This window comes from Burkholderia sp. FL-7-2-10-S1-D7, assembly GCF_001524185.1.
Taxonomy (GTDB): Bacteria; Pseudomonadota; Gammaproteobacteria; order Burkholderiales; family Burkholderiaceae; genus Burkholderia; species Burkholderia diffusa.
Genome location: NZ_LOWY01000016.1, coordinates 55,616 through 169,218 on the forward strand (window position 1 = coordinate 55,616; position 113,603 = coordinate 169,218).

Here is a 113,603-nt window from a genome sequence, read left to right on the forward strand (position 1 = left end):
TGCGGCCGCGCAAGCGGCGGGCCCGAGGCGGCACCGCGCGTGTCCGGCTTCTTGAGTGATAGGTATGATGGGCGGCAAGTGCAACCCCAATTGGAGACGAGGAACATCGTGGAAGTCGGATTTTGCGGACCGGGATTGATGGGCGCGCCGATGATTCGGCATTTGCTGGCGGCGGGCCATCGGGTCAGCGTATGGAACCGGACGCGCGCCAAGGCCGAGGCGCTCGAAAAGGACGGTGCCCAAGTGGTCGACACGCCGCGCGAGCTGGCCGAGCGCGTCGATACGGTGTTCGTGTGCGTGCTCGACGGCCGTGCGGTCGGCGACGTCGCGTTCGGCGAGCACGGGCTCCTCGCCGGCGATGCGAATGCGCGCCGCCTGAAGCGCATCGTCGATCATTCGAGCATTCCGCCTGCCGCGACGCGCGACTACGCGGCGCGCGCGGCCGCGCTCGGCGTCGGCTGGATCGACGCGCCGGTATCGGGCGGCGTGCCCGGCGCGCAGGCCGGCACGCTGGCGGTGATGGCGGGCGGCGGCGCGATCGACCTCGACGCGGTGCGGCCGCTGATCGACACCTACGCGTCGCGCATCACGCACATGGGCGACGCGGGCGCGGGCCAGACCGCGAAACTCTGCAACCAGGCGATCGTCACCGCGACGGTGACCGCGATCGCGGAAGCGGTCGGCCTCGCACAGGCGAGCGGCATCGACGCCGCGCGTCTGTCCGACGCACTGGCGGGCGGGTGGGCCGATTCGGTGCTGCTGCAGACCTTCGTGCCGCGCATGACGTCAGGCGGCCATCCGCCGATCGGCGCGCTGAGTACGTTCCAGAAGGACGTCGACGCGATCGCCGACGCCGCGCGCGACACCGGCGCGGTGATGCCCGTATCGGCCACGGTGCAGCAGGTGCTCCGGCTGGGCGCCGCGCAGGGGCTCGCCGGTGCCGATTTCGCCGCGTTCATCGACATCGTCCGGCCCGGCAACGGGCGCGCGACGGCGCAGTGATCGCGCCGCGACAGTGAAGCGGGAAGCCTGAATGGCCGATGGGCCGCCCGGAGGCGGCCCATCGAGTCGGTGTCGGTTCAGCCGAGGGAGCGCGGTGTCGTGTCGCCGGCGTTCTGTCGTCCGAGGCCGCCGCGCAGGCTCGCCTTCGTGCCTGCACCAAATTCGGGCAGGATGCGCGCGCGGGCGCGGCTCGCGAACACGAGGAAGCCGAAACCGTTCGCCTCGTACCAGTACCCGCCGTTCTCGAGGCCGTCGAGCGGTTGTTCGAGTGCGTTGGCGATCGATTCGATGCAGCGCTTGCGCAGTTCGGCGATGGCCGGATAAGGCGGCTGAGCGCCGCGCACGCTGCACAGGAGCACGTCGAGGCCGGGCAGCACATGCGCATACAGGACGGGTTCGTCCTGCGCACGGGCGCGGGCAATCTTGGTGTCGAGCTGCGCAAACGGTTTCGAGTGGCGCAATACCGCGAGGAACGACTCCTGGCCGTCCTGTTGCGCACGTCGACGTTTTTTCGGGAAGGACATAAACACTCGCCTCAAAAACAATTGCAAGAAATGCGGCACTTTCATGCGACCCACTCCCGGCTATGTACGCCGCATGTCGATCCTTTATAGCACACGAAAATGCTGCACTCGTGCGGTACGACGATCAATGTCTCCCGTCGACCCGCTTGCCACGATGATCGACACAGCCAGCGTCTTGGCGCCCGTACTGTCGTTTAGTCTCCATCATAGACCTGCTTTTCCCGCGCGTGCATTCGCGCGTCACAAAAAAGTGAGATGGGCCACGCGCGGCGCGTGCCCATGAAAAAGGCCCGCACTTGGCGGGCCCGGCGGATGCTACGTGGCGCGGTGCTCAGCGTTGCTTGAGCGAATCGCGGATCTCGCGCAGCAGCACGGTGTCTTCCGGCGTCGCGGCCGGCGCGGCTGCTTCCGGCTTGCGCAGCTTGTTGATGAATTTCACCATCAGGAAAATGATGAATGCGAGGATCACGAAATTGATCGCCACGGTGATGAACGAGCCGTAGCCGAATGCGGCGACGCCCGCAGCCTGCAGGTCCTTGAACGAATCGGGATTACCCTTGAACGACGGAGGGATGGTGCCGAGCAGAACGAACTTGTTCGAGAAATCCAGACCGCCCGTCAGCACGCCGATGACCGGCATGATGAGGTCTTTCACGACCGAGTCGACGATCTTCGAGAATGCGCCACCGATGATCACGCCGACGGCGAGATCCATCACATTGCCTTTGACGGCGAACTCCTTGAATTCCTTGATTATGCTCATGAGCGGCTTTCTCCTGGTTGGGCGAGGGGAGGCGTGCCGCGACGCGCAGGGCTGCGAAGCGTCTGGCGGGTCGGAGGGGATCGGAGGCACGCCGATGGCCGCATGATAGCGAACGTGCCCCATTGCCGGTAGCCCATCTTGAAATGATTAACAAATCACGGACGGTACCGGTGCGAGCGGAAATGAAAGGAAGCGCGGTGTGAGGGGGCGGGCGCGGCGCGATGCGTCGACGCCCGCGTGTGCACGGCTCAGGTGTTGTCGTCGGTCCAGCCGTCGTCGTTGCTGCCGAGATCGACGTTGCCTCCGCCGTTGCCGTCGCTCCAGTTAGAGTTGTCGCCGCGGCCGAGGTCGAAGCCCGGATCGTTTGTCTCCTGGCGCCGGCGCTGGTCGTCGACGATCACGTCGCGTTCGACCACGCGTTCGCGGCCGCCGGACATCGCCTCGCCGAGCAGCACGCCCGTCAGCAGCCCGCCCATTCCACTGCCGAAGCCACCGCCTTGCTGGACCACGACGGGCGGCTGCTGTTGCGGATACGGCTGCTGCGGGTACGGTTGCTGCGGATAGGGCTGGCCTTGCATGCCGGTCACGCGATCGGCTTCCTGCGCATACACGGAGCCGCTGCCGTTCGCGGGCGCCGCGGGTTGCGCGCTCGGATCGGGGCGGCCTTCGACGCGCGCCTTCACGCTCGCATGTCGCTGTTCGAGTTCGTCGATGCGATACGGCGGCACCGGGTTCTTGCCGTTCGACAGCGCCTCGACGAGCGTGCGTGCATCGGTCTCGATGCCTTCGAGTTCGCCGGTGAGTGCGGCGGCGCCCGGCGCCGTCGACAGCTTCGCGTCGAGTTTCAGCGGACGGATGTCGTTCAGCACGTCGGTCGCGCGTTTCAACTGCGTGCGGCGTTCGTCGTCGGCGCGGCTGTTATCGGCGGAGCGTGCGCGCCGCAACGTCCAGCGCAGCACCAGCGCGATGATCGCGACGATCAGCCCGAGGCCGATCCACATGCCGGTCGACGGACCGTGTTTCGCGACCGGCGCGGCGGGGGCGAGCGATGACTGCAACGAACCGGCCTGGGTGGCCGACGGTGCGTTGTCGCTTGCGCGCGCGGCGTCCGCGCGAATGCGCGATTCGGTCTGCGCGAAACGCGACGCATCGGTGAAGCGCAGTTGCGGATCGAGCGACTTCGCCCGCTGCAGCTGCGCGAGCGCGTCGGACGCGCGGCCTTCGCGGTCCAGCACCTGTGCGTACAGGTAGCGCGCATGCGCGTTGTTCGGATGGGCGTCGATGACTTGCGACAGCTGCGTGTCGGCTTGCTGCCAGTTGCGCTGCGCGATCGATTGCTCGACCTGCTGCAGCGACGGGACCGCAAACGCGGCGGACGACAGCAGCATCAGCGAGAGGCCGAGAGCGGCGAGAGATTTCTTCATGGTCGAACCGGGCGCGAGCGCCCGTCTCCTGACGATCGGTGCGCGCCGCGGGCCCGGCGGGCCGAGGCGCGGTTGCCGTTACTGCGCGGGCGTGTCGAGCTGCTTCTTCAGCGCGGCGAGGCGGTCCTCGACCGACGGGCCCTTGTTCAGCGCGGCGAGCTTGTCGTCGAGCGCCTTGCCGCTCGACGTGTCGGCCGAATTCAGGCGGGCGTCCGAGCGCGCGTTCTGCAGCGCGACCTTGTCCTCGAGCTTCTGGAAATCCTCGGACAGGTTCTTGCCGCCGATGCCGCCCAGCGCGCTGGCCGCGACGTCCTTCGCCTGTGCGATTTCCTGCTTGGCCTGCAGGATGTTCGAGCGTGCGTTCAGGTCGTTGCGGCGCTGACGCATGTCGGCGATCTGCCCCTTCAGCTTGTCGACCGACGGCTCGAGCGTCGTCAGTTCGGCCGCCAGCGCATCGCGCTCGGCTTCCGCGTTCGACTGCGCGGCGAGCGCCTCGCGTGCGAGCGCTTCGTCGCCGGCCTGCAGCGCGCGCTTCGCGCCGTCTTCGTACTTCTTCACCTTGTCGTCGGCCGCATCGCGCTTGCTGCGCTGGGTCGCGACTTGTGCCTCGATCTCGATCAGCGAATTCTCGGCACGGCCGATGCTGTCGTCGAGCTCCCGCACGATCTGCCGTGCGTCGCGCGACGGATCCTGTACCGAGTCGGCCGCATCGTTCAGCAGGCCTTTGATCGTGCGCGAAATAGAGTCGAAAAGCGACATGAAATCCTCCGTGGTTGAAAGATGCCGCGTTAGCGGCAATGCCCGTCGCGAATCGGTTCCGACCCGCGTGAGCTGGCGGATATTACACCGCCGGCCCCTTAAATACGGCTTAAGTGCCGGAGTTCAAGCGCCATGCGTGTGCGGATTCCAACCTTTCGCACCTGAAAGAAACGCCGCGGCACGCACCGGGTTGCGAGTCCATGATAGGCGGAGCATGGCGCCAATACGTTCCGCAATTCACGCTTGTGCGGGAATTTTTACAAAAAATCGCGAAGCCGATCGGTCGATTTCATTAAAATGCGCTGTCACGTCGCGGGAACGGATCGCCGCGCGGCGGGGTCTGTCGACGTGACAGTTGCCACGATGCACCCACTCTGATTCATCCGCTTGCATTTTCCGCATGCGTCCGAGGGCGCCACGCCGCCCGCCATTCCGACATGCCAATTATCAAACGACCGTCTTCTCCTTCCGACCGAAAAGAGCCTCACTACACGTTGCGCCGTTCGCCGTCGGGGGCCTATTACCCCGATGATGACGACCGCGGCGACGACCGGCGCGCGCAGCGCCGCGGAGGCGGGGGCAGCGATCGCCGTTCGTTCGGCTCGCGCGTCGCGCTGTGGTTCGTCGGCCTGTTCGCGACGCTCGCGATCGTCGGTGCGCTGATCGTCGGCTACGCACTCGTCGTGATGGCGCCGCAACTGCCGTCGCTCGATGCGCTGACCAACTACCAGCCGAAGGTGCCGCTGCGCGTGTTCACCGCCGATCACGTGCTGATCGGCGAGTTCGGCGAGGAGCGCCGCAGCCTCGTGCGCTTCCAGGACATTCCCGACGTGATGAAGAAGGCGGTGCTCGCGATCGAGGACTACCGCTTCTACGAACACGGCGGCGTGGACTTCCTCGGCATCCTGCGCGCGGGCGTCGCCGACCTGATGCACGGCGGCGCGCGCCAGGGCGCGAGCACGATCACGATGCAGGTCGCGCGCAACTTCTTCCTGTCGAGCGAGAAGACGTATACGCGCAAGATCTACGAGATGCTGCTCGCGTACAAGATCGAAAAGGCCCTGACGAAGGACCAGATCCTCGAGCTGTACATGAACCAGATCTACCTGGGCCAGCGCTCGTACGGTTTCGCGGCCGCCGCGCGCGTGTATTTCGGCAAGGATCTGAAGGACATCACGCTCGCGGAAGCGGCAATGCTCGCGGGGCTGCCGAAGGCGCCGTCCGCGTACAACCCGGTCGTCAATCCGAAGCGCGCGAAGGTGCGTCAGGAGTACATCCTGAAGCGCATGCTCGAGATCGGCTACATCACGCAGCCGCAGTACGACCAGGCGGTGAAGGAAGAGATCCACGTGCGCACGCCGGGCAACCAGTACGCGGTGCACGGCGAATACGTCGCCGAGATGGTGCGGCAGATGATGTATCAGCAGTACAAGGATGAAACCTATACGCGCGGGCTGACCGTCACGACGACGATCAACTCGACCGACCAGGAAGCGGCGTACCAGGCCGTGCGTCGCGGCATTCTCGATTACGAGCGCCGCCACGGCTATCGCGGGCCGGAAGGCTCGATCAACCTGCCGGCGGCCGGCGACGACCGCGACGAGGCGATCGACGATGCGCTCGCCGATCACCCGGACAACGGCGACCTGCAGTCGGCGGTGGTGCTGGCCGCGTCGCCGAACGCGGTCGAGGTGCAGTTCGTCGGCGGCGCGACGACGACGATCGGGCCGTCCGGGCTGCGCTTCGTGTCGGCGGCGCTGAGCCCGCGCGCGAACGCGACGCTGCGAATCAAGCCGGGCTCGATCGTGCGCGTGCTGAAGGACGGCAACGCGGGCTGGCAGGTCGTGCAACTGCCGCAGGTCGAAGGCGCGCTCGTCGCGATCGCGCCGCAGGACGGTGCGATCCGCTCGCTCGTCGGCGGCTTCGACTTCAACAAGAGCAAGTTCAACCACGTGACGCAGGCGTGGCGCCAGCCGGGTTCGTCGTTCAAGCCGTTCATCTATTCGGCGTCGCTCGACAAGGGCCTCGGACCGGCGACGATCATCAACGACGCGCCGTTGTACTTCCCGCCGAGCGTGCCGGGCGGCACCGCGTGGGAGCCGAAGGACGACGACCAGCCCGACGGGCCGATGTCGATGCGTACGGCCCTGCAGCGTTCGAAGAACCTCGTGTCGATCCGGATCCTCGCGTCGATCGGCACGCAGTACGCGCAGGAGTACGTGACGCAGCGCTTCGGCTTCGACCCGGCGAAGACGCCGCCGTACCTGCCGATGGCGCTGGGTGCCGGCCTCGTCACGCCGCTGCAGCTCGCGACCGGCTATGCGGTGTTCGCGAACGGCGGCTACAAGGTCGATCCGTACCTGATCGCCGAAGTCGACGACGCGCGCGGCCAGCCGCTGCAGAAGTCGCAGCCGGTGATCGCCGGCGGCACCGCGCCGCGCACGATCGAGGGCCGCAACGCATACGTGATGAACAGCCTGCTGCACACGGTCGCGACGGCCGGCACGGGCGCGGGCACCAACGCACTCGGCCGAAGCGACCTGCAGGGCAAGACGGGTACGACGAACGATGCGAAGGACGGCTGGTTCGCCGGCTACCAGCAGTCGCTCGTCGCCGTTGCATGGATGGGCTTCGACCAGCCGAAGAGCCTCGGCAGTCGCGAATTCGGCGCGCAGCTGGCGCTGCCGATCTGGGTGAACTACATGCGCACCGCGCTGAACGGCGTGCCCGAGCAGCAGATGCCGATGCCGGACGGGCTGACGTCGATCGACGGCGAGCTTTACTACGTTGATCGCACGCCGGGCAACGGCTTCGTCGCGAGCGTGGACATCAACCCGGCCGCGAACGCGATCAGCGCGAACGACGCGCTCGGCTCGGCCGGCTCGGAGGGGCTCGCGCCGCCGCCCGTCACGCAGCAGGAGAAGCAGCAGATCATGGACATGTTCGAGAACAAGTAAGCGATACGCGGATGTCTCGCATGCGACGGGCGCCTTCGGGCGCCCGTTTTTTTTGCGTGTCGCCGCGCGTCGGTCGATGAGGACGAATCAGAACGACGCGCAGGCTGGCACGAGCGTGATGCCGACCGACTCCTGCCGGAAGCGCTCGCGGTACGCTTGCCGGATCTCGGCAAGCCGCGTGTGTGTGGCGGCCGTATCGTCGGCGACGATACGGACCACGAAACTCGCTTCGCGGATGATCTGGCCGGTGGCGCGGTCGCGCCATTGGCCGTGGGTTTCCCAGTACGTGAAGCCGTCCGGAAAGCGCGGCGTGACGACGTCGGCGAGGAAGGCCGCGCGTTCCGCATCGGTAACGGGCCCGCGTCCGGCGATCGCGCGCCCGAACAGCAGGTCGGCCTGCAGCATCCGGTGCGCGTCCGGCTGCACGCAGGCTGCGGGCGTGTCGATGACGGGCGAGGGTGGTGCCGCGCAACCGGCGAGCAGCGCGATGGCGGCAGCGCCGATCGCGTGGTGCGCGCGACGCCGCCACGTCGCGGGACGTGCATTCGAAGACGGCATCTGCCTATTTCGCGTCCGGCACGCCTCGCGCGCGTAAAACGCTGCGCGCTCAACCACTTGCGTACATGTCCGGCGGGTTATCAACAGGGCTGTCAACATAAACTGGGGATAACCCTCGGTGCCGTGCGCGGCTTCAGTGCTGCAGTTTCGCGTGCGCGAGATGCATGCCGAGCGTCGCGGGGTCGGTGTTCGTGCCCGACAGCAGCACGCCGACGCGTTTTCCCTGCAGCGTTTCGCGCAGCGGGCCGAGCAGCGCCGCGAGCGCTGCCGCGCACGCGGGTTCGACCGCCAGCTTCAGGTGCGAGAACAGGAACAGCATCGCCGCGCGCAGCGCGTCGTCGGACACCGTGACGATGCGGTCGACGTGGCGCCTGCACAGCTGGTAGCTGTATTCCTCGGTGTGCGGCGCCATCAACGAGTCGGCGATGGTCTGCATCGCGCTCATCGTGATCGTGTGATTCGCCGCGAAGCTGCGGCTCATCGCGTCGGCGCCTTCCGGTTCGACGCCATACACGTGCACGCGCGGATTCGCGAGCCGCAGCGCGGTCGCCATGCCGGCCGCGAGCCCGCCGCCACCGATCGGCACGATCACCGCGTCGAGATCGGGCGTCTGCGTTGCCCATTCGTAACCGAGCGTCGCGGTGCCGAGAATCGTGTGAAAACCGTTGAACGGATGGATGAAGAAGCGGCCTTCCTCGGCCTCGATCCGCCGCACGAGGTCGAATGCCTGCGACGCGCTGCCGGCGAGCACGACTTCCGCGCGGTAGTGCTTGCACTGCGCGATGCGCGCCGGGCTCGCGGTATGGAACATCACGACCTTCGCGCTGCTGCCGAGGCGCATCGCCGCGAACGCGACGGCTGCCGCATGATTGCCGGCCGACACACACGTGACGCCGGCGCTCTTGCGCGCTTCGTCGAGGGCCAGCAGGTGCGTGAACGCGCCACGCGCCTTGAAGCTGCCACTCACCTGCAGCAGCTCGAACTTGAAGTTGACGTGCGTGCCCTCGAGGGAAGGCAGGTCGGCGCGTTCGAACACGGGCGTGCGCGCGACCCACGGCGACAACGCGAAATGCTGCGCGGCGATGTCGTCGAGCGTCGGAATCGGCTCGCCGTCGATCGTCGTATGGGCAGTGCCCTGTTGTTCAGTCGACATGACGTGGCGGGTGGCGGGGTGGGCCGGCCCGCACACGCAGGCCGGCGTGGCGGGGGGCAGTCAGTGTGCGTCGACCGACATGCTGCGGATGAACTTGCGCAGGAACTGCTCGCAGGCGGCGAGCTGCGCGAGTTCGACATATTCGTTCGGCTTGTGCGCCTGTTCGATGTTGCCGGGCCCGCACACGACGCTCGGGATGCCCGCGCGTTCGAACAGGCCGGCCTCGGTGCCGTATGCGACCTTGCGCTTGTCCTGGTCGGCCGTCAGCGCGCGCACGAGCTGCGTGATCGCGGCCTGTTCGGTCGCATCGAGCCCGGGCGCGGCGGCGATCTTCGAGAACTCGATTGCCGCGTTCGGATGCTCGCGACGCATCTGCGGCAGCAGCGTTTCCTGCGCATACGCTTCGATGCGCGTGAAGATCTGCTCGGGATCGAGCGTCGGCAGGTTGCGGAACTCGAAGTCGAACCGGCATTCGGCCGGCACCGTGTTGATCGCGTTGCCGCCCTGGATCGTGCTGGTTTGCGCGGTCGTGAACGGCACGTCGTACAGCTCGTCGAACGGGCCTTCGGCGCGGAAGCGCTCGGCGATGTCGCGGATGTGGCAGATGAGGCGCGCCGCATACTCGATCGCGTTCAGGCCCTTCGGCGTCAGCGACGAGTGTGCCGCGTGGCCGCGCACGCAGCAGCGGTATGCGTTGATGCCCTTGTGCGCGATGATCGGCCGCATGCTGGTCGGCTCGCCGACGATGCAGCCGGACGGCTTCACGCCGCGCTTGACGAGATCGGCGATCAGAAGCGGTGCGCCCGCGCAGCCGATTTCCTCGTCATAGGACAGCGCGAAATGGATCGGCTTCGCGAGCTTCGTCGCCTGCATCTCGGGCAGCAGCGCGAGCGCCACGCCGATGAAGCCCTTCATGTCGCACGTGCCGCGGCCGTACAGGCGGCCGTCGCGCAGCTCCGGCGCGAACGGGTTGCTGTCCCACTGCTGGCCGTCGACCGGCACGACGTCGGTATGCCCCGACAGCACGATGCCGCCGTCGGTCGAGCCGTCGTGCGCGGGCACGGTCGCGAACAGGTTGGCCCAGCCTTCGCGCGGATCGTGCGTGAGCGTCGACGCGATGCCCTTCGCGGCAAGCGCGTCGCGCACCGTTTCGATCAGGCCGAGGTTCGGCACGCGGCTCGTCGTGTCCATCGACACCAACTGCTTGATCCAGGGCAGGCTGACGAGCGAAGCGTCGCCTTGGTCGGCGGCGGACGGCGCCGTCGCGTCGAGAGTGGACATGGCAAAACTCCGTCTGATGAATGGGAAAATCATACTCAAAAACGCGTTCGCCCGCCTTCGCCGGCCGCGATGCGGTGCAGCATCGCGGCCGTGTGGTCAACGTGCCGCGCTCGCCGCGTCGGCGCGCGGCGCGAGTGCGCGCAGCGTTTCCTTGATCGTCGACACGCGGATCGCGAGATCCGGCGAGCGCGTCTCGATGCGCAGCTTGTCCTGGCCCGCGAGCTTGATGTGCCGGTGCTTCTGCACCATCTCGATGATCCGCATCGGATCGATCGGCGGGTTCGGCTCGAACTGCAGCCCGATCGCCGCCTCGCTCGCGTCGATCTTGACGATGCCGAGCGGCTTCGCGGCCAGCCGCAGCCGGTGCGTCTCGACGAGCGCGTGCGCCTGCGGCGGCAGCTTGCCGAAGCGGTCGATCAGCTCTTCCTGGATACCGTCGATCGCGTCGCCGTGCTCGCAGTTCGCGAGACGCTTGTACAGCGATAGCCGCTCCTGCACGTCCGCGCAGTAGTCGGCCGGCAGGATCGCGGGCGCATGCAGGTTGATTTCCGTCGTCGCGGCGAGCGGGGCGGTGAGGTCGGGCTCCTTGCCGTTCTTCAGCGCCTTCACCGCGTCGTTCAGCATGTCGGTGTAAAGCTGGAAGCCGATCTCGTGGATCTCGCCCGACTGCTTGTCGCCGAGCACCTCGCCGGTGCCGCGGATCTCGAGGTCGTGCATCGCGAGATAGAACCCCGAACCGAGTTCCTCCATTTGCTGGATCGCCTCGAGCCGGCGCTGCGCCTGCTTGGTCAGCGACTGCGGGTCGTGGACCAGCAGATATGCATATGCCTGGTGGTGCGAACGGCCGACGCGGCCGCGCAACTGGTGAAGCTGCGCGAGGCCGAACTTGTCCGAGCGATGCATGATGATCGTGTTCGCGCTCGGCACGTCGATGCCGGTTTCGATGATGGTCGTGCACAGCAGCACGTTCGCGCGCTGCGCGACGAAATCGCGCATCACGCGTTCGAGTTCGCGCTCGTGCATCTGGCCGTGCGCGATCACGATGCGCGCCTCGGGCACGAGTTCCTCGAGCATCGCCTTGCGGTTCTCGATCGTCTCGACCTCGTTGTGCAGGAAATACACCTGGCCGCCGCGCTTCAGCTCGCGCAGCATCGCCTCGCGGATCACGCTTTCCTCCTCGCGGCGCACGAAGGTCTTGATCGCGAGCCGCTTCTGCGGCGCGGTCGCGATCACCGAGAAATCGCGCAGCCCCTCGAGCGCCATCCCGAGCGTGCGCGGGATCGGCGTCGCGGTGAGCGTCAGCACGTCGACTTCCGCGCGCAGCGCCTTCAGCGCTTCCTTCTGGCGCACGCCGAAGCGGTGTTCCTCGTCGATGATGACGAGGCCGAGGCGCTTGAACTGCACATCCGACGACAGCAGCTTGTGCGTGCCGATGACGATGTCGACGCTGCCTTCGTTGATCTGCGCGATCGCCGTGTTCACTTCCTTCGCGGTCTTGAAGCGCGACAGCTCGACGATGCGCACCGGCCAGTCCGCGAAGCGGTCCACGAAGGTCTGCGTGTGCTGCTCGGCAAGCAGCGTGGTCGGCGACAGCAGCGCGACCTGCTTGCCGCCCATCACCGCGATGAACGCGGCGCGCAGCGCGACCTCGGTCTTGCCGAAGCCGACGTCGCCGCACACGAGGCGGTCCATCGGCTTGCCGCTCGTCATGTCGCCGATCACGGCCGCGATCGCGGCGGCCTGGTCCGGCGTTTCCTCGAAGCCGAAGCTTTCCGCGAACTTCACGTAGTCGCGCGGGTCGAGCGCGAACGCGTGGCCTTCGCGGGCCGCGCGGCGCGCATACAGGTTCAGCAGCTCGGCGGCCGTGTCGCGAATTTGCTGCGCGGCCTTGCGCTTCGCGCGCTCCCACTGGCCCGAGCCGAGCGCGTGCAGTGGCGCGCTGTCGGGATCGGCGCCGCTGTAGCGCGAGATCACGTGCAGTTGCGCGACCGGCACGTAGAGCTTGCTGTCGCCCGCGTATTCGAGATGCAGGAACTCGGTCTCGCCCTCGCCGAGATCCATCGACACGAGGCCCATGTAGCGGCCGATGCCGTGCTGCGCATGCACGACCGGATCGCCGACCTTCAGCTCCGACAGGTCGCGCACCATCGCGTCGACGTTGCTCGCCTGTTCCTGGCGGCGGCGCCCGGCGCGGCGGCCGAGCGCACCGTACAGTTCGGTTTCGGTGACGATCGCATAACCTTCGCCCGGCACCGCGAAGCCGCTCGACAGCGGCGCGACGCCGAGCGCGAAGCGTTCGTCGCTCGTGAGCCAGCCCGCGAAGTGGTCGTTCGACGCGGGGCGCAGGTGATGCTCGGCGAGCAGTTGCAGGATCGTCTCGCGGCGGCCGGCCGATTCGACCGTCAGCAGCACGCGCTTGCCCGACGATTCGACGAACGTGCGCAACGATGCGAGCGGATCGTCGGAATGGCGGTCGACGGTGAGCTCGGGGAGCGCCGTCGCCCAGCCGCCGGCCGGCTGCGCGGGCAGCACGACGCGTGCGAACGGCTTCGCGAACGCGAAGAAATCCTCGTCGGACAGGAACAGGCGCTGCGGCTCGAGGATCGGCCGCTCGCGATCGTGCGCGAGGAACGCGTGACGCTGCTTCGTATCGGCCGTGAAGCGGCGGATCGACGCTTCGAGGTCGCCGGTGAACACGAGGTGCGCATCCGGCGGCAGGTAGTGGAACAGCGTGGCCGTCTCGTCGAAGAAGAGGGGCAGGTAATACTCGATGCCGGCCGACGGCACGCCGTTGCCGATGTCCTTGTAGATCGTCGCGCGGCTCGGGTCGCCTTCGAAGGTCTCGCGCCAGCGGCTGCGGAAGGCCGTGCGCGCGGCTTCGTCGAACGGAAACTCGCGGCCGGGCAGGAGGCGCACGTCGCGAACCGGGTAGAGGCTGCGCTGCGTATCGGGATCGAACGCACGGATCGAGTCGACCTGGTCGTCGAACAGGTCGATCCGGTAGGGCAGCGGCGAGCCCATCGGGTACAGGTCGATCAGCGAGCCGCGCACGCAGTATTCGCCGGGTCGCACGACCTGGCTCACGTGCTCGTAGCCGGCCAGCGTGAGCTGGGCCTTCAGCTTTGCCTCGTCGAGCCGCTCGCCCTGCGCGAACGCGAACGTGTACGCGGCCATGAACGACGCGGGCGGCATCCGGTACAGCGCCGTGGTCGCGGGCACCAGCAGGATGTCGCAGCGGCCCTCGCCGAGGTCGTGCAGCGTCGCGAGGCGCTCGGAGACGAGATCCTGGTGCGGCGAGAACGTGTCGTACGGCAGCGTTTCCCAGTCCGGCAGCAGGCGCACGCGTGCATCGGGCGAGAAGTAGCGGATTTCCTGCGACAGCCGCTGCGCGTCGACCGCGTTCGCGCAGATCACCGCGAGGAGCGGGACCGCGTCGCGGTTGTCGGCGAGATAGCGGGCGATGGCGAGTGCGTCGGCGGAGCCGTGCGCGCCGTCGAAGGCGAACCGCTGGCCCGGTTTGACGCGGGCGACGGGCGAAGCGAACGGGGTGGAAGCGTTGTCTGGCATAGGGACGGCAGGGGTGGCGGGCACGGGCGCATCGCGGTGCGCCGGTCGAGACGAAAGACCTATTATAAAATCCGCTTCTCGATTTCATCTTTCCGGCGTTTCCCCTTCGTGACTCCCCGACTTTTCGCCCTGATTCCTTGCGCCGGCACGGGCAGCCGTTCCGGTTCGGCCGTGCCGAAGCAATACCGCACGCTGGCCGGCCGTGCGCTCCTGCATTACACGCTCGCCGCGTTCGACGCGTGCAGCGAATTCGCGCAGACGCTCGTCGTCCTCGCGCCCGACGACACGCACTTCGACGCGCGCCGCTTCGCGGGCCTGCGTTTCGCGGTGCGCCGCTGCGGCGGCGGCTCGCGGCAGGCGTCGGTGCTCAACGGGCTGCTCGGGTTGGCCGAATTCGGCGCGAGCGACCAGGACTGGGTGCTGGTGCACGACGCTGCGCGCCCGGGCATCACGCCGGAGCTGATCCGCACGCTGGTCGCGACGCTGAAGGACGACCCGGTCGGCGGCATCGTCGCGCTGCCGGTGGCCGATACGCTCAAGCGCGTGCCGGCTGGCGGCGACGCGATCGCGCGCACCGAATCGCGCGACGCGCTGTGGCAGGCGCAGACGCCGCAGATGTTCCGCATCGGCATGCTGCGCGACGCGATCCTGCGCGCGCAGCGCGAAGGCCACGACCTGACCGACGAAGCGAGCGCGATCGAATGGGCCGGCCATACGCCGCGCGTCGTGCAGGGCAGCCTGCGCAACTTCAAGGTCACGTACCCGGAAGATTTCGCGCTTGCGGAAGCGATCCTCGCGCGCCCCGCGAATGCTTCCTGACTTTCACCTCATCTCACCGGAATACGCATGGATTTCAGAATCGGACAAGGCTACGACGTGCACCAGCTCGTCCCTGGGCGCCCCCTCATCATCGGCGGCGTGACGATTCCTTACGAGCGCGGCCTGCTCGGCCACTCGGACGCGGACGTGCTGCTGCACGCCATCACCGACGCGCTGTTCGGCGCGGCGGCGCTGGGCGACATCGGCCGCCATTTCTCGGACACCGACGCGGCGTTCAAGGGCGCGGACAGCCGCGTGCTGTTGCGCGAGTGCGTCGCCCGCGTGAAGGCGGCCGGCTTCACGATCCAGAATGTCGACAGCACGGTGATCGCGCAGGCGCCGAAGCTCGCGCCGCATATCGACGGGATGCGTGCGAACATCGCGGCCGATCTCGGGCTGCCGCTCGAGCGCGTGAACGTGAAGGCGAAGACCAACGAGAAGCTCGGCTATCTCGGCCGCGGTGATGGCATCGAGGCGCAGGCTGCCGCGCTGCTGGTGAAGCACGGCGCGTGAGCGCCTGAAGCCGGTCCGAAGCGGCGCGCCGGTTGCGCCGCCGGAACGAAAAATGCCACGCGCTTGCGTGGCATTTTCGATTTGCGGCGCGGTGCGGCGCGCATGGCCGCCGCACTGCACCGCACTGCGCCGCCGCTTGCGCGACGGCTTATTCGCCTTCGGCGGCGATCACCTGCGCGGCGGCGTTGATCACCGACGCGATGCGGCCGACGTCGCGCAGCTGCGTCGTCGTCATGCCTTGCTCGTTCTTCAGCAGCGCATAGTGCGACTTCACGCAGAAATGGCACTTGCCGACGATCGATGCGGCGAGCGCGTACATCTCGAACCTGCGCTTGTCGACGCCGCCGTGCGACGCATACGCGCCCATCCGCAGCTCGGCGCGCTGCGTCTTCAGGTCGGCGTCGTCGGCCATCTCGACATACGGATACCAGGTGTTGTTCATCCCCATCAGCGCGGCCGCCGTCAGCACGGCGTTCGTCTCTTCGGGCGACAGCACGCCGGCTTCGCGGATCGTCTTCACGAGCACGGTGCTCTTCGCCGCGACCGCCGCCGCCAGCGCGACGCCGACTGCATCGGTGCCTTCGAGCGACGAGCGCGAGATCGTGCCGTCGAGGTTCAGGCGAATGTCCTTCGCGTAGTCGGGGATGCGTGCCTTAATCGAGTCGATGAATTCCATTGATATCTCCTATGGGTTGGCCGTTAAAAAAGCCCGCAGGCAGGACGTGCGCCGCGGGCTTCGTGCATCGATGCGCTTACAGCGTTGCGCCGCCGACTGCACGGTTGCACGGGCACAGTTCGTCCGTTTGCAGGCCGTCCAGAATGCGCAGGACTTCTTCCGGGCTACGGCCGACGTTCAGGTTGTTCACCGAAACGTGCTGGATCGTGTTGTCCGGATCGACGATGAACGTTGCGCGCAGGGCCACGCCGGCTTCCTTGTCGCGCACGCCGAGCTGGTCGATCAGCTCGCCCTTCACGTCGCCGAACGAGTAGTGGTTCAGCTTGTTCAGGTCCTTGTGCTCACGGCGCCATGCGAGCTTCACGAATTCGTTGTCCGAGCTGCCGCCGAGCAGGACGGCGTCGCGCTCTTCGAACTGCTTCGTCAGCTTCGCGAACTCGACGATTTCCGTCGGGCACACGAACGTGAAATCCTTCGGATAGAAGTAGATGATCTTCCACTTGCCCGGGAACGACGCTTCGGTGATGGTCTCGAACGCCGACTGACCGTTTTCCTCGTGATTGTTGAAGCCCGGCTTCGCGGCTACGACGGTGAATGCTTCGAGTTTATCGCCCACGGTTTTCATGCGGATACTCCTGTATGAGTTGGGAAGAAGACTGAGTCAAGCTACCTCGGTGCTGCAACGTTGGTGTGACAGCATGGGCAGGAATATAACACTATTAACAAAACACTTCAATAGATTTTGACTAACGATCCCCATAGTTTTTTTCAACCGCGCCGATAGTGTGACGCGCAAGAAGCGTGCGCGAACGCGTCACGCCGTCGCACGCGTCTTGCTGGCGCCGCGGAATTCGAGGGTGACTTCGAGGCCCGCTTCGGGGCTGCGGTTGCGCAGGCGCAGCGCGCCGCGATAGCGGCCGACGAGGCGCAGCACGATCGCCATGCCGAGCCCCGTGCCGTCCGCCTTGGTGCGCGCCGTGTCGACGCGGTAGAACGGCCGCATCACGAGCGGTAGCTGGTCTTCGGGGATGCCGGGGCCCTCGTCGCTCACCGACAACTCGACGCGCGCGTGCGTCACGCGCGTCTCGAGCGTGATGCGCGACACGCCATCGTCGCGGCTCTGGCCGTATTTGCGCGCGTTCTCGATGAGGTTGCCGATGACGCGGCGCATGTCGGTCTCGTCGGCTTCGATCACGGCGGTCGCCGCGAGCCGCGTGCGGATCTCGACGCCGTCTTCGCCCGACACGCGCGCGGCGACTTCCTGCACGATCGACGACAGGTCGACGGGCTCGGGCTTGCGCTGCGACGGGCGCGCGTAATCAATGAAGGCCGCGATGATGCGGTCCATCTGCTCGATGTCGTCGACCATCGCGTCCTTGGTCGCCTGGTCGGACGGGCTCATCTCGGTCTCGAGGCGCAGCCGCGCGAGCGGCGTGCGCAGGTCATGCGAGATGCCCGCGAGCATCAGCGCGCGGTCGGCCTCGAGCTGTTCGAGATCGCGCACCATCTGGTTGAAGCTGCGGTTGGTCTCGGCCGCGACGCCCATCCCGCGCTCGGGCAGCGGATCGGGCGCCTGGCCGGAACCGACCTGGCGCGCGGCGAGCGCCAGCCGCGAGAACGGCCGGTTGACGAGGCTCGTGATGAACGCGGAGCCAAATAGCGACAGCGCGAGCGCGAACAGGCCCCAGCCGGCCCACTGCAGGCCCGTGACGCTGTCGAGCTGGTCGCGGTCGAGCGCGACCCAGTAATCGTCGTCGTCGATCTTGAAACTGATCCACACGCCCGGGATGTCGTTGACCGACTGCGCGATCACGGTATCGTCGCCGAGACGGCTGCGGATGTCGTGTTCGATCAGGCGGTTCAGCGATTCGTCGGGCTGCAGCTTGAACTTGTCGGTCTTTTCGCGCGGGTACACGCGCACGCCCTCGTTGCTCTCGAGATCCTGCAGCAGCGCGCGCCGCAAATCGGGATCGGAATAGAGCAGGGCGGTGCGCGTGAGCTTCACGATCGCGACGAGCTGGAGCGCGACGCGCTGCGCGCGCGGCTCCCGCTCGATGACGCGAAAGCTCTGGAACCACGCGGCGAGACTGACCGAGATCAGCAGCGCGATCAGCAGGAAGGTGCGCCAGAACAGCCCGCCGAACGCGAGCTGCAGGAGGCGCCGGTCGATACGCATGGGACGGGCCGTGGACAGGCGAAACCGGAAAGGAAAAAGATCAGGCGGCGCCGTCCGGAATGAACACGTAGCCGAGGCCCCAGACGGTCTGAATGAAGCGCGGGCTGCCCGGATCCGGTTCGATCAGCTTGCGCAGGCGCGAGATCTGCACGTCGAGGCTGCGGTCGAACACTTCGTATTCACGGCCGCGCGCGAGCTCCATCAGCTTTTCGCGCGACAACGGCTGGCGCGGATGGCGCGCGAACACTTTCAGCACCGAGAATTCGCCGGTCGTCAGCGGAATTTCCTGGCCCGACTTCGTCAGCGTCCGCGTGGCGAGGTTCAGCGAGAATTCGCCGAACTCGAACACCTCGGTGGTTTCCGACGGCGCGCCCGGCAGTTCGGCCGGCGCCTGGCGGCGCAGCACCGCGTGGATGCGCGCGACGAGTTCGCGCGGATTGAACGGCTTCGGCAGGTAGTCGTCGGCGCCCATCTCGAGGCCGACGATGCGGTCGACATCCTCGCCCTTCGCGGTGAGCATGATGATCGGCGTGCGGTCGTTGCTGCCGCGCAGGCGGCGGCAGATCGACAGGCCGTCCTCGCCCGGCAGCATCAGGTCGAGCACGAGCAGGTCGAAGCGCTCGCGTACCCAGAGCTTGTTCATCGCGGTCGCGTTTTCCGCGACGTACACGTTGAAACCCTGCTCGCCGAGATAGCGGCGCAGCAGATCGCGCAGGCGCGGGTCGTCGTCGACGACGAGAATCTTGGAGGGGTTTTTCGTTTCCATGAGCGGCATCTTATCGCGAATGGGAAATCACGCACGGTTGCGTATTTTCGCGCGTTACAGTCCGTTACAAAATTTACCCGTAGTGTCGCGCGGAGTAAAGGCAGGCTATAGAGATTCCTTTACTCGAAGCCGAAATTCGGTAGATACTCCCCTGCACTCCATCTTTCATCTTTGTACGCCCGAATTCCGCAGGGTTTTTCAAGTACCAGAGGTAACCGGTTGCCGCGTGACGAAGGGAACAAATCGACCAAAGAAGCGAGGACGGTCATGCGATCTGCCCGGATTGCACTGATGCTGACGATCGCACTTGCCGGTCCATATGCGTCGAACTTCGCGTATGCGCAGCGCCCCGAGCAGGGCGCCTCGTCGCGCAAGCTGCAGCGCGGCAAAGCGCCGCAGCCCGACCGTGCCGCCGACATGGGGGTCCGTTCCGCCGTGCCTCCCGATCTCGAACAGCGCCGCCGCGACGGGCACATGACGCCCGAAGAGCGCCACCTGTTGCGCCAGCACATCGAGGACGCCGTTCGCGAGCTGTACAAGCGCTGACACGCGCGCAATCTTGCGCGGCGCAGAAAGATTCCGTAGCAATTTCCCGTCAACTTTCGCACGCCTGCTGCCGTTGTACCGGCATCCGCACCGCCGGTGCGTTCCGGGAGTCCACGACGATGAAAGCGAACGCTGCCGCCCCGGCATCGCCCGCGATGCAGGCGCCGCTCGACGCCGACGATGCGCTGTTCTTCCTGAGCCGCACCGGCTTTTCTCCCGCACCGGCCGAGGTCGCCCGCATCGTCGGGATGACGCGCGCGCAAGTCGTGGCCGATACGCTCGGCAACGTGCGCCGCGACCCCGTGACGACCTGGCCCGACTGGCTCGCCGAGTTGCCGCCGACCCGCGCTCAGCGACAGGCGCTGACACCCGACATGCGGCGCGACGAGCAGCGCGAACGCAATCGCCGCTACGATGCGTTGCGCGCGGCGTGGGTCAACGAGATGGTCGTGACGCCGACGCCGCTCACCGAGCGCATGACGCTGTTCTGGCACGGGCACTTCACATCCGGGCAGGACAAGGTCCCGTATCCGCAGACGATGGCCGCGCAGAATGCGCTGTTTCGCCGCGAGGCGCTCGGCAACTTCGGTACGCTCCTGCATGCGGTCGCGAAGGATCCGGCGATGCTTCAGTATCTCGACGGGGCGAGCAACCGCAAGGGCCGTCCGAACGAGAATTTCGCGCGCGAGGTGATGGAGCTGTTCACGCTCGGCGAGGGGCATTACACGCAGCACGACGTGACCGAGGCGGCGCGCGCGATGACCGGCTGGAGCGTCGATCCCGATACGCTGCGCTTCGTGGTGCGGCCCGAATGGCACGACGCGGGCGACAAGACGATACTCGGCGAGACCGGGGCGTTCGACGGCGACGGCTTTCTCGACATCCTGTTGAAGCGGCCCGACACCGCTCGCTTCATCGCCGGCAAGCTGTGGCGCGAGTTCGTGTCCGATACGCCCGATGCCGGCGCGCTCGATGTCGTCGCCGAACGGTTTCGCGCGAGCGGCTACGACATACGCGCGGCGCTCGCAGCGCTCTGGTCGACCGACGAGTTCTGGGATCCGCGCAATCGCGGCGTGCTCGTGAAGTCGCCGGCCGAGTTCGTCGTCGGATCGGTGCGATTGTTCGACGTCGCGTATGGCGATCCGCAAATGCTGGCGAACACCGTGCGCACGCTCGGGCAGAACCTGTTCTATCCGCCGAACGTGAAGGGCTGGCCGGGTGGCGCGATGTGGATCAACAGCACGACGCTGCTTGCGCGCAAGCAGTTCGTCGAGCAGTTGTTCCGCGCAACCGAGACCGTCGGCATGCGGGCGCCTGCGCGTGCGATGGCGGCACCGTCGCCGAATGCGCGTGCGCAAACGATACCGGTTGCCGACATGCGCGACGCGCCAGCGAAACCTGCGCGCGGCGGCCTGCGCTTCGACCTCGAACGCTGGCTCGCGCAGTATCGTGCGCGGCCGCAGGCGATTGCCGGATTGTCGACCGAGCTTCAACTGCAGCACGCGGTGCTGCCGCTGTCGCCGGTCGCGGCAATCGATACGGACTCGACCGGCAGCGCGTATCTCGAGGCGCTGCTGATGGATCCGGCCTATCAACTGAAATGACCGAAACGACGATGAACCGGCGCGCTGCCGCGATGGCCGCGCCGCGCGGCAAACCGAAGGATGCACGATGAACCGACGTGATTTTCTGACGCTGACGGGCGCCGCGGCTGCTGCGGGCGTGTCACTGTGGCAGTCGCCCGCGCAGGCGGCGACATCGATGGCCGCGGCGGGGCGGCAGCTGGCGGCCGGCTACGCGAACGTGCTGATCCTCGTCGAGCTGAAGGGCGGCAACGACGGCCTCAACACGGTGGTGCCGTATGCCGATCCGCTCTACTACCAGTTCCGCCGCAGCATCGGCATCGCGCGCGACCACGTGCTGCAGCTCGATGCGCATACGGGGCTGCACCCGTCGCTCGCGCCGTTGATGCCGCTGTGGCGCGACGGGCAGGTCGCGATCGTGCAGGGCGTCGGCTACCCGCAGCCGAACCTGTCGCATTTCCGCTCGATCGAGATCTGGGATACCGCGTCGCGCTCCGACCAGTACCTGCACGAAGGCTGGCTCACGCGCACGTTCGCGCAGGCGCCGGTGCCGCCTGGCTTCGCTGCCGACGGCGTCGTGCTCGGCAGCGCGGAGATGGGGCCGCTCGCGAACGGCGCGCGCGCGATCGCGCTCGTCAATCCTGCGCAGTTCGTCCGCGCGGCGAGGTTGGCCGAACCGTCGTCGCTGCGCGAGCGGAACCCGGCGCTCGCGCACATCATCGACGTCGAGAACGACATCGTGAAGGCGGCCGACCGGCTGCGCCCGCGCGGCGGGATGCGCGAGTTCAAGACGGCTTTTCCGGCCGGCACGTTCGGTACGTCGGTGAAGACCGCGATGCAGGTGCTCGCGGCATGTGAGGCGTCGGGGCCCGGCGCGCAGGACGGCGTCGCGGTGTTGCGGCTCACGCTCAATGGTTTCGATACGCACCAGAACCAGCCGGGGCAGCAGGCTGCGCTGCTCAAGCAGTTTGCGGAAGGGATGAGTGCGATGCGCGGCGCGTTGATCGAACTCGGGCGCTGGAACCAGACGCTCGTGATGACGTATGCGGAATTCGGACGGCGCGTGCGCGAGAACCAGAGCAACGGCACCGATCACGGTACCGCCGCGCCGCATTTCGTGATGGGCGGCCGCGTGGCCGGCGGGCTGTACGGCGCGGCGCCGGCACTCGGGCATCTCGACGGCAACGGCAACCTGCCGGTCGCGGTCGATTTCCGCCAGTTGTATGCGACCGTGCTCGGGCCGTGGTGGGGGCTCGATGCGACGCACGTACTGCAGCAACGCTTCGATACGCTGCCGCTGCTCAAGGTGTGACGCTTGGGAGGGTGACGGCGCGGATCAGCGGCGGCGCGCGGCGCGCCACGCGATCCACAGCTTGCGGATCGGTGTCAGCGCGATGCGCTGGTGCAGCACCTGGTAGCCGTCGCGCTCGATTTCGTCGAGCAGTGCACCGGCCAGTGCGATCTGCGCGCGCAGCGTGCGTTGCGCGCGGCGTTCGGAGGCGGGGATCGCTGTGTCGGCGGCGGCCAGCGCTTCGCGCGCGCGGCCCGTCTGAAACTGCAGCAGCTCGGTGAAGGCCGGACTGTAGCGGCGGTTCAGCAGGTCGGCAGCGGTCACGTTGTAGCGCTGCAGTTCGTCGATTGGCAGATAGATGCGGCCGTGGCGCGCATCGTTGCCGAGTTCCTGCACGAATTGCGCGAGCATCAGCGCGCGGCCGGCATCCGCGGCCCACGGCTGCGGGTCGGCCGGATTCGCGGCGCTTGCGCGCGCGACCAGCGACGCGAAGGTGCCGCCGACCTGCGCGATGTAGCGCTCCAGGTTCGCGAAATCCAGGTAGCGCGCCTGTTCGAGATCCATCCCGTAACCGTTGACGAGCGTGCGCAGCGCATCGGTTTCGGCACCGATCGCCGGGTGGTGTTGCACGAGCGCCTTCGTGACCGGATGCGACGGTTCGCCGGCGGCGAGCGCCGCGAGTTCCTTGTGCCACCACGCGAGCTTCGTGTGTCCGACGGTCGGATCGCTGGTTTCCTTGACGGTTTCCTCGAGTTCGCGGCGCAGCGCGAACAGGGCCGTCAGGCGCGGTTCGGCGGCGAGCGGCGCCTGGCGCAGCGCGTAGTAGACGCTGGAGCCCGCGGGGGCGGCCTTTTGCTGACAGTAGTCGTCGAAGTTCACGGGTGGGATCGTGGCGGAGGCGGATTCGGGGACGCGCGCCGGCGCATGGCCGGCGGCACTCGAGCGCGGATTCTAGCACCGCTCTTCGACGGGCGCCGGTCGGGCGAGACAACGCTGCGCAGATCGGGTAGAATCTCGCGCTCGCCTGATCGGGCGTGCCGGTTTTCGTGCCGACACGAAGCCCCGGCAAGTCCCGGGCGCGTGGAGAACGCATCTTGCGTGCCATGCGCAGCGGTGACAAAAATTCGCGTGAGTGGCGAAATTGGTAGACGCACCAGGTTTAGGTCCTGACGCCCGCAAGGGTGTGCCGGTTCGAGTCCGGCCTCACGCACCACGAAGTCGAACGTGCCCCGCTAAGGGCCGTTCCCAAAAAAGCGCTGCCGGTCGGCTGACCGGCAGCGCTTTTTTGTTGGTGCGGCTCCGCGGGGAGTGCGCACGCTTTCGCGGGCACGGAAAACCGGCTGCGTTTATTATGAACAAAGCCATTCATTCACGTGGGTTGTCCAACCGGGGACCATCGATGCCCAACACCGCACGCATGCTGATTTCCGCTCTTTCTCTGACGCTGGCGATACCGGCGTTTGCGGCCACGCCTGCCGACAACGTCGCATGGAGCGCGCAGCCCGTGCAGGCGATCGCGCCGTCTCCGGCGTGCATGGCCTACTCGGGGCGGCCCATCTCGAGCGGTGAGCTGCCGACGACGGAGGCCGTGCTGAAATCGGTCGGCACGGTGCTGGTGGGTTCCGCGCTGAGCGCCATCCATGGCTATCAGGGGCCGATCGCGAATCCGTGCGCACGCGCGGGCCTCTGAACGGTTCCAGTCCGAACGGAGCGGCTCGCTGCTCGTCGCAGATACCCGCACCTGAAAAAGAAGGCGCCGCGTGTCCACCCACCGCGGCGCTTTGTCGTTTCGAGCGTGCCTAGTCCCAGAAACTCCGCACCGCGACCGCCACGATCACCGGCACCGAGAACACCAGCGGAATCGCGAAATACTGCGCTTCGCGATCGACGATCCAGCTATAGATCAACCACGCCGCGCCGATCGCGAACGTGATGAGGCCGACCAGCACGGCGGCGATATTCAATACGAGCTTCGACGGCTGGCGGCGCGCTTTGTCGTTGGTGTCGGGATCGCGCGAAGACGAATTCATCTGAAGAAGGGGCCGGACCTGGCAGGTGTAAAGGCACAGGAAACCCTATCCGTACCGATCGCGCAAGGGCCGGCCCCGCATCGTTGGTGAGCGTGCGTTACAAGCGGAACGACACGGCAAGTTCGTCGAGGAGTTCGCGCTGGAACGCGACGAACCGCTCGCCCGGCTGCTGCGCGATCGCGAGATCGAGCATCGGATCGGCGACATCGGTGCGGATGCCGGCCAGCTCCTCGACGATCGCGAGTCCGCAGAACGGCACGTACGCCTCCGAATAGCCGCCCTCGTGGACGATCACGAGCCGTCCGCCGCAGTGGCGCTGCGCCGCCTCCTTCACCGAGCGCGTCATGTACCGGTAACTTTCTGAATGCAATTGCATGCGCGCGAGCGGATCGACCGCGTTCGCATCGAGGCCGCTCGCGACGACGATCAGCTCCGGCCGGAACTGCTCGAGCGCCGGCAGCACGATCCGCTCGAACGCGTGGCGATACGCGTCGTCGCCGCTGCCCGCGAGCAACGGCACGTTCAGGTTCGCGCCGAAGCCCGCGCCTGCGCCGCGCTCGTCGCCACCGCTGTAGCCGGGCGGAAAGCAGCGGTCCTGATGCAGCGAGATCGTCAGCGTGTCCGGATCGTCGTAGTAGATCGACTGCGTGCCGTTGCCGTGATGCACGTCCCAGTCGATCACCGCGACGCGGTCGATGCCATGCTTCGCGCGTGCGGCCTCGATCGCGATCGGGATGTTCGCGAGCAGGCAGAAGCCCATCGGGCGATCGCGCAGGCAGTGATGGCCGGGCGGCCGCGACAGCGAGAACGCGTTGGCCGCACGCTCGGCGACGACGGTGTCGACCGCCGCGATCGCGAGGCCCGCCGACAGTGCGGCGATCTCGTAGCTACCCTTGCCGAACGGCGCGAGATCGCCGAGGTCGCCGCCGTTCGCATCGCTGAGTGCGCGGAACGCGTCGAGATAGCTTGCCGGATGGATGCGCGACAGATCGTCGGTGGTGGCCGGCGCGGCACCGCGCATGTCGAGGTGGTCGGCCAGGCCCGAAGCCTGCACGAGCGACAGGAGGCGTCGCTTCGAATCGGGCGACTCCGCGTAGCCGGCGCTCGACGGCGGCTGGACCCAGCCGCCGACCGGGAAGAACAGCGCGTGCGTGCCGCCGGTGTGCCAGAAGGTGCGTTCGTCGGTGAAGAAGGCAGTGCGATTCATGGATGGTTTTGACCTGTCACGGTTGGGAGGAAACGGAAGTCACGGAAGTCCGCGCGCGCCGATCGATATGGCGCAGCGCGGCAAACGACGCGATCGCGACGGCCGTCGCGGCCGCGAACAGCACGTGCATCGTGCCGCCCGCGTCGAGCAACAGACCGGCGAGGAGTGGGCCAGCCGCGAGGCCCGCGCCGATCACGAAATTGAGCGTCGCGACGAGCCGCCCGGACGTATCGATCTGGGCGACAGTCGCGAGAATGAACGGCAGTACGAATGTCCACGCAAACTTGAACGCGAAGATCGCGGCGCTGTAGCCGCTCGCATGCGGCAGCGCGGCGAGTGCGATGAGCGATGCCGCGAGCAGCGCGTAACCGGCGGCGAGCATCGTGCGCCGCGCAAGCCGGCCGCCCGCGCACGATGCGAGCGCCGCGCCGGCAATCCCCATCACGCTCGCGATCGCGAGCACGTTGCCGATCGACCGCGGGTCGAGGCCGGCCTCCGCCGCCGCGCGGCTCGCGAACGTCCACACGCTGCCGATCGCGAGATAGAAGCTCAGTACCGCACCGATCGCGAGCACGACGAAGCGTCGTGACGCATCCGTCGCGGCGCCGCGCGCGGCCCCGGCCGACGCGGGCCGCGCACCGAGCGTCGCCGGAAAGCCGCGCGACAGCGGTGCGGCAAGCAGCGCGAGCGCGGCCAGCGCGACGTACAGCGCGCGCAGCCCGAACGCGGCGAACACGTGCGGTAGCACGAACAGGCCGATCGCCCCGGCGATCAACTGGCCGACGACCCACAGCCCGTACACGCGATCGCTGTTCTCGCTCGTGGCCGCGCTGGTCATGCAGAGCACCATCAGCGAGCCGCCGCCGAGCGCGGTGACGGCTCGCAGCGCGAGCAGCGCGACGAAGCCGGGCATCCACAACGCGGTCACGAGATTGCCCGCGCCGAACAGCGCGATCGCGCACGCAGCGACGCGGCGCGCATCGACGCGGCCGAGCCACAGGTACGACGGCAGGGTCGCGAGGCTGAACGTGCCGAGTTCGACGAAGAAGTAGGTGCCGATCTGCGACGCGGACAGCCCGAGCTGCGTCGCGAGCTGGCCGGCGACGGCCGGCGCGACGAGCAGCAACAAAGGCGTGATGGCCGCGAACACGACGAGTGCGACGAGCGTCGAGCGCGCGAAAGGGGACGCGCGGCCGTCGGACGGCAGCGCGGCATCGGAGCAAAGGGTTTTCATGGCGGGATCTCGCTGGACGGAATCAGAACAGGTGATAGATGCCGACCATCGCGCCGAACTGCGATGCGCCGGCGAGCGGTGTCGGGTCGTATTCGTAGACGGTCTGCGAGCTCTGGCCGCTGTTGCGCGCATAACCGAGGTTCACGTAGGCCACGGTGCGTTTCGACAGCGCGTAGGTGGTGCTCGCGATGAACAGCGTCGGGTGGCCGATCGCCGGCGTGTGCGAATCGGTGTGATAGACGCCCGCGTTCAGCCCGATGCCACCCGACGTCAGATAACGGGCGCCGCCCCAGACGATCGTGCGGGCGGCATCGAGGTCGCCGGTCAGGCGTTCGATGCCCGCGTAGAGCGTGAGCGGCAGCGTCGCGAACGCGTAACGCGCGGCGAGCGTGCCGAGTTCGCGGCGGCGCGCGGAGGCGTCGTCCGCGGCCGACGCGTCGCCGTGCGCCTGATGCAGCACCGCGCTGATCGACAGCCCGTTGCTGGCGTACTGACCGCCGAGCTCGAGCACGCGTCCGGCGCGCGTATTGCCCGCGACGCCGGCGGTCGCGACGAGGGCCTCGACATCGAAGCCGGCGAACGTCGGAGACTGGTACTTGATCGAGTGGTCGATGAAGTTCGCCGTGATCGGCACGAGCACGCCCTGGCCGCTGTACGACGCGTACCACAGCGGGTCGTAGAACAGCGTCTTGTCGAACAGCACGCTGAACTGTCGGCCGAGCGTCACGGTACCGACGGGCCCCGCGATGCCGACGTACGCGCCGCGGAAGAACGCGTAGCCCGGCACGGTCGAGGTGCCGTCGTTGATGTTGAGGCCCTGTTCGAGCTTGAACAGCGCGCGCCAGCCGCCGCCGAGATCCTCGGAGCCTTTCAGCCCGACCTGCGAAGGCAGGATGCCGTAGTTCTGCAACTGTACGGCCGCGTGCCGTCCGTCGGCATGCGTCAGGTACTGCACGCCGGCGTCGAGCGCGCCGTACAGCGTGAGGGTCGATTGCGCGTGCGCGGCAAGGCTGCACGCGGCGAGCGCCGTGGCGGCCGCCGTGCGGATGAAGCGGGATGTCATCACGTGGGGTTCTCCATACCGTTCTGCATCGTTTGTTGTTGGCGTTGTCGCGACGCAGTGTCTGCAGCGGGAAAACCGCTGACCAGTCGTGCAGATGAACGGTGAGGAAAACCCGCGGTGCCCAGGGTGGACGTGCCGCGACACCGCGATGCGGCGTGCTGCGCAGCAGCAACGGGCGGCGCACCGTTCAAATGGATGGGGTTGCGGCGTGTTCCGGCGGCGGAGCCCGCCAAAAATGCCGGTCGCTATAATCGGCCGGTCTGCGTTGCGTGCATCAGCGGCCCGATCGGGCAGGGGAGCGGAAGGTGAGGATCACCACGGATATCGGACAGGATCTCGATGCGCTGCGCGACGTGCCGGCCGCGATCGTGCTCGACGAATCCGCATGGCCGCCGCTGCCGTCCCGCCGCGCCGATTTCGACGGCGTGACGCGCGGCGACGCGGCGCGACGCGAACTCGGCCTGATGCTGCTCGACCTGTATGCGGTCGCCGCGCAGTCGAGCATCGGCGAATTCGAGTGCCGCTTCTTTTCGCTGCTGCAGGGGCTCATCCCGTTCGACGCCGCGTGGACCGGCGTCGCGACGCACACGCCGACCGGCCCCGTGATGCACAACAGTTTCCTGTACCGTCTTCCGCACGCGTTCTTCAGCGACTGGAAACGCGTGCGTGACTGCGATCCGCTCGCGCAACGCACGCTGCTCGGCGCGCACGGTCGCGCGGTGCGTCTGTCGGTCGTCGAGCCCGGATTTGACGCGCGGTTTCGCGACTGGTGCGTGAAGTACGGGCTGGCGCAACTGATGTGCGTGTGTACGCTCGATCGCCGCTTCGGGCTGACGACGTTCATGTCGATCTATCGCCAGGGCCTGAATCGTCCGTTCAGCGACGACGACGCGAGTCGCTTCGAGGAAGTGGTTCCGCATCTGGCGGCCGCGCTGACGATCAACCGCGCGGCACAGCTCACGCGCGAGCGTGCCGATGCGGTGGCGCCGGCGCCGGCGGCGCGCGCGCTGTGCGACAACTTCGGCGTGCTGCATCACGCTGATCACGGCTTCGACGAAGTGCTGCGGACTGAATGGCCGGCGTGGACGGGCCCGCGCGTGCCGGAGCCGCTGGTCGCGCATGTGCGGCGCCAATCGGGCCAGCCGTACGTCGGCGACGCGCTGCGCATCCAGTGCGTGCCCATCGCGGGACTGTTCCAGATCGAGGCGCGGCCGCGCTCGCTGCTCGACCGGCTGAGCCCGCGCGAGCTCGCGGCGATTCGCTATTACGGTGCCGGCCGTTCGCACAAGGAGGTCGCGCAGCAGATGGCGATCTCGCCGACGACGGTGCGTCACTATCTGCGCTGCGCGTACCGCAAGCTCGGCATGCACGACAAGAGCCAGATCGCCGGCGTGCTCGGCGCGACGGGCGGCACGAACGACGACGAACCTGTGGAGGCGGTCATCGCACCGCGCTGAACCGCTCATGCGAACACGGCCGCGCAGATGCTTGCATAAATGGTTGTATCCGCAACCATTGGGCGCTATGCTCGTCGGCTCCGGGTAGACGGATTTTCATCATGAACGACACGAATTCAGGGTCGGTGCGCGCTGCGGTGGTCGGGGTCGGCGCGATCGGCGGGTTGCTCGCGGCCGCACTGTCGCGGGCCGGCATGACGGTGAGCGCATTCGCGCGCGGCGCGACGCTCGATGCACTGAACGCGCACGGCGTGCGCGTGATCGACGAGGCGGGGACCGAGTCGTCGGTCCCGGTGCGCGCGAGCGACGACGCGGCCGCGCTCGGCGTGCAGGACTACGTGGTGATCGCGCTGAAAGCGCAGGCGCTGCCGGCGCTGGCCGCGCGCGTTGCGCCGCTGGTCGGGCCCGGCACGGTGATTGTCGCCGCGATGAACGGGTTGCCGTGGTGGTTCACGCACGGGTTAGCGGGCCCGCTCGACGGCGTGCCGCTCGATGCTGTCGATCCGGCGGGGGCGGTCTCGGCAGCGCTGCCGCCCGCGCAGGCGATCGGCTGCGTCGTGCACCTGTCGTCGAGCACCGACGCGCCGGGTATCGTGCGCCGCGGCCGCGGCAACCGTCTGATCGTTGGCTCGCCCGATCCGCGGCTCGATGCGTCGACGGCGCGCTTCGCGGCGGCGCTCGCCGCGGGCGGTTTCGACGTCGAGTCGACCCCGGCGATCCGCACCGAGATCTGGGCAAAGCTGTGGGGCAACATGAACATGAACCCGTTGAGCGCGCTGACGGGTTCGACCGCCTCGCAACTGCTTGACGATCCGTTCACGCAGGAACTCGCGTTGCGGATGATGGAGGAGGCGGCCGCGATCGGCGCGAAGCTGGGTCTCGATACGGGAATGAGCGGGCCGGAGCGGATTGCCGTGACGCGCAAGCTCGGCGCGTTCAAGACGTCGATGCTGCAGGATTTCGAGGCCGGGCGAGCACTGGAGATCGGACCGATCCTCGGCGTGTTTCCGGAACTGGGACGCAAGCTCGACGTGCCGACGCCGTATTGCGACGCGGTGCTGGGATTGCTGCGTCAACGTGCGGCGAACAGCGGGCTATAGCGGAGGGGGATCGCGGCGCCTGCCCGGCACGCGGAGAGGGCGGCGACGCGCCGGGTAGGCGTCCGGTAGCCATGGCAAGGGAAGCCGGGCACGCCGCCCGTGCGCTTGCGCGACTGGAAGGCCCGCAGGATTCATCTGAAATGACGCGACGGGCGCTGGGCCCCGCTTGAAGCGCGTGCGGGGCCGCTGAGGCGATCCCGGTGCATGCCGCACCTTCGCCACGCGGGTGCGGCGCCGATTGCACCCGTATTGCGACTCAGTCGTCGCGTTCGACCGCGTGCGCGACGACCTTGTCGAGCAGTCGCTCGAACGTCTGGCGCTCGCTCTCGGACAGGCACGCGAGCAAGCCGTCATTCCACTTGCGCACGATCGGCATGATCTTGCGATGCAGCGCACGGCCGTCGGCGGTCAGCGCGATCAGCACGATCCGGCCGTCTTCCTCGCTCGCACTGCGCTGGAGCAGCCCCTGGCGCAGCAGCGCTTCCGCCGCGCGGCTCGCCTGGCTTTTGTCGAGATTGGTATGGCGGGCGAGATCCATGATCGAAAACGGACCGAAGGCGCCGACGGCGGCGATCACCCGCGCCTCGGGAAGCGAGATGTCCAGCTTGTGCCGGTATACCTCGGCGATCCCGCGGTCGGATCGCTTCGTGAGCGCATGGAGGCGATAGGTCAGAAACTGATCGAGCCCGGCTTGGCGGCCTTTCATGTCGAATCCTGAAGAAAAAGGGCGGGCCCGATTGTTCCTGTATCGCGCGCTCGGGTCAACGGTCAGTGTGCGCCGTACTTCAGCCGTGTCAACTGTTCGGCTTCGTTCGCGAGCAGGTTCGCCGCGTCGCGGATCGCGACGTCGAGCGTGATCGGGCCGGGCGCGGGCGAGAAGCAGCCGGAAAAGTGTTCGGATAGGCGCGGCAGCGCGGCCGGGTCGACCGCGCCCGACAGCAGCGACGCGGGCACGCCCGCGGCCCGCGCATGACGGCAGGCGATGAACGGTGCCTTGCCGTGCAGCGTCTGCACGTCGGAGCGGCCTTCGCCGGTAATCAGCCAGTCGGCGCCGGCGAGCGCGGCATCGAGCCCGATTTGCCGCGCGACGACTTCCGCGCCGGCTTCGAACTGTGCGCCCAGCATGTGCAGCGCGAATCCGAGGCCGCCCGCGGCGCCGGCGCCCGGCCGGTCGCGGGCGCGCCGGTCGAGCGCGGTCTCGAGCAGGTCGGCGAAACGGCCGAGCGCGGCGTCGAGGGTCGCGACCTGCTCGGACGTCACGCCCTTTTGCGGACCAAACACCGCGGTCGCACCGTGCGCGCCCGTCAGCGGATTGTCGACGTCGGACATGCCGATGAATTCCGCTTCCTTCAGGCGCGGATCGAGCCCCGACGCGTCGATCCGCGCGATATCGGCGAGCCGCGCCGGGACCGGTTCGACCGGCTGGCCCGCCGCGTCGAAGCATTTCAGGCCGAGGCCCGCGAGCAATCCCGCGCCCGCGTCGTTGGTGCTGCTGCCGCCGAGCGCGACGAAGAAGCGGCGCACGCCCTCGTCGAGCAGCATGCGGATCGCTTCGCCCATGCCGCGCGTGCTGCGCGCGTCAACGGGCACGCTCATGCCGACCGCGTCGGTGATCCCGACGACCTCGGCCGTCTCGACGATCGCGGTGCGCGCGTCGATCACGCCGACGGCCGCGTCGCGTGCCGCGAGCGACGCGCCGGCCACCCGCAGCGCGCGCCGCGTGCCGCCGCCCGCCAGCATCGCGTCGAGCGTGCCTTCGCCGCCGTCGGCCATCGGGCAGCAGCGCACGATCGCATCGGGACGGGCACGGCGGATGCCGGCGGCGATCGCGTCCGCGACCTGCTCGGCGGAAAGCGAGCCTTTGAACGAATCGGGCGCGATGACGACGACAGGCGCGGACGGGTGTTGCGGCATGGTGTCTCCGGAAGGCGTGTTTGATGTGAAGAATGGCGTCCGCGACCGCGGCGCATGCTCAATCGGAGCTTACAGGATGGCGGCCCGGCGGTGGATACGCCGTTCGGCATAGCGGCGATCCGCGCGCATTGCCGTCGACAGACGCGGACGGCACGACCGGTCTGCGTCGTTGTCGTGCCGATCTGGCGGTACGAGGAAAATTGTTTGCTAGAATAGTCGATTCTTCCGGCCAAAGCCGTGCTCCGAGCCGCTTGCGCTAGCCATCCGGCGCGTGCAGGGATGGCGTGGCGCTCCGGCGCGGCGTGTGCATGCGATGCACCTCACGCCGCAGGCAGGCACGGCAAGGAAAACCCGATTCGCTCGAATAATTTTAGGACGATTGAAGCCATGGCTAACGTTGTTGAGAACCTCGGCAAGCTTGAACGCCGCGTGACGATTTCCCTGCCGAAGGACACCGTGCAGAAGGAAATCGACGCCCGTATCCAGAAACTCGCGAAGAACGTTCGCATGCCGGGTTTCCGCCCGGGCAAGGTGCCGCTCAAGATGGTCGCCCAGCAGTACTCGGGCCAGGTCGAGGCGGAAGTGCTGAGCGACAAGATCGGCCAGGAATTCTTCACGATCAGCCGTGCGGAAAACCTGCGCGTGGCCGGCCAGCCGAGCTTCGAGCCGAAGCAGGAGCAGGCTGAGGATGCATACGCGTTCGACGCGACGTTCGAGGTCTACCCGGAAGTGAAGATCGGCGATCTGGCGACGGCTGAAGTCGAACGCTCGACGACGACGATCGGCGACGCTGAAATCGACCGCACGCTGGATATCCTGCGCAAGCAGCGCGTGCACTACCACGCTCGCGGCGAAGCCGGCGAGCACGGTGACGGCGGTGCGGACACCGCAGCGAAGAACGGCGACCGCGTGACGGTCGACTTCGTCGGCAAGATCGACGACGTCGCGTTCCAGGGCGGCACGGCCGAAGACTTCCCGTTCGTGCTCGGCGAAGGCCGCATGCTGCCGGAATTCGAAACGGCGGCGCTGGGCCTGAAGGTCGGCGAACAGCGTACGTTCGATCTGAAGTTCCCGGACGACTACCACGGCAAGGACGTGGCGGGCAAGACGGCGCAATTCACGGTCACGATGAAGAAGATCGAGTGGCCGCACATGCCGGAAATCGACGGCGAATTCGCGAAGTCGCTCGGCATCGAAGACGGCGACCTGACGAAGATGCGCGCCGAAATCAAGGAAAACCTCGAGCGCGAAGCGAAGCGTCGCACGCAAGCCATCGTCAAGAACCAGGTGATGGACGCACTGCTGAAGATTTCCGAACTCGACGTGCCGAAGGCGCTGATCGAGCAGGACCAGCAACGCCTCGTCGAAATGGCTCGCCAGGATCTGGCGCAGCGCGGCGTGCCGAACGCGAAGGACGCACCGATCCCGGCCGAGATGTTCGCCGAGCAGGCAGAGCGTCGCGTGAAGCTGGGCCTCGTGCTGGCCGAGCTCGTGAAGGCGAACGGCCTCGAAGCGAAGCCGGAGCAGATCCGCGCGGAAGTCGACGAATTCGCGAAGAGCTACGAAGACCCGAAGGAAGTGGTCCGCTGGTATTATTCGAACCAGCAGCGCCTCGCCGAGATGGAAGCGTTCGTCGTTGAAAGCAACGTCGTCGACTTCGTGCTGGGCAAGGCAAAGGTGACGGACAAGGAAGTGAGCTTCGAGGCACTCGCGAGCGCATCGGCGCAAGCGTAAGTGTCGCTCTAGCGGCGTGCCGGCTGTCGGAGCGACGGCCCGCACGCCGTTTCTACGTCAAGCGCACGGTTGCCATTAATATGGCGATTGAGCGGGCGGCTTCCCTCCGTTCAATTTTCCATTCGAACAAGGCTCATTGAATGATCACTCGCGCTGAATTGCTGGACATGCTTGCTTCGAATGCGCCGCAGGGTTTCGAGGCGCAAGCACTGGGGCTGGTGCCGATCGTCGTCGAAACGAGCGGCCGCGGCGAGCGTTCGTACGATATCTATTCGCGTCTCCTGAAGGAGCGCCTGGTGTTCATGGTCGGCGAAGTGAACGACCAGACCGCCAACCTCGTGGTCGCGCAATTGCTGTTCCTCGAGAGCGAGAATCCCGACAAGGACATCAGCCTCTACATCAACAGCCCGGGCGGGTCGGTATCGGCCGGCATGGCGATCTACGACACGATGCAGTTCATCAAGCCGGACGTGTCGACCCTCTGCATGGGCCTCGCGGCCAGCATGGGCGCGTTCCTGCTCGCGTCGGGCGCGAAGGGCAAGCGTTTCGCGCTGCCGAACTCGCGCGTGATGATTCACCAGCCGCTCGGCGGCGCGCGCGGCCAGGCATCCGACATCGAGATCCAGGCACGCGAAATCCTCTACCTGAAGGAGCGGCTGAATAATCTGCTCGCGCAGCATACGGGCCAGGACGTCGAGCGCATCGCCCGCGACACCGACCGTGATAACTTCATGTCGAGCGAAGATGCGAAGGCGTACGGGCTGATCGATCAGGTGCTGCTGAAGCGCCCGTGAGCTTAAGTAGGGTGCCGCCCCGATTCGGGCGGTGCCCCCGCAATGTCCCGAGTGCCCTGAGCATCTGCGGCAAGCGCATCCAGCCGGCTCCGGTCGCGCCCTAGGCGCGGCGTCCGGAGCATTCGGCGTATCATGTCATTTACCTGTCCGGAGGCTCTACATTCATGGCGGACAAAAAAGGTTCGAACAGCGAGAAGCTGTTGTATTGTTCGTTTTGCGGCAAGAGCCAGCATGAGGTGAAGAAACTCATCGCGGGCCCGTCGGTATTCATCTGCGATGAGTGCATCGACCTCTGCAACGAGATCATTCGCGACGAGGCGGCTGCCGCCGGCGTCGAGGCCAGCCTGTCCCGGTCGGATCTGCCGAGCCCGCAGGAAATTCGCGACATCCTCGATCAGTACGTGATCGGCCAGGAGCGCGCGAAGAAGATCCTCGCGGTGGCCGTGTACAACCACTACAAGCGCCTGAAGCATCTCGACAAGAAGGACGATGTCGAGCTGTCGAAGAGCAACATCCTGCTGATCGGCCCGACGGGCTCCGGCAAGACGCTGCTCGCGCAGACGCTCGCGCGGTTGCTGAACGTGCCGTTCGTGATCGCCGATGCGACGACGCTGACCGAAGCCGGCTACGTCGGCGAGGACGTCGAGAACATCATCCAGAAGCTGTTGCAGAACTGCAACTACGAGGTCGACAAGGCCCAGCGCGGGATCGTCTACATCGACGAAATCGACAAGATCAGCCGCAAGTCGGACAACCCGTCGATCACGCGCGACGTGTCGGGCGAGGGCGTCCAGCAGGCACTGCTGAAGCTCGTCGAGGGCACGATGGCGTCGGTGCCGCCGCAGGGCGGCCGCAAGCACCCGAACCAGGATTTCATCCAGGTCGATACGACCAACATCCTGTTCATCTGCGGCGGCGCGTTCGACGGGCTCGAGAAGGTGATCACCGATCGCACCGAAAAGACGGGCATCGGCTTCGGCGCGACGGTCAAGAGCAAGCAGGAGCGCGACGCGGGCGAAGTGCTGCGCGAAACGGAACCGGAAGACCTGATCAAATTCGGTCTGATCCCCGAATTGATCGGCCGTCTGCCGGTGGTCGCGACGCTCGGCAAGCTCGATGAAGCCGCGCTGATGAAGATCCTCGTCGAGCCGAAGAATGCGCTCGTCAAGCAGTATCACAAGCTGTTCGCGATGGAGCGCGTCGAGCTGGAAATCCGGCCGGGCGCGCTGCAGGCAGTCGCACGCAAGGCGATCCGCCGCAAGACCGGCGCGCGCGGTTTGCGTTCGATCATCGAACAGGCATTGCTCGACGTGATGTATGAGCTGCCGGCGATGAAAGGGGTCAGCAAGGTCATCATCGACGAGAACGTCATCGATGGCGACGGCAAGCCCCTGCTGATCTATGAGGACACGCCGAAGGTGGCGGGTTCGAACTGACCGGCTTGCCGACGATGTTCTGCGAAAAAGGCCGTTCATGAGACCGTGGGCGGCTTTTTTTCGTTTATCTTGTGGGTAACTCTGACTCGACACGCGGTGGTTACTTTCTTACCGAATATTTCCCGCACTTGAAGGCTTGCAATTCGTTGTGGCGGCCTCAATTACCGAACAATTGATTCCACTCATGGGGAAATGAAATGTCAGGCACCCAACTTCTCCCGCCGGAACGCATTACGCTCCCGCTGCTGCCGCTGCGGGATGTCGTCGTTTTCCCGCACATGGTGATTCCGCTCTTCGTGGGCCGGCCGAAATCGATCAAGGCCCTCGAAGCAGCGATGGAAGGCGGCAAGCACATCATGCTCGTCGCCCAGAAGACCGCGGCCAAGGACGAACCGACCGAAAAGGACATGTACGAGGTCGGTTGTATCGCCAACATCCTGCAGATGCTGAAGCTGCCGGACGGCACCGTGAAGGTGCTCGTCGAGGGCCTGCAGCGTGCGAAGGCGTTGTCGATCGAAGAGCAGGAGACGCAGTTCTCCTGTGAAGTCATGCCGCTCGAGCCCGATCACGCCGACAGCGCGGAAACGGAAGCGCTGCGCCGCGCGATCGTGTCGCAGTTCGACCAGTACGTGAAGCTGAACAAGAAGATCCCGCCGGAAATTCTCACGTCGCTGTCGGGCATCGATGAAGCAGGCCGCCTCGCGGACATGATCGCCGAGCGTCTGCCGCTGAAGCTCGACCAGAAGCAGCACATCCTCGAGATGTTCCCGGTCATCGAGCGCCTCGAGCACCTGCTCGCGCAGCTCGAAGCCGAGATCGACATCCTGCAGGTCGAAAAGCGCATCCGCGGGCGCGTGAAGCGCCAGATGGAAAAGAGCCAGCGCGAGTATTACCTGAACGAGCAGGTCAAGGCGATCCAGAAGGAACTGGGCGAAGGCGAAGAGGGTGCGGACCTCGAGGAACTCGAGAAGCGCATCAACGCCGCGCGCATGCCGAAGGAAGCGAAGAAGAAGGCCGATGCCGAGCTCAAGAAGCTGAAGCTGATGTCGCCGATGTCGGCGGAAGCGACCGTCGTGCGCAACTACATCGACACGCTGATCGGCCTGCCGTGGCGCAAGAAGAGCAAGGTCAACAACGACCTGTCGAACGCCGAGCAGGTGCTCGACGAGGATCACTTCGGCCTCGAGAAGGTGAAGGAACGCATCCTCGAGTATCTCGCGGTGCAGCAGCGCGTCGACAAGGTCAAGGCGCCGATCCTGTGCCTCGTCGGGCCCCCGGGCGTCGGCAAGACCTCGCTCGGCCAGTCGATCGCTCGCGCGACGAACCGCAAGTTCGTCCGCATGGCGCTCGGTGGCGTGCGTGACGAAGCCGAGATTCGCGGCCACCGCCGCACGTACATCGGCTCGATGCCGGGCAAGATCCTGCAGAGCCTGGCGAAAGTCGGCGTGCGCAATCCGCTCTTCCTGCTCGACGAAGTCGACAAGATGGGCATGGATTTCCGCGGCGATCCGTCGTCGGCGCTGCTCGAAGTGCTCGATCCGGAACAGAACCACACGTTCGCCGATCACTACATCGAAGTCGACTTCGACCTGTCGGACGTGATGTTCGTCGCGACGTCGAACTCGCTGAACATCCCGCCGCCGCTGCTCGACCGGATGGAAGTGATTCGTCTGTCGGGTTACACGGAAGACGAGAAGGTCAGCATCGCGCAGCGTTACCTGCTGCCGAAGCAGAAGAAGAACAACGGCCTGAAGGAAGGCGAGATCGAGGTCGCCGAGCAGGCGATCCGCGACATCATCCGCTACTACACGCGCGAAGCCGGTGTGCGTTCGCTCGAGCGGGAAGTGTCGAAGATCTGCCGCAAGGTCGTGAAGATGCTGTTGCTGAAGAAGGCATCGGGCGCGATCAAGGTCGATGGCGAAAACCTCGATACGTTCCTCGGCGTGCGCAAGTACGACTTCGGCCTCGCGGCGAAGGAAAACCAGGTCGGTCAGGTGACGGGCCTCGCGTGGACGGAAGTCGGCGGCGACCTGCTGACGATCGAAGCCGCGGTGATGCCGGGCAAGGGCAACGTGATCCGCACGGGTTCGCTCGGCGACGTGATGAAGGAGTCGGTCGAGGCTGCACGTTCGGTCGTGCGCTCGCGTTCGCGCCGTCTGGGTATCAAGGACGAAGCGTTCGAGAAGCAGGACATCCACATCCACGTGCCGGAAGGCGCGACGCCGAAGGACGGTCCGTCCGCCGGCGGTGCGATGACGACCGCGCTGGTGTCGGTGCTGACGGGGATCCCCGTGCGTGCCGATGTCGCGATGACGGGCGAGATCACGCTGCGTGGCGAAGTGCTGCCGATCGGCGGGCTGAAGGAAAAGCTGCTGGCTGCGCATCGCGGCGGCATCAAGCTCGTGCTGATCCCGGAAGAGAACGTGAAGGATCTCGCGGACATTCCGGACAACGTGAAGAACGCGATCGAGATCGTGCCGGTCCGCTGGATCGACAAGGTGCTCGAACTCGCGCTCGAGCGTACGCCGACCCCGCTGCCGCCGGAAGAAGAGGCGAAGGCTGCGGCACCGGTTGGCGAGGCGGCGACGGATGCCGGTTCGACGGAAGTGGTCAAGCACTGAAAACCTGAACGTCGTCCCTGACGGTTGTTCACGAAACCCGCGGCGTGTCCGCGGGTTTTTTTATGTGCGTCGGTATCGCGTGTGTTGAGCGGGGCGTTAAAATTTTTTTGCGCACGGGCTTGGCAAAATGATCGGGGATGAATTAAACTTGCGGGCTCGCTGGTTGTTGATGCCGAAACGCAGATCGCAGCCAGAACGAATCGGAAACGGGTGCTTAGCTCAGCTGGTAGAGCGGCGCCCTTACAAGGCGTAGGTCGGGGGTTCGAGCCCCTCAGCACCCACCAGTTTCCTGATTCAGCCAGACCAAGGAGCGGTAGTTCAGTCGGTTAGAATACCGGCCTGTCACGCCGGGGGTCGCGGGTTCGAGTCCCGTCCGCTCCGCCAAAAAATGAAAAAGCCCGCCTCGTGCGGGCTTTTTCATTTTGCGTCGTCGGTTGCGCCCGTTCGTTGCGCACCTGCTTTTTTCCCGTGCCACCCCGTATGTTGTAATATCGGACGTTTTGTCCAATTTTCCCGTCACGCATGCTCGATTTCTTCCGTAATCACCAGCGCCTGATGATGGCGCTCCTGCTCCTGATCGTGTTGCCGGGGCTGGGTTTCGTCGGGATCCAAGGTTTCCGCGGCTTCTTCGACGACAGCGCGAACGTCGCGGCGGTCAACGGGCACAAGATCACGCGGGTCGAATTCGACGGCGCGTTCCGCCAGCAGATCGACCAGGCGCGCCAGGCGCTCGGCGGGCAGTTCGACATCAAGGCGTTCGACACGCCCGAACATCGCAAGCAAGTGCTCGACGGCCTCATCCAGCAACGCGTGCTGGCCGACGAGACGCAGCGCCTGCACCTGACCGCATCCGACAACGCCGTGCGCGACGCGCTGATGAGCGACCCGATGATCGCGTCGCTGAAGAAACCGGACGGTACGATCGACGTCCAGCGCTACGCGCAACTGTTGTCGTTCCAGGGGATGACGCCCGAGCAGTATCAGGAGCGCGTGCGTTACAGCCTCTCGCTGCAGCAGATTCCGGCGAGCATCGTGGCGAGCGCATTCACGCCGAAGGGGCCGGCGCAGCGGCTGTCGGAACTGGCGGCGCAGCAGCGTGAAGTGCAGGCGCTCGTGCTGAAGACGAGCGACTACGCGGCGAAGGTGCAGCCGACCGACGCGCAGCTCACGGCGTACTACGACGCGCACAAGCAAGCCTTCGCGACGCCGGAAACCGCGACGATCCAGTATCTCGTCTATTCGCCGGCAGCTGCCGCCGCGAGCGCGCAGCCGACCGATGCCGACATCAAGAAGTTCTACGACGACAACCCGACGCACTTCCGCTCGGAAGCGCAGGTGCGCGTGAGCCACATCTTCGTTGCCGCGGCGAGCGACGCAAGCGCAGCCGACAAGGCGGCCGCGAAGGCGAAGGCCGAGCAGCTGCTGGCCGACGTGAAGGCGCATCCGGACCAATTCGCGCAGATCGCGCAAAAGAGCTCGCAGGACGCGCCGTCGGCGGCGAAGGGCGGCGATCTGGGCTTCATCACGCGCGGCTCGACGGCGGGCGGCAAGGCGTTCGACGATGCCGCGTTCGCGCTCAAGCAGGGCGACGTGAGCGGTATCGTGCAATCGGACCTCGGTTTTCACATCCTGAAGGCGACGGAAGTGAAGCCGTCGGTGGTCAAGCCGTTCGCCGACGTGAAGGACCAGATCGCAGTCGAACTGAAGCAGCAATACGCGGCGAAGGCGTTCTCGGACAACGCGGAAGGCTTCACGTCGACCGTCTATGAAAAGGCGAAGACGCTGCAGCCGGCCGCCGACAAGTACAAGCTGACGATCCAGACGGCCACCGTCACGCCGACGCCGAATCCGCAACTGCCGCCGACGAGCCCGCTGAACAACCCGAAGTTCCTCGCCGCTGTGTTCGCGAACGACTCCGTGAAGAACCAGAACAACACGCAGGCGATCGATGTGGGCAACAACACGCTGATCTCGGCGCGCGTGACCGACTACAAGCCGGCTGCCGTGCCGGCGCTCGACGCGATCAAGGATGTGGTGCGTCAGAAGGTCATCGCCGAGCAGGCCGCGGAACTCGCGAAGAAGGACGGCGCGGCGAAGCTGGCCGAACTGCAGAAGTCGAAGTCGGCCGATGGCTTCACGCCCGCGCAGAAGGTGTCGCGCACGCAGTCGCAGGGCCTGACGCCGGCGGCGCTGAGCGCCGTCTACAAGGTCGATGCGAAGACGCTGCCGGCATACGTCGGTGTCGATCTCGGCGCGGACGGCTACGCGATCTATCGCGTGAATGCGGTGATCCCGGGCACGGCCGTCGATCCGCAGCAACTCGCGGCCGCGCAGCAGCAGATGGCGCAGGTCGAAGCGCAAAGCGAAGGCGAGGCGTATCTCGCTGCCCTGCGCGACCGCTCGAAGGTGAAGCTGTACGGCACCACGCCGAGCCAGTCGCAGGACGGCGGCAGCTAAGCCCCGATCATGCGACAACCCAGCGAAGCGCCGTTCACGGTTTCGCGTGCAGCAACAAAAAGCCCCGCTCTAAACGGGGCTTTTTGCTTTCCGGCGGCGGCGCGTCGCGAGGTCAGCCGCGCGGCTTGCCGAGCAGCGGCTTCAGCGCCGGCCAGACGTTGTCGAGCAGGATGCCCTGCGCCTGTTGCGCGGGATGCATCTGGTCCGACTGGAACATCTCCGGCTTGTTCTCGATGCCGGCCAGCAGGAACGGCACGAGCGGTACGCCGAGTTCCTTCGACAGGCGCGTGTAGACCGCATGGAATTTCTGCGTGTAGTCGGGCCCGTAGTTGGGCGGCACGTACATGCCGACCAGCACGACCTTCGCGCGCGCTTGCCGCGCATCGGTGATGATGTCGCGCAGGTTCTGTTCGGTCGTCGCGAGCGGCACGCCGCGCAGCGCGTCGTTCGAGCCGAGCTCGACGACGACGATCGACGGCTTCAGCCGTTGCAGCACCGCAGGTAGTCGCGCACGGCCACCGCTCGTGGTGTCGCCGCTGACGCTTGCGTTCGCGACGCTATAATCGATCCGCTCGGTCGCGAGCCGTTGCCGCAGCAACGCAACCCAGCCGGTGTCGCGCGGCAACCCGTATTCGGCCGACAGGCTGTCGCCGAGCACGACGAGCGCGGGCTGGCCCGATGTCGGGGCCGCCGTCGTCGCAGCGCGTGCGGGTACGTTTGCTGCGAGCAGAGTACCCAGCAGTGCGGCGAGCGCCGCGCGTCTTTTCCAGCGGAATGTCGTGTCCATGTTCAAGATTACCGATCCGATCATCGAAGTCCATGACGTGTGCAAGCGGGTCGCCGACGCAACGGGCGAGCTGACGATCCTCGACGGCATCACGTTCGCCGTGCGGCCCGGCAGCAGCCTCGCGATCGTCGGCGCATCGGGGTCGGGCAAATCGACGCTGCTCGGCCTGCTTGCGGGGTTGGACAGCGCGACGAGCGGCACGGTTCGCCTGCTCGGTCGCGCGCTCGACCAGCTCGACGAGGACGAGCGCGCCGCGCTGCGCAACGGCGCGGTCGGGTTCGTGTTCCAGTCGTTTCAGTTGATGCCGCACCTGACGGCACTCGAGAACGTGATGCTTCCGCTCGAACTGCAGGGCGGCATCAACGCGCGCGACGCGGCCGATCGGGCGCGCGCATTGCTCGTGCAGGTCGGTCTCGGCGAGCGCACCGCGCATTATCCGAAGCTGCTGTCCGGTGGCGAGCAACAGCGCGTCGCGCTCGCGCGCGCGTTCGTCACGCATCCCGCAATCCTGTTCGCCGACGAACCGACCGGCAGTCTCGATGCAGCCACGGGCCACGCCGTCATCGACCTGATGTTCGAACTGAACCGCACGCACGGCGCGACGCTCGTGCTCGTCACGCACGATGCGGAACTCGCGCGGCGCTGCGCGACGACGGTCACCATCGACGCCGGCCGCATCGTCACGCCGCACGCGGCTTAGCGCGAGACCGAATTGCTTGCTGGCCGCGCCGGCTGGATCGCCCGGTGCGGCCGGCATGCGTTCGACGCTGTCGCGTCAGCGCTTGAGTGCCGCACGCGCGCGCTCGATCAGCGCGGTCGTCGACGAATCGTGCTTCGCGGGATCGACCGATTCGGCCGACAGGTCGGCTTCGACGACCTTGCCGAGAATCTTGCCGAGCTCGACGCCCCACTGGTCGAACGGATTGATGTCCCACACCGTTGCCTGCACCAGCACCTTGTGCTCGTAGAGCGCGATCAGCGCGCCGAGCGAGCGCGGCGTCAGCGCATCCACCAGCAGCGTCGTCGTCGGGCGGTTGCCGGGGAACGTCAGGTGCGGCGCGAGCGCTTCCTTGCCGGGTCCGGCGACCTCGCGCGCTTCGTCGAGCGTGCGGCCGAGCATCAGCGCTTCACTCTGCGCGAAGCAGTTCGCGAGCAGCTTCGGATGATGGCTCGCGAGCGGATGCTCGGGCGTCAGCACGGCGATGAAGTCGATCGGCACGATCGTCGGGCCCTGGTGCAGCATCTGGAAAAACGCGTGCTGGCCGTTGGTGCCCGGCTCGCCCCACGTGACGGCCGACGTCGGGTAGTCGACGAACGTGCCGTCCAGGCGCGCGGACTTGCCGTTGCTTTCCATTTCGAGCTGCTGCAGGTACGACGGCAGGTAGTGCAGCGCTTCCGAATACGGCGCGACGAGATAGCTCTGCGAGCCGAAGAAGTTGCGGTACCAGATGCCGATCAGGCCGAGCAGCACCGGCAGGTTGCGCTCGAGCGGCGCTTCGCGGAAATGGCGGTCCATGTCGTTCGCGCCGGCGAGCAGTTCGTCGAACTGCTCGGGCCCGATCGCGATCATGATCGACAGGCCGACCGCCGACCACAGCGAATAGCGGCCGCCGACCCAGTCCCACATTTCGAACACGTTGTCGGCGGAGATGCCGAACTTCACGACTTCGGCCGGGTTCGCCGACACGCCGACGAAGTGCTTCGCGAGCGCGTCTTCCGGGCAGCCGCGCGCGACGAACCAGTCGCGCAGCGAGCGTGCGTTCGTCATCGTCTCGAGTGTCGTGAAGGTCTTCGACACGATGATCGCGAGCGTTTCCTCAGGGTCGACCTGTTCGAGCACGCGCGCGAGATCGGCGCCGTCGACGTTCGACACGAAGTGTGTCGAAATGTCCGGCGTCGCGACATGGTGCAGCGCGTGCGTGACCATCTTCGGTCCGAGATCCGAGCCGCCGATGCCGATGTTGATCACGTGGCGGATGCGCTTGCCGGTATAGCCGGTCCATGCGCCGCTGCGCACCGCGCGTGCGAAGGTCGCCATCTTCGCGCGCTCGGCGCTGACCTGGGCATGGAACGGCGCGTGCGGGTCGGTCGCGCGCAATGCCGTGTGCAGCGCGGCGCGGCCTTCGGTCGGGTTGACGATCTCGCCGGCGAACATCGCGTCGCGGCGCGCCTCGACGCCCGCTTCACGGGCCAGCTGCACGAGCAGGCGCAACGTGTCGTCGTTGATGCGGTTCTTCGAGAAGTCGGCCGCAAGGCCGCCGCCAGGGATCGTGAAGCGTTCGGCGCGGGTCGGCGCGCGGTCGTTTTCCGGCGCGAACCAGTCGCGCAGCCGCGCGTGGCGGATCTGTTCGAAATGGGATTGAAGGGCAGTCCAGGCGGGGAGCGAATTCAGCGTCATGACGGTTCGAGTGAAGCGTGAATCGGGAGGAATGCCGCGCCGGCGCATCGGGATCGGAACGCCGGCGGACGAGCGGGCCCGCCGTGCGGCGGGGCACCCAGTATAGCGGCGTTATATGTCGGCGCGCGCCGACGGGTAAAAAAGGCGATTGATCAGCGTGCGCACCATCGGCGCGAGTTCGCCCGCGGTGAGGCCGGCCGGACCCGTGCCGTTCGCGGTCAGCGTGTCGGCCGCGAGACCGTGCAGGTATACGCCCGCAAGCGCGGCTTCGTACGGCGCGACGCGCTGCGCGAGCAACGCGCCGATCAGGCCGCCGAGCACGTCGCCGGTGCCGCCGGTGGCGAGCGCTGCATTGCCGGTCGGATTGATCGTCAGGCGGCCGTCGGGCGCCGCAATCACCGTGCCCGAACCCTTCAGCACGACGATGCTCGCGTAGCGCGCGGCCAGCGCCTGGGCCGCGGCCAACCGGTCGTGCTGCACGGTCGCGGTGTCGCTGCCGAGCAGCCGCGCTGCCTCGAGCGGATGCGGTGTCAGCACGCACGCGTTGCCCCGGGTGCCGCGAGCAACGACGGCGGCCGCGAGGTCGGCGTGCGTCGCGATGAGGTTCAGCGCGTCGGCGTCGAGCAGCGTCGCGGCGTCGTCGTGCGCGAGTACGTCGCGCACGAGGGTGGCCGCAGCCTCGCGCGCGCCGAGGCCGCAGCCTGCAGCGATCGCGGACATCGCATCGAGGTCGAGGCTGTCCGCGCGATGCAGCATCAGTTCGGGAAACGGCGGGTCATACGGCGGCGCGCCGGCGCCGAGAAAGCCGACATGCACCTTGCCGGCGCCCGCGAACAGCGCGGCACGCGCGGCGAGGATCGGCGCGCCGCACATGCCGGTGTCGCCGCCAAGCACCGCCAGGCTGCCGAACGTGCCCTTGTGCGAAGCGAACGCGCGGGCGGGCAGCGCGGCGGCGAACCGTGCCGGCGCATTCAGCACGACGGCTGGCGCGGCGGGCGGTGCGACGCCGAGCGATGCGATGTCGATCTCGCCGGCGAGATCGCGGCCGTCGCCGGTATAGAGGCCGGGCTTCGCGCCGATGAAGGTGAGCGTGTGCGTCGCGGTGACGGCGGCGCCGGCGCCGACGATGCGGCCCGTGTCGCTGTCCAGCCCGCTCGGTACGTCGAGCGCGAGCACGCGGCCGCCGCTTCGGGCATGTGCGGCGATACGCGCGGCCTGGGCAGCGAACGGTCCGTCGAGTGCGCGAGCGAGGCCGATGCCGAACAACCCGTCGACGACCCACGCGTAGTCGTCGAGCGAGGCGGGCGGTTCGGTCGACAGCGGCACGCCGGCCGCGCGCGCGAGGCCGAGCGCCCATTGCGCATCGTCCGGCTTGACCGGCACGGGCATCCAGGCCTGCGTCGCGACGCCGAGCTGCTGCAACTGCGCGGCGGCCACCAGCGCGTCGCCGCCGTTGTTGCCGGGGCCGACCGCGAACCAGACCGGGCGGTCGTCGCCGGCCACCCGTTCGGACAGCCAGTGCGCGGCGGCGGCGCCCGCGCGGCCCATCAGCGTGTGCGGCGGCAGTTCGGCGGTCGCGGCGGCCTCGGCCGCGCGCAGGTCGGCGACGCGTAGCAGCGCGAGCGGGGCGGGGTCGGGAAGCGGGCGGGGATTCGTCATCGCGGGGTCATGGCGGCAGGAGGAGGCCGCCGCGGGACGGGCCCGTGGCGGTCAGTTCGCGAAGCGCGTGGCGCTCAGCGCGGCGAGCGTGTCGGCGGGCCACTGCTGCGTGTTGCCGCTCAGACAGTCGGCCACCACTTTAGCAGACCCGCACGCGAGGCCCCAACCGGCCGGGCCGTGCCCGAAATTGACGAACACGCGCGGATGCGGGGTCGGACCGACGACTGGCAGGCCGTCCGGCGACAGCAGTTGCGTGCCCTGCCACGACAGGGCGGCGGAAATCTTCGCGGCGCCCGGCACCCAGTCGTGGACGGCCTGGCCGAGCAGCGCGAGCGCAGCCTCGGACAGCGGTTCGGGGAGCGGCTTCGCGGTGTCGGCGAGGCTCTGCAGCACGGCGCCGCCACCGATGCGCAGCCGCTGGTGGGTGCGCGTGATGGAGATCCGCTTGATCGAATCGACGACGCTCAGGTGCGGCGCGTGTTCTTCGTACGCGACGGGGGCGGTCAGCGTATGCGCGCGCACCGGATGCAGCGGCAGCCGCCAGCCGAGCCGCTCCAGCAACGGCAGGCTGCCGGCGCCCGCGGCGACCACGATCGCGTCGGCCGACATCACGTCGACCTCGTGCGCCTTCGTCGCGTGCCGGCCGCCGGCCGGCGCGAGCTCGACCGCGGCCCGGCCGGCGTCGACGCGGATCGCGGCAACGTCCGCGCCGAAGCGGAACTGCACGCCGTGCTCGTCGAGCGTCTGCTTGACCAGTTTTGCGAACAGCGGGCAGTTTCCGGTGCGTTCGCTCTCGAGCAGCACGCCGCCGGCAAAGCCGGGCTCGGCCGGCACCGAAGGCTCGAGCGCCGCGCATTCGTCGGCGGTGAGCACCCGGTACGGCTGGTCGAGCGCACGCAGCAGGTCGAGTGCCGGTTGCAGCGCTTCCCAGTCGCGCGGGTCGCGCACGACGTGCAGGATCCCGGGTTTCTGCTCGAATTCGAGCTGGAAGCGCGCCTCGATGTCGGCGAGCGACTCGCGCGACGCGTCGATCAGCGGGCGCAGCCGCGCATACTGCGCGGCGAACGCGTCGGGCTCGCGCAGCGCGGCGAGCTGCTTGACGAAGCGGCGCACGCCGCCGTTGAAGCCCGGCTTGTAGACGATGCCGGTGTCGCGCGGCTGGCGCTGGCGCATGAAGGTCGGGCCGAACCAGACGTCGAGCGGGCTCGGCAGCAGCGTGCCGCCGTCGCCGTAGGTCGCGCCCTGCGCGACGGTCGCGTGGCGTTCGACCATGCATACGCGATGGCCGGCCGCGCGCAGCTGGTAGGCGGTGGCGACGCCGCTGATTCCGCCGCCGATGACAATGACATCCATGAATTGCTTCGATGACGGGCGGCGTGCATGCCGCCCGGTGAGGATTCGCTGACGGGCTCCCGGCCCGGTGAACCAGGAATGATAGCGCCAAAATCGCGCGAACCGGGCTCGCGCGACCTCGTCCGATTCCGCCACCGCGTGGTTGCCGGCTTGCGCGGCCGCGCAAGCCGGCCTGGCGGGCCGCTGTGTGCGGCGGATGCCGGCGCACCGTCGCGGTGCGTGACGGGTGCCGATCAGCCGGTCTGGGATGGCCGACTTCCGGGTATAATTACGGCCTTCCTTTCGCCCCACGTCGCCACCTCGCGCGACTCATCGACGTCAGTCCAGCCCATGGCTCACTTCTCGTGTTTTCCCGGCGCTTCGGCCCTCTCCGATTTCCGTCAAACCCGTCTGCTCGACACGCTCAGGCAAATCGACGCCAACATCGTCGCGGTGCGCGGCCAGTTCCTGCACTTCGTCAATGCGGCCGAGCCGCTGTCGGCTGACGACAGCGCCCGCATCGACGCGCTGATGCACTACGGCGCGCCGTTCGAGCCGGCGGCCGAGAAGGGCACGGCCGAGACCTTCGTCGTGCTGCCGCGCTTCGGCACGGTTTCGCCGTGGGCGAGCAAGGCGACCGACATCGCGCAGCACTGCGGCCTCACGCAAGTGCGCCGCATCGAGCGCGGCGTCGAATTCACGGTCACGCTGAAGTCGGGCTTGCTCGGCGGCAAGAAGGCGCTGTCCGACGACGCGCGCGCAGCCGTCGCGGCCGCGCTGCATGACCGGATGACCGAAAGCGTGGTCGCCACGCGCGACGACGCGAAGCACCTGTTCGACGAACTGCCGGCCAAGCCGCTCGAGATCGTCGACGTGCTGGGCGTCGGCCGTGGCGCGCTCGAGCGTGCGAACGTCGAGCTGGGCCTCGCGCTCGCCGACGACGAGATCGACTACCTGGTCGACGCGTTCCGCAAGCTCGAACGAAACCCGACCGACGTCGAACTGATGATGTTCGCGCAGGCGAACAGCGAGCACTGCCGCCACAAGATCTTCAACGCGCAGTGGACGATCGACGGTGAAGCGCAGGACATGTCGCTGTTCGCGATGATCCGCAACACCGAGAAAATGAGCCCGCAAGGCACGATCGTCGCGTATTCGGACAACTCGTCGATCATGGTCGGCGCCGAAGCCGAGCGCTGGTTCCCGCGCAACGCGGGCGCGGCCGGCGAGCCGGGCGAACGCTACGGTCGCCACACCGAGCTCACCCACACGCTGATGAAGGTCGAGACGCACAATCACCCGACGGCGATCTCGCCGTTCCCGGGCGCGGCGACCGGCGCGGGTGGCGAAATCCGCGACGAAGGCGCGACGGGCCGCGGTGCGCGTCCGAAGGCCGGCCTCACGGGCTTCACCGTGTCGAACCTCGATCTGCCGGGCGCACGTCAGTCGTGGGAAAACGCACGCGACGCGGCCCAGCCGGTCGGCGAGCGCAATCCGAACGATGCGCACGGCCCGTACGGCCGCCCGGACCGCATCGCGTCGCCGCTGCAGATCATGATCGACGGCCCGCTCGGCGGCGCCGCGTTCAACAACGAATTCGGCCGTCCGAACCTCGGCGGCTACTTCCGCGTGTACGAGCAGAACGTCGGCGGCCAGGTACGCGGCTATCACAAGCCGATCATGATCGCGGGCGGCCTCGGCAACATCGCGGATCAACACACGCACAAGCACGACGTGCCGGCAGGCTCGCTGCTGATCCAGATCGGCGGCCCGGGCATGCGGATCGGCATGGGCGGCGGCGCGGCGAGCTCGATGGCGACCGGCGCGAACACGGCCGAACTCGACTTCGACTCGGTGCAGCGCGGCAACCCGGAAATCGAGCGGCGCGCGCAGGAAGTGATCAACGGCTGCTGGCAGCTCGGCGCGGAGAACCCGATCCTGAGCATCCACGACGTCGGCGCGGGCGGCCTGTCGAACGCGTTCCCCGAAATCGTCGACGGCGCGGGCAAGGGCGCGCGCTTCGAACTGCGCAAGGTCGCGCTCGAGGAATCGGGCCTGTCGCCGCGTGAAATCTGGTCGAACGAGGCGCAGGAGCGCTACGTGCTCGCGATCGCGCCGGCCGACCTGCCGCGCTTCGAGGCGATCTGCGCACGCGAGCGCTGCCCGTTCGCAGTGGTCGGCGTCGCGACCGACGAACGCCAGCTGAAGCTCGTCGACGACGAAGCGACGGGCGTCGAGGAATTCCCGGTCGACATGCCGATGGAAGTGCTGCTCGGCAAGCCGCCGCGCATGCATCGCGACGTCACGCGCGTGACGACGGAGCGCGCGCCGGTCGACGTGACGGGCATCGCGCTGTCGGAAGTCGCCGTCGACGTGCTGAAGCACCCGACGGTCGGCAGCAAGTCGTTCCTGATCACGATCGGCGACCGCTCGGTCGGCGGCACGTCGGTGCGCGACCAGATGGTCGGCCCGTGGCAGGTGCCGGTGGCCGACTGCGCGATCACCGCGCTCGACTACGCGGGCTTCAAGGGCGAGGCGATGACGATGGCCGAGCGCACGCCGCTCGCGGTGATCGACGCGCCGGCATCGGGCCGCATGGCCGTCGGCGAGGCGATCACGAACATCGCGAGCGCGCCGATCGCGTCGCTCGACAAGCTGAAGCTGTCGGCGAACTGGATGGCCGCGTGCGGTACGGCCGGCGAAGATGCCGCGCTGTTCGACACGGTCAAGGCGATCGGCATGGAGCTGTGCCCGGCGCTCGGGATCGGCATCCCGGTCGGCAAGGATTCGCTGTCGATGAAAACCAAGTGGGACGAGCAGGGCGTCGCGAAGGAAGTGGTGTCGCCGGTGTCGCTGATCATCTCCGCATTCGCACCGGTCGAGGATGTGCGCCGCCATCTGACGCCGCAACTGCGCCACGTCGCCGACGCGGGCGACAGCGTGCTGATCGCGATCGATCTTGGCCGCGGCAAGAACCGGATGGGTGGCAGCATCTTCGCGCAGGTCACGCAGCAGGTCGGCGACACGACGCCGGACGTCGACGATCCAGAAGACCTCAAGCGCTTCTTCAACGCGATCCAGTCGCTCAATGCGCAAGACAAGCTGCTCGCGTATCACGACCGCTCGGACGGCGGCCTGTGGGCGACGGTGTGCGAAATGGCGTTCGCGGGTCACGCGGGCGTGTCGCTGAACGTCGATATGCTGACGCTCGATCCGAATCACGAATCGGACTACGGCGACGCGAAGGACTGGGCGAAGCAGACGAGCGGCCGTCGCGAGGATCGCACGCTGCGCGCGCTGTTCTCGGAAGAACTCGGCGCCGTCGTGCAGGTGCGCGCGGCCGATCGCGATGCGGTGCTCGGCGCGCTGCGCGAGTTCGGCCTGTCGGCCTGCTCGCACGTGATCGGCACGGTCAACGATCGCGACGTGATCGAGGTGTACCGCGACGCGAAGAAGGTGTTCGAGGCGCCGCGCGCTGAACTCCATCGCACATGGAGCGAAGTGAGCTGGCGCATCGCGCGCCTGCGCGACAACCCCGCCTGCGCGGATGCCGAATACGACGCGCTGCTCGACGCGGCCGACCCGGGCATCTCGCCGGTGCTGAGCTTCGATCCGGCCGACGACATCGCCGCGCCGTTCATCGCGACGGGCGCGCGCCCACGTGTTGCGATCCTGCGCGAGCAGGGCGTGAACTCGCATCTGGAAACGGCATATGCGTTCGACCGTGCGGGCTTCGACGCGCACGACGTGCACATGAGCGACCTGCTGGCCGGCCGCGCGACGCTCGCCGATTTCGCGGGCGCGGTGGCATGCGGCGGCTTCTCGTACGGCGACGTGCTGGGTGCGGGCGAAGGCTGGGCGAAGACGATCCGCTTCAACGCGCAGCTCGCCGACATGTTCTCGGCCTTCTTCGCGCGTCCCGACACGTTCGCGCTCGGCATCTGCAACGGTTGCCAGATGCTGTCGAGCCTTGCGTCGATGATTCCGGGCGCGGAGGCATGGCCGAAGTTCACGCGCAACAAGTCCGAGCAGTTCGAGGCGCGCTTCTCGTTCGTCGAAGTGGAGAAGTCGCCGTCGATCTTCTTCGCGGGGATGGAAGGCTCGCGGATTCCGGTGGCGGTCGCGCACGGCGAAGGTTATGCGGACTTCTCGCAGCAGGGCGACATCGATCGCGTCGCGGTCGCGATGCGCTACGTCGACCACCGCGGCGAGGCGACCGAACGTTATCCGTTCAACCCGAACGGCTCGCCGGCCGGCATCACGTCGGTCACGACGGCCGACGGCCGCTTCTCGGTGCTGATGCCGCACATGGAGCGCGTGCACCGCACGGTCACGATGAGCTGGCATCCGGAAGGCTGGGGCGAAGCGAGCCCCTGGATGCGCGTGTTCCGTAACGCACGCCGCTGGATCGGCTGATGTTCGATCCGCACGCGCCGGTCGAGATCGTCACGCTGCGCGACGAACGCGCGAGCGATGTCGATGCGATCGGTCGCGTGATCGTGGCCGCGTTCGCGGACGAGTCGCAGCACGGTCGATTCGAACGGCAGAACGTCGATGCGCTGCGCGCGGAGGGGGTGCTCAGCGTGTCGCTCGTCGCCGAGCGTGACGAGCGCGTGATCGGTCACGTGGCGTTTTCGCCGGTGTCGATCGGCGGCGAGCCGGCCGGCAGCCAGCAGTGGTACGGGCTCGCGCCGCTCGCGGTGCTGCCTGAATGCCAGCGGCAGAGCATCGGCGCGGGGCTCGTGCGCACGGGGCTCGACGCGTTGCGCCGGCTCGGTGCGCGCGGCTGCGTCGTGCTCGGCGATCCCGCGTATTACGCGCGTTTCGACTTCGTGCGGTCCGGCGATCTGGTGTTCCCGGATGCGCCGCCCGAGTATTTGCTCGCGCTGTCGTTCGACGAAGCCGCGCCGCGGCCGTCGGGCGAGGTCCGCTACCACGATGTGTTCTATCCGGCATAGCGGTTCGCCGCGCTGCCCGTCCGCGATCCCGCAGTCCTGAAAAGCCGCCTTGAAGCGGCTTTTTTCTTGCGCGGCCGCCGCGTGGGCTGGCCCGCCACAAGCATGCGTGAAAAAGAAAAAGGCCGCTCCGAGGAGCGGCCTTTGCGTGGGCGATCGCCGCCGACGTTACTGGATCTTCGCCTGCTGGCGCAGGCCTTCCTCGAACGCCTGCAGCTTCTGCTGCACGAGCTGCTGCGCGATCTGCGCCTTCACCTGGTCGAACGGCGGCGGGGCGATGTCGCGTACGTCGTCGACACGGATGATGTGCCAGCCGAACTGCGTCTTCACCGGCGCGTCGGTCATCTGGCCTTTCTGGAGCTTCTGCGCGGCGGCCGCGAATTCCGGCACGTACGCCTTCGGATCGGACCAGTCGAGGTCGCCGCCGTTCTTGCCCGAGCCCGGGTCCTTCGAGTACTGCTTGGCCAGATCCTCGAACTTCGCGCCGGCCTTGATCTTCGCGATCAGGTCCTTCGCCTGTTGCTCGCTGTCGACGAGGATGTGGTGCAGGTGATACTCGCGGTTGCCGCCGGCGCCCTTCACGAGATCGTCATAGCGCGCTTTCACTTCCGCGTCGGTCGGCTGGTTCTTCTTCAGGAAGCTCTCGATCATCGAGCGCAGCACCACCGTCTGCTGCGCGACGGCGACCTGCGCCTTCACGTCCGGACGGTTCGGGATGCCTTCGCGGATCGCTTCCTGCATCAGGATTTCGCGGTTCACGAGTTCCTGGCGCACGGCTTGTTGCAGCTGCGGGCTGTCGGTCTGGCCTTGCTGGACGAGTTGCGCGACCATCGCGTCGGCGCGCGACTTCGGAATCGGCGTGCCGTTGACGACGGCAATGTTCTGGGCGAATGCCGGTGCCGCTGCGAATGCAGCCGCCGCGACCCACAGGCGGGGGGATTTCAGGATCATCGGGAATTCCTGTTGAGACTAGATTGAAGATTCGTTGAATTCTTCGGGCGTATAAGCCACGATCGCGAGCGCATGAATGCCGCGCTGCATCGCATCAGCGAGCGCATCATACACCAGCCGGTGCCGCGCGACGCGCGGCTTGCCCGCGAAGGCGGCCGACACGATCGTCACCGTGTAGTGGCCGCCGGCGGCCGCGCCGGCGTGGCCCGCATGCTGCGCGCTGTCGTCGCGCACCGCGAGCGACAGCGGGGCGAGCGAGGCGGTCAGGCGCGCTTCGATCAGCGCGATGCGTTCGTCGGGCGATGCGTTGAGAAAGGCGTCGTTCATGTCATTCGTCCTTCATGTACTTCGTGAGCCACAGGCTCTGCAGGATGATGAACACGACCATCGCGCCCGTCGTGCCGAACAGCTTGAAGTTCACCCACTGCGATTCGGTGTAGTTGTGCACCACGTACAGGTTCGCGACGCCGAGCACCGCGAAGAACAGCGCCCACGCGACGTTCAGCTTGTCCCACACGGGGTGCGGCAGCGTGAGCTGCTTGCCCATCATCTTCTCGATCAGGTTGTTGCCGAACGCATAGCGTGCGGCGAGCAGCCCGATCGCAAACAGCCAGTACAGCACAGTCGGTTTCCATTGGATGAATTTCTCGTCATGCAGGACGAGGGTGGCGCCGCCGAAGACGACGATCACGCCGAGACTGACCCACAGCATCGTGTCGACCTTCCGGTGCCGGAAGGCGACCCACGCGACCTGGGCCAGTGTCGCGACGATCGCGACGGCGGTGGCGGTGAAGATGCCCCAGACCTTGAAGGCGGCAAAAAACAGGATGATCGGAAACAGATCGAACAGGAATTTCATGGCGCTCGCAGCTGCGTGAAAGGCCGCATCGCGCGGCCTTTCACCGTTGTGGGGACCCGCCAGGCGCCACCGTCCGGGATCGGGGCAGCCGGGAAGGCTGTCCGACCGATTCGTCCGGTGCCGCTCATTCGTTTTCGGGTCGGGACTCGAAGTTTAACGCAGCCGAATTGATGCAGTACCGCAAACCGGTCTTGTCGCGCGGGCCGTCCTCGAACACGTGGCCGAGATGCGCGCCGCAATGATTGCAGCGGACTTCGACGCGCACCATGCCGTGCGAGCGGTCGATCTTCTCGTCGATCACCTCGCCGTTGAGCGGCTTGAAGTAGCTGGGCCAGCCGCAGCCCGAATGGAATTTGGCGCCGGATTCAAACAGCGGCGTGCTGCAGACGACGCATTTGTAGATGCCTGCGTCCTCGGTGTCGGTGTATTCGCCGGTGAAGGCGCGCTCGGTCGCCGCATGCTGCGTGACCTCGTACTGCAGCGGCGTGAGCCGGCGGCGCAGTTCGGCTTCATCCTTCTGGTACGGGAAGGTCTTGTCGTCGGAATCGTGTGACATGTGGGTGTTCTCCTGATCGGTCGGTCGGGTCACGACGAGCAGCTCACTTCGAGCGACCCGGCCCAGTCTGGCGGCAATGCCGCATACGCTTCGTGTTCCGGTTGTTCGTCGAATGGCCGGCGCAGCACCTGCGCGAGCCGCTCGACTTCGGAAAAATCCTTTTCCTTCGCGCGCCGGATCGCGACTTCGGCCAAATGGTTGCGCAGCACGTATTTCGGGTTCACGCGATTCATCGCGGCCGCGCGGGCCGCGTCGTCGCGCGTTTCCTCGGACAGCCGTGCGCGATAGAGGTTCGCCCACGCGTCGAATGCGTCGCGGTCGATGAACAGGTCGCGCACCGGCGCGTCGCGGCTCGCGTCGTGCTTCGACAGCTGCGCGAGCCGGCGGAACGTCAGCGTGAAGTCCGCATGGCTCGCGTGCATCGTTTCGAGCAGCTTGTTCGCGAGCTCGGCGTCGTTTTCGCGCTCGAGTTCGAGGCCGAGCTTCGCGCGCATCGCGCGTTCGAGCGCGGGGCCGAAGCGTTCGGGAAATTTCGCGAGCACGGCCTGCGCGTCGTCGACCGCGCGCTCGGCGCGCGCATCGTCGTCGGCGATTCCGTGCTGCAGCCCGATCAGCGGCAGCAGCGCCTGCGCGAGGCAGTAGCAGTTCCAGTGCGCGATGCGCGGCTGCATCCGGTACGCGTAGCGGCCGCTCGTGTCGGAGTGGTTGCAGATGTGGTTCGCATCGAACGCGTCGACGAAGCCGAATGGACCGTAGTCGATCGTCATGCCGAGGATCGACATGTTGTCGGTGTTCATCACGCCGTGGCAGAAGCCGACCGCTTGCCACTGCGCGACGAGGTCGGCCGTGCGCAGCGTCGCGGCTTCGAGCAGCGCGAGGTACGGATCGTCGGCGTCGCGGCATGCCGGATAGAAGCGATCGATCACGTGATCGGCGAGCTGGCGCAGCAGGTCCGGGCGATCGTTCGAGAAGAAATGCTCGAAGTGGCCGAAGCGCACGAAGCTCTCCGATACGCGCGTGACGACGGCTGACGTCTCGATCTCCTCGCGCACCACCGGCTGGTCGGAGCCGATCACCGTGAGCGCGCGGGTGGTCGGGATGCCGAGGTGATGCATGGCTTCCGAACACAGGAATTCGCGGATCGACGAGCGCAGCACCGCGCGGCCGTCGCCCATCCGCGAATACGGCGTGCGGCCGCCGCCCTTGATCTGCAGTTCGTAGCGCTGGCCGTCGGTGCCGGGGAGTTCGCCGATCGTCAGCGCGCGGCCGTCGCCGAGCTGGCCGGCCCACACGCCGAACTGGTGGCCGGAATACACCGACGCATACGGCATCGCGCCCGCGGGCCAGTCGCGCGTCGGGTTGCCGGCGAAAAGCTCGGCGAACCCGGTCTGCTGGCCAATCGATGCCGGCAGGCCGAGCAGGTGCGCGACTTCGTCGGAAAAGCCGACGACGTACGGCGCGGGCAGCGGTGCGGCCGGCAGCCGCGTATGAAACGCGTCGCCGAGCGTGACGAACGCGCCGGCGGCCGGCGCACCGAGCGTCGCGGCGAGGTCGGGAAGAGTGTCAGCCGTATCGGCTGCGCTTCGGGAAAACGACATGTTGAGCGCCTCTGGGTAAGCCGATATTGTAAGGCGGCGCCGCGCCGCCCGCATGGCGGCCCGCGCGCCTTGCGCCAGGCCTGTCCGGGGCCGCAAACTGGCGCACCGCTTCGAGGCTGGTCACCGATTCGCGTCCTTCCGGGAGAACAAGACGATGGGTAAGCCGTTGCTGGGCCAGATGATGGACATGCCGTTGCTGGTGTCGTCGCTGATCGCGCACGCTGCGCGTTACGCGGGCGACACGGAGATCGTGTCGAGGCGGGTGGAAGGCGACCTGCATCGCTACACGTACCGCGACTGCGAGCAGCGCGCGAAGCGGCTCGCGCAGGCGCTTGCGCGGCTCGGCGTCGAATCGGGCGACCGCGTCGGCACGCTGGCCTGGAACGGCTACCGGCATCTGGAGGCGTATTACGGGATCGGCGGGATGGGCGCCGTGTGCCATACGATCAACCCGCGCCTCTTTCCCGAGCAGATCGCCTACATCGTCAATCACGCGGAAGACCGCTACGTCTGCTTCGACATCAATTTCGCGCCGCTGGTCGATTTGATCGCGCCGCAGTGTCCGCACGTGAAAGGCTGGATCGCGATGACCGACGCCGCGCACCTGCCGTCCGGCGCGACGCCGTACCTGTGCTACGAAACGCTCGTCGACGCCGAGGACGGCCGCTACGACTGGCCGCGTCTCGACGAGCTGCAGGCGTCCGGCCTGTGCTACACGTCGGGCACGACCGGCAACCCGAAGGGCGTGCTGTATTCGCATCGCTCGACGGTGCTGCACGCATACGGCGCCGCGCTGCCCGACGCGATGAACCTGTCGGCGCTCGACGCCGTGCTGCCCGTCGTGCCGATGTTTCATGTGAACGCGTGGGGGCTGCCTTATGCGGTGCCGCTCACGGGCGCCAAGCTCGTGCTGCCCGGCAAGGATCTCGACGGCAAGTCGCTGTACGAACTGATGGAGGCCGAACGCGTGACGTTTTCCGCGGGCGTGCCGACCGTGTGGCTCGGGCTGCTGAACTACATGCGCGAGGCCGGCGTGCGTTTCTCGACGCTGAACCGCACGGTGATCGGCGGCTCCGCGTGCCCGCCCGCGATGCTGCGCACGTTCGAGGACGAATACGGCGTGCGCGTGATCCACGCGTGGGGGATGACGGAGCTGTCGCCGCTCGGCACGCTCGCGACGCTGAACTGGGCGCAGTCGCAGCGGCCGCTCGACGCGCAGCGCCGGTTGCTGGAGAAGCAGGGGCGCGTGATCTGCGGTGTCGACATGCGGATCGTCGGCGACGACGGCAACGAATTGCCGTGGGACGGCGTCGCGTTCGGCGAACTGCAGGTGCGCGGGCCGTGGGTGATCGATCGCTACTTCAGGAGCGATACGTCGCCGCTGTCGGGCGGCTGGTTCCCGACCGGCGACGTCGCGACGATCGACCCCGACGGCTTCCTGCAGATCACCGACCGCAGCAAGGACGTGATCAAGTCCGGCGGCGAGTGGATCAGCTCGATCGACATCGAGAACGTCGCGATCGCGCACCCGGGTGTCGCCGAAGCCGCCTGCATCGCGTGCGCGCACCCGAAATGGACCGAGCGTCCACTGCTCGTCGTGGTCCCGCGCGAAGGGGCGAACCTGACGCGTGACGCGCTGCTCGCGTTTTACGAGGGCAAGGTCGCGAAGTGGTGGGTGCCCGACGACGTCGTGTTCGTCGAATCGCTGCCGCACACCGCGACCGGCAAGCTGCAGAAGCTGAAGCTGCGCGAGACGTTCCGCGACTACGTGCTGCCGACGGCGGTCTGCGAGCCGTAAGCCGCGGCCGGCGACGGCCCGCCGCGCGGTCTCCCGATCCGGCCCCCGGATCGGTGAAAAAATCAAATTGAACGACCGTGCTTTTTCGTTGTATGCTGCCTCCGTTCGATCCGGACATGCGGCCGTTCGACCGCGCACAATGAAGCGCAGCCACCCCGGCGCGCGATGCATGGAGGCAGGCAGATGGCAGTGGATTACTCGACTCGCGACGGCGTGGCCGTCATCACGCTCAACAATCCGCCCGTCAACGGGCTCGGCCTGTCGACACGCCAGGGCGTCATGGACGCGCTCGATCGCGCCGCGCAGGATCCGTCGGTCACGGCGATCGTGCTGACCGGCGCGGGCCGCGCGTTCTCGGGCGGCGCCGACATCACCGAATTCAATACCCCGAAGGCCTTGCAGGAGCCGACGCTGCACACCGTGATCCGCGCGGTCGAGGCGAGCGCGAAGCCGGTCGTCGCTGCGCTGCACAGCGTCGTGATGGGCGGCGGTCTGGAGCTCGCGCTCGGCGCGCACTATCGCGTCGCGGCGCCCGGCGCGCAGGTCGCGCTGCCCGAAGTGAAGCTCGGCTTGCTGCCCGGCGCGGGCGGCACGCAACGTTTGCCGCGTGCGGTGGGCCTCGAAACGGCGCTGAACATGATCGTGTCGGGCGCGCCGGTACCGTCGGAGCAGCTTGCGAAGAGCGGGCTGTTCGACGAGATGGCCGACGGCGATCTGCTCGACGCGGCCGTCGCGTTCGCGCGCAAGGTCGGTGCGCGGCAGGGGCCGCATCCGCGCGTGCGCGATCGCAAGATCGTCCACGAGAACGCGGCGGGCTTCATCCAGTTCGCGCGTAATTCCGCGCGGGCCGCCGCGCCGAATTTCCCCGCGCCGCACAAGTGCATCGACGCGATCGAGTCCGGCGTGCTGAACGGCTTCGACAAGGGCAGCATCGCCGAGCGCGAGGGCTTCGTCGCGCTGATGATGACGCCGGAAAGCCGGGCGCTGCGCCACGCGTTCTTCGGCGAGCGCGCGGCGAGCAAGATTCCCGACGTGCCGGCCGATACGCCGCTGCGCGAGATCCGCCGCGTCGGCGTGATCGGCGCGGGCACGATGGGCGGCGGGATCGCGATGAACTTCGTCAACGCGGGCCTGCCCGTCACGCTGCTCGAGACGAAACAGGAAGCGCTCGAGCGCGGCGTCGCGACGATCCGCAAGAACTACGATGCGCAGGTGAAGAAGGGCAAGCTCACGCAGGAGAAGCTCGACGCACGCATGGCGCTGATCACGCCGACGCTGTCCTACGACGACCTGAAGGATGCGGACCTGATCGTCGAGGCCGTGTTCGAGGAACTCGGCGTGAAGGAGCAGGTGTTCAGGAAGCTCGACGAAGTCGCGAAACCGGGTGCGATCCTCGCGTCGAACACGTCGACGCTCGACGTCGACAAGATCGCCGCGTTCACGAAGCGGCCGCAGGACGTGGTCGGCATGCACTTCTTCAGCCCGGCGAACGTGATGAAGCTGCTCGAGGTCGTGCGCGGCGCGCAGACCGCGAAGGACGTGCTCGCCACCGTGATGGCGGTCGCGAAGAAGATCCGCAAGACGGCGGTCGTGTCGGGCGTGTGCGACGGCTTCATCGGCAACCGGATGATCGAGCAGTACATCCGCCAGGCACTCTTCATGCTCGAGGAAGGCGCGCTGCCCGCACAGGTCGATCGCGCGATCGAGAAGTTCGGTTTCGCGATGGGCCCGTTCCGGATGAGCGACCTCGCCGGCAACGACATCGGCTGGGCGATCCGCAAGCGCCGCTATGTCGAGCAGCCCGATCTGCATTACTCGAAGATCGCCGACCGCCTGTGCGAACAGGGCCGCTTCGGCCAGAAGACCGGCGGCGGCTGGTACGACTACGTGCCGGGCGAGCGCAAGGCGAAGCCTTCGGCGCTCGTCGACGAGATGGTCGTCGCGTATTCGAAGGAGCGCGGCGTGGAGCGGCGCAAGATCGGCGACGACGAGATCGTCGAGCGGCTCGTGTTCGCGCTCGTCAACGAAGGCGCGAAGATTCTCGAGGAGAAGATCGCGTCGAAGGCGTCCGACATCGACATGGTCTATCTGACCGGCTATGGCTTCCCGCTGTGGCGTGGCGGCCCGATGCTGTATGCGGACATGGTCGGCCTCTACAACGTCGAGCGCGCGATCCGCCGCTATGCGGCCGCACCGAACGGCGACGCGTGGCAGCTTGCGCCGTCGATCGTCGAACTGGCAAAGGCCGGACGCGGGTTCAACGGCTGACGCCGTGCGTGACGGCGCGACCCGTCTTGCAAGGAGAAACGCAATGAAACGCACTGACGACGTGTTGCTCGTGATCGACGTGCAGTACGACTTCATGCCGGGCGGCGCACTCGCGGTGCCGGACGGCGACGCGGTCGTGCCGGTGATCAATGCGCTCGCGCAACGCTTCGACCAGGTCGTGCTGACGCAGGACTGGCACCCGCGCGAACACGTGTCGTTCGCGGCGAATCACCCGGGGCGCGAGCCGTTCTCGACGCTCGCGCTGCCGTACGGAGAGCAGGTGCTGTGGCCCGTGCATTGCGTGCAGGACACGGAAGGCGCGGCGCTGCATCGCGACCTCGACATCCCGCATGCGAGGCTCGTGATCCGCAAGGGCGGCGACGCGCAGGTTGACAGCTACTCCGCGTTCGTCGAAGCCGACCGCACGACGCGCACGGGGCTCGCCGGCTATCTGCGCGAGCTCGGCGCGAAACGCGTGTGGTGTTGCGGACTTGCGACCGACTATTGCGTCGCGTGGTCCGCGCTCGATGCGCGCGCGGCCGGCTTCGAGGCTGCCGTGATCAACGATGCGTGCCGTGCGATCGACCTGAACGGGTCGCTCGCGCACGCATGGCAACAGATGCAGGCGGCGGGCGTCGCACACGTGACGTCCGCGGGCGCGCGCCCGACGGCGTAGCGCATTCCCATCCGATTCAGGACATGAAGCAGGACCGAAGGAGACTCGCATGACCGAAGCCGTAATCGTATCGACCGCACGCACGCCGCTCGCGAAATCGTGGCGTGGCGCATTCAACATGACGCACGGCGCGACGCTCGGCGGCCACGTGGTCGCGGCCGCGCTCGAACGCGCGAAGCTCGACCCCGCGCGCATCGAGGACGTGATCATGGGCTGCGCGAACCCCGAAGGCGCGACCGGCGCGAACATCGCGCGGCAGATCGCGCTGCGCGCCGGGCTGCCGGTGAGCGTGCCGGGGATGACGGTGAACCGTTTCTGCTCGTCAGGGCTGCAGACCATCGCGCTCGCCGCGCAACGGATCATCGCCGGCGAGGGCGACGTGTATGTCGCGGGCGGCGTCGAATCGATCTCCTGCGTGCAGAACGAGATGAACCGGCACATGATCCAGGACGGCTGGCTCGTCGAGCACAAGCCCGAGATCTACTGGAACATGCTTCAGACGGCGGAAAACGTCGCGAAGCGCTACGGGATCGCGAAGGAGCGGCAGGACGAGTACGGCGTGCGGTCGCAACTGCGTGCCGCGGCCGCGCAGGAAGCCGGGCGCTTCAACGACGAGATCGTGCCGATCACAGTACGCGCGGGCATCGCCGACAAGGCGACGGGCCGGCTGTTCACGCAGGAGGTTACCGTGTCGGCCGACGAAGGCATCCGGCCCGACACGACGCTGGAAGGCGTGTCGAAGATCCGTTCGGCCGTGCCGGGCGGCGTGATCACCGCGGGCAACGCGAGCCAGTTCTCGGACGGTGCGTCGGCGTGCGTGGTGATGAACGCGGATGTCGCGCAGCGCGAAGGGCTGCAGCCGCTCGGCGTGTTTCGCGGTTTCGCGGTCGCCGGTTGCGAGCCGGACGAAATGGGCATCGGCCCGGTATTCGCGGTGCCGAAGCTGCTGAAGCAGGCGGGGCTGAAGGTCGACGACATCGGCCTGTGGGAGCTGAACGAAGCGTTCGCGGTGCAGGTGCTGTACTGTCGCGATACGCTCGGGATCCCTGACGACCGCCTGAACGTGAACGGCGGCGCGATCGCGGTCGGCCATCCGTACGGCGTGTCGGGTGCGCGCCTGACGGGCCATGCGCTGATCGAAGGCAAGCGGCGCGGCGTGAAATACGTCGTCGTCACGATGTGCATCGGCGGCGGGCAGGGCGCCGCCGGCCTGTTCGAAATCGTCTGATTTTTTTGCTTGTCGGCCGACGGCTGCCGCCTGCGTTGACGCAAGCCGCGGCCGTCGCATGCGATTCGAAAGGATCGGGAGGCAAACGGTGCCGGTGCGATGCTGCCGTTTCCCCTTACTTGTCAAACGAATTGTCGCTCCTATACTTGCTCTGACGTTTGCCTTTCGGCGGGATGGGGCAACGCGTGCATCGCACCGGCGCACGTGATGCGTTTCCGGTAGCCGGCGCAGTCGATGCATCGCGCGTGTCCGGCACCGTGAACGTTCGAACCACGCAGCAGACCGAACGGGGACCGAATTGAGCACGACCTATGCAGCCGGGGAACCGCCGCGCGTCGTCAGCGCGGCCGCGAGGCTCTATGCGAAATGCCTGCTGGTCGGCTTCGCATTGCTGCCAGCCTATCTGATCGCCTATCTGTGGTTCTTCAGCGACCCGCACGTCGTGTTCGAGAACCACGCCTTCCATGAAATCGCGATCGCGGCCGCGACCCTCGAGGGTGCATTCGTCACCTACGTGACGTGGGTGTGCTACCGGTCGTCCGGAGAGCCGCTCCTGCGCTGGCTGACACTCGGCTTTCTGGGCTTCGCGATGATCTACTCGTTGCACGGCCTGTTCACCGGGATGGCGCATCACAACATCTGGCTGTTCCTGCTGTACGGGCCCGCATCGCGCCTCGTGATGTCGATCCTGCTGCTGACGGGCCTGCTGTCGTATTCGCAGCCGCCCGATCGGGTCGAGAAGCGTACGCGCGCGCGAACGTGGCTGCCGTGGATCGTGTTGTTCCTGGTCATCAACGTGGCGGTCGCATACATCGCGTATTCGCCGGTCGCGGGCGCGCTGGGCACGCGACTGTCGATGGAAGGCGGCGCGCTGGTGTTTTCGCTGCTCAACGTCGGCATGCTGCTCGCGCGGCGCATCCGTTCGCCGCTGATGGTGATCTACGGCGTGTCGATCATGGCGTTCGCGCTGTCGTCGCTCGCGTTCATCCTCGGCAAGCCCTGGAACCACATGTGGTGGCTCGCGCATGCGATCTTCGCGGGCGGGTTCTTCCTGCTCAGCTACGGCGTCGTGCAGGCGCTGCAGACGACGCGCTCGTTCTCGGCGATCTACAGCCAGGAAGACCTGATGAGCCGGCTGTCGGAATCGATGGCGCGCACCGAGAGTGCGCTGCAGGAGTTGCGGCGCACGAACCAGAAGCTCGAATACATGGCCGCGACCGATCCGATGACGGGCGCGTCGAACCGCCGCCAGTTCATCGCGCAGGTCGAGCGCGAGATCGTGCGCGCGGAGCGCGACGGCACGCCGTTCTGCCTGCTCGCGCTCGATCTCGACAACTTCAAGAACATCAACGACGCGTACGGGCACCAGATCGGCGACGAGGTGCTGCGCGGCGTCGTGCGCCAGTGTCTCGAGGCGATTCGTCCGGCCGGTGCGCTCGCGCGGGTCGGCGGCGAGGAGTTCATGGCGCTGTTGCCCGAGATGCCGCTCGAAGGCGCGCGCATGACGGCCGAGCGCGTGCGTTCGTCGATCGCGAGTTCGCCGTTCGGGCTGGATTTCAAGCGCGTGCAGGTGACGGTCAGCGTCGGCGTCGCGCAGTACGGTGTCGACGGGAGCACGGTCGATGCGTTGCTGCGGGCGGTCGATGAACGGCTGTACCAGGCGAAGCGCGACGGGCGCAATCGCGTGGTTGCGCACTGACGAGTGGCCGCGGCGCGGAATATCTGCGCGACGGTTTTCGGTCACCATATTTGGAACTTGCTGATGTGCGTGCTGGCTTTGGTACTTCGGTTGAGCGGCGCGCTCTTTTCGCATCTTGGACTGGCTCGAGCGATGCTTTTCCTTCATGGATAGGTTCTCTTCACCACGACTATTCCCCTTGAATGACAAGCCGCACGATCGCGACGAAGCAGCGTGTCAACCTGTGTGGCCACAGCGCTGTCTCAGGCTAGTCCACGTACGGGGAGCCACTGGCCGAATGTTCGTGGTGGGGGAAAATGTGCGACACGTTAGCGCGCGAGCCATCAAATGTGCTGGTGCACTATCTTGACTCTATGCTCGAGAACCTTGCCCAGTTCGACCGTGAGGCGTGGAGCGATCAGCAGTCGCCGATAACCTTCGACCTGGTGTCGTCCAGTGTGTGGGAAGGACAATACGGGGCGCGGCGATATTCGCGAAATGGAATTGCTTGAGATCCATCATTGCGGCAATGCAATGACGCTCGGCCATCCAGAATGTGGGCTCATCCTCGCCACTGCGTTACTTCGGCCATCGCCATGACGGCTCCGAGAGGTGCTCCGCAAAATAGTCGGACAGCACCGCCACCTTCGCCGGACGTGCACGCGCCGATGGCGTGACGAAGTAAAGACCGCCCTTCGTCAGCGACCAGTCGGTGAGGATCGCCTCAAGGCGGCCATCGGCCAGATATTCGCCGGCGATGAATTCGGGCAATTCCGCAATTGCGAGGCCGTCGAGCAGCGTGGGCAGCAGCGCATCGGAATTCGTCACGCGCAACGGGCCGGTCGGCTTGACCGGCTCTTCCTCGCCTGCAGCATTCGTGAAGCGCCACAAATCGCTGCGCGCGCGATACGCGTATGAAAGGCATGGCCGCTCCACCAGCTCGCGAGGATGCGCGGGCCGCCCTTCGCGCTTCAGGTACGCGGGCGACGCCACCACGAATTGTGTGACCGGGCACAGGCGTCGTGCCACCAGCGACGAATCAGGCAGCGCGGCAATGCGCAGTGCGGCGTCAAACCCATCGGCAACCAGATCGACTGACGCATCCGAAAGATGCAGGTCGATCGATACCTCCGGATACGCGCGAAAGAACGCGGGCAGCAGCGGTGCGACCCAGCGCAGCCCGAACGACATCGGTACAGCCAGGCGCACCAATCCGCGCGGCTGCACCGACATCTCGCGCGCGGAGCTTTCTGCTTCTTCGGCCTGACGGTAGATCTCTCCGGCCTTATCGCAGATCGTCCGGCCGAACTCGGTGAGCGAGAGTTGGCGCGACGTGCGGTTGAAGAGCCGCGCGCCCAACCGGTCTTCGAGACGGGCGACGCCCCGCGAGACTGTCGCCACCGACACGCCCATCGCGCGTGCCGCGGCCGCGAACGATCCTTCCTCCGCGACCTTCGCGAACATGGCAAGTCCTTCGAAATCAGGCAGCTTCGCCATTTCCCCTCATCTTTTCATTTTTGCAATGTTGGATTGCAATCAATTCTATTTCGATAAGCCGTGGGCGTCGATATTCTCCTCACATCGCAGCACGAAACACCGAACGCAGTCATCCACTTACCGAACGAAAGGGGAAGCACCATGGCACGCAAGCTCGACAACAAGATTGCACTCGTTACCGGCGCAACCAGCGGCATCGGCCTCGCCACCGCACAGCGTTTCGCGGCAGAAGGCGCGCACGTCTACCTCACCGGCCGCCGTCAGGCTGAACTGGATGCCGCAGTGAAGGGCATCCGCGAAGCGGGCGGCAACGCGACGGGGGTACGTGTCGACTCCACAAAACTGGGTGAGCTCGATGCGCTGTATGCGCAGATCAAGGAAGAACAGGGGCATCTCGACGTGCTGTTCGCCAACGCCGGCGGCGGTTCGATGCTGCCGCTTGGCAGCATCACCGAGGAACACTACGACGACACCTTCGATCGCAATGTGAAGGGCGTGCTCTTCACGGTGCAAAAAGCGTTGCCGTTGCTCGCCGAGGGGGCGTCGGTGATTCTTGCCGGTTCAACGGCAGGCAGCGCAGGCACGGCAGCGTTCAGCGTGTATTCGGCGTCGAAAGCCGCGGTGCGCGCCTTCGTACGCAGCTGGATTCTCGATCTGAAGGATCGCCGCGTCCGGGTTAATACAATCAGCCCGGGCGCGACGCGCACGCCCGGCTTGCTCGACCTCGCCGGCGACGACGAAGTCCAACGCCAGGGTCTTGCCGATTACCTGGCTGCCCAGATCCCGATGGGGCGCCTCGGCGAGCCCGGAGAGATCGCAAGCGCTGCGTTGTTCCTTGCCTCGGACGACGCGAGCTTCGTGAACGGCATCGAGCTGTTCGTCGATGGCGGGCAGCAGCAGATCTAAGCGCCGGCTGGATGTCGGTGATCGGTGGGTAACGGTCGATCTTCGAAATAGCCAGCGTAGGTCGTGGCGTAGGTTCGTGCGCCGAGCCTGATCAGGTAAGGCGCGCACTTCGACTCGGCGCAGCAAGGACAGCACGTCGTGCGCGGTGATTGAGCGCATCGGTCGGCTTCCGATATAGGTGGTACGCGTGCATCTCAAGCATGCGCAGGATCTCGCCATAGTGCCGCTCAGTCCACGACTTGCGCTTCTTCCTCAGCCACTCGTCGCTCACGACGCGGAAAGTTGCTTTGCCTTCGTTGATACGAGCAGACAGCACTTCCTGTCGCGCATGAGATGGATGCAGCCCTTTCTTGAGGAGCGCACGCGCCTCGTCCCGCGCCATACGCGCGTCTTGGAGGCTGACGGCGGGGTATTCGCCGATCCCGGATCTGCCGCCGATCGCGCCTCTCGGGATCGGTAGCGCATTCGGCATCGTCGAGTCGCAGTGCCTGGAGGTGCTGCTGCGTGGCACAACAGAGGGGCGCAACTGATGCTGCGAAAGAACGTGATCAGGCGGTCGCTGATGCGGCTGCTGCCGATGGTGCTGCTGTCAGCCTGCGCAAGCAAGTCGCCGCACTCGTTGCCGACGTCCGGCGTGCCGCCGCTTCGACCGGAAGCACGGCAACCGGCGACGCCCTCGATCTGCTTGCCGACGTGCTCGGCCGGGCTGACGCGGCTGCGGGAGAGTTCGCGCGAATCGCTGACGAGCGCGGCATCGCCGGTCAACAGTGCGAGCACAGTTACGACGCCTTGATCGGCGACGCGCAAACCAATCTGCCGCAGTAGCGCGGCAATCGAGGCCGGGCGGTCTCGAAAGAAACAGGGCGACCGAGGAAATGTTCGCGCATTGCCCCCGGTCGCCTTTCCACTGATCTAGCCAGTGAATCAGCCAAGGCCCTGCTTACCTACGTAGGCGGGCCGGATTTTACACCAAGTTTAAAAACGGCTTTCATAATGGCAAATCCCATCATCCCTTGGATCGGCGGAAAGCGCCGTCTGGCAGACCACCTAATTCCGCGTTTTCCGGCACACGACTGCTATGTCGAGGTGTTCGCGGGCGGTGCAGCGCTGTACTTTCTGCGCCCTCCGGCAAAGGTTGAAGTGATCAACGACGTCAACGGTGAGCTGATCAACCTCTACCGTGTCGTACAGCATCACCTGGAGGAGTTCGTGCGCCAGTTCAAATGGGCGCTGACGAGCAGGCAGGTGTTCGAATGGCTGAAGCAGACGGTTCCGGAAACCCTTACCGATATCCAGCGTGCGGCACGGTCCTACTACCTGCAGAAAAGTTGCTTTGGCGGGAAGCTGGAGGGACAGACGTTCGGCACCGCGACGACAACGCCGCCCGGCCTGAACCTGTTGCGCATCGAGGAGGAGCTATCAGCGGCACACCTGCGGCTCGCGAACACGTTCGTGGAGCGGCTGGATTGGGCGGCCTGCATCGATCGATACGATCGGCCGCATACGCTCTTCTACCTGGACCCACCGTACTACGAGACGGAGGGGTACGGCGTTGCTTTCCCCTTCGGCGAGTACGAGAAGATGGCCGCAAAGCTCCGTGCGATCAAGGGACGCGCTATCGTGAGCCTCAACGACCATCCCGACATTCGGAGCGTGTTTGATGGGTTTCATATTGAGACGGTGCCAATCCAGTACACCGTCGGCGGAGGCGGAAGGGCCGCAGAACGAAACGAGCTGATCATCTTCAGTTGGGACGACGCGGCGCAGCCCGCAGGGCTTTTCTAATCGATGACTCCGGCGCGGACTGTAGCGCCGGCATTGCGCGTACAGGGAGACCCGTGATCGCAGGAGAAGCTCACGCATCATCGTTCTCGCGTCTCCTGCAATTTGTAAGTGTTCGTGTGAAGCCACTAACGTTTCAGCGTTGAAACATTGAGCCTAGCTGGACGCAGGTTTTTTGCTGACTGCGTCGAGATGCATCCCGTGCATTAGTCCGCCATCAGATAGGTCACGTGCCCCCCTCAGCTCGGCCACTGGCTTGCTTGTGGCGAATCCGCCGTTCCTTTCGGGTAGCGGCCCGCGTAGTCGATTCTTGCGGAAAACACGTTTCAGACACGAAACAAGTCGAACCTGCTGAGACCTTCACACGATACGGACGCCGATCTGCTCCTTGAAAGGCGCGCATTGGCACGAATCTGGCATCGGACCCATGGCCTAGTCGTAACAAGATAGCGTGAATGTGGTCAATGAATTCACGCATCGCCATCGAACGACAAACGGGGACCGCCATGCAGAAGAAAGTGCAGCGAGGAGTCGTGACGTTGGAGTTTTCGTTATTGCTCCCAGTTCTCTTGCTGATACTTCTTGGTATCGCTCAGTTCTCTTGGTTGTTTTCAAATTTTATTGTCGTGACGCATGCGGCGTCGGTCGGAGCACATCAATTTGCCGCCGAACGCGGATTTTCGAGTCCGTATTCGGACACGGTTGCTAGCGTCACAAATGCACTGGGCCCATTTCACACCGGAATCACCATTTCGACGTCCGTGAACGGGGTGCCTTGTGCATCGGACTCAGCCTGCCAATCAGCGCTGGGAACGATGGCTAATGCACCGTCGGCCGGTTCAACGGTGACAGTAACGATTGCGCATGCGCTCAATCCATTATATTCCGGCTCTTGGGGCGCGTTGGCGAGCATCATGCCAAAGAACATTACATCTACAATGACTGAAGTAATCCAGTAATTTCGCCTGGGGAGCGCGACTATGAAATCACAAAAAGGATCTGCTGCCATCGAAATGGCGGTAACGATGCCATTTATTATTATGATTTTATTGGGTATGGCGCAATTCGGCTGGCTCCTGGCCAATTTCATCGCGGTGAGTAATGCGGCGTCGTCTGCAGTGCGGACCTTTGCTTCTCAGAGAGGAACAACTACCCCGTACACAACAACGTTGGCACAAGCAAAGGCGGCTGCTTCATTTCTGAATCAAGGCGGTATCACAATTAACACAACCGTCAACGGTATTGCGTGCTCTGACGACGCGGGATGTGCAGCTGATCTCGCGCCGGCATCGAGCGCAGCGGTCAATGTGCCCGTCAAGGTTAGCGTGAATTACTCCGGCTTTCATCCTGTCGTCCCCGGGAATTATCTCAACCTGAATAGTATGATGCCGTCAATTTTGATCGCAACGTTTTCGGCTCGCGTTCAATGAAGATATCTTAAAAAGAAAAAGGGATGAAAAAAATGAATGCTCCAAAACTACTCGGTAAAGCGATGCGCCGTCAACGCGGCGCAGTCATTATTATTGTTGCTGCATCGATAGTCGCGCTGCTGGGCTTCGCCGCGATTTGCGTGGATGTCGGTTACATGGTCTATACGCAACGGCGCTTGCAGGCAGCCACCGATGCTGCGGCACTTGCAGGGGCGACAGATCTCTGGAGTCAGTCGTGGAACACGGCATACAGTGACGCGGTAGCTTACTCGGCCGGCCAGGCCAACCAACTTCCGGGGGGAGTGACCGTCAGCTCAACGTCCGTGACCGGACTGACCCTGACAAGTATTCAGCTCCCCTACAAACAGGCGGTATCCGGCTACAACGGCATTCAAGTTACGCAGAAAGCCAGCGTTCCCACCTTCTTTGCGAGCGTGTTCGGCATCAAGGCGACGACTGTCTCGGCGACCTCGACTGCTGTTGCCGGTGGTGCAGGCGGGCCCGCTCAATACAACGTGATGATCATCCTCGACACGACTGCGTCGATGAACACAAACGATAGCAACTGTAAAAATGCGAAGGGGGTAGTGCAAACGCGACTTGCATGTGCAAAAGCTGCTGCAATGCAGCTTCTTACGACGCTGAGCAACGCTGGAGATAACGTGGGGCTGATGGCGTTTCCCCCCATGTCCTCCAACTACTCCTTCTCGTGCAGTAGCAGCGCTCCCGGCATCGCGGGAAGCTATTCGGCGGCGGCAAGCTCCGGTTATCAATACAGCAAGTTGGGAACAGGATTCCTGAGTAGCAATGGCGCAGCCAATACGAGCTCCGGATTAGTCCAGGCTCTAGGTGGCGGCTCGTGTAGCGGACTCGCTGCTCCCGGAGGACTGGGGACTTACTATGCCCAAGTGATCTCGGCAGCGCAGCAATCGTTGCAGTCTCTGTCCTCGACGCAGCACCCCCCCGGTCAAAATGTCATCATTCTATTGAGCGACGGCGATGCGTCATCAAGCCAGACACAACTCGGTGCTACGTATAAGTCAAACTACGGAACAGAATGTCAAGCGGCAATAAATACTGCAGCCACGGCGAAAGGAGCAGGAACACTTATATACACGGTCGCGTATATCGGCGGTGGTAGTGCGTCGTCCACATGTAGCGATGGAAGCGATCCCTTGTCGCCATGCAAAACGATGCAGTCAATTGCCACAGGGCCCGCATATTTTTATTCAGATACCTGTACTAATTCGAATGGTGGCATTGCCAATCTGAGCTCTATTTTTAGTACTATATCTTATAGCTTGACGAAGCCGCGCCTAGTTCCTGCCTCTGCTACGTGATTTTGTATCTGATGTGATTAATTCTGATGATATAAAAACCCCAAAGAGGATGGTATGAGTAAAAGCCTATCTGAGTCCGACGAGCAGGACGAACCCTTTGTTTTCACAAAGGATTGCATTCATTGCAACAATTCAATTAGGGCTAGTTCAATTCGCTGCAGAATTTGCGGATCCCGGGATCCTTTTGGAAATGAGGTGTCGAGAAGGAGATCTTCGCTAATCGGTGGTGCAGTGGCGATCGCTTTTTTTTCAATGTTATTCCTTGTGTTTTACGAAATTCTGCCGATCATTGCGGCTTATTCCCGGCATCGGCATTGAGTGTCTGGGTGTGCTGTATACAAGCTAGAATGAGAGTCGCTCGGGTAGGTGGTTGGTATAAGGTGCTTTAGATTTTTCATAAAATTTGATCGCGGTGGCTAGTGGGTCAAGCTAATGGCGCCCCATATTGACGTGGTGCCATCAACGCTAAATTAACGGGGCCAGAGAATGGATGATCGTTATGTAACGATTGAAAGAGAATTGGCGCATGTGACATACGCCCTTAAAACCCTTCGTGAGAGTCGTGAGGAGTTTCCGCTAGGGGCGATCATAGGTGATCCCGCATATTGGCGCGCAAGACTTCAATCGATTCGGGGTGTGACCGAACGCTACGAATATCAGGAGCTCCGAGATCGTGCAGACGAACTGCTTGTCGTGGTTTTGAAGCTTCAATATTGGACGCCTTAATGTTGCGGTAATGTTGCATCATCGGTTACTGATGGGGATGCTCGCGGTACCCCCGTCTTGGAGTGCCTCTTCCTCGACATCATCGAGCCAGTTCGCCCACGCTTGCATCATCTCCCGACGCTCCGGTAAATACTTCGCATGGTTGTACGTCGAGCGAGTCCTGTCCTTGTCCTTATGCGACAACTGCATTTCAACGACTTCGTCCTTCCATCCCATTTCATGGAGGTTGGTCGACGCGGTTGCCCGAAAGTCATGTCCAGTTATCGGTTCAGGGTTATCCGGAACCATGTAGTCGATTGCTCGGTTGATCGTTGCGCGGCTCATGTGTGGGCGCTTTCGATTGCTATGCAGAATCGGCAGGATATAACCGCGATTTCCGTACATCTCCTGCAGCTCGTGCAGCAGTTTCACCGCTTGCGTGGGAAGGGGAACGATGTGCAGGCGTCGTGATTTGATTTTCTCCGGGGGTACCTTCCATTCGGCAGTTTCCAGGTCGATCTCTTCCCATCGCGCACGGCAAAGCTCGATCGTTCGCGGAAACAGCATCATCAGCAATCGAATCGCAATCGCGGTTCGTCTGCTCTTGTAGGTGGGAAGCTGGCGAAAGAGCCTCTTCAGTTCTTCGCGGCTCAACGCCCGAGCATTCTCTGTCGGAGGTTTCAGGACCGAGCCGCGCAGCACCGATGCGGGATCTGTATCGGCTCGCAGTGTGATCACCGCATACTGGAACACGTTGGACACGTACTGGCGCAGTTTGATCGCTACGGAAGGGGAGCCTCGCTCTTCGACTCGACGCATCAAAGCAAGCACGTCATGGGCGGTAATAGAGCGCATCGGGCGGTTTCCGATGTATGGATACGCATCGGCTTCGAGCATGCGCAGAATCTCGCCAAAGTGCCGCTCGGTCCACGTCTTTCGCTTCTTCTCCAGCCACTCGTCGCTGACTGCTCGAAAAGTTGCTTTGCCTTCGTTGATACGCGCGGACAGGACTTCCTGGCGCGCATGGGAAGGATGCAGCCCCTTCTTGACGAGTTCACGGGCATCGTCGCGTGCCGCGCGCGCGTCTTGAAGGGTGACGGTGGGATACTCGCCGATCGCGAAGAGATTCTCTTTTCCCGCAATTCTGTACTTGTATCGCCAGAGCTTGGAGCCGGACGGCTTCACCAACAGATACAGTCCATTGCCGTCGGTAAGTTTGGTAGGCTTGTTGCCTGCCTTCGCTTGTCGGATCTTGATGTCGGTAAGTGGCACGGTGAAAAAGGGGGTATCGTCTCTGGATGGTCGAAATGATACCCCCTTTTGTACCCCCTTTTTTCTCGGCTGGGCACGATTTTCGGCGAACGTAAGCGAACGGTGGAAGGGCATTGAGCGCCTAACTGGTAAGGGTTTCGGGCAAATTCCCGAACCATCACGAACTGGAGCGAACGAAGTGATTAGACATATTGTCATGTGGAAGCTGAAAGAATCGGCGGAAGGCGGCACGCGTGCGCAGAACGCGCTGAAGCTGAAGGAAAAGCTCGAAGGCTGCCGCGACCTCGTGCCGGGCATCCTGCAACTCGACGTCGGCATCGCGACGCCGGGCCTCGACGCCACGTCGGACGTCGTGCTCGTGTCCGATTTCACGGACAAGGCCGCGCTCGATGCGTACCAGGTGCATCCGGTTCACCAGGAAGTGAAGAAATTCGTCGTTGCGGTGGCGGAATCGCGCCAGTGCGTCGACTACCTGTCCGAAAGCGCAGCACGATGAGCGACGCGGCATCCCCGACGGATGGCCCGTCGATCGAAAGCCCGTTCGTCGATCTGCTCGGCGTGCGACTCGTGTCTGCGAAGGATGGTGCGAGCGAGATCGTGCTGCCGCTCGACGAGCGGCACATGAACACGTGGAGCATCGCGCACGGCGGCGTGACGATGACGCTATCGGACATCGCGCTCGCGATGGCCGCCCGGAGCCTGACCGACGACGGCGTCGGCGTCGTCACGGTCGAGATGAAGGTGAATTTCATGCAGCCCGGGCGCGGCGAGTTGCGCGCATACGGACGCGTGATGCATCGTTCGACGACGATGGCGTACTGCGAAGGTGAAGTGCGCGACAGCGACGGCAACTTCGTCGCGAAGGCGCTCGGGACGTTCAAGTATATGCGGCGGCTCGCGGTGGGTCGCGACATCAAGCGGCAACGCACGCGTACGGCGCCGGACGCCCAGCCCGGCCCGAGCGACGCGTAAGCGCCGGGACGCGCGGCCCTGCCGGGTCACAGGCAGGGCCGTTTTGTTTTGCGGCACGGATTCGCAACGGGAGGGCATGACGGCGCGAATGAAGCCGCGTAGACAGCCATGAACACGATCAACCGCCAGATCCTGCTCGTGTCACGCCCGCAAGGCGCCGCGGGCGCCGGACGCGTTCCTCGGGTTCCTGACAGGCCACAATTTCGGTAAGTAGCTCGTGCAACTCGTCTGATCCGCGCGTGGCATCATGTGACGCTTGTCCGTTCACGGCGCCGCGCGCGCCGTCCTCACCGATGCCGCTGAATCCGAAGATCGCCCAGATACTCGACATGGTCGAGCGCGCAAAGCGCCCGTCCTATCACCACCAAACGCCACAGCAGGCGCGCGCCGCGTATGAGAAGAGTGCGCCGATCCTCGATGTCGCGCCCGCGCCGATGCATTCGGTCGAGGCCTGCGTCGTGCCGACGCGCGATGGCCGCACGATCGGCGCGCGGCTCTTTCTGCCGGTCGAGCCGAGCCTCGCCGAACCGCTGCCGGCGCTCGTCTATTACCACGGTGGCGGCTTCACGGTCGGCAGCGTCGATACGCACGACGCGCTGTGCCGCATGTTCGCGCGTGACGCGCGATGCGCGGTGCTGTCGGTCGACTACCGGCTCGCGCCCGAACACCGGTTCCCGACCGCCGTGAACGACGCCGACGACGCATTGCGCTGGCTGCATCGCGAGGCTGCCGCGTTCGGCATCGATGCGACGCGGCTCGCGGTTGGCGGCGACAGCGCGGGCGGTACGCTCGCGACCGTCTGCGCGGTGCTCGCGCGCGACGCGGGCATCGATCTTGCGCTGCAGTTGCTGATCTATCCGGGCGTGACGGGCTACCAGGACACCGAGTCGCACGGACGGCTCGCAAACGGCTACCTGCTGACGCAGGACACGATCCAGTGGTTCTTCACGCAATACGTGCGGGATCCATCCGACCGCGACGACTGGCGCTTCGCGCCGCTCGACGGCACGCGCGGCGCGCCGTCGTTCGCCGGAGTGGCCCCGGCCTGGATCGCGACGGCCGAATACGATCCGCTGAGCGACGAGGGCGCCGCGTACGCGGACAAGCTGCGCGCGGCCGGCAATACGGTTACGCTGGTCTGCTATCCGGGGATGATCCACGAGTTCTTCAAGATGGGCGGCTACGTACCGGAGGTGCGGGCCGCGCATGCCGACGCGGTGGCGGCGCTCAAGGCCGCATTCGACGACGTTTGATGGCGGCGGCGCCCGGCGCCGCGCGGAGGAAGCGATGACCGACGGCTGGGTGGAAACGGGTGACTGGGCCGTGCTGGGCGGCGATGCCGCACGTATTCGCGATGCGGTGTTCGTGCGCGAGCAGCGGATTCCGCCGGAATGGGAACTCGACGACGAGGATCCGCTGTCGCTGCACGCGGTTGCCTACCGTGTCGATGCGGCGACCGGCGCGCGCCGCGCGGTCGCGACGGGACGGCTGCTGCGCAACGGCACGATCGGCCGCGTCGCGGTGTTGGCCGACGCACGCGGGCAGGGCGCGGGATCGGACGTGCTGCATGCGCTGCTGGATGCGGCACGGCATCGCGGTGAGCCGGTCGTGCGGCTCTACGCCCAAGATACCGCGGTGTCGTTCTACGTGCGGCACGGCTTCGCGGCGATCGGCGAACCGTTCGTCGAAATCGGCGTGCCGCACGTCGAGATGGCGCGCACGCCCTAGTGCCGTGCGCGGCAGGCTCAGCGCGGTTGCGTCGCGTCGATGTCGAACGTGAACGCGCGCTCGAAACTGCCAGGCCGAACGGTGCGGTGCGAGCCGTCGTCGTCGCAGCGTTCCTTGATGTCGACCGTCAGCCGCACGCCTTCCTTCATCGTCACGCGCAGCGCGGTCGTGCCGCGCGTGCCGTATTCGGGTGTCTCGATGAACGCGGCCGACAGCGCCCGCTCGCGCTCGATCGGAATGCCGGTGTGCGGCAGCGCGTCGTCGTCCGCGACACGCGGATCGCGCATCAGCTCGATCAGCTCGTCGAGCGACGGGGTCGGATTGTCGGTCAGCAGCGTGCCGAGTTCCGCGCGCTTGCGCACGACTTTCGGCCAGGGCGTATCGAGCCGGGCGTTCGACAGCGCATGCACGCCGGCGCCGATCGCGACCGGCGCCGCAACGCCGGTTTCGCCTTCGGCCGCGCGATTGCAGAACCACGCGAGTTCGCGCCGCTTCCAGTCGCCGACCAGCAGGTTGAAGCCGTTGTACACGGCCGCGTGCTCGGCCAGCTCGCCGAGGTAGTCGAGCGGCGCGACGGACGGGCCGCGCAGGAAATCGGACACGAGCTTGCCGCGGGTCGGCGCACCCGCGCGAATGTCGAACGGCGCGCGGTAGTTTGTCAGCGCCGCGAAGCGGCCGTCGCGCGACACGCCGAGCCACGTGCCACCCGCTTCCAGATCGCGGCCGGCAAGCACGCCCGGCACGTCCTCCCACCACGAAAGCGGCGCACTGGTACGGCGAAAGAATTCGTCGCGGTTGGCGGTCAGGGTAAAGACGGGACCGGCGGCGGCATCAGGCTGCCAGTCGAAGGCAATCAGACACATCGGGCGAATCTCTCGCAGGAAACTTCGGGCGCCGGCCGCGATCTGCGCGCCGGCGTGCGAACGGGTTGTCAGTGCGTCACGCTTCCGTCGGCCACGCGTACGGCAGCGCGTCGAACGCGAGCGCAGGACCGTCGGCCGAACCAAGATGCACCGTGCCGTTGTCGAGCGCGGCCAGCTTGATCTCGACGAGCGCGTCGACGCCGCCCGCGGGCGCGGCCGCCGCGTTGACGATCATCCCGCACGGCTGGCCCGGGTCGTCGCTGTGGAACAGCTCGACGCCGGCGTGCACGGTGTCGGTCTCGCCGGCGACGTGCGCGAGCGCGGTACGGCGCTTGATCGTGCCGCGGTACTGGCTGCGCGCGACGATTTCCTGGCCCGGGTAGCACCCCTTGCGGAAGTTAACGGCACCGATCACGTCGAAGTTGACCATCTGCGGCACGAACTGTTCGACGGCCGGCTGCGTGATGCGCGGCTCGCCCGCGCGCACGTCGAGCCAGTCCCATACGGCCGGCGACACGACCGGCAGCGTGCCGGCGAGCGCGGCGAGACGCGCGTCGACTTCCGCGCGCGGCCCGATCCACAGGTAGCGCTTGCGGCCGGCCGCGTCCGGCACGCGGATCAGCGCCCCGGCCGGGCCGTCGACCTTCACGTGCACGCCGTCCGGCAGCGCGTCGAAGATGCCCGACAGCACGTCGCGCACGTCGCCCGCGAAGCCGACGACCGCGAGCGCGTCGCTCGCGTCCGTCAGTTTCGCCTTGGCACGGAGCACGAACATCGACAGCCGTTTCTGCACGGCGGCCTGGACGTCCTTCGAGACAAGCAGGCGCACGCCGTGACCGGCGCGCCACGCGAGGAACGACGCGAGCAGGCGGCCCTTCGGCGAGCAATAGCCGGACAGGCGCGCGCTCGCGGCATCGAGATGTTCGATGTCGTTGGTGAGCTGGCTGTGCAGGAACGTCGCGGCGTCGTCGCCGGCCACGTCGATCACGCCGAACTGCGCAAGCGGCATGCAGGCGCCCGGCGTGTCGAAATCGGCGGCTGACGGGCGGGGGAAAACGGGGAGCGAGACGGATGCGGGCTGTGCAGCCGGTGAAGCGAACGGTGTGCTCATGGAATGAGGGAACAGTCAACCCTGACTTTGACGAAGGCGAGCAAGTATTATATGGGTCTTACCTGAGTCTCGTTTCCATGTCCCTACTGAAGAAATGCGCCGCGACGGTCGTGGCGCTGGCCGTCGTTGTGGCCGCTGCCGGCGCGGGCGGCGGATATTACTGGGCGACCCGGCCGCTGCTGCTGGGTGCCGCGTCGCTGGACGTCACGATCAAGCCGCGCAGCAGCGTGAAGAGCGTCGCGCTGCAGCTCAAGCGCGGCGGCGTGCCGATCGAGCCGCTCGGCTTCGTCGCGATGACGCGCCTGCTCGGGCTGTCGAGTCGGCTCAAGTCCGGCAACTACGAATTCAAGACCGGCATCACGCCGTACGACGTGCTGCAGAAGATCGCGCGGGGCGACGTGAACGAGTACGTCGCGACGGTGATCGAAGGCTGGACCTTCAAGCGGATGCGCGCGGAACTCGACGGCAATCCCGATCTCGCGCACGCGACGGCCGGCATGAGCGACGCCGAATTGCTGCGCGCGATCGGTGCGCCGGACAGCGCGATTCAGCGCGGCAGCGGCGAGGGGCTGTTCTTCCCCGACACCTACCTGTTCGACAAGGGCACGAGCGATCTGAACATCTACCGGCGTGCGTACCATCTGATGCAGACGCGTCTCGACGAAGCGTGGGCCGCGCGCGTGCCGGGCCTGCCGTACAAGACGCCTTACGAAGCGCTGACGATCGCGTCGATCATCGAAAAGGAAACGGGTCACGCGGCCGATCGCGCGTTCGTCGCGGCCGTGTTCGCGAACCGGCTGCGCATCGGGATGCCGCTGCAGACCGATCCGTCGGTGATCTACGGCCTGGGAGACGCGTACGACGGCCGCCTGCGCAAGCGCGACCTGCAGGCGGACACTCCCTACAATACCTACACGCGCCGCGGGCTGCCGCCGACGCCGATCGCCCTGCCGGGCGTCGCCGCGCTGCAGGCGGCGATCAATCCGGCCCAGACGAGCGCGCTCTATTTCGTCGCGAAGGGCGACGGCACGAGCGTGTTCTCGGACACGCTCGGCGACCACAACAAGGCCGTGGACAAGTACATACGAGGTCAATAATGGCGAGCGGTAAATTCATCACGTTCGAAGGCATCGACGGGGCGGGGAAGACCACCCACCTGCAATGGTTCTGCGAACGCCTCCAGGCCAGGCTGGCCGCGAGCGGCCGGCAGGTCGTCGTCACCCGCGAGCCGGGCGGCACGCAGCTCGGCGAGAAGCTGCGCGAGATCCTGCTGAACCAGCCGATGGATCTCGAGACCGAAGCGCTGCTGATGTTCGCCGCGCGCCGCGAGCACCTCGCGCTCGTGATCGAGCCTGCGCTCGCGCGCGGCGACTGGGTCGTGTCGGATCGCTTCACCGACGCCACGTTCGCGTACCAGGGCGGCGGCCGCGGACTGCCGCGCGACAAGCTCGAGACGCTCGAGCGCTGGGTCCAGGGCGGCTTCCAGCCCGACCTGACGGTGCTGTTCGACGTCGCGCCGCAGGTGGCGAGCGAGCGCCGCGGCGCCGCGCGCATGCCCGACAAGTTCGAAAGCGAGTCGGACGCATTCTTCTCGCGCACTCGCGCCGAATACCTGCGGCGCGCGGAAGAGGCGCCGCACCGCTTCGCGATCGTCGACGCGACGCAGACGATTCCCGACATCCGCCAGCAGCTCGAACGCGTGCTCGCCGCGCTGTAACACGAAGGAACGCACCACATGATCTATCCGTGGCAGACCGACGACTGGAACCGCCTGCAGCAACTGCGTGCGCAGTGGCCGCATGCGCTGTTGCTGCACGGCCAGGCCGGGATCGGCAAGCTGCAGTTCGCGCAGCATCTCGCGCAGGGCTTCCTGTGCGAGGCGCCACAGCCGAACGGCGAGCCGTGCGGCACCTGCGCGGCCTGCACGTGGTTCGCGCAGGGCAACCATCCGGACTACCGGATCGTGCTGCCCGAGGCGCTCGCGGGCGAGGCGCCGGGCGCCGCCGACGACGCGAAGCCGGCCGACGCGGACGAAGGCGGCAAGAAGACGCGCGCGCCGAGCAAGGAAATCAAGATCGAGCAGGTGCGGGCGTTGCTCGACTTCTGCGGGGTCGGTTCGCACCGCGGCGGCGCGCGCGTCGTCGTGCTGTACCCGGCCGAGGCGCTGAACGTCGCCGCGTCGAACGCGCTGCTGAAAACGCTGGAGGAGCCGCCGTCCGGCGTCGTGTTCCTGCTGGTGTCGGCCCGCATCGACCGGCTGCTGCCGACCATCATCAGCCGCTGCCGGCAGTGGCCGATGACCGTGCCGGCGCCCGACGCCGCCGCGGCATGGCTCGCGGCGCAGGGTATCGACGATGCGCGCGCGCTGCTCGCCGAAGCCGGCGGCGCGCCGCTCGCCGCGCTGGCGCTCGCGAGCGACGAGAACCGCCCGCTGCGCGATTTCACGCTCGGCCAGCTCGCGGCGGGCGCCGCGTGCGATCCGTTCGCGTGCGGCGAGACGCTGCAGAAGCTGCCGGTGCCGCTGGTGCTCGGCTGGCTGCAGCGCTGGCTGTACGATCTGCTTGCGCAGCGGATGGCGGGCGCGCCGCGCTACTTCCCGATGCAGGCGGCCGCGCTCGCGCGGTGCGCGGAGGCGGTCGACGCGCATGCGTTCGCGCGCTTCATGAAGGCCGTGACGCGCCAGCGGACGGTCGAGAACCATCCGCTCAATGCCCGGCTCGTATTCGAGGAACTGTTTCTCGGTTATCGGGAAATGTTCGCGTGAGCGAGTATTGTTTCCTTCGGGTGGGGAAACGATTGCCGGCGAGCGCATGAGCGCCCGCCAACCGTATTCAGGAACCACGATGTTCGTCGATTCTCACTGCCACATCAATTTCAAGGGTCTCGCCGACCGCCTGCCTGCCGTGCTGGAGAACATGCGCGAGCACGACGTCACGCACGCGCTGTGCGTGTCGGTCGACTTCGAGACGCTGCCCGACGTGCTCGCGATCGCGCAGGCGCACGACAACGTGTACGCGTCGGTCGGCGTGCACCCGGATCACGAGGACGCACGGGAGCCGACGCTCGCGGAACTGATCGAGCTGGCCGCGCACCCGAAGGTCGTCGCGATCGGCGAGACGGGCCTCGACTACTATCGCCTCGAAGGCCGCTCGATCGCCGACATGGAGTGGCAGCGCGAACGCTTTCGCACGCACATCCGCGCGGCGACCGCGACGATGAAGCCGCTGATCATCCATACGCGCTCGTCGTCGGAAGACACGCTGCGAATCATGGCCGAGGAGCGCGCGGACGTGCCGGGCGGCGTGATGCACTGCTTCACCGAGCCGTGGCCCGTTGCCGAGCAGGCGCTCGCGCAGAACTTCCATATCTCGCTGTCGGGGATCGTCACGTTCAAGAACGCGACCGACGTGCAGGACGTCGCGCGGCGCGTGCCGCTCGACCGGCTGCTGATCGAAACCGACTCGCCGTACCTCGCGCCGGTGCCATATCGCGGCAAGCCGAATGAACCTGCGTACGTCAGCCATGTCGGACGCTTTATCGCATCCGAGCGGGGGATCGCCGTCGAGGCGCTCGCCGATGCGACGACACAGAACTTTTTCCGGCTGTTCAAGATCGCCCGCTAACGGCGCGCGGCCAGCCGACAACCCAGGGAAGGAGCCCACAACAATGACGAAGCCGACCACATACCTGCCCAAGCGCGCACTCGTCGCCGCCGCGCTCGTCGCGAGCGGCCTCTTTGCCGCCGCCGGCGCGCATGCCGAGTCGCTCGACGCGATCGTCAAGGCGGTCAAGTTCGACGATATCGCCGACATCGGCAAGCAGCTCAAGAGCGGCAAGCTCGATCCGAACACGCTCGCGCCGAACGGCGACCCGATCCTCGTGATCGCCGCGCGCGAGAAGTCCGACAAGGTCGCCGCCGCAATCGCCACGACGCCGAACGTCGACCTCGAGAAGGAAGACAAGGCAGGCGAGAACGCGCTGATGCTCGCGTCGCTGAACGGCGACGTCGGGCTCGTCAAGCTGCTGATCGACAAGGGCGCGGAAGTCAGCAAGAAGGGCTGGGCGCCGCTGCACTACGCGGCGACCAACGGCCAGGACGAGGTCGTCAAGATCCTGCTCGACCACGACGCGTATATCGACACCGCATCGCCGAACGGCACGACGCCGCTGATGATGGCCGCGCGCGGCAACCACGCGACGACCGTCAACCTGCTGCTCGACCAGGGTGCCGATCCGCAGGTGAAGAACCAGCTCGGCATCACCGCGCTCGAGTTCGCGAAGCACTACAAGGCACCGGACGCGATCGACATCCTGAGCAAGCGGACGGTGCGCGTCGGTGCGTCGGCGCCGGCAGATGGCCAAAAGAGTGCAAAATGACGGTTTCGGCGCGGTGGCGCAGCGCCCGGTCGTCCGGTACCCGGCCGGCCGCGGGCGTCCGGCTGCCGCGCCGGTCAGCGCAGCAAGCGGCCCGGGGCCGCATTGACATAAGGAACACCATGTTGCGGGCTATGTTTTGTGCCGCGGCGTTCGCCGTGCCGTTGTCGGCGGCGGCTTTCACGGGCGCGGATCTCGACCGGCTGTGCGCGAAGACGGACGTCAAGTCGCGCGCGTCGTGCGCCGCCTACATCGAAGGCGCCGCCGATGGCGTCTACAACACGATCGACGCGATCGGCGGTACCACGGGGCCGCGCGTCGGGCAGTATTTCTGCCTGCCGCCCGACATCCGGGCGCAGCAGATGACCGACGCGGTGCGCAAGTACATCGCGGAGAACCCGAAGCTGGCCGACTACAACGCGAGCACCGCGGTGTCGCTCGGTCTCGGCAAGGCGTTCCCCTGCAGGGGCGGCAGCTGATCTGACGCCGGGGCCGGGCGCGCGCGTTGCCCGGACGTCGCCGACGCATCCAGGACGAGGCCGCCGCGCCTCATAACCGAAGCATTCCCGGGCGCCGATGATTTCAATCGAGGAATTGCAGCGCATCGCCGATGCGCCGTTGCATGCGTGGCTCGGCACGCTGGGCGTGTCGGTCATCGTCGTGCTCGTCGTCGTGATCGTGCACCGTGTCGGCGCACGCATCGTCAAGCGCATCGCGCAGCCGTATCCGTTGATGAGCGCGATCCTGCGTTACATCGACAAACCTTCGCTCGTCACGCTCGCGCTGCTCGCGCTCGAGTTCCTGTGGATCCAGGCGGACGACGGCATGTCGTTCGTGGGCGGGATGCGCACCGCGGCCGCGGTCGGCTCCATCGTGTCGCTGACCTGGCTGCTGGTGCGGCTCGCGGCCGGTGTCGGCGACGCGATCATCCAGGCCCATCCGATGGATGCGGCCGACAATCTCCACGCACGGCGCGTCCACACGCAGGCCAAGGTGCTCGTGCGGACCGTCATGGTGCTGATCGTGATCATCGGCACCGGCGCCGCGCTGATGACGTTCCCGAACGTGCGCCAGGTCGGCGCGAGCCTGCTGGCGTCGGCCGGCGTCGCGGGGCTGGTTGCCGGCATCGCCGCGCGGCCGGTGCTCGGCAACCTGATCGCCGGGCTGCAGATCGCGCTCACGCAGCCGATCCGGCTCGACGACGTCGTCGTGATCCAGGGCGAGTGGGGCCGCATCGAGGAAATCACCGGCTCGTTCGTGTCGGTGCGGCTGTGGGATCAGCGCCGGCTCGTCGTTCCGCTGCAGTGGATCATCGAAAACCCGTTCACGAACTGGACGCGCAGCAGCTCGGAGATCATCGGCACGGTGTACCTGTCGGTCGACTACCGCACGCCGCTCGCGCCGCTGCGCGAGGAACTCGCGCGGCTCGTCCATGCGGCGCCCGAGTGGGACGGCCGCGTGCAGGTGCTGCAGGTGACCGACGCGACCGAGCGCACGATGCAGTTGCGCGCGCTCGTCAGCGCGGCCGACTCGTCGGCATGCTGGGATCTGCGCTGCCGCGTGCGCGAAGGCTTGATCGCCTACCTGCAGGCGCGCTTTCCGCAATGCCTGCCGCGCAGCCGAACGGAGCTGTATCCGCACGATTCGGCGCTGGACGAGCCGAACCCCGAACGGCCGCATGCGCGGCCGCCCGCCGCCAGCACGGCAGCCAACACCGCGGCCGATCCGAAGGCCACCGAAGGCCGCTGAACGCGTGCCAATATCCGCCGCCATTTTCTTTCCATGACCGCGCTGAACACGCTCGCCATCGCCAACTACCGCTCGCTGCGCGAGCTGATCGTGCCGCTCGCGGCGCTCACCGTCGTCACGGGGCCGAACGGCAGCGGCAAGTCGAGCGTTTACCGCGCGCTGCGGCTGCTCGCCGATACGGCGCAGGGGCGCGTGATTCCGTCGCTCGCGCGCGAAGGCGGGCTGCCCTCGACGCTGTGGGCCGGCCCCGAGCGCTTTTCGCGCGCGATGCTGAGCGGCGAGATGCCGGTGACCGGTACGGTGCGCAATGGACCCGTGAGCCTCAAGCTCGGTTTCGCGGGCGACGATTTCGGTTATGCGATCGATCTCGGCCTGCCGGTCCCGAGCCGTTCGCAGTTCGCGCTCGATCCCGTCGTGAAGCGCGAATGCATCTGGGGTGGCGCGCTGTTGCGCCCGTCGACGCTGCTGGTCGACCGGCAGGGCGCGCAGATTCGCGCGCGCACCGCGTCGGGCGACTGGCACACGGTGCCGCAGCCGGTCGCGAGCTTCGACAGCATGATGACCGAGTTCGCCGATCCGGTCGGCGCGCCAGAGATGATCGCGGTACGCGAGCGGATCCGATCGTGGCGCTTCTACGACCATTTCCGCACCGATGCGCAGGCGCCCGCCCGGCAGTCGCACATCGGCACCCACACGCCGGTGCTCGCGGACGACGGCGCCGACCTGGCTGCCGCGCTGCAGACGATTCGCGAAATCGGAGATGCCGCCGCGCTCGACGCGGCGATCGACGACGCGTTCCCGGGCGCATCGATCGACATCGACAATCCGGGCGGCCGCGGCCGCTTCGACATGCTGATGCGCCAGCCGGGGCTGCTGCGGCCGCTGTCGGCCGCCGAGCTGTCGGACGGCACGCTACGCTATCTGCTGCTCGCGGCCGCGCTGCTGACGCCGAGGCCGCCCGCGCTGATGGTGCTGAACGAGCCGGAAACGAGCCTGCATCCCGATCTGCTGCCGGCGCTCGGCCGCCTGATCGCGCAGGCCGCGCAGCGTTCGCAGGTGCTGGTCGTGTCGCACGCGGCGCGGCTCATTGCGACGCTCGAACGCGAGGCCGGCTGCGAGTCGCTGGTGCTCGACAAGCAGCTCGGCGCGACCGTGCTCGTCGACGCGGATACGCGCGACTTGCCGCCGTGGAAGTGGCCGTCACGCTGACGGGCGGGGCGGGGCGGGGCGGTGCGTGCGTGGCCCGTCAGCGGTGGGCCGTTGGTCGCCCGCCCTCGGACGCCCGCCGCGCCGGTCCGGCCGCCTCGAAGCTGGTACGGACGGCCCGCGGGCGAATGTATCCTGTCTGTAACAACGCCCATAAAATGAAAGTCCGGTGCTTCCGGGCATCGAGATCGCGAATAATGATGAGAGATTCGGCCGGCGCGATGCCGGCCGCACGCCGCACGGAGCGCGGTGTGCCCCAGCCCCCGTGCCGGCCGATCGAGGACACAGGAGAGGTGGACCATGAGAATTGCCCAGATCGCCCCGCTGACTGAATCCGTCCCGCCGAAGCTGTACGGCGGCACGGAGCGCGTCGTGTCCTACATCACCGAGGCGCTCGTCGATCTCGGCCATGACGTGACGCTGTTCGCCAGCGGCGATTCGACGACCCGGGCCAGGCTCGAACCGGTGTGGCCGCGCGCGTTGCGGCTCGACTCGTCGATCCGCGATCGCGTCGCCCCGCACATGCTGCTGATGGAGACGGTCGCGCGCCGCGCGAAGGATTTCGACGTGCTCCATTTTCACATGGACTACTACTCGTTTTCGGTTTTCAACCGGCAGGACACGCCGTACGTGACGACGCTGCACGGCCGGCTGGATCTGCCCGAGCAGCAACCGGTGTTCGACACGTTCAACACCGCGCCGGTGATCTCGATATCGAATTCGCAGCGCCAGCCGCTGCCGCAGGCGAAATGGCTGACGACCGTGTACCACGGCCTGCCCGACGCACTGTACCTGCCGCAGCCCGTCGAGCCGCGCTATCTCGCGTTCCTCGGCCGTATCTCGCCGGAGAAGCGGGTCGACACGGCAATCCGCATCGCGCGCCAGTGCGGGCTGCCGATTCGGATCGCAGCGAAGATCGACGCGGCGGACCAGGAATACTTCGAACGCGAGATCAAGCCCCTGTTCGCCCTCCCGCACGTCGAATACATCGGCGAGATCGCCGACCACCAGAAGGCCGAATTCCTGTCGGGCGCGCATGCGCTGCTGTTTCCGATCGATTGGCCGGAGCCGTTCGGGCTGGTGATGATCGAGGCGATGTCGTGCGGCACGCCGGTGATCGCGTTCAATCGCGGCGCGGTGCCGGAGGTGGTGGACGAAGGCGTGTCGGGCTTCATCGTCGAGGACGAGATCAGCGCGGTGGCCGCCGTGAACCGGCTGCACCTGCTGCCGCGCGCACGCGTGCGGCAGCGCTTCGAGGAGCGCTTCACGGCGCGGCGGATGGCGCTGCAGTACGTCGACGTGTACCAGTCGCTGATTCGCGCGCAGAAGCGTTCGCGCTTCAAGGTGATCGATTCGACGACCTGACGCGCCACGCGCGCGGATAAAAAAACGGCGATGCCCGCAAGGACATCGCCGTTTGCACGTCGCCCGCGCGCGGTGCGCACGGGCGAGGACGCCTCGGCTTCAGATCTTCAGCTTCGTGACCTTCGTGCCGTTGATCGACACGTCGCCCATCAGGCCGGCATTGGTCAGCACGACGACCTGGACCGGCGCGGTGGCCGTGGTCGTGTCGACCGCGCCGTTCGCGCCCATCTTCACGAGCGCGACCGATGCACCGGCGCCGGCTGCCCAGCCGTCCGAGCCGCGGAATTCGTCGAGCGCTTCCTGCGTCATGAACAGGAACACGATCGCCTTCGACTGCGCGCCGGCCTGCAGGCCGACCGACAGCGACGACGTGTTGTAGTAGCCGACCGTGCTGCCACCGACGCGCAGTGCGCCGTTACCCGACTGGCCGCCGACGATGAAGCCTGCCTGGATCACGTCCGGGAACACGAGCACGCCGCGCGACTTCGCGACGAGTTCGCGCGAACCCTTGACCGTGGAATACATGCGCGACAGCGTTGCGTCGACGCTCGAATCGATCGCCTGACGCTTCGACGCATTGGTCGCGGCATTGTCGGGTTTGTCGGGGGTGGTGGTGCAACCGGTGAGCGCAAGGCTGCCGACGACAAGCGCAGCGGCGGCTTTTAGCACAAGATTCCGTTTTTGCATCGTTCTTCTCCATCGGATGACGTTCGGAGTGAGTCTCGCTCACGGAGCGGATCACGTCGGCAGTTATATCACAGCGGATTACAATCCCTTTTCGTTCGCGCGTGAAAAAGCGTCAAATCGTTTTGCGGTGTCGCGGCGCGCCAACGGACGGACCGGCGCGCGCACGGCGATACGTCGCGCGGCCGGCCGGGGACGGCGGGAAAGGGGAAAGGGGAGCGATTGCTGCGCGTCAGTGTGGCGTGACGGGCGGTGCCGGCGGGGCGGCCGGTTTGATCGGCGGGCGCCGCAGCGCGCGGCGGATCAGCGCGATCACGACCCCGCACGCGAACAGGAACGCGGCCGGCACGACCCAATAGCCGACGAATGCATGCCACAGATAACCGGCGAGCGTATTGCGGCGCACCACGTATTCGTCCCGGGCTGCCTGCTGACGTGCCGCGTTGGCGGCCAGCACGTCGGCCGGGCAGCCGGCGGCGCGCGCCGCGTCAGGATCGCCGTGGCACTTCGCGGCGGCGCCTGCCGCCTGCTGCGCATCGGTGAGCTGCCAGGTGGTCAGCGCGAGCTGCAGGTCGGCCTTGTTGTACGCCATTTCCTCGCGGATCTCGCGCACGGCGACGATCGCGACGGGCACGGCCCAGAACACGATCACGATCAGCCAGCGGCGGAACCAGCGGTGTTGTCTCCATGCCATCCATGCCTCCGTTTGACGCGGTGTGCGCGTCCGTCTCGAGGGCGGCCCGATGGCGCTTCTTGTACTTGGATGGGCCGCGTTGCAGCCATCATAGAAGAAATCGCGGCGAATTGCCGCACCATGTGGCGGCATTCGTACGGCGCGTGGAGGGAAGCGGGGAGGGACGGCGGTGGAGCATGTCGCAACGGCGGCGATGCCGTCGGCCGGACAGCGCGGCGACGCATCCGGCGTCATCGCGCGCGTCGATGCGCGTGCAACGAAAACAAAAATGCCGCGCCCGCCGAAGCGGTGCGCGGCATTCGCGCGGGAGCACCGGAACTCAGGCGGCCGGCTGGCTGCTCAGGCAACTCTTCATGAACGCCTTGCGGTCGTCGCCCTTCTTGTCGGCGGCCTGGGTGTTGCAGGCCTTCATCTTTTCCTGCTGCGACATCTTCTTCGCGGGCTTGGCCGACAGGCAGTCCTTCATGAACGCCTTGCGTTCGTCGCCCGTCTTGCCGGCGGCCTGGGTGTTACAGGCCTTCATCTTGTCCTGCTGGCTGTTCGCCGCGAAAGCGGGGGAAGCCAGCATGCCGCCGAGAAGGACCGCGGCTACGAGCGATTGGATTTTCATTTCGACACTCCCATGGGGTGAATTGCGTTTTATATCGACGCCGTCACGAAGCCCGGCGCAATGGGAACAGGGTCACATCGCGCCGCGCGCTCCGATTATGGCAAATCAATGTGAAAACACCAAAACGGCATACTTATAACGCGGCGGGCAACGCGGCCGTTGACGGCGTGCGCACGCCGGCGATCGGGACAAACCATGATGCGACGCGTTCGGCTCCGTTCGCGCGCACGGGACCTACCGGATGCCGGCCGCGAGCGATTACAATCGCGGCCATGAATATTTCGAACACCGCAACTCCTTCGTCCGCGCCGGCGCTGCCGCGCATCGCCGTACTCGCCACCGGCGGCACGATCGCCGGCGCCGCGCCGGACGCCGCCAGCACGGCCGGCTATCAGGCCGGCGCGCTCGGCGTCAATTTCCTGCTCGACGCGGTGCCGGCGCTCGCGTCGGTCGCGCGCATCGATGCCGAGCAGGTCGCCAGCATCGACAGCAAGGATCTCGCGCTGCCGCTCTGGAATACGCTCGCCGCGCGCATCGACGCGCTGATGGCCGATCCGGCGATCGACGGCATCGTGATCACCCACGGTACCGACACGCTCGAGGAAACCGCGTACGCGCTGCATCTGGTCGTGACCGGCGACAAGCCGGTCGTGCTGACGGCCGCGATGCGGCCGGCCACCGCGCTGTCGTCCGACGGGCCGCTGAACCTGCTGAACGCGGTGACGGTCGCCGCTCACCCGGCCGCGCTCGGGCAGGGCGTGCTCGTCGCGTTCAACAACCGGATCCACGGCGCGCGCGACGTCGTGAAGACGAGCACTTACGCGGTCGACGCATTCCAGTCGCCGGAACTGGGCGCGCTCGGCTGGGTGCAGGACGGCCGCGTCGAATTCGCGCGCCGCGTGACGCGCTCGCGCGATGCGCACCTGGCGATTGCTGCCACGTGGCCGCCGGTCGAAGTCGTCGCGAGCTATGCGGGCGTGACGCGCACGGCCGTCGACGCGCTGGTGGCGGCCGGCGTGCGCGGCCTCGTCGTGGCGGGCACCGGCAACGGGTCGATCCACGCGACGCTGCAGGCGGCGCTCGCCGATGCGGTGAAAGCGGGTGTCGCCGTGGTGCGTGCGTCGCGCGTCGGCTCGGGGCACGTGATGCGCAACGGCGCCGCGAACGACGACGTGCTCGGTTTCGTGAGCGCCGGGTCGCTGAGCCCGTTTAAGGCACGCGTGCTGCTGATGCTTGCGCTCGCGAACGGCATGCACGGGCGCGACGCGCTGCAACGCGCATTCGACACGCTGTAACCGCTGTCCGCCGATCGGGCGGCGCGCATGAAAAAAAGGCAGGCCATCGGCCTGCCTTTTTTGCGTCAGTGCTGCGCGAATGCTCAGGACTGCGGCGGAATCACGAGCTTCTGACCCGGATAGATGCGGTCCGGGCTCGACAGCATCGGCTTGTTCGCCTCGAAGATCGCCGGGTACTTGTTCGCGTCGCCGTACACTTCCTTGGCGATCGCCGACAGCGTGTCGCCCGGCTTCACGTCGTGGTACTGAACTTCCGGATCGTCCGGCTGCAGATCGTCGTCGTTGACGCCCGCGACGCCTTGCACGTTGCCGGCCGCGACCTTGACCTTCGCCTTCGTGTCGAGGTCGGCGACGCTGCCCGACAGCGTGACGGTGCGCGATGCGCCGTCGAACGCCACGGTCAGGTTCGACGTGTCGAGACCTTGCGTGTTGATGTAGTTCTTGATCGCATCGGCCGCGGTCTGGTTCGCGGCATTCGGATCTTCCGCTGCTTGCGCATCGGCGTGACCCAGCAGTTTTTCACCCGCCTCTTTGATAAACGAAAGAAGACCCATCGCTGCACTCCCTAGGTGGTTGAAAAGAAAACGCGCCGTGAAGTGGCGAAAAAAACACCGCGCTGGGCGCGATCACAGGCGTGAGCGCAAGCGCGGCGGATTTCTCGAAAGGCGTGGCGAAAGTGTAGGCGTTCATCGCGACGATTGCATGAAAAATCGCACGCCCGAACGTAAAGAAATGTAATACGCGAAATCCGACAGGCGGACACCCGACGACGACGTCTGACCGACCAAGGCTTCCCCGGCGTCGCCGGGTGCCGCTGCGGACCCCACCACGCCGCTCTCAGCCCAGAGCGGCGTTTTTCGCCCCACCGCGCACGCATTTCGGCAATACGCGGCGGGGCGCCCCATCGTGATGCACGCGCAGGCGTGCATCGATGCGACCGGCCGTGGCCGGATCGCGTGTATGCGTCGCGCGTTCGCCGTTGCAGCGAAACGCGCGTCGTTGCGTCGGCGTTACGCGGCCGGCGTCTGACCGATCTCGAAGTTCGACATGATCTCGAGCGCACGCACGAGTGCCGAGTGATCCCACGCCTTGCCGCCATGCGATGCGCACACGCTGAACAGCTGCTGCGCGCTCGCCGTGTGCGGCAGTGCGAGGCCGAGCTTGCGTGCACCGTCGAGCGCGAGGTTCAGGTCCTTCTGATGCAGCTCGATGCGGAAGCCCGGATCGAACGTGCGCTTCGTCATGCGCGCACCGTGCACTTCGAGGATGCGCGAGGCGGCGAAGCCGCCCATCAGCGCCTGACGCACGCGCTCCGGATCGGCGCCCGAGCGTGCGGCAAACAGCAGCGCTTCGCCGACCGCTTCGATGTTCAGCGCGACGATGATCTGGTTCGCGACCTTGCAGGTCTGGCCCGCGCCGTTGTCGCCGACGAGCGTGATGTTCTTGCCCATCTTCTCGAACAGCGGCTTCGCGCGCTCGAAGGCCTTCTCCGGGCCGCCGACCATGATCGTCAGCGTTGCTTCGCGGGCGCCGACTTCGCCGCCGGACACCGGCGCGTCGAGGTAGTCGCAGCCGAGCGCGTTGATCTGCTTCGCGAATTCCTGCGTGTCGAGCGGCGAGATCGAGCTCATGTCGATCACGAGCTTGCCGGCCGAGAGACCCTTCGCGACGCCGTCGTCGGCGAACAGCACGTTACGCACGTCGGGCGTGTCCGGCACCATTGAGATGATGACGTCGGCGTTCTGCGCGACTTCGGTCGAGTTTGCGACGACCTTCGCGCTGGCGCGCAGGTCGTCGGGAATCGGGAACGCACCGTTCACGACGAGCTGATGATCGCCCTTGAGCAGGTTGCGCGCCATGTGCGCGCCCATGATGCCGAGGCCAATGAAACCGATGGTTGCCATGTGAAAGTCTCCTTTAGGGGCGTATGTGGGAATGCCGCGGGAAGGGCGGATCTCAGGCTGCGCGACGCGCCGAGCCCGGTGCGCAGCCGGCGACGCTTTGCAGCCAGCCGAGGCCTTCCGTCGTGGTGGTGCGGGGCTTGTATTCGCAGCCGACGTAGCCGGCATAGCCGAGCCGGTCGAGCAGCGCGAACAGGAACGCGTAATTGATCTCGCCAGTGCCCGGCTCGTTGCGGCCCGGGTTGTCCGCGAGCTGGACGTGGCCGATCGATGCGAGGTTGCGTTCGATCGTCGCGGCCAGTTCGCCTTCCATGCGCTGCATGTGATAGATGTCGTACTGCAGGAACAGGTTGTCCGAGCCAACCGCACGGATCACGTCGAGCCCTTCGGACGAGCGGTTCAGCGCGAAGCCCGGGATGTCGAAGCTGTTGCACGGCTCGACGAGCAGGCGGATGCCTTCGCGCTTGAGCGCGTCGGCGGCGAAGCGCAGGTTGTCGACGATCGTGACGAACGTCTTGTCGCGCGCCGTGCTCGCCGACGGGATGCCGACGAGGCAGTTCAGCTGCGGCACCTTCAGCGCCTTCGCGTACTCGATCGCACGGCCGACCCCTTCCTGGAACTCGCCGACGCGATCGGGCAGGCACGCGATGCCGCGCTCGCCCTGATCCCAGTTGCCCGCGGGCAGGTTGTGCAGCACGAGGCGCAGGCGATGCGTCTCGAGCTGCTCGGCGAGTTCCTCTTTCGCGTACGGATACGGGAACAGGAACTCGACGGCGTCGAAGCCCGCGTCGGCGGCCGCCTTGAAGCGGTCGAGGAACGGCACTTCGTTGAACAGCATGGTCAGGTTTGCAGCAAACTTCGGCATGAGCTAAGCCTCTTCGGTCGGTCAGTCAAAAAATGTCGTGCGGATCAGTCGAGCATCGAGATCGCGGTCGGCGCGTGTTCGGCCTTCTCGGCGAGTTCCTCGAACTCGTTGATCGAGTCGATTTCGGTGCCCATCGAGATGTTCGTCACGCGCTCGAGGATCACTTCGACGACGACCGGCACGCTGAACTCTTCCGCGAGCGTTTGCGCCTGACGCAGCGCCGGCTCGATCTCTTCTGGCTTGAACACGCGCAGCGCCTTGCAGCCGAGGCCTTCGGCGACCGCCACGTGGTCGACGCCGTAGCCGTTCAGCTCCGGTGCGTTGACGTTGTCGAACGCGAGCTGCACGCAGTAGTCCATGTCGAACGCACGCTGCGCCTGGCGGATCAGGCCGAGGTACGAGTTGTTCACGACGACGTGCACGTACGGCAGCTTGAATTGCGCGCCGGCGGCCAGCTCCTCGATCATGAACTGGAAGTCGTAGTCGCCGGACAGTGCGACGATCGGACGGCGCGGGTCGGCCGCACGCACGCCGAGCGCGGCGGGGATCGTCCAGCCGAGCGGGCCGGCCTGGCCGCAGTTGATCCAGTTACGCGCCTTGAACACGTGCAGGAACTGCGCGGCGGCGATCTGCGACAGGCCGATCGTGCTGACGTAGCAGGTATCGCGGCCGAACACCTTGTTCATCTCTTCGTACACGCGCTGCGGCTTGACCGGCACGTTGTCGAAGTGGGTCTTGCGCTGCAGCGTGCGCTTGCGCTCCTGGCACTCGGACACCCATGCGCTGCGATCCTTCAGCTTGCCGGCGGCCTTCCATTCCCGTGCGACGGCGACGAACAGCTCCAGCGCGGCCTTCGCGTCCGACACGATGCCGAGATCCGGGCCGAACACGCGGCCGATCTGGGTCGGCTCGATGTCGACGTGCACGAACTTGCGGCCCTTCGTGTATACCTCGACGCTACCCGTGTGACGGTTCGCCCAGCGGTTGCCGATGCCGAGCACGAAGTCCGACGCGAGCATCGTTGCGTTGCCGTAGCGATGCGACGTCTGCAGACCGACCATGCCGGCCATCAGCGGGTGGTCGTCGGGAATCGCGCCCCACGACATCAGCGTCGGGATCACGGGCACGCCGATCGTTTCGGCGAACTGGACGAGCAGGTCTTCGGCCGCCGCGTTGAGCACGCCGCCGCCCGACACGATCAGCGGCTTGTCCGCGTCGTTGAGCATCGCGAGCGCCTTCTCGATCTGCGCGCGGGTTGCCGCGGGCTTGTAGACCGGCAGCGGTTCGTACGTGTCGATGTCGAATTCGATCTCGGCGAGCTGCACGTCGATCGGCAGGTCGACCAGCACCGGGCCCGGACGGCCCGAGCGCATCAGATGGAACGCCTGCTGGAACACGCGCGGCACCAGCGCCGGCTCGCGCACGGTGACGGCCCACTTGGTGACGGGCTTCGCGATCGACTCGATGTCGACGGCCTGGAAGTCTTCCTTGTACAGGCGCGCACGCGGTGCCTGGCCCGTGATCGCGAGGATCGGAATCGAGTCGGCCGACGCGGAGTACAGGCCGGTGATCATGTCGGTGCCGGCGGGGCCCGACGTGCCGATGCACACGCCGATGTTGCCCGGCGCGGCGCGCGTGAAGCCTTCGGCCATGTGCGACGCACCCTCGACGTGGCGGGCCAGCACATGGCTGATGCCGCCCGACTTGCGCATCGCGGAATAGAACGGGTTGATTGCTGCGCCCGGCACGCCGAACGCGGTCTGGATGCCTTCCTTCTCGAGCACGAGTACGGCTGCGTCGACGGCTCTCATCTTGGCCATGAATGTCTCCTTGAATGTGCGGATCTTGCGAATCGGTCTGTTGGGAACACTTTAGGGATGCAAGAAAGGTTTGATAAGATCAGCCGAAGTTACTTATTTCGAAACTAAAAGTATGGAATGACGGCCGGACAGGGTTTTCCCGCCGGTGTCGGCGCCGGGATGGAGACGGGAGATGGATCGTTTCAAGCAGATCGAGACGTTCGTGCGCGTCGCGGACGCGGGCAGCCTCGCGGCGGCCGCGCTCGAGGAGGGCGTGTCGCCGGTGGTGCTGGGGCGGCGCATCGACGCGCTGGAGAAGCGCCTCGGCGTGAAGCTGATGTACCGCTCGACGCGGCGGCTGGTGGTCAGCGAGGAGGGCGCCGCGTTCCTCGAGCGCTGCCGCGGGCTGTTGTCCGAATGGGACCAGGCCGAGAACGAGCTGGCCGCCGGCCGCCGCGCGGTCAGCGGGCACCTGATCGTGTCCGCGCCAGCCGCGTTCGGTCGCAAGCACGTGGCGCCGCACGCGCCGGGTTTCCTCGTCGACAAGCCGGAAATGCAGCTGTCGTTCAACCTGACCGATCGTGTCGTCGATCTCGTGCGCGAAGGCTACGACCTGTCGATCCGGATCGGCGGCTCGGTCGACCCGAACTTCGTCGCGGTAAAGCTCGCGTCGAACCGGCGCGTCGTGTGCGGCACGCCCGACTATTTCCGCCGCCACGGCCGGCCGAAGTCGCTCGACGACCTGCTCAGGCACAACTGTCTCGCGTTCAACCTGCAGGGTGGCCAGAACCGCGGCTGGTATTTCCAGCGCCACGGCAAGATCGTGACGATGCGGGTGGCCGGCAATCTCGACTGCAACGACGGCGAGCTGCTGCACCGCTGGGTGTCGGAAAGCCTCGGGCTCGGCTGGCGCTCGACCTGGGAAATCGCCGCGCAGCTGGAGACGGGCGAACTCGAGACGGTGCTCGACGAATATGCGCTGCCGGACTACGACATCCTCGCGGTCTATCCGCAGCAGCGCTACGTGCCCGCGCGCGTGCGCTACTTCATCGACTACCTGCGCGAAGCGTATGCGCGCCCCGGCTACTGGAGCAGCACGCCGTAACGGGCGCGGCAGGTTCCGGCATTTTTTTGCGCATCATCGGCTTCATGCGGGAATAAACTCGACGCAGCGGCGGTAAGGTCATCGAGTGCGCACGCTGCCGGTCTGTCCGGGCACCGGGCGCGGAACGGGCGCGGCTTCGGCCGCCGGGACCAGGGAGGCCATGTGGGGCAAGCCGGACAGGCGGTCGACGAACGGACGGAGGACGACGCGGTCGCGCGTGGCGAGCGGTTTCGCGCGCTCGTGTTGCCGCATCTCGACGCCGCGTACAACCTCGCGCGCTGGCTGAGCGGCAATGCGGGCGACGCGGACGACGTCGTCCAGGACGCGTGCATGCGCGCGCTGCGCTTCGTCGACTCGTGCCGCGGCGACAACGCGCGGCCGTGGCTGCTGACGATCGTGCGTCACACCTGGTACACCGAGTGGCGCCGCCGCACCCACGCGCACGAGGTTGCATTGCCCGACACGCTCGACGACACGGAGGTGCCCGACGACTGGCAGCCGGCGACCGAGGATCCGCTCGCGCAGTTGCTGCGCGGCGAAAACGTGCGGCTGGTGAACGCGGCACTCGCGAAGCTGCCGCCCGAATATCGCGAGGTGCTGGTCCTGCGCGAGATGGAGGATTTGAGTTACCGCGAGATCGCGGCGATCGCCGACGTGCCCGTCGGCACCGTGATGTCGCGGCTTGCACGCGGCCGGCGCAGGCTCGCCGCGCTGCTGGGCGACACGGCGGCGCCGGCGTCGACGTCCAAACCCGCGCCGGGACGTGCGTCGGCAAGCGGAACCGCATCGGAGGCGATCGATGGACTGTAACGAAGCGCGGGCTTTGCTGGACGCGGACGTCGACCGCGAGTTGTCGGCGCCCGATGCGTTGCGCATCCAGCGGCATGTCGAAGGGTGCGACGCGTGCCGCCGCGAACGCGAACGAATCGTCGCGCTGGGGCGGATCGTGCGGCAGGCCGACTATCATCGCGCGCCGGATGCGCTGCGGGCGAGCATCCTCGCGGGGCTGCCGGCGGCGGGCGGCGCGGGGGAGCGCGGGCAAGTCCGCGCGGAACCGGAGCCTGATGCAGCAGCGCGGCCGCGACCTCGACCGAACGGTCGACGCTGGTTCTCATGGCCGACCGGGCGCGGCGAGCCGGCTCGCCCGGTGTCTGCCGTGCCGGGGCCGCGTGTCCCGGCGCTGCCCGGGCTTGGCTGGGGCGTGGCGCTGGTGATCGCGCTGGCCGCGGCCGCCGGAATGGTGGTGTCCGCACGCCACGCCGAAACCGGCCAGACGGTCGACGAACTGGTCGCGAGCCACGTACGGGCCGGCCTGTCGGCGCGCGACATCGACGTGATCTCGACCGACCGGCATACGGTCAAGCCGTGGTTCAACGGCCGACTCGACTATGCGCCGCCGGTCGAGGACCTGTCGGCGAGCGGTTTCCCGCTGGCCGGCGGCCGGCTCGACTACGTCGGGCGGCGCCGCGTCGCAGTGCTCGTCTACCGGTACCGGCAGCACGTGATCGACGTGTACGTGTGGCCGGCCGGCGTTGGGCGGCAGGGGGCGCCGTACGCGACGGTGTCGCAGGGTTACGCGCTCGACCGCTGGGATGCGGCCGGGATGACCTGGTGGGCCGTGACCGACGCCGAGCCGTCGGCGCTGGCCGCGTTCAGGACGGCGCTCGACGCGCGGCTGGGCGGGGCGCGCAGCGAGTGACGGCAGGTCGCGCCGCCGGCCCGTCATCCGGTGCGCGACGCTCCGTCCCCGATTCTCGAACAGGCGCACCGACAGCGTTTTGAGTCGTCGGCGCCGTTCAAGTCTTTGAAAACATGGCCGAATCCGGTCGGAAATCGTCGATCGGTGTTGCATGCTCCCCGTATCCGGGTTAGAATCTTCGGCTTCTCACTTGCCACACCGGTTCAGACGCCCGGGTGGCTTTAATCCACAAGGAGTGTGTAATGCGTCATTACGAAATCGTATTCATCGTGCACCCCGATCAGAGCGAGCAAGTGCCCGCGATGATCGAGCGTTACAAGACCACGATCACGACGCACGGCGGCCAGATCCACCGTGTCGAAGACTGGGGCCGTCGCCAGCTGGCCTACATGATCGAGAAACTCGCGAAGGCTCACTACGTCTGCATGAACATCGAGTGCGACCAGACGACGCTCGACGAACTCGAACACGCGTTCAAGTTCAACGACGCCGTGCTGCGTCACCTCATCGTCAAGATGAAGAAGGCCGAGACCGGCCCGTCGCCGATGATGAAGGAAGTTCAGCGCGAAGAAGCCAAGAAGGCGGCTGCAGCTCAGCCGACCGAAGCGCAGGCTTAAGTTCGTCACTTATTTAAGCCACCAAGGAGCGCGCCACTCACGTGAACAGGTTGCAATTGACGGCGAGCGTCGTCGAACGCGCACCGGTGCGATATACGCCGGCAGGTGTTCCGATCGCAAGCGCCACGTTGCATCACCGCACGGAAGTCGTTGAAGCAGGCATTCCCCGTCAGGTCGAAATGACGATCGAGGCGGTGGCGGCCGGTGAGGCGAGCGGCAAGCTGGAAAGCCGTGAAATGGGCGTCGAAACGCTGTTCACGGGCTTCCTGGCAAAGAAAAGCCGCAACGCGAGAACCTTGGTGTTTCACATCACTGCATTGCAGGACATAGGAAAGGACTGAAATCATGGCCCGCCCGACTGGTAAGAAATTCGACAAGCGTCGTCAGCAACAAAACCCGCTCTTCAAGCGCAAGAAGTTCTGCCGTTTCACGGCTGCTGGCGTCGAGCAGATCGACTACAAGGACACGGAAACGCTGAAGGACTTCATCGGCGAAAACGGCAAGATCACGCCGGCTCGTCTGACGGGTACGAAGGCGCACTATCAGCGTCAGCTGGACACGGCAATCAAGCGTGCGCGTTTCCTCGCGCTGCTGCCGTACACCGATCAGCACAAGGCGTAATCAGGCGACGCAATAAGGAGAATTCGAATGCAAATCATTCTGTTGGAAAAAGTCGCCAATCTGGGCAACCTCGGCGATATCGTCAAGGTCAAGGACGGTTACGCTCGCAACTTCCTGATCCCGAACCGCAAGGCTCGCCGTGCAACGAAGGAAGCGATCGCCGAATTCGAAGTTCGCCGCGCTGAACTCGAAAAGATCGCCGCTGAAAAGCTGGCGGCATCGCAGGCAGTCGGCGAGAAGCTGAACGGCCAGTCGTTCGAAATCACGCAGAAGTCGGGCGTTGACGGCCGTCTGTTCGGCTCGGTCACGAACGGCGACGTCGCGGAACTGCTGAAGAAGGCAGGTTTCGAAGTCGAGAAGCTGCAAGTGCGCATGCCGGAAGGCCCGCTCAAGATGATCGGCGAGCACGTCGTTCAGATCGGGCTGCACACGGACGTCGTCGTCGACGTCACGATCAACGTGATCGGCGACCACGCGTAAGCGTACGCAGGCTTTCCGGGCGGCTTCCGTCGTCCGGACAAGGGCAGGCGCCCGGGCAACCGGGGCCTGCCTTTTTTATTGCCCGATCGCCAGAGCGGTAGCGCTGCCGCGATCAATTCGCGATAATCCCAACCCATGAACGCGCCGCAAGATCCTCAAATCGAATCGCTGAAAGTCCCGCCACATTCGGTCGAAGCCGAGCAGTCGGTGCTCGGCGGCCTGTTGCTCGACAACGCGGCATGGGACCGGATTGCCGACTTCCTGTCGCAGGGCGACTTCTATCGCTACGACCATCGGATCATCTACGAGCACATCGGCCGGCTGATCGCGTCGACGCGCCCAGCCGACGTCGTGACCGTGTACGAAGCGCTGACCACGTCCGGCAAGGCCGACGACGTCGGCGGCCTCGCCTACCTGAACGCACTCGCGCAGAATACGCCGAGCGCCGCGAACATCCGCCGCTATGCGGAAATCGTGCGTGACCGCGCGGTGCTGCGCCGGCTCGTGTCGGTCGCCGACGAAATCTCGGCCGACGCGTTCAATCCGCAGGGCAAGGAAGTTCGCCAACTGCTCGACGAGGCCGAGTCGAAGGTGTTCTCGATCGCCGAAGAAGGCGCGCGCGGCAACCAGGGCTTCCTCGAGATCGGTCCGCTGCTCACGCAGGTCGTCGAGCGCATCGACACGCTGTATCACACCGCGAACCCGAGCGACGTCACGGGCACGCCGACGGGCTTCGTCGACCTCGACCGGATGACGTCCGGGATGCATGGCGGCGAACTGATCATCGTCGCAGGGCGGCCGTCGATGGGTAAGACCGCATTTTCGATGAACATCGGCGAATACGTCGCGGTCGAGTACGGGCTGCCGGTGGCGGTGTTTTCGATGGAAATGCCGGGCACCCAGCTCGTGATGCGTATGCTCGGCTCGATCGGCCGCCTCGACCAGCACCGGATGCGTACCGGCCGGCTGACGGACGAGGACTGGCCGAAGCTGACGCACGCGGTGCAGAAGATGAGCGAGGCGCAGCTCTTCATCGACGAAACGGGCGGCCTGAACCCGATGGAATTGCGCTCGCGCGCGCGGCGTCTGGCTCGCCAGTGCGGCAAGCTCGGCCTGATCATCGTCGACTACCTGCAGCTGATGTCGGGCTCGTCGCAGGGCGAGAACCGCGCGACCGAAATCTCGGAAATCTCGCGATCGCTGAAGAGTCTGGCCAAGGAACTGGACGTGCCGGTGATCGCGCTGTCGCAGCTGAACCGCGGGCTGGAGCAGCGTCCGAACAAGCGTCCGGTGATGTCCGATTTGCGTGAATCGGGCGCAATCGAACAGGACGCGGACGTGATCCTGTTCATCTATCGTGACGAGGTCTACAACCCGGACAGCCCGGACAAGGGCACGGCCGAAATCATCATCGGCAAGCAGCGTAACGGCCCGATCGGCCCCGTTCGGCTCACGTTCCTGGGTCAATACACGAAGTTCGACAACTTCGCGGGGGCGCAGACCTTCTACGGCGAGTAACACTTCTTCGCCAGATGTAAACCGTTATTTCACCAAGCGTTGTATCCAATCCCGGCGCGCGCATGTGCGCGCGTCGCGGCGCGACCGAAAACGGTACAATGTCGCCCGTTTTCGTGACAGTCGTTTGACAATCTCTCAGGAATCCCATGTTCGGTCGATTCATGCCCACCGAGGGCAAGTTCTTTGAACTCTTCAACGCGCACGCGAAGCACATCGTTTCCGGTGGCCGCGAGCTCGAACTGCTGATCGACAATCTCGCCGACGCCGAGATTCACAAGCAAAACGTGCAGACCGCCGAGAAGGCCGCTGACAAGCTGACGCATGAAGCGATCGATCTGCTGCACAAGACCTTCATCACGCCGCTCGATCGCGACGAGATCCACAAGCTGATCACGACGATGGACGACATCCTCGACCTGATGGAGGACGTCGCGACGGCCGTGTCGCTGTACGACGTGCAGTCCGTCACGTCCGAGGCGAGCCAGCTCGCGCACATCGTCACGCAGTCGGCCCAGCACGTGCAGCAGGCCGTCGGATTGCTGTCCGACATGAAGCAGTCGGCGCAGATCCTCAAGCAGTGCGAGGAGATCGATCGCTGGGAGTCGGAAGCCGATCGCGTGCTGCGCGCGGCGATGTCGAAGCTGTTCCGCGAAGAAGACGACGTGAAGACGCTCATCAAGCTGAAGGCGATCTACGAGCTGCTCGAGGAGATCACCGACAAGTGCGAGGACGTCGCGAACATCATCGAAGGCATCGTGCTGGAAAACGCCTGAGCGGACCACGATGCATTCGATACAACTTGCCCTATGGATGGTCGCGACGCTCGTACTCGTCGCGCTCGTATTCGACTTCATGAACGGCTTCCACGACGCGGCGAACTCGATCGCCACCGTCGTGTCGACCGGGGTGCTGAAACCCCAGCAGGCCGTGGTGTTCGCAGCCGCGTTCAACGTCATCGCGTATTTCATCTTCCACCTGAAAGTCGCGCAGACGGTCGGTAAAGGCACGATCGATCCCGAGATCGTCGACCACTATGTCGTGTTCGGTGCGCTGGTCGGTGCGATCGGCTGGAACGTGATCACGTGGTATTACGGGATTCCGTCGAGCTCGTCGCATGCGCTGATCGGCGGCCTCGTCGGCTCGGCGCTCGCGAAGTCGGGCTGGAGCTCGCTGAACATCGACGGCCTGATGAAGACTGTCGCGTTCATCTTCATCTCGCCGCTGCTCGGCTTCATCCTCGGTTCGCTGTTCATGCTCGGCGTGTCGTGGTTGTATTTCCGTACCGCGCCCAGCAAGGTCGACCGGCGCTTCCGCCGGCTCCAGCTGCTGTCGGCCGGTCTGTACAGCCTGGGCCACGGCGGCAACGACGCGCAGAAGACGATCGGCATCATCTGGATGCTGCTGATCGCGTCGGGCTATGCGTCGGCGACCTCCGATGCACCGCCCGCGTGGGTGATCGGCGCGTGCTACCTGTCGATGGGTCTCGGCACGCTGTTCGGCGGCTGGCGCATCGTCCGCACGATGGGCCAGAAGATCACGAAGCTCAAGCCGGTCGGCGGTTTCTGTGCCGAAAGCGGCGGGGCAATCACGCTGTTCATCGCGTCGTTCCTCGGCATTCCCGTGTCGACCACGCACACGATCACCGGTGCGATTGTCGGCGTTGGCGCGACGCAGAAGCTGTCGGCCGTGCGTTGGGGTGTTGCCGGCAACATCGTGTGGGCCTGGGTGCTGACGATTCCGGCGTCTGCGTTGATCGCCGCGGGCGGATGGTGGGTCGGGCATCAGATCTTCTGATTCCGACGTTGCCGGACGACGCGACATGCGCCGCAAACCGAAAGGTTGCGGCGCATTTTCTTTGGTGGTCGGGAAAGGGGCGGGACTGGCGGGGTTGCCGCCGGGGGTGGGGCCGGTCAGTAACTGCCGTTCGCGAAGCGGGCGATCGGATCGTCCGCGGTGCTGGTGCGCGGGCCGCGCGGCGCGGATTGCGTCGACGCACGCAGCACCTGCACGGGCTCGATGTCGCGCGGCGGCGGCGCGGTGGCCGCGGGCGGGGGCTCCGCATCGAACGCGGCAGCCTGGGCGGCCGTCAGTGCCGTCGTCGGAATCTGCGTGCCGGTCTCCGTCGGGGCTGCGTTCGCCGTCATCGCGCTCATGTCGCCATTCGCGGACGCCGCCTGCTGCTGGGCTGCCGGCACGCGCGGCGGCGGCGGTTCGTACGGATCGACGGACGGGGCGGCTGCCGGGGCGACCGCTGCAGTCGATACGACCGGTGCCGCCAGCATGACCGGAGCCGGCGACGGCGTTGCGCCGGCTTGTGACGAAGCGTAGGCCGGCTGCCGCGGCGCGGCGGCTGCGACGACCGGGGCCGGTACGGCCGTCGGCGCATCTCGCCGTGCCTCGTAGGTCGGCGCATCGAACGGCGTTGGCGTGCCGCGCGGCGGCGCGACACGGCGAATGCCGTCGAAGCGCTTGGCCCAGTACGGGTTCGTCAGGTAGTCGAGCCGCACGGTGCCGCCGGTCGACGGCGCGTTGACGAAGCGCAGCTTGCCGACGTAGATGCCGACGTGCGAATGCGGGCGTCCGGTCGTATTGAAGAAGATCAGGTCGCCCGGCGCGACCTGGTCGGGGTCGATCGACACGCCGCGGCTGCTCATGTCGGCGGTCGTGCGCGGCAGGTTCACGTCGGCCGCACGGCCGATCACGTAGCGCACGAGCCCGCTGCAGTCGAAGCCGCTCGTCGGCGTGTTGCCGCCCCAGCGGTACGGCACGCCGACGAGGCTCATCGCCTGGATCGAGATCTCTTCCTGGCCGACGCTGTGATCGACGAATTTCGGGAAATTGGCGGGCGCCGGGAACGGGCGCGGCGTCGTGATCTTCATGCCGGAGGTGTGCGAGGCCGACTGCTGCGGCACGCTGGAGCAGGCCGCGAGCAGTGAAACGACGGCGACGGGAACCCAGATTCGAAGCATGACATGGCGGACGAGCGCGGGGCGCTCGCGAATCGTATGACAACAGACAGACCCGATGGTAGACGTTCCGGCGGGGCTTAGGCAACCATTCCTGAGAATTTACTTGAAGTTTCGCGCGTAAGTGAGGCCGTTGCGTAACGAATCATGACCAACGTTTCCGACCCCAAAAATAAAAACGGCGCTCCGGAAACGGAGCGCCGCATGGCGTCGATGGCCGGCGGGCAGCCGGTCGCGCGTTACAGGATGTCCGACGCGTAGTCGGCGAGCCGCGAGCGTTCGCCGCGCGCGAGCGTCACGTGGCCGCTGTGGCCCCAACCCTTGAAGCGGTCGACGACGTAGGTCAGGCCCGAGCTGCCTTCGGTCAGGTAAGGCGTGTCGATCTGTGCGATGTTGCCGAGGCACACGATCTTCGTGCCGGGGCCCGCGCGCGTGACGAGCGTCTTCATCTGCTTCGGCGTGAGGTTCTGCGCTTCGTCGATGATCAGGTATTTGTCGACGAACGTGCGGCCGCGCATGAAGTTCATGCTCTTCACCTTCAGGCGCGAACGGATCAGCTCCTGCGTCGCCGCGCGGCCCCATTCGCCGGCTGCGTCGTCGGTCTTCTGCAGCACTTCGAGGTTGTCGTCGAATGCGCCCATCCACGGCTGCATCTTCTCTTCCTCGGTACCGGGCAGGAAACCGATGTCCTCGCCGACGGGCACGGTCGCGCGCGTCACGATGATCTCGTTGTAGCGCTTGTCGTCGAGCACCTGCGCGAGGCCGGCCGCGAGCGCGACGAGCGTCTTGCCGGTGCCGGCCTGGCCGAGCAGCGTGACGAAGTCGATCTCGGGGTTCATCAGCAGGTTCAGCGCGAAGTTCTGCTCGCGGTTGCGCGCGGTGATGCCCCACACGTTGTTCTTGTGGTGGCTGTAGTCGCGCAGCGTCTGCAGCAGCGCCGTCTTCCCGTTCAGCTCACGGACGATCGCATGGAACGTCGGTTCGCCGTTCTGCGGCTCGAGATAGACGAACTCGTTGACGAGCATCGACGCGACGAGCGGACCCGTCACGCGGTAGTACGTGGTGCCCGTCTTCGTGTCCTGCCAGCTCTCCATGCCCTTCGCATGCTTGGTCCAGAAATCCTGCGGCAGCTCGCGCACGCCGTTGTACAGGAGATCCGAGTCCTCGAGCACCTGGTCGTTGAAGTAGTCTTCCGCGGGCAGGCCGAGCGCATGCGCCTTGATCCGCATGTTGATGTCTTTCGACACCAGCACGACCTGGCGGTCCGGCCGGTCGCGCTGCAGCGCGCGCACGACGCCGAGGATCTGGTTGTCGGCCTTGCCTGCCGGCAGGCCTTCGACGGGCGGAATGTTGGTGAGCGTCGTCTGGAAGTACAGGCGGCCGAGCGCCTCGCGGCTGCCGAGGCGCGACAGCGGAATGCCGTTCGTGATCGGGCCCGCGTCGGCGACCAGCGCGTCGAGCGTGCGGCTCACCTGGCGTGCGTTGCGCGCGACTTCCGACATCCCCTTCTTGTGGTTGTCGAGTTCCTCGAGCGTCATCATCGGCAGATAGACGTCGTGTTCCTCGAAGCGGAAGAGGCTGCTCGGATCGTGCATCAGCACGTTGGTGTCGAGCACGAACAGCTTCTGCAGTTCGGCTTCGGCGGCTTTGCGGTTGCGCGACTTCGCTGCGGCGCCGGCATCGCGAGCGGGCGCCGCGGCCGGTTTCGCGGCAGCGGGCTTGTCGTGACGTGCCTCGACCGGCGCGGCGGGTGCTGCTTCGACCGGCGCCTGGATCGGCTGCAGCAGCGCCGCGGTCTGTTTGGTCCTGCGGCCGCGTGCAGGTGTGCTCGCGGATTCTTGCGCCGACGACGCGACGGCGCGCAGCGGCGCGGCCGTGTTCGCGGCTTCGGTCATCGGTTGGGCCACGCTGGCCGGGCCATAGTCACCGGCAGTGGATGCGTCCCCTTCGGCGGATTTCTTCGCGGCTTTCGCGGGTCGCGCTTTCGCCTTGTATTCATCGGGCGGCAGCAGGCTGCCGAGCTTGCTGGGGGGGGTAGGCAAAGGCATGGTGTCCCTCGGGAGGAATCGTGTCGCATGAAGTGCGCCGCTGATCGCATCCTGCGTGACGTACACGCATGCAGTTTGCGCGCGGTGGCGCACAGGAATTTCGTCTAGCCGGTTCGCCTAAGTGTCGATCAGCTCCTTGACGGGGTGAGGGCCGGACCGAGGGCCGGCGCGCAGTCCATAAAAAAAGCCGCTGCCCCGTCGACAGGGACATGCGGCTCGGCTGATACCGTCGTAATGCGCGTCAGGTGCCGGGAAGCATCGCATCGGGCACCGGTGCAGCTACGAGAAATATGGGGCGAACTGGCATTCATTGCGGCCCAATATAACGCGGCTCAAAGCGCTTGTACAGCCCTTAGCACGTCGTCCACGTGACCGGGCACCTTGATGCCGCGCCATGCCTGGCGAAGCACGCCGTCGGCGTCGATCAGGAACGTCGAACGCTCGATTCCGCGCACTTCCTTGCCATACATTTTCTTCATCTTGATGACATCGAACAGCGTGCACAGCGCTTCGTCGGCATCGGAGATCAACGGGAACGGCAGTTCGAGTTTTGCCTTGAAGTTGTCATGAGAGCGCAGGCTGTCGCGCGACACGCCGATGACTTCGGCGCCCGCCTTCTTGAACTTCGGATAGAGATCGCGGAACTGCAGGCCTTCGGTCGTGCAGCCCGGCGTGTTGTCCTTCGGATAGAAATACAGGACGAGCTTCTTGCCCTTCAGGTCGGACAGCGAAATGTCGCCGCCCGTAGCCGGTGCGGTGAAATCGGGAACTTGACGGTCAACTTCGACGGACACGTGTTTCTCCTGTTGTTATGGAAAGGCGCCGCTCGGGCGGCGCGGTACGGCGGGACGTCGCGGCGGCACGCCGCAAGGGCAGGGCCGGCGGCGCCGGCGCGCGAACTCAGTCGGGCTGGACGATCAGTTCGCCGGAGCGGCCGGGAATCTCGCCCCACGTGACAGGGTACGATGGCAGCGAGTCGCGGTCCAGCGTCGCGTGGTAGTCGCCCATCGTCGCAAACGTATGGCCCTGTGCGCGCCACCCCGCGAGCAGTTGCTCGAACACCGGCGCGAGCTTCTGGCCTTCCAGTTCCGCATGCAGCGTGAACACCTGGTCGTGCGGATTGGTCTCCGTGAACTTCAGGATATGCGCGGCGACGTTGTGCGTGTCGATGCCGTCGATGCCGAGCACTTCGTCGAGCGTCGGCAGCGTGGTCGGCATCTGCACGTGCGACAGCGTGCGGCCGCCGACCACGGGAAGGTACGGCGAATGGCCGCGACCGTCGGATGCATAGCGCATTCCCCATGCATCGATCTGCTCGAACGCCGCGTCGTTCATCTGCCAGCCGGCCGCGCCGTGCGTGACGGGCGGCGCGCCGAAGACGTCGACGAAGCGCGCGTGGCTCTTCTGCATTTCACGCGCGGTCCAGTCGCGATCGCGCACGCGCACGTTGTCCTGCCAGTACACGTGATCCCACGTGTGGATCCCGCATTCGAAGCCGGCCTCGTGGATCGCGCGCATGTCCGCGATCGCGCGGCGGCCGATGTCGGGGCCCGGCAGCAGCACGCCGTACATCAGCTGCTTCACGCCGTAATGCTCGACCACCGACGTGCGCGACACCTTCTTCAGGAAGCCGGGGCGGAACACGCGCCGCAGCGCCCAGCCCGTGTGATCGGGCCCGAGGCTGAAGAGGAAGGTCGCGCGCGCACTGAAGCGGTCGAAGATGCGCGCGAGGTTCGGCACGCCTTCGCGCGTGCCGCGCAGCGTGTCGACGTCGATCTTGAGGACGATACGAGCCAAGCGAGCGTCCCGTCAGTTCTGCTGCTCGACCAGCGCGCGTGCGTCGGCGACATGGCCGCGATACGCTTCGAAGATCTTGCGCAGCGCATCGTCGAACGTCGATTGCGGCGCCCATGCGAGCTCCTGCATCGTGTTGTCGATCTTCGGCACGCGGTTCTGCACGTCCTGGTAGCCGTTGCCGTAGTAGGCGCCCGACGTCGTTTCGACGAGCTGCACCTGCTTCGCGGAGCCGGCGTATTCCGGGTATTCGGCGGCCAGTTCGAGCATCTTGTGCGCGAGCTCGCGAACCGAGAAGTTATTCTTCGGATTGCCGATGTTGTAGATCTTGCCGGACGCGATGCCGTTCTTGTTCTCGATGATCTTCATCAGCGCGCTGATGCCGTCGTCGATATCGGTGAACGCACGCTTCTGCGAGCCGCCGTCCACGAGGCTGATGTTCTCGCCGCGCACGATGTGGCCGAGGAACTGCGTGACGACGCGCGAGCTGCCTTCCTTCGGCGTGTAGATCGAGTCGAGGCCCGGGCCGATCCAGTTGAACGGACGGAACAGCGTGAAGTTCAGGCCTTCCATCCCGTAGCCCCAGATCACGCGGTCCATCAGCTGCTTCGAGCATGCGTAGATCCAGCGCGGCTTGTTGATCGGGCCGTAGGTAAGCGCCGATGCATCCGGGTCGAACTGCTCGTCCGAGCACATGCCGTAGACCTCGGAGGTCGACGGGAACACGAGGTGCTTGCCGTACTTGACGGCCGAACGCACGATCGGCAGGTTCGCCTCGAAGTCGAGCTCGAACACGCGCAGCGGCTGCTGGACGTAGGTCGCGGGCGTCGCGATCGCCACGAGCGGCAGGATCACGTCGCACTTCTTCACGTGATACTCGACCCACTCCTTGTTGATCGTGATGTCGCCTTCGAAGAAGTGCATCCGCTCGTGGTTGACGAGGTCGCCCAGCCGATCGGTCTGCATGTCCATGCCGAACACTTCCCAATCGGTGGTTTCAAGAATGCGCTTCGACAGGTGATGGCCGATGAAGCCGTTCACACCCAGGATCAGGACTTTTTTTGCTTTCATGAATGACGGGAAGAATGAATGAACTGCGCGAATTCCGCGGGCGTCACGACGGTTTCGCTGCCGTCGCGCTGCTGCCACAGCTCGAGAATGGATAGGGCGCGGCTGTCGCCGCAGACGCCGAATAGCGCATTATCGCTTACGTGCAGGCCGGGCGGCAAATCCGCCGCGGCCGCGGCGACCGCGCTGCCGGGCGCCGCGAGGCGCGCGCGGGCGATCACGAACCGCGTGCCGCCGACGTCGGTGAATGCGCCCGGATACGGGGGCGCGACCGCGCGAACCAGGTTGTAGACCTGCGCGGCCGGCTTCGACCAGTCGATGCGGCCGTCCTCCGGCTTGCGTCCGCCGAAGTAGCTGCCGTTCGCGAGATCGTTCGGCAGATGTGGCGCATCGCCCGCGAGCAGCGCGGGCAGCACGCGCCAGAGCGTCTGCTCGGCGGCCACCGTGACCTTGTCGAACACCTGCGTGGCCGTGTCGTCCGGCAGGATCGGCACCGCGGTCTGGCCGATGATCGCGCCGGCGTCGGGCTTCGCGGCCATCTCGTGCAGCGTCGCACCGGTTTCCGTTTCGCCGTTCAGCACGGCCCAGTTGGTCGGTACCCGACCCCGGTATTTCGGCAGCAGCGAGCCGTGCATGTTGTACGCGCCGCGTGGCGCGATCGCGAGCAGATCCGCCGGCAGCATGTGGCGGTAGTAGAAAGAAAAGATGAAGTCCGGCTGCGCGTCGGCTACCGCGCGGCGCAGTGCCGGATCGGCGGGGTCGGCCGGCGTGACGACCGGGATCCCGTGCTCGGCGGCGACGGACGCGACGCTGCCGAACCAGATGTTCTCGTTCGGGTTGTCCTCGTGCGTGACGACGAGCGCGACGTCGACGCCGCGCGCGAGCAGCACCTGCAGGCACCGCACGCCGACGTTGTGATACGCGAAGACGACGGCGCGCGGCTTCATTGCGACACCCCCGTGCGGTTCGTGCCGACCGGCACCGCCGGCATGCCGTCATGCTGTTCGAGCACGGCCTGGATCAGGTAGCGCGGCCGTGCACGCACTTGCTGGTAGATGCGGCCGACGTATTCGCCGAGCAGGCCGAGCGCGAAGATGATCACGCCGAGCAGGAAGAACGTGATCGCGAACAGCGTGAACACGCCTTGCACTTCCGCGCCGACGATGAAACGGCGCACGAGCAGCAGCACGAACAGCGCGGCGGAGCCGAGCGACAGGATCACGCCGATGAACGACAGCCACTGCAGCGGCACGACCGAGAAGCCGGTCACGAGGTCGAAGTTCAGCCGGATCAGGCTGTACAGCGAGTATTTCGACTCGCCCGCGAAGCGTTCTTCGTGCGCGACCTCGATTTCGGTCGGTTTCTGCGCGAAGGTATAGGCGAGCGCCGGGATGAACGTGTTGACTTCGCCGCACACGTTGATCGTGTCGATGATGCGTCGGCTGTACGCGCGCAGCATGCAGCCCTGGTCGGTCATCTTGATCCGCGTGATGCGCTCGCGCAGCCGGTTCATCATCTGCGAGGCCTTGCGTCGCCACAGGCTGTCCTGACGCTGCTTGCGGATCGAGCCGACGTAGTCGTAGCCCTCGCGCATCTTCGCGATCAGCTTGCCGATTTCCTCGGGCGGGTTCTGCAGGTCGGCGTCGAGCGTGATGACGATATCGCCGCGCGACTGCGCGAAGCCGGCGAGGATCGCCATGTGCTGGCCGTAGTTGCCGTTGAGCAGCACGACGCGCGTCGTGTCGGGGCGCACGTGGAACTGGTCCGCCAGCATCGCGGCCGAGCGGTCGCGGCTGCCGTCGTTGATCAGGATCACTTCGTACGACGTGCCGAGTGCGTCGAGTGCCGGGTACAGGCGCGCGAACAGCGCGGCCAGGCCGTCTTCCTCGTTGTACACGGGGATGATGACCGATACCTCCGGGTTCGCGGCGCCCGGATGCCCGGCGCGTGCTTCAAGGTGATTCATGTACGCTTATTTTCCGTATTGTTCGCAAATCTGGTTGACGGCGTCGGCCACGCGACGCACGTCGTCTTCCGTCATCTGCGTGAAGAGCGGCAGCGTGACGGTCGATGCGCCGTATCGTTCGGCGTGGGGGAACATGCCCTCCTTGAAGCCGCGTGCACGATACAGCGTGAAAAGATGGATGGCCGGGTAGTGGACGCCCGTGCCGATCCCGCGTTCCTTCATCTGCGCCATGAAATCGGCGCGCGAGATCGACAGCCGGTCGAGCGGCAGCGTGACCTGGAACATGTGCCAGTTGCTGTTCTCGAAATCGGCGACGGGCAGGCCGAGCCCGAGCTTCACGGCCGGGCCGCCGTCGAGCGCGGCGAAATACGCGCGCACGAGAGCGCGGCGCTGCGCGGTGAAGCGCTCGAGGTGCGGCAGCTGGCCGAGGCCGACGCGCGCGGCGACGTCGGTCAGGTTGTACTTGCCGCCGAGCACGTCGCAGTCCATCCCGTCGAAGCCGGTGCGCGTGATGCCTTGCAGCCGGTACTTCTGCGCGAGCGTCGCCTCGTCCTCGTTGTTCAGCACGAGCGCACCGCCTTCGATCGTCGTCAGGTTCTTGTTCGCGTGGAAGCTGAACGACACGATGTCGCCGATCGCGCCGATGCGCTTGCCTTTCCAGGTCGAGCCGAGTGCCTGCGCGGCATCCTCGATCACGCGCAGGTTGTGCGCGCGCGCGATTGCGTACAGGCGGTCCATGTCGACCGGCAGGCCGGCCAGGTAGACCGGGATGATCGCCTTCGTGCGCGGCGTGATCGCCTGCTCGAGCTTGTCGAGGTCGATGTTGCGCGTGACGGGGTCGATGTCGGCGAATACGGGCGTCGCGCCCGTCTCGAGGATCACGTTGCTGGTCGACACCCACGACGCCGGCGTCGTGATCACCTCGTCGCCGGGGCCGACGCCCGCGATGCGCAGGCCGATCTCGAGCGTGCAGGTGCCCGAATTGAACGCGCGGACCGGACGGCCGCCGCAGTACTCGGACAGCGCTGCCTCGAATTTCTGGTTTTGCGGGCCGGTGGTGATCCAGCCCGAGCGCAGCACTTCGACGACGCCCTGGATGGTTTCCTCGTCGATCTCGGGGCGGGTGAACGGCAGGAACGGAGCGGTAGTCTGGCTCATGAACGCTTGTGGCCTGTAATGGCTGGTAATAAAGGGGTCGGGCGATCCGGCCCGAAACCGGCATTAAACACCGGTTGCCGGTTTCGTACCGTGATTTTTTGTAGGCGGACGCTTAATGCCGCCGGGCCGGGCGCGCTCAACTGCGCGCGAGCACGAGCACGCCGATCAGGATGATGCCGATGCCGACGAGCCGCTGGACCGACAGCACCTCGCCGAACAGGTACCAGGCGGCAAATGCGTTGACCACGTAGCCGAGCGACAACATCGGGTACGCGATCGACACGTCGACTCGCGACAGCCCGAGAATCCAGACGACGACGCTGAGCACGTAGCAGCCGAGGCCGCCGATGATCGGCAACTGGGTCGCGATCTTCAGGCCGACCGGGAGGATGTTCGCACGGCTGAATTCGAAGTGTCCAACGGCGTTGACGCCGGCTTTCAGCAGGAGTTGCGCACAGGCGTTGAGCATCACGCCGGTGATGATGCAGACGAACGAAACGGGATTCATGCTGCGGGCGTCCTTACGATTGCGGTTTCTCGACGATCACGCGGCGGTTGTCGCGCGCGATCACGCGCATCGCCACACCTTGCTTGACCAGCGTGTCGTACTGGCCGGGCGGCATGATCGCGAGCGCATGGGTTTCCTGCTTCCAGCGTTCGATCCATTGGTCGACGGTCGGGATCCACTTGTTCGGCTCGACCGAGATCCCGAATGCGAGTTCGTCCTGGCGTTGGACCATGATCGTCGTGTGGCCCACATAGAACGGGAACGTGTGATCGAGCATCTCGATCGAATAGAACGGTGTGTCGGGCGGCAGCTTCGCCAGTTCGGCGCGCACGGCGGGCGCGAGCAGCGCGCCGGAGCTGTAGCGGCCGAATTCATCGTGACCGGTGCCGCCGATCGTGCCGAACGCGAGCCACGCGGCGCCGAACGCGGTGATCGCGGCCGCGACGCCCACGCGACGGTTCAGCCATGCAGCCGCGAGCGTCAGCGCACCCGCGACCGCGAGGCCCGCGTACAGCCATAGCTGGAACGCGCGGTACAGCGCGTTCGGCGTGCGGGCGTCGCCCTGATACGCGAGGAATATGATCCCGAACGCCGCGACGACGAAGAACACGAGGTAGCCGAGCAAGTGACGGCGGAACCGGTCGGCGCTCATCAGCGGCAGGTACGCGCCGATCATCAGCGCGAGCGCCGGCGCGACCGGCAGCACGTAAGAGATCAGCTTCGAATGCGATGCGCTGAAGAACAGGAAGATGAACGCGCTCCAGATCAGCAGCACGAGCATCGGAGAGAAACCGTTCGGCTGGCGCGGCATGCGCAGTGCGTGGCGGATGCTCTGCCATGCGACCGACAGCCACGGCAGGAAGCCGACCAGCAGCACCGGCACGAAATAGTAGAGCGGGCCGGGGCGGTTCTGTTCCGGGGTCAGGTACCGGCGGAACTGCTGGACGATGAAGAAGAAGTTGAAGAACTCGGGGTTGCGCTGCTGGACGAGCACGAACCACGGCGTGACGATCGCGAAGAAGATCACGAGGCCGCTGACCAGGTACAGCCGCTTCCACAGCGCCCAGTCGCGGGCGATCAACGTATAGAGCACCAGCACGGCGCCGGGCAGGATCAGGCCGACGAGGCCCTTGGACAGCACGGCGAACGCCATCGCGGCCCAGCACGCCCACATCCAGCCGCGCACCGCGCCCGCCTGCAGCCCGGGCCGCTGCGCGAGCAGCAGCGAGCAGAGCGACAGCGTCATCCAGAACGCGAGCCCCATGTCCAGCGCGTTGAAGTGGCCCATCAGGTTCCAGTACGGCGAGCACGCGAGCACGACGGCCGCGAGGAAGCCGGACAGCGGGTTGAACAGGCGCGCGCCCGTGAAGCCGACCAGCAGCACGCCGGCGAAGCTGGCGAGGCCCGTGTAGAGGCGCGCCTGCCATTCGCCAATGCCGAACCACGCGAACGTCAGCGCGTTCAGCCAGGTCTGCAGCGGCGGCTTCTCGAAGTACTTGTAACCGTTGTAGCGCGGGGTGATCCAGTCGCCGGTGACGAACATTTCCCGCGCCATTTCCGCGTAGCGGCCTTCGTCGCTCGGGATCAGGTGGCGCAGCCCGAGCGGCGCGAACCAGACGATCGCGAGTGCGACGAGCAGGAGGACGAGCGTGATGCGATTGAGCGGTAGCCTCGACGGCGTATCGTTCATGGATTTTCAGCCTGTTGGTTGTTGTAAGAGCCGCCGGCGGGTTGCGCCGGGGGCGGTCGGCTTGCCGGT

Annotated in this window: 103 protein-coding genes and 3 tRNA genes; 56 read left to right on the top strand and 50 right to left on the bottom strand. The window is 66.2% G+C overall.

Features of this window, described 5'->3' with window-relative positions; translation table 11 throughout:
* Positions 1-108 precede the first annotated feature (108 nt).
* Entirely contained in the window at positions 109-1,002 is an 894-nt protein-coding gene (locus WS75_RS08035; protein ID WP_059680015.1) for an NAD(P)-dependent oxidoreductase, read from the top strand.
* Positions 1,003-1,079: 77 nt separating this feature from the next.
* Here the strand turns inward: WS75_RS08035 and WS75_RS08040 are convergent, their stop codons facing one another.
* From WS75_RS08040 to WS75_RS08055, 4 genes are all read right to left on the bottom strand, one after another.
* A complete protein-coding gene (locus WS75_RS08040) occupies positions 1,080-1,526 on the bottom strand; it encodes a hypothetical protein (RefSeq protein WP_027784713.1) in 447 nt (148 codons plus the stop codon).
* Positions 1,527-1,857: 331 nt separating this feature from the next.
* Positions 1,858-2,289 (bottom strand): large conductance mechanosensitive channel protein MscL, encoded by a 432-nt coding sequence (mscL, locus tag WS75_RS08045; protein ID WP_059680016.1) that lies wholly within the window; start codon positions 2,287-2,289, stop codon positions 1,858-1,860.
* 248 nt (positions 2,290-2,537) lie between these two features.
* Entirely contained in the window at positions 2,538-3,713 is a 1,176-nt protein-coding gene (locus WS75_RS08050) for a tetratricopeptide repeat protein (protein WP_059680017.1), read from the bottom strand.
* 78 nt (positions 3,714-3,791) lie between these two features.
* Positions 3,792-4,472 (bottom strand): PspA/IM30 family protein, encoded by a 681-nt coding sequence (locus tag WS75_RS08055; RefSeq protein ID WP_059680018.1) that lies wholly within the window; start codon positions 4,470-4,472, stop codon positions 3,792-3,794.
* 437 nt (positions 4,473-4,909) lie between these two features.
* Between WS75_RS08055 and WS75_RS08060 the strand changes: the two genes are divergently transcribed.
* On the top strand, positions 4,910-7,429 hold the full coding sequence (locus WS75_RS08060) for a penicillin-binding protein 1A (RefSeq protein ID WP_059680019.1): 2,520 nt from the start codon (positions 4,910-4,912) through the stop codon (positions 7,427-7,429).
* Between the two features lie 87 nt (positions 7,430-7,516).
* Here WS75_RS08060 and WS75_RS08065 read toward each other — a convergent pair whose 3' ends face one another.
* The 4 genes from WS75_RS08065 to mfd all read right to left on the bottom strand — a co-directional run bounded on the left by WS75_RS08065 (position 7,517) and on the right by mfd (position 13,988).
* Entirely contained in the window at positions 7,517-7,987 is a 471-nt protein-coding gene (locus WS75_RS08065) for a DUF3574 domain-containing protein (protein ID WP_059680020.1), read from the bottom strand.
* A gap of 133 nt (positions 7,988-8,120) precedes the next feature.
* Positions 8,121-9,140, bottom strand: coding sequence for a threonine/serine dehydratase (locus WS75_RS08070; RefSeq protein ID WP_059680021.1), 1,020 nt, complete (start codon positions 9,138-9,140; stop codon positions 8,121-8,123).
* A gap of 60 nt (positions 9,141-9,200) precedes the next feature.
* Positions 9,201-10,421, bottom strand: coding sequence for an acetylornithine deacetylase (argE, locus tag WS75_RS08075; protein ID WP_059680022.1), 1,221 nt, complete (start codon positions 10,419-10,421; stop codon positions 9,201-9,203).
* A 96-nt stretch (positions 10,422-10,517) separates the two neighbouring features.
* Positions 10,518-13,988 carry a transcription-repair coupling factor gene (gene mfd, locus WS75_RS08080; RefSeq protein WP_059680023.1) on the bottom strand — a complete coding sequence of 1,157 codons (3,471 nt, stop codon included), beginning with the start codon at positions 13,986-13,988 and terminating at the stop codon, positions 10,518-10,520.
* A gap of 108 nt (positions 13,989-14,096) precedes the next feature.
* Between mfd and ispD the strand changes: the two genes are divergently transcribed.
* Both ispD and ispF read left to right on the top strand, forming a co-directional pair.
* The gene (gene ispD, locus WS75_RS08085) at positions 14,097-14,807 is read left to right on the top strand and encodes a 2-C-methyl-D-erythritol 4-phosphate cytidylyltransferase (RefSeq protein ID WP_059680024.1); all 711 of its coding nucleotides are present in this window, start codon (positions 14,097-14,099) and stop codon (positions 14,805-14,807) included.
* 27 nt (positions 14,808-14,834) lie between these two features.
* Positions 14,835-15,320 (top strand): 2-C-methyl-D-erythritol 2,4-cyclodiphosphate synthase, encoded by a 486-nt coding sequence (gene ispF, locus WS75_RS08090; protein WP_059680025.1) that lies wholly within the window; start codon positions 14,835-14,837, stop codon positions 15,318-15,320.
* A gap of 148 nt (positions 15,321-15,468) precedes the next feature.
* On the opposite strand, the gene WS75_RS08095 is transcribed toward ispF, so the two are convergent.
* From WS75_RS08095 to ompR, 4 genes are all read right to left on the bottom strand, one after another.
* On the bottom strand, positions 15,469-15,996 hold the full coding sequence (locus WS75_RS08095) for a carboxymuconolactone decarboxylase family protein (protein ID WP_044843722.1): 528 nt from the start codon (positions 15,994-15,996) through the stop codon (positions 15,469-15,471).
* A gap of 76 nt (positions 15,997-16,072) precedes the next feature.
* The gene (locus WS75_RS08100) at positions 16,073-16,621 is read right to left on the bottom strand and encodes a peroxiredoxin (protein WP_059599970.1); all 549 of its coding nucleotides are present in this window, start codon (positions 16,619-16,621) and stop codon (positions 16,073-16,075) included.
* 189 nt (positions 16,622-16,810) lie between these two features.
* Entirely contained in the window at positions 16,811-18,172 is a 1,362-nt protein-coding gene (locus tag WS75_RS08105) for an ATP-binding protein (protein ID WP_059680026.1), read from the bottom strand.
* Between the two features lie 40 nt (positions 18,173-18,212).
* A complete protein-coding gene (ompR, locus tag WS75_RS08110) occupies positions 18,213-18,947 on the bottom strand; it encodes an osmolarity response regulator transcription factor OmpR (RefSeq protein WP_004192636.1) in 735 nt (244 codons plus the stop codon).
* Between the two features lie 258 nt (positions 18,948-19,205).
* Between ompR and WS75_RS08115 the strand changes: the two genes are divergently transcribed.
* The 3 genes from WS75_RS08115 (at position 19,206) to WS75_RS08125 (ending at position 22,379) form a co-directional block, all read left to right on the top strand.
* Positions 19,206-19,484, top strand: a complete 279-nt coding sequence (locus WS75_RS08115) for a hypothetical protein (RefSeq protein WP_059680027.1) — start codon at positions 19,206-19,208, stop codon at positions 19,482-19,484.
* 119 nt (positions 19,485-19,603) lie between these two features.
* Positions 19,604-21,088, top strand: coding sequence for a DUF1800 domain-containing protein (locus WS75_RS08120; RefSeq protein WP_059680028.1), 1,485 nt, complete (start codon positions 19,604-19,606; stop codon positions 21,086-21,088).
* A 67-nt stretch (positions 21,089-21,155) separates the two neighbouring features.
* Entirely contained in the window at positions 21,156-22,379 is a 1,224-nt protein-coding gene (locus tag WS75_RS08125; protein ID WP_059680029.1) for a DUF1501 domain-containing protein, read from the top strand.
* 24 nt (positions 22,380-22,403) lie between these two features.
* On the opposite strand, the gene hpnD is transcribed toward WS75_RS08125, so the two are convergent.
* Positions 22,404-23,237: a presqualene diphosphate synthase HpnD gene (hpnD, locus tag WS75_RS08130; RefSeq protein ID WP_059680030.1), complete on the bottom strand. Its 834-nt coding sequence runs from the start codon at positions 23,235-23,237 to the stop codon at positions 22,404-22,406.
* 247 nt (positions 23,238-23,484) lie between these two features.
* Between hpnD and WS75_RS08135 the strand changes: the two genes are divergently transcribed.
* Together WS75_RS08135 and WS75_RS08140 are read left to right on the top strand one after the other, a co-directional pair.
* Positions 23,485-23,571 (top strand) — tRNA-Leu (locus tag WS75_RS08135).
* Positions 23,572-23,757: 186 nt separating this feature from the next.
* Positions 23,758-24,048, top strand: coding sequence for a hypothetical protein (locus tag WS75_RS08140; RefSeq protein ID WP_059680031.1), 291 nt, complete (start codon positions 23,758-23,760; stop codon positions 24,046-24,048).
* A 109-nt stretch (positions 24,049-24,157) separates the two neighbouring features.
* Here the strand turns inward: WS75_RS08140 and WS75_RS08145 are convergent, their stop codons facing one another.
* The 4 genes from WS75_RS08145 to WS75_RS08160 form a co-directional block, all read right to left on the bottom strand.
* A complete protein-coding gene (locus WS75_RS08145) occupies positions 24,158-24,388 on the bottom strand; it encodes a hypothetical protein (RefSeq protein WP_059680032.1) in 231 nt (76 codons plus the stop codon).
* Positions 24,389-24,485: 97 nt separating this feature from the next.
* On the bottom strand, positions 24,486-25,595 hold the full coding sequence (locus tag WS75_RS08150) for a class II histone deacetylase (protein ID WP_059680033.1): 1,110 nt from the start codon (positions 25,593-25,595) through the stop codon (positions 24,486-24,488).
* Positions 25,596-25,611: 16 nt separating this feature from the next.
* On the bottom strand, positions 25,612-26,829 hold the full coding sequence (locus WS75_RS08155) for an MFS transporter (protein ID WP_059680034.1): 1,218 nt from the start codon (positions 26,827-26,829) through the stop codon (positions 25,612-25,614).
* Positions 26,830-26,851: 22 nt separating this feature from the next.
* Positions 26,852-27,895 (bottom strand): porin, encoded by a 1,044-nt coding sequence (locus WS75_RS08160; protein ID WP_059680035.1) that lies wholly within the window; start codon positions 27,893-27,895, stop codon positions 26,852-26,854.
* Between the two features lie 302 nt (positions 27,896-28,197).
* On the opposite strand from WS75_RS08160, the gene WS75_RS08165 reads away from it, so the two are divergent.
* Together WS75_RS08165 and WS75_RS08170 are read left to right on the top strand one after the other, a co-directional pair.
* Positions 28,198-29,349 carry a helix-turn-helix transcriptional regulator gene (locus tag WS75_RS08165; protein ID WP_059680036.1) on the top strand — a complete coding sequence of 384 codons (1,152 nt, stop codon included), beginning with the start codon at positions 28,198-28,200 and terminating at the stop codon, positions 29,347-29,349.
* Positions 29,350-29,450: 101 nt separating this feature from the next.
* A complete protein-coding gene (locus WS75_RS08170) occupies positions 29,451-30,449 on the top strand; it encodes a 2-dehydropantoate 2-reductase (protein ID WP_059680037.1) in 999 nt (332 codons plus the stop codon).
* Positions 30,450-30,705: 256 nt separating this feature from the next.
* Here the strand turns inward: WS75_RS08170 and WS75_RS08175 are convergent, their stop codons facing one another.
* Both WS75_RS08175 and WS75_RS08180 read right to left on the bottom strand, forming a co-directional pair.
* The gene (locus WS75_RS08175) at positions 30,706-31,155 is read right to left on the bottom strand and encodes a MarR family winged helix-turn-helix transcriptional regulator (RefSeq protein ID WP_059680038.1); all 450 of its coding nucleotides are present in this window, start codon (positions 31,153-31,155) and stop codon (positions 30,706-30,708) included.
* A 62-nt stretch (positions 31,156-31,217) separates the two neighbouring features.
* The gene (locus WS75_RS08180) at positions 31,218-32,363 is read right to left on the bottom strand and encodes a glycerate kinase (RefSeq protein WP_059680039.1); all 1,146 of its coding nucleotides are present in this window, start codon (positions 32,361-32,363) and stop codon (positions 31,218-31,220) included.
* Between the two features lie 387 nt (positions 32,364-32,750).
* Between WS75_RS08180 and tig the strand changes: the two genes are divergently transcribed.
* From tig to WS75_RS08215, 7 genes are all read left to right on the top strand, one after another.
* A complete protein-coding gene (tig, locus tag WS75_RS08185; RefSeq protein WP_059680040.1) occupies positions 32,751-34,097 on the top strand; it encodes a trigger factor in 1,347 nt (448 codons plus the stop codon).
* A gap of 140 nt (positions 34,098-34,237) precedes the next feature.
* Complete coding sequence (gene clpP / locus WS75_RS08190; RefSeq protein WP_006496351.1) at positions 34,238-34,891, top strand: ATP-dependent Clp endopeptidase proteolytic subunit ClpP; 654 nt, start codon at positions 34,238-34,240, stop codon at positions 34,889-34,891.
* A gap of 164 nt (positions 34,892-35,055) precedes the next feature.
* Positions 35,056-36,327: an ATP-dependent Clp protease ATP-binding subunit ClpX gene (gene clpX, locus WS75_RS08195; RefSeq protein WP_006754177.1), complete on the top strand. Its 1,272-nt coding sequence runs from the start codon at positions 35,056-35,058 to the stop codon at positions 36,325-36,327.
* A gap of 197 nt (positions 36,328-36,524) precedes the next feature.
* Positions 36,525-38,948, top strand: coding sequence for an endopeptidase La (gene lon, locus WS75_RS08200; protein ID WP_059604136.1), 2,424 nt, complete (start codon positions 36,525-36,527; stop codon positions 38,946-38,948).
* A gap of 208 nt (positions 38,949-39,156) precedes the next feature.
* Positions 39,157-39,232: transfer RNA gene (locus WS75_RS08205), tRNA-Val, on the top strand.
* 23 nt (positions 39,233-39,255) lie between these two features.
* Positions 39,256-39,332: transfer RNA gene (locus WS75_RS08210), tRNA-Asp, on the top strand.
* A 138-nt stretch (positions 39,333-39,470) separates the two neighbouring features.
* Positions 39,471-41,405: a SurA N-terminal domain-containing protein gene (locus tag WS75_RS08215; RefSeq protein ID WP_059680041.1), complete on the top strand. Its 1,935-nt coding sequence runs from the start codon at positions 39,471-39,473 to the stop codon at positions 41,403-41,405.
* Positions 41,406-41,517: 112 nt separating this feature from the next.
* On the opposite strand, the gene WS75_RS08220 is transcribed toward WS75_RS08215, so the two are convergent.
* A complete protein-coding gene (locus WS75_RS08220) occupies positions 41,518-42,192 on the bottom strand; it encodes an arylesterase (protein ID WP_059680042.1) in 675 nt (224 codons plus the stop codon).
* On the opposite strand from WS75_RS08220, the gene WS75_RS08225 reads away from it, so the two are divergent.
* Positions 42,191-42,892 (top strand): ABC transporter ATP-binding protein, encoded by a 702-nt coding sequence (locus WS75_RS08225; RefSeq protein ID WP_059680043.1) that lies wholly within the window; start codon positions 42,191-42,193, stop codon positions 42,890-42,892. The two genes, WS75_RS08220 and WS75_RS08225, sit on opposite strands and share 2 nt — an antisense overlap.
* A gap of 75 nt (positions 42,893-42,967) precedes the next feature.
* Here WS75_RS08225 and pgi read toward each other — a convergent pair whose 3' ends face one another.
* The 3 genes from pgi to WS75_RS08240 all read right to left on the bottom strand — a co-directional run bounded on the left by pgi (position 42,968) and on the right by WS75_RS08240 (position 47,602).
* Positions 42,968-44,590, bottom strand: coding sequence for a glucose-6-phosphate isomerase (gene pgi / locus WS75_RS08230; RefSeq protein ID WP_059680044.1), 1,623 nt, complete (start codon positions 44,588-44,590; stop codon positions 42,968-42,970).
* A 111-nt stretch (positions 44,591-44,701) separates the two neighbouring features.
* Entirely contained in the window at positions 44,702-46,249 is a 1,548-nt protein-coding gene (locus WS75_RS08235; RefSeq protein WP_059680045.1) for an NAD(P)H-hydrate dehydratase, read from the bottom strand.
* Between the two features lie 51 nt (positions 46,250-46,300).
* On the bottom strand, positions 46,301-47,602 hold the full coding sequence (locus WS75_RS08240; RefSeq protein WP_059680046.1) for an FAD-dependent oxidoreductase: 1,302 nt from the start codon (positions 47,600-47,602) through the stop codon (positions 46,301-46,303).
* Between the two features lie 330 nt (positions 47,603-47,932).
* Between WS75_RS08240 and purL the strand changes: the two genes are divergently transcribed.
* Together purL and WS75_RS08250 are read left to right on the top strand one after the other, a co-directional pair.
* Positions 47,933-51,997, top strand: a complete 4,065-nt coding sequence (gene purL, locus WS75_RS08245) for a phosphoribosylformylglycinamidine synthase (RefSeq protein ID WP_059680047.1) — start codon at positions 47,933-47,935, stop codon at positions 51,995-51,997.
* On the top strand, positions 51,997-52,539 hold the full coding sequence (locus WS75_RS08250) for a GNAT family N-acetyltransferase (protein WP_059680048.1): 543 nt from the start codon (positions 51,997-51,999) through the stop codon (positions 52,537-52,539). Before purL ends, WS75_RS08250 begins: the two co-directional genes overlap by 1 nt.
* 165 nt (positions 52,540-52,704) lie before the next feature.
* Here the strand turns inward: WS75_RS08250 and WS75_RS08255 are convergent, their stop codons facing one another.
* The 5 genes from WS75_RS08255 to WS75_RS08275 all read right to left on the bottom strand — a co-directional run bounded on the left by WS75_RS08255 (position 52,705) and on the right by WS75_RS08275 (position 56,500).
* A complete protein-coding gene (locus WS75_RS08255) occupies positions 52,705-53,487 on the bottom strand; it encodes a peptidylprolyl isomerase (protein WP_059529712.1) in 783 nt (260 codons plus the stop codon).
* Between the two features lie 18 nt (positions 53,488-53,505).
* Positions 53,506-53,814: a BolA family protein gene (locus WS75_RS08260; RefSeq protein ID WP_059680049.1), complete on the bottom strand. Its 309-nt coding sequence runs from the start codon at positions 53,812-53,814 to the stop codon at positions 53,506-53,508.
* Between the two features lies 1 nt (position 53,815).
* Positions 53,816-54,346: a septation protein A gene (locus WS75_RS08265; RefSeq protein ID WP_059604168.1), complete on the bottom strand. Its 531-nt coding sequence runs from the start codon at positions 54,344-54,346 to the stop codon at positions 53,816-53,818.
* Positions 54,347-54,470: 124 nt separating this feature from the next.
* The gene (msrB, locus tag WS75_RS08270) at positions 54,471-54,902 is read right to left on the bottom strand and encodes a peptide-methionine (R)-S-oxide reductase MsrB (protein WP_059680050.1); all 432 of its coding nucleotides are present in this window, start codon (positions 54,900-54,902) and stop codon (positions 54,471-54,473) included.
* A 29-nt stretch (positions 54,903-54,931) separates the two neighbouring features.
* On the bottom strand, positions 54,932-56,500 hold the full coding sequence (locus WS75_RS08275) for a protein adenylyltransferase SelO (RefSeq protein ID WP_059680051.1): 1,569 nt from the start codon (positions 56,498-56,500) through the stop codon (positions 54,932-54,934).
* Positions 56,501-56,654: 154 nt separating this feature from the next.
* On the opposite strand from WS75_RS08275, the gene WS75_RS08280 reads away from it, so the two are divergent.
* The 5 genes from WS75_RS08280 (at position 56,655) to WS75_RS08300 (ending at position 64,169) form a co-directional block, all read left to right on the top strand.
* Positions 56,655-58,298, top strand: a complete 1,644-nt coding sequence (locus tag WS75_RS08280) for a 3-(methylthio)propionyl-CoA ligase (RefSeq protein ID WP_059680052.1) — start codon at positions 56,655-56,657, stop codon at positions 58,296-58,298.
* A gap of 183 nt (positions 58,299-58,481) precedes the next feature.
* Positions 58,482-60,566, top strand: coding sequence for a 3-hydroxyacyl-CoA dehydrogenase NAD-binding domain-containing protein (locus tag WS75_RS08285; protein ID WP_059680053.1), 2,085 nt, complete (start codon positions 58,482-58,484; stop codon positions 60,564-60,566).
* 43 nt (positions 60,567-60,609) lie between these two features.
* Positions 60,610-61,242: a bifunctional nicotinamidase/pyrazinamidase gene (gene pncA / locus WS75_RS08290; RefSeq protein WP_044843660.1), complete on the top strand. Its 633-nt coding sequence runs from the start codon at positions 60,610-60,612 to the stop codon at positions 61,240-61,242.
* A gap of 49 nt (positions 61,243-61,291) precedes the next feature.
* Positions 61,292-62,470 carry an acetyl-CoA C-acyltransferase gene (locus WS75_RS08295; RefSeq protein WP_059680054.1) on the top strand — a complete coding sequence of 393 codons (1,179 nt, stop codon included), beginning with the start codon at positions 61,292-61,294 and terminating at the stop codon, positions 62,468-62,470.
* Positions 62,471-62,768: 298 nt separating this feature from the next.
* A complete protein-coding gene (locus WS75_RS08300) occupies positions 62,769-64,169 on the top strand; it encodes a sensor domain-containing diguanylate cyclase (RefSeq protein ID WP_059680055.1) in 1,401 nt (466 codons plus the stop codon).
* 558 nt (positions 64,170-64,727) lie between these two features.
* Here the strand turns inward: WS75_RS08300 and WS75_RS08305 are convergent.
* Positions 64,728-65,645: a LysR family transcriptional regulator gene (locus WS75_RS08305; protein WP_059680056.1), complete on the bottom strand. Its 918-nt coding sequence runs from the start codon at positions 65,643-65,645 to the stop codon at positions 64,728-64,730.
* Positions 65,646-65,786: 141 nt separating this feature from the next.
* Between WS75_RS08305 and WS75_RS08310 the strand changes: the two genes are divergently transcribed.
* On the top strand, positions 65,787-66,551 hold the full coding sequence (locus tag WS75_RS08310) for an SDR family NAD(P)-dependent oxidoreductase (protein WP_059680057.1): 765 nt from the start codon (positions 65,787-65,789) through the stop codon (positions 66,549-66,551).
* 91 nt (positions 66,552-66,642) lie between these two features.
* On the opposite strand, the gene WS75_RS08315 is transcribed toward WS75_RS08310, so the two are convergent.
* Positions 66,643-67,023: an integrase arm-type DNA-binding domain-containing protein gene (locus WS75_RS08315; RefSeq protein ID WP_082729532.1), complete on the bottom strand. Its 381-nt coding sequence runs from the start codon at positions 67,021-67,023 to the stop codon at positions 66,643-66,645.
* 32 nt (positions 67,024-67,055) lie between these two features.
* Between WS75_RS08315 and WS75_RS31695 the strand changes: the two genes are divergently transcribed.
* The 5 genes from WS75_RS31695 to WS75_RS31710 all read left to right on the top strand — a co-directional run bounded on the left by WS75_RS31695 (position 67,056) and on the right by WS75_RS31710 (position 71,103).
* The gene (locus tag WS75_RS31695) at positions 67,056-67,376 is read left to right on the top strand and encodes a DUF2514 family protein (RefSeq protein ID WP_179948888.1); all 321 of its coding nucleotides are present in this window, start codon (positions 67,056-67,058) and stop codon (positions 67,374-67,376) included.
* A 168-nt stretch (positions 67,377-67,544) separates the two neighbouring features.
* On the top strand, positions 67,545-68,336 hold the full coding sequence (locus WS75_RS08325) for a DNA adenine methylase (RefSeq protein ID WP_059680060.1): 792 nt from the start codon (positions 67,545-67,547) through the stop codon (positions 68,334-68,336).
* 461 nt (positions 68,337-68,797) lie between these two features.
* Positions 68,798-69,292: a TadE/TadG family type IV pilus assembly protein gene (locus tag WS75_RS31700; RefSeq protein ID WP_179948889.1), complete on the top strand. Its 495-nt coding sequence runs from the start codon at positions 68,798-68,800 to the stop codon at positions 69,290-69,292.
* A 21-nt stretch (positions 69,293-69,313) separates the two neighbouring features.
* Positions 69,314-69,763: a TadE/TadG family type IV pilus assembly protein gene (locus WS75_RS31705; protein WP_082729535.1), complete on the top strand. Its 450-nt coding sequence runs from the start codon at positions 69,314-69,316 to the stop codon at positions 69,761-69,763.
* A 23-nt stretch (positions 69,764-69,786) separates the two neighbouring features.
* A complete protein-coding gene (locus tag WS75_RS31710; protein WP_082729536.1) occupies positions 69,787-71,103 on the top strand; it encodes a pilus assembly protein TadG-related protein in 1,317 nt (438 codons plus the stop codon).
* 744 nt (positions 71,104-71,847) lie between these two features.
* Here WS75_RS31710 and WS75_RS08335 read toward each other — a convergent pair.
* A complete protein-coding gene (locus tag WS75_RS08335; protein WP_059680062.1) occupies positions 71,848-73,080 on the bottom strand; it encodes a tyrosine-type recombinase/integrase in 1,233 nt (410 codons plus the stop codon).
* A gap of 178 nt (positions 73,081-73,258) precedes the next feature.
* On the opposite strand from WS75_RS08335, the gene WS75_RS08340 reads away from it, so the two are divergent.
* From WS75_RS08340 to WS75_RS08355, 4 genes are all read left to right on the top strand, one after another.
* Positions 73,259-73,576, top strand: a complete 318-nt coding sequence (locus WS75_RS08340) for a Dabb family protein (protein ID WP_059680063.1) — start codon at positions 73,259-73,261, stop codon at positions 73,574-73,576.
* Positions 73,573-74,052, top strand: coding sequence for a PaaI family thioesterase (locus tag WS75_RS08345; protein WP_006753420.1), 480 nt, complete (start codon positions 73,573-73,575; stop codon positions 74,050-74,052). Before WS75_RS08340 ends, WS75_RS08345 begins: the two co-directional genes overlap by 4 nt.
* Before the next feature lie 293 nt (positions 74,053-74,345).
* Positions 74,346-75,305, top strand: a complete 960-nt coding sequence (locus WS75_RS08350) for an alpha/beta hydrolase (protein ID WP_059680064.1) — start codon at positions 74,346-74,348, stop codon at positions 75,303-75,305.
* A gap of 34 nt (positions 75,306-75,339) precedes the next feature.
* The gene (locus WS75_RS08355) at positions 75,340-75,780 is read left to right on the top strand and encodes a GNAT family N-acetyltransferase (protein WP_059680065.1); all 441 of its coding nucleotides are present in this window, start codon (positions 75,340-75,342) and stop codon (positions 75,778-75,780) included.
* 17 nt (positions 75,781-75,797) lie between these two features.
* Here WS75_RS08355 and WS75_RS08360 read toward each other — a convergent pair whose 3' ends face one another.
* Positions 75,798-76,643, bottom strand: coding sequence for an NRDE family protein (locus WS75_RS08360; protein ID WP_059680066.1), 846 nt, complete (start codon positions 76,641-76,643; stop codon positions 75,798-75,800).
* 76 nt (positions 76,644-76,719) lie between these two features.
* A complete protein-coding gene (ygfZ, locus tag WS75_RS08365; RefSeq protein WP_059680067.1) occupies positions 76,720-77,754 on the bottom strand; it encodes a CAF17-like 4Fe-4S cluster assembly/insertion protein YgfZ in 1,035 nt (344 codons plus the stop codon).
* Positions 77,755-77,831: 77 nt separating this feature from the next.
* On the opposite strand from ygfZ, the gene mltG reads away from it, so the two are divergent.
* The 9 genes from mltG to WS75_RS08410 all read left to right on the top strand — a co-directional run bounded on the left by mltG (position 77,832) and on the right by WS75_RS08410 (position 86,448).
* Positions 77,832-78,851 carry an endolytic transglycosylase MltG gene (gene mltG / locus WS75_RS08370; protein WP_059680068.1) on the top strand — a complete coding sequence of 340 codons (1,020 nt, stop codon included), beginning with the start codon at positions 77,832-77,834 and terminating at the stop codon, positions 78,849-78,851.
* Entirely contained in the window at positions 78,851-79,471 is a 621-nt protein-coding gene (tmk, locus tag WS75_RS08375; protein WP_059604208.1) for a dTMP kinase, read from the top strand. The genes mltG and tmk overlap by 1 nt, the downstream gene beginning before the upstream one ends.
* 18 nt (positions 79,472-79,489) lie before the next feature.
* A complete protein-coding gene (locus WS75_RS08380) occupies positions 79,490-80,518 on the top strand; it encodes a DNA polymerase III subunit delta' (RefSeq protein ID WP_059680069.1) in 1,029 nt (342 codons plus the stop codon).
* 79 nt (positions 80,519-80,597) lie between these two features.
* Positions 80,598-81,377: a TatD family hydrolase gene (locus WS75_RS08385; RefSeq protein WP_059538079.1), complete on the top strand. Its 780-nt coding sequence runs from the start codon at positions 80,598-80,600 to the stop codon at positions 81,375-81,377.
* A 43-nt stretch (positions 81,378-81,420) separates the two neighbouring features.
* Positions 81,421-82,131 (top strand): ankyrin repeat domain-containing protein, encoded by a 711-nt coding sequence (locus WS75_RS08390; RefSeq protein ID WP_059680070.1) that lies wholly within the window; start codon positions 81,421-81,423, stop codon positions 82,129-82,131.
* 119 nt (positions 82,132-82,250) lie between these two features.
* Positions 82,251-82,607 carry a Rap1a/Tai family immunity protein gene (locus tag WS75_RS08395; protein WP_006755340.1) on the top strand — a complete coding sequence of 119 codons (357 nt, stop codon included), beginning with the start codon at positions 82,251-82,253 and terminating at the stop codon, positions 82,605-82,607.
* A 97-nt stretch (positions 82,608-82,704) separates the two neighbouring features.
* Positions 82,705-83,877, top strand: coding sequence for a mechanosensitive ion channel family protein (locus WS75_RS08400; RefSeq protein WP_059680071.1), 1,173 nt, complete (start codon positions 82,705-82,707; stop codon positions 83,875-83,877).
* A 33-nt stretch (positions 83,878-83,910) separates the two neighbouring features.
* Entirely contained in the window at positions 83,911-85,086 is a 1,176-nt protein-coding gene (locus WS75_RS08405) for an AAA family ATPase (RefSeq protein WP_059680072.1), read from the top strand.
* 297 nt (positions 85,087-85,383) lie between these two features.
* Positions 85,384-86,448 (top strand): glycosyltransferase family 4 protein, encoded by a 1,065-nt coding sequence (locus WS75_RS08410; protein ID WP_059680073.1) that lies wholly within the window; start codon positions 85,384-85,386, stop codon positions 86,446-86,448.
* Between the two features lie 99 nt (positions 86,449-86,547).
* On the opposite strand, the gene WS75_RS08415 is transcribed toward WS75_RS08410, so the two are convergent.
* The 3 genes from WS75_RS08415 to WS75_RS08425 all read right to left on the bottom strand — a co-directional run bounded on the left by WS75_RS08415 (position 86,548) and on the right by WS75_RS08425 (position 88,436).
* Entirely contained in the window at positions 86,548-87,135 is a 588-nt protein-coding gene (locus tag WS75_RS08415) for a BPSL1445 family SYLF domain-containing lipoprotein (RefSeq protein ID WP_059680074.1), read from the bottom strand.
* A gap of 229 nt (positions 87,136-87,364) precedes the next feature.
* Entirely contained in the window at positions 87,365-87,826 is a 462-nt protein-coding gene (locus WS75_RS08420) for a hypothetical protein (protein ID WP_059680075.1), read from the bottom strand.
* A 319-nt stretch (positions 87,827-88,145) separates the two neighbouring features.
* Positions 88,146-88,436, bottom strand: a complete 291-nt coding sequence (locus tag WS75_RS08425; protein ID WP_044843641.1) for a PsiF family protein — start codon at positions 88,434-88,436, stop codon at positions 88,146-88,148.
* A gap of 272 nt (positions 88,437-88,708) precedes the next feature.
* Here WS75_RS08425 and WS75_RS08430 point away from each other — a divergent pair, with 272 nt between their 5' ends.
* Positions 88,709-89,731, top strand: a complete 1,023-nt coding sequence (locus WS75_RS08430) for an asparaginase (RefSeq protein ID WP_059680076.1) — start codon at positions 88,709-88,711, stop codon at positions 89,729-89,731.
* 83 nt (positions 89,732-89,814) lie between these two features.
* On the opposite strand, the gene lysM is transcribed toward WS75_RS08430, so the two are convergent.
* The 4 genes from lysM to gcl all read right to left on the bottom strand — a co-directional run bounded on the left by lysM (position 89,815) and on the right by gcl (position 94,317).
* The gene (lysM, locus tag WS75_RS08435) at positions 89,815-90,285 is read right to left on the bottom strand and encodes a peptidoglycan-binding protein LysM (protein WP_021162125.1); all 471 of its coding nucleotides are present in this window, start codon (positions 90,283-90,285) and stop codon (positions 89,815-89,817) included.
* 456 nt (positions 90,286-90,741) lie between these two features.
* Positions 90,742-91,635: a 2-hydroxy-3-oxopropionate reductase gene (locus WS75_RS08440; protein WP_059680077.1), complete on the bottom strand. Its 894-nt coding sequence runs from the start codon at positions 91,633-91,635 to the stop codon at positions 90,742-90,744.
* A 52-nt stretch (positions 91,636-91,687) separates the two neighbouring features.
* Complete coding sequence (gene hyi / locus WS75_RS08445; RefSeq protein ID WP_048246826.1) at positions 91,688-92,497, bottom strand: hydroxypyruvate isomerase; 810 nt, start codon at positions 92,495-92,497, stop codon at positions 91,688-91,690.
* A 44-nt stretch (positions 92,498-92,541) separates the two neighbouring features.
* Complete coding sequence (gene gcl / locus WS75_RS08450) at positions 92,542-94,317, bottom strand: glyoxylate carboligase (protein WP_059680078.1); 1,776 nt, start codon at positions 94,315-94,317, stop codon at positions 92,542-92,544.
* 172 nt (positions 94,318-94,489) lie between these two features.
* Between gcl and WS75_RS08455 the strand changes: the two genes are divergently transcribed.
* The 10 genes from WS75_RS08455 (at position 94,490) to WS75_RS08500 (ending at position 102,130) form a co-directional block, all read left to right on the top strand.
* Positions 94,490-95,401 carry a LysR family transcriptional regulator gene (locus WS75_RS08455; RefSeq protein ID WP_059680079.1) on the top strand — a complete coding sequence of 304 codons (912 nt, stop codon included), beginning with the start codon at positions 94,490-94,492 and terminating at the stop codon, positions 95,399-95,401.
* Positions 95,402-95,563: 162 nt separating this feature from the next.
* Entirely contained in the window at positions 95,564-96,211 is a 648-nt protein-coding gene (locus WS75_RS08460; protein ID WP_059680080.1) for an RNA polymerase sigma factor, read from the top strand.
* Complete coding sequence (locus WS75_RS08465) at positions 96,201-97,100, top strand: zf-HC2 domain-containing protein (RefSeq protein WP_059680081.1); 900 nt, start codon at positions 96,201-96,203, stop codon at positions 97,098-97,100. The genes WS75_RS08460 and WS75_RS08465 overlap by 11 nt, the downstream gene beginning before the upstream one ends.
* A gap of 242 nt (positions 97,101-97,342) precedes the next feature.
* Positions 97,343-97,717, top strand: a complete 375-nt coding sequence (rpsF, locus tag WS75_RS08470) for a 30S ribosomal protein S6 (protein ID WP_006755436.1) — start codon at positions 97,343-97,345, stop codon at positions 97,715-97,717.
* A gap of 41 nt (positions 97,718-97,758) precedes the next feature.
* A complete protein-coding gene (gene priB / locus WS75_RS08475; protein WP_006486250.1) occupies positions 97,759-98,058 on the top strand; it encodes a primosomal replication protein N in 300 nt (99 codons plus the stop codon).
* A 4-nt stretch (positions 98,059-98,062) separates the two neighbouring features.
* On the top strand, positions 98,063-98,338 hold the full coding sequence (gene rpsR, locus WS75_RS08480; RefSeq protein WP_004193360.1) for a 30S ribosomal protein S18: 276 nt from the start codon (positions 98,063-98,065) through the stop codon (positions 98,336-98,338).
* Between the two features lie 27 nt (positions 98,339-98,365).
* Positions 98,366-98,818: a 50S ribosomal protein L9 gene (gene rplI, locus WS75_RS08485; protein ID WP_059680082.1), complete on the top strand. Its 453-nt coding sequence runs from the start codon at positions 98,366-98,368 to the stop codon at positions 98,816-98,818.
* 135 nt (positions 98,819-98,953) lie between these two features.
* Entirely contained in the window at positions 98,954-100,336 is a 1,383-nt protein-coding gene (locus tag WS75_RS08490) for a replicative DNA helicase (RefSeq protein ID WP_006486249.1), read from the top strand.
* Positions 100,337-100,482: 146 nt separating this feature from the next.
* Positions 100,483-101,109 (top strand): DUF47 domain-containing protein, encoded by a 627-nt coding sequence (locus WS75_RS08495; RefSeq protein ID WP_044847234.1) that lies wholly within the window; start codon positions 100,483-100,485, stop codon positions 101,107-101,109.
* A gap of 10 nt (positions 101,110-101,119) precedes the next feature.
* Positions 101,120-102,130 (top strand): inorganic phosphate transporter, encoded by a 1,011-nt coding sequence (locus WS75_RS08500; protein ID WP_059449911.1) that lies wholly within the window; start codon positions 101,120-101,122, stop codon positions 102,128-102,130.
* A 116-nt stretch (positions 102,131-102,246) separates the two neighbouring features.
* Here the strand turns inward: WS75_RS08500 and WS75_RS08505 are convergent, their stop codons facing one another.
* The 10 genes from WS75_RS08505 to WS75_RS08550 form a co-directional block, all read right to left on the bottom strand.
* Complete coding sequence (locus WS75_RS08505; RefSeq protein ID WP_059680083.1) at positions 102,247-103,305, bottom strand: C40 family peptidase; 1,059 nt, start codon at positions 103,303-103,305, stop codon at positions 102,247-102,249.
* 236 nt (positions 103,306-103,541) lie between these two features.
* A complete protein-coding gene (locus WS75_RS08510; protein WP_059680084.1) occupies positions 103,542-105,350 on the bottom strand; it encodes a PhoH family protein in 1,809 nt (602 codons plus the stop codon).
* Positions 105,351-105,682: 332 nt separating this feature from the next.
* A complete protein-coding gene (locus tag WS75_RS08515; RefSeq protein ID WP_059604264.1) occupies positions 105,683-106,144 on the bottom strand; it encodes a peroxiredoxin in 462 nt (153 codons plus the stop codon).
* A gap of 106 nt (positions 106,145-106,250) precedes the next feature.
* Positions 106,251-107,147 carry a polysaccharide deacetylase family protein gene (locus tag WS75_RS33420; protein ID WP_059529808.1) on the bottom strand — a complete coding sequence of 299 codons (897 nt, stop codon included), beginning with the start codon at positions 107,145-107,147 and terminating at the stop codon, positions 106,251-106,253.
* 12 nt (positions 107,148-107,159) lie between these two features.
* Positions 107,160-108,215, bottom strand: coding sequence for a bifunctional UDP-4-keto-pentose/UDP-xylose synthase (locus WS75_RS33425; RefSeq protein WP_059680085.1), 1,056 nt, complete (start codon positions 108,213-108,215; stop codon positions 107,160-107,162).
* Positions 108,212-109,159, bottom strand: a complete 948-nt coding sequence (locus WS75_RS08530; RefSeq protein WP_059680086.1) for a formyltransferase — start codon at positions 109,157-109,159, stop codon at positions 108,212-108,214. Before WS75_RS08530 ends, WS75_RS33425 begins: the two co-directional genes overlap by 4 nt.
* The gene (locus tag WS75_RS08535; RefSeq protein ID WP_059680087.1) at positions 109,156-110,178 is read right to left on the bottom strand and encodes a glycosyltransferase; all 1,023 of its coding nucleotides are present in this window, start codon (positions 110,176-110,178) and stop codon (positions 109,156-109,158) included. Before WS75_RS08535 ends, WS75_RS08530 begins: the two co-directional genes overlap by 4 nt.
* A gap of 6 nt (positions 110,179-110,184) precedes the next feature.
* Positions 110,185-111,336: a DegT/DnrJ/EryC1/StrS family aminotransferase gene (locus WS75_RS08540; protein ID WP_059680088.1), complete on the bottom strand. Its 1,152-nt coding sequence runs from the start codon at positions 111,334-111,336 to the stop codon at positions 110,185-110,187.
* A 136-nt stretch (positions 111,337-111,472) separates the two neighbouring features.
* On the bottom strand, positions 111,473-111,844 hold the full coding sequence (locus WS75_RS08545) for an SMR family transporter (protein ID WP_034188675.1): 372 nt from the start codon (positions 111,842-111,844) through the stop codon (positions 111,473-111,475).
* 13 nt (positions 111,845-111,857) lie between these two features.
* A complete protein-coding gene (locus WS75_RS08550) occupies positions 111,858-113,534 on the bottom strand; it encodes a glycosyltransferase family 39 protein (protein ID WP_059680089.1) in 1,677 nt (558 codons plus the stop codon).
* Between the last annotated feature and the right edge of the window lie 69 nt (positions 113,535-113,603).

What these genes read in the sequence shown, in the direction of transcription:
- WS75_RS08225 (WP_059680043.1), top strand. Translation starts at nt 42,191, where the DNA reads ATGTTCAAGATTACCGATCCGATCATCGAAGTCCATGACGTGTGCAAG.
- WS75_RS08070 (WP_059680021.1), bottom strand. Translation starts at nt 9,140, where the DNA reads ATGTCGACTGAACAACAGGGCACTGCCCATACGACGATCGACGGCGAG.
- WS75_RS08100 (WP_059599970.1), bottom strand. Translation starts at nt 16,621, where the DNA reads ATGAAAACCGTGGGCGATAAACTCGAAGCATTCACCGTCGTAGCCGCG.
- WS75_RS08410 (WP_059680073.1), top strand. Translation starts at nt 85,384, where the DNA reads ATGAGAATTGCCCAGATCGCCCCGCTGACTGAATCCGTCCCGCCGAAG.
- WS75_RS08530 (WP_059680086.1), bottom strand. Translation starts at nt 109,159, where the DNA reads ATGAAGCCGCGCGCCGTCGTCTTCGCGTATCACAACGTCGGCGTGCGG.
- mfd (WP_059680023.1), bottom strand. Translation starts at nt 13,988, where the DNA reads ATGCCAGACAACGCTTCCACCCCGTTCGCTTCGCCCGTCGCCCGCGTC.
- pgi (WP_059680044.1), bottom strand. Translation starts at nt 44,590, where the DNA reads ATGACGCTGAATTCGCTCCCCGCCTGGACTGCCCTTCAATCCCATTTC.
- WS75_RS08495 (WP_044847234.1), top strand. Translation starts at nt 100,483, where the DNA reads ATGTTCGGTCGATTCATGCCCACCGAGGGCAAGTTCTTTGAACTCTTC.
- WS75_RS08325 (WP_059680060.1), top strand. Translation starts at nt 67,545, where the DNA reads ATGGCAAATCCCATCATCCCTTGGATCGGCGGAAAGCGCCGTCTGGCA.
- mscL (WP_059680016.1), bottom strand. Translation starts at nt 2,289, where the DNA reads ATGAGCATAATCAAGGAATTCAAGGAGTTCGCCGTCAAAGGCAATGTG.
- WS75_RS08285 (WP_059680053.1), top strand. Translation starts at nt 58,482, where the DNA reads ATGGCAGTGGATTACTCGACTCGCGACGGCGTGGCCGTCATCACGCTC.
- rplI (WP_059680082.1), top strand. Translation starts at nt 98,366, where the DNA reads ATGCAAATCATTCTGTTGGAAAAAGTCGCCAATCTGGGCAACCTCGGC.
- WS75_RS08260 (WP_059680049.1), bottom strand. Translation starts at nt 53,814, where the DNA reads ATGAACGACGCCTTTCTCAACGCATCGCCCGACGAACGCATCGCGCTG.
- clpP (WP_006496351.1), top strand. Translation starts at nt 34,238, where the DNA reads ATGATCACTCGCGCTGAATTGCTGGACATGCTTGCTTCGAATGCGCCG.
- WS75_RS08405 (WP_059680072.1), top strand. Translation starts at nt 83,911, where the DNA reads ATGACCGCGCTGAACACGCTCGCCATCGCCAACTACCGCTCGCTGCGC.
- WS75_RS08310 (WP_059680057.1), top strand. Translation starts at nt 65,787, where the DNA reads ATGGCACGCAAGCTCGACAACAAGATTGCACTCGTTACCGGCGCAACC.
- WS75_RS08295 (WP_059680054.1), top strand. Translation starts at nt 61,292, where the DNA reads ATGACCGAAGCCGTAATCGTATCGACCGCACGCACGCCGCTCGCGAAA.
- WS75_RS08180 (WP_059680039.1), bottom strand. Translation starts at nt 32,363, where the DNA reads ATGCCGCAACACCCGTCCGCGCCTGTCGTCGTCATCGCGCCCGATTCG.
- WS75_RS08395 (WP_006755340.1), top strand. Translation starts at nt 82,251, where the DNA reads ATGTTGCGGGCTATGTTTTGTGCCGCGGCGTTCGCCGTGCCGTTGTCG.
- WS75_RS08145 (WP_059680032.1), bottom strand. Translation starts at nt 24,388, where the DNA reads ATGAATTCGTCTTCGCGCGATCCCGACACCAACGACAAAGCGCGCCGC.
- argE (WP_059680022.1), bottom strand. Translation starts at nt 10,421, where the DNA reads ATGTCCACTCTCGACGCGACGGCGCCGTCCGCCGCCGACCAAGGCGAC.
- lon (WP_059604136.1), top strand. Translation starts at nt 36,525, where the DNA reads ATGTCAGGCACCCAACTTCTCCCGCCGGAACGCATTACGCTCCCGCTG.
- WS75_RS08240 (WP_059680046.1), bottom strand. Translation starts at nt 47,602, where the DNA reads ATGGATGTCATTGTCATCGGCGGCGGAATCAGCGGCGTCGCCACCGCC.
- tmk (WP_059604208.1), top strand. Translation starts at nt 78,851, where the DNA reads ATGGCGAGCGGTAAATTCATCACGTTCGAAGGCATCGACGGGGCGGGG.
- WS75_RS08250 (WP_059680048.1), top strand. Translation starts at nt 51,997, where the DNA reads ATGTTCGATCCGCACGCGCCGGTCGAGATCGTCACGCTGCGCGACGAA.
- WS75_RS08345 (WP_006753420.1), top strand. Translation starts at nt 73,573, where the DNA reads ATGAGCGACGCGGCATCCCCGACGGATGGCCCGTCGATCGAAAGCCCG.
- WS75_RS08545 (WP_034188675.1), bottom strand. Translation starts at nt 111,844, where the DNA reads ATGAATCCCGTTTCGTTCGTCTGCATCATCACCGGCGTGATGCTCAAC.
- WS75_RS08060 (WP_059680019.1), top strand. Translation starts at nt 4,910, where the DNA reads ATGCCAATTATCAAACGACCGTCTTCTCCTTCCGACCGAAAAGAGCCT.
- WS75_RS08175 (WP_059680038.1), bottom strand. Translation starts at nt 31,155, where the DNA reads ATGAAAGGCCGCCAAGCCGGGCTCGATCAGTTTCTGACCTATCGCCTC.
- WS75_RS08275 (WP_059680051.1), bottom strand. Translation starts at nt 56,500, where the DNA reads ATGTCGTTTTCCCGAAGCGCAGCCGATACGGCTGACACTCTTCCCGAC.
- rpsR (WP_004193360.1), top strand. Translation starts at nt 98,063, where the DNA reads ATGGCCCGCCCGACTGGTAAGAAATTCGACAAGCGTCGTCAGCAACAA.
- WS75_RS08155 (WP_059680034.1), bottom strand. Translation starts at nt 26,829, where the DNA reads ATGAAAACCCTTTGCTCCGATGCCGCGCTGCCGTCCGACGGCCGCGCG.
- WS75_RS08265 (WP_059604168.1), bottom strand. Translation starts at nt 54,346, where the DNA reads ATGAAATTCCTGTTCGATCTGTTTCCGATCATCCTGTTTTTTGCCGCC.
- purL (WP_059680047.1), top strand. Translation starts at nt 47,933, where the DNA reads ATGGCTCACTTCTCGTGTTTTCCCGGCGCTTCGGCCCTCTCCGATTTC.
- mltG (WP_059680068.1), top strand. Translation starts at nt 77,832, where the DNA reads ATGTCCCTACTGAAGAAATGCGCCGCGACGGTCGTGGCGCTGGCCGTC.
- WS75_RS08095 (WP_044843722.1), bottom strand. Translation starts at nt 15,996, where the DNA reads ATGGAATTCATCGACTCGATTAAGGCACGCATCCCCGACTACGCGAAG.
- WS75_RS08215 (WP_059680041.1), top strand. Translation starts at nt 39,471, where the DNA reads ATGCTCGATTTCTTCCGTAATCACCAGCGCCTGATGATGGCGCTCCTG.
- WS75_RS08055 (WP_059680018.1), bottom strand. Translation starts at nt 4,472, where the DNA reads ATGTCGCTTTTCGACTCTATTTCGCGCACGATCAAAGGCCTGCTGAAC.
- WS75_RS08355 (WP_059680065.1), top strand. Translation starts at nt 75,340, where the DNA reads ATGACCGACGGCTGGGTGGAAACGGGTGACTGGGCCGTGCTGGGCGGC.
- pncA (WP_044843660.1), top strand. Translation starts at nt 60,610, where the DNA reads ATGAAACGCACTGACGACGTGTTGCTCGTGATCGACGTGCAGTACGAC.
- WS75_RS08425 (WP_044843641.1), bottom strand. Translation starts at nt 88,436, where the DNA reads ATGAAAATCCAATCGCTCGTAGCCGCGGTCCTTCTCGGCGGCATGCTG.
- ygfZ (WP_059680067.1), bottom strand. Translation starts at nt 77,754, where the DNA reads ATGAGCACACCGTTCGCTTCACCGGCTGCACAGCCCGCATCCGTCTCG.
- WS75_RS08535 (WP_059680087.1), bottom strand. Translation starts at nt 110,178, where the DNA reads ATGAATCACCTTGAAGCACGCGCCGGGCATCCGGGCGCCGCGAACCCG.
- WS75_RS08050 (WP_059680017.1), bottom strand. Translation starts at nt 3,713, where the DNA reads ATGAAGAAATCTCTCGCCGCTCTCGGCCTCTCGCTGATGCTGCTGTCG.
- WS75_RS08220 (WP_059680042.1), bottom strand. Translation starts at nt 42,192, where the DNA reads ATGGACACGACATTCCGCTGGAAAAGACGCGCGGCGCTCGCCGCACTG.
- lysM (WP_021162125.1), bottom strand. Translation starts at nt 90,285, where the DNA reads ATGGGTCTTCTTTCGTTTATCAAAGAGGCGGGTGAAAAACTGCTGGGT.
- WS75_RS08490 (WP_006486249.1), top strand. Translation starts at nt 98,954, where the DNA reads ATGAACGCGCCGCAAGATCCTCAAATCGAATCGCTGAAAGTCCCGCCA.
- WS75_RS08385 (WP_059538079.1), top strand. Translation starts at nt 80,598, where the DNA reads ATGTTCGTCGATTCTCACTGCCACATCAATTTCAAGGGTCTCGCCGAC.
- WS75_RS31705 (WP_082729535.1), top strand. Translation starts at nt 69,314, where the DNA reads ATGAAATCACAAAAAGGATCTGCTGCCATCGAAATGGCGGTAACGATG.
- tig (WP_059680040.1), top strand. Translation starts at nt 32,751, where the DNA reads ATGGCTAACGTTGTTGAGAACCTCGGCAAGCTTGAACGCCGCGTGACG.
- WS75_RS08420 (WP_059680075.1), bottom strand. Translation starts at nt 87,826, where the DNA reads ATGGCATGGAGACAACACCGCTGGTTCCGCCGCTGGCTGATCGTGATC.
- WS75_RS08065 (WP_059680020.1), bottom strand. Translation starts at nt 7,987, where the DNA reads ATGCCGTCTTCGAATGCACGTCCCGCGACGTGGCGGCGTCGCGCGCAC.
- WS75_RS08455 (WP_059680079.1), top strand. Translation starts at nt 94,490, where the DNA reads ATGGATCGTTTCAAGCAGATCGAGACGTTCGTGCGCGTCGCGGACGCG.
- WS75_RS08465 (WP_059680081.1), top strand. Translation starts at nt 96,201, where the DNA reads ATGGACTGTAACGAAGCGCGGGCTTTGCTGGACGCGGACGTCGACCGC.
- WS75_RS31700 (WP_179948889.1), top strand. Translation starts at nt 68,798, where the DNA reads ATGAATTCACGCATCGCCATCGAACGACAAACGGGGACCGCCATGCAG.
- WS75_RS08510 (WP_059680084.1), bottom strand. Translation starts at nt 105,350, where the DNA reads ATGCCTTTGCCTACCCCCCCCAGCAAGCTCGGCAGCCTGCTGCCGCCC.
- WS75_RS08505 (WP_059680083.1), bottom strand. Translation starts at nt 103,305, where the DNA reads ATGCTTCGAATCTGGGTTCCCGTCGCCGTCGTTTCACTGCTCGCGGCC.
- rpsF (WP_006755436.1), top strand. Translation starts at nt 97,343, where the DNA reads ATGCGTCATTACGAAATCGTATTCATCGTGCACCCCGATCAGAGCGAG.
- WS75_RS08400 (WP_059680071.1), top strand. Translation starts at nt 82,705, where the DNA reads ATGATTTCAATCGAGGAATTGCAGCGCATCGCCGATGCGCCGTTGCAT.
- WS75_RS08255 (WP_059529712.1), bottom strand. Translation starts at nt 53,487, where the DNA reads ATGATCCTGAAATCCCCCCGCCTGTGGGTCGCGGCGGCTGCATTCGCA.
- WS75_RS08380 (WP_059680069.1), top strand. Translation starts at nt 79,490, where the DNA reads ATGATCTATCCGTGGCAGACCGACGACTGGAACCGCCTGCAGCAACTG.
- WS75_RS08360 (WP_059680066.1), bottom strand. Translation starts at nt 76,643, where the DNA reads ATGTGTCTGATTGCCTTCGACTGGCAGCCTGATGCCGCCGCCGGTCCC.
- WS75_RS08105 (WP_059680026.1), bottom strand. Translation starts at nt 18,172, where the DNA reads ATGCGTATCGACCGGCGCCTCCTGCAGCTCGCGTTCGGCGGGCTGTTC.
- WS75_RS08150 (WP_059680033.1), bottom strand. Translation starts at nt 25,595, where the DNA reads ATGAATCGCACTGCCTTCTTCACCGACGAACGCACCTTCTGGCACACC.
- gcl (WP_059680078.1), bottom strand. Translation starts at nt 94,317, where the DNA reads ATGGCCAAGATGAGAGCCGTCGACGCAGCCGTACTCGTGCTCGAGAAG.
- WS75_RS08125 (WP_059680029.1), top strand. Translation starts at nt 21,156, where the DNA reads ATGAACCGACGTGATTTTCTGACGCTGACGGGCGCCGCGGCTGCTGCG.
- WS75_RS08170 (WP_059680037.1), top strand. Translation starts at nt 29,451, where the DNA reads ATGAACGACACGAATTCAGGGTCGGTGCGCGCTGCGGTGGTCGGGGTC.
- WS75_RS08140 (WP_059680031.1), top strand. Translation starts at nt 23,758, where the DNA reads ATGCCCAACACCGCACGCATGCTGATTTCCGCTCTTTCTCTGACGCTG.
- WS75_RS08040 (WP_027784713.1), bottom strand. Translation starts at nt 1,526, where the DNA reads ATGTCCTTCCCGAAAAAACGTCGACGTGCGCAACAGGACGGCCAGGAG.
- WS75_RS08550 (WP_059680089.1), bottom strand. Translation starts at nt 113,534, where the DNA reads ATGAACGATACGCCGTCGAGGCTACCGCTCAATCGCATCACGCTCGTC.
- msrB (WP_059680050.1), bottom strand. Translation starts at nt 54,902, where the DNA reads ATGTCACACGATTCCGACGACAAGACCTTCCCGTACCAGAAGGATGAA.
- ispF (WP_059680025.1), top strand. Translation starts at nt 14,835, where the DNA reads ATGGATTTCAGAATCGGACAAGGCTACGACGTGCACCAGCTCGTCCCT.
- WS75_RS08500 (WP_059449911.1), top strand. Translation starts at nt 101,120, where the DNA reads ATGCATTCGATACAACTTGCCCTATGGATGGTCGCGACGCTCGTACTC.
- WS75_RS08440 (WP_059680077.1), bottom strand. Translation starts at nt 91,635, where the DNA reads ATGGCAACCATCGGTTTCATTGGCCTCGGCATCATGGGCGCGCACATG.
- WS75_RS33425 (WP_059680085.1), bottom strand. Translation starts at nt 108,215, where the DNA reads ATGAAAGCAAAAAAAGTCCTGATCCTGGGTGTGAACGGCTTCATCGGC.
- WS75_RS08430 (WP_059680076.1), top strand. Translation starts at nt 88,709, where the DNA reads ATGAATATTTCGAACACCGCAACTCCTTCGTCCGCGCCGGCGCTGCCG.
- WS75_RS08540 (WP_059680088.1), bottom strand. Translation starts at nt 111,336, where the DNA reads ATGAGCCAGACTACCGCTCCGTTCCTGCCGTTCACCCGCCCCGAGATC.
- WS75_RS08390 (WP_059680070.1), top strand. Translation starts at nt 81,421, where the DNA reads ATGACGAAGCCGACCACATACCTGCCCAAGCGCGCACTCGTCGCCGCC.
- WS75_RS08235 (WP_059680045.1), bottom strand. Translation starts at nt 46,249, where the DNA reads ATGACGAATCCCCGCCCGCTTCCCGACCCCGCCCCGCTCGCGCTGCTA.
- WS75_RS08120 (WP_059680028.1), top strand. Translation starts at nt 19,604, where the DNA reads ATGAAAGCGAACGCTGCCGCCCCGGCATCGCCCGCGATGCAGGCGCCG.
- hyi (WP_048246826.1), bottom strand. Translation starts at nt 92,497, where the DNA reads ATGCCGAAGTTTGCTGCAAACCTGACCATGCTGTTCAACGAAGTGCCG.
- WS75_RS31710 (WP_082729536.1), top strand. Translation starts at nt 69,787, where the DNA reads ATGAAAAAAATGAATGCTCCAAAACTACTCGGTAAAGCGATGCGCCGT.
- WS75_RS08415 (WP_059680074.1), bottom strand. Translation starts at nt 87,135, where the DNA reads ATGCAAAAACGGAATCTTGTGCTAAAAGCCGCCGCTGCGCTTGTCGTC.
- ompR (WP_004192636.1), bottom strand. Translation starts at nt 18,947, where the DNA reads ATGCCGCTCATGGAAACGAAAAACCCCTCCAAGATTCTCGTCGTCGAC.
- WS75_RS08115 (WP_059680027.1), top strand. Translation starts at nt 19,206, where the DNA reads ATGCGATCTGCCCGGATTGCACTGATGCTGACGATCGCACTTGCCGGT.
- WS75_RS08315 (WP_082729532.1), bottom strand. Translation starts at nt 67,023, where the DNA reads ATGCCGAATGCGCTACCGATCCCGAGAGGCGCGATCGGCGGCAGATCC.
- WS75_RS08350 (WP_059680064.1), top strand. Translation starts at nt 74,346, where the DNA reads ATGCCGCTGAATCCGAAGATCGCCCAGATACTCGACATGGTCGAGCGC.
- clpX (WP_006754177.1), top strand. Translation starts at nt 35,056, where the DNA reads ATGGCGGACAAAAAAGGTTCGAACAGCGAGAAGCTGTTGTATTGTTCG.
- WS75_RS08280 (WP_059680052.1), top strand. Translation starts at nt 56,655, where the DNA reads ATGGGTAAGCCGTTGCTGGGCCAGATGATGGACATGCCGTTGCTGGTG.
- WS75_RS08305 (WP_059680056.1), bottom strand. Translation starts at nt 65,645, where the DNA reads ATGGCGAAGCTGCCTGATTTCGAAGGACTTGCCATGTTCGCGAAGGTC.